106 protein-coding genes and 1 tRNA gene (2 of these 107 cut by a window edge) are annotated in these 110,902 nt (G+C 70.8%); 67 read left to right on the forward strand and 40 right to left on the reverse strand.

Annotation, left to right across the window (positions count from 1 at the left end; all coding sequences use genetic code 11):
- On the forward strand, nt 1–666 hold the 3' portion of the coding sequence (locus tag ACQE3L_RS11555; protein ID WP_426963958.1) for a profilin-fold protein. The gene continues 57 nt to the left of window position 1, outside the view; the window shows 666 of its 723 coding nt (coding positions 58–723); its start codon lies beyond the left edge, outside the window; its stop codon occupies nt 664–666.
- A 497-nt stretch (nt 667–1,163) separates the two neighbouring features.
- On the opposite strand, the gene ACQE3L_RS11560 is transcribed toward ACQE3L_RS11555, so the two are convergent.
- The gene (locus tag ACQE3L_RS11560) at nt 1,164–1,742 is read right to left on the reverse strand and encodes a DUF7090 family protein (RefSeq protein ID WP_426963959.1); all 579 of its coding nucleotides are present in this window, start codon (nt 1,740–1,742) and stop codon (nt 1,164–1,166) included.
- Between the two features lie 117 nt (nt 1,743–1,859).
- Between ACQE3L_RS11560 and ACQE3L_RS11565 the strand changes: the two genes are divergently transcribed.
- The 3 genes from ACQE3L_RS11565 (at nt 1,860) to ACQE3L_RS11575 (ending at nt 3,408) form a co-directional block, all read left to right on the forward strand.
- Nucleotides 1,860–2,432, forward strand: coding sequence for a magnesium transporter (locus ACQE3L_RS11565; protein ID WP_426963961.1), 573 nt, complete (start codon nt 1,860–1,862; stop codon nt 2,430–2,432).
- 146 nt (nt 2,433–2,578) lie between these two features.
- Nucleotides 2,579–3,094, forward strand: coding sequence for a magnesium transporter (locus ACQE3L_RS11570; protein WP_426964105.1), 516 nt, complete (start codon nt 2,579–2,581; stop codon nt 3,092–3,094).
- Nucleotides 3,095–3,165: 71 nt separating this feature from the next.
- A complete protein-coding gene (locus tag ACQE3L_RS11575) occupies nt 3,166–3,408 on the forward strand; it encodes a ferredoxin (protein ID WP_426963962.1) in 243 nt (80 codons plus the stop codon).
- A 36-nt stretch (nt 3,409–3,444) separates the two neighbouring features.
- On the opposite strand, the gene hemB is transcribed toward ACQE3L_RS11575, so the two are convergent.
- The 3 genes from hemB to ACQE3L_RS11590 form a co-directional block, all read right to left on the reverse strand.
- Nucleotides 3,445–4,425, reverse strand: coding sequence for a porphobilinogen synthase (hemB, locus tag ACQE3L_RS11580; RefSeq protein ID WP_426963963.1), 981 nt, complete (start codon nt 4,423–4,425; stop codon nt 3,445–3,447).
- Nucleotides 4,426–4,526: 101 nt separating this feature from the next.
- Nucleotides 4,527–4,691, reverse strand: coding sequence for a DUF6757 family protein (locus ACQE3L_RS11585; RefSeq protein ID WP_426963965.1), 165 nt, complete (start codon nt 4,689–4,691; stop codon nt 4,527–4,529).
- A gap of 135 nt (nt 4,692–4,826) precedes the next feature.
- Nucleotides 4,827–5,606 carry a PHP domain-containing protein gene (locus tag ACQE3L_RS11590; RefSeq protein WP_426964106.1) on the reverse strand — a complete coding sequence of 260 codons (780 nt, stop codon included), beginning with the start codon at nt 5,604–5,606 and terminating at the stop codon, nt 4,827–4,829.
- Between the two features lie 260 nt (nt 5,607–5,866).
- Here ACQE3L_RS11590 and ACQE3L_RS11595 point away from each other — a divergent pair, with 260 nt between their 5' ends.
- The gene (locus ACQE3L_RS11595; protein WP_426963966.1) at nt 5,867–6,151 is read left to right on the forward strand and encodes a DUF5789 family protein; all 285 of its coding nucleotides are present in this window, start codon (nt 5,867–5,869) and stop codon (nt 6,149–6,151) included.
- Between the two features lie 148 nt (nt 6,152–6,299).
- Here ACQE3L_RS11595 and ACQE3L_RS11600 read toward each other — a convergent pair whose 3' ends face one another.
- Nucleotides 6,300–7,346 carry a DUF5784 family protein gene (locus ACQE3L_RS11600; RefSeq protein ID WP_426963967.1) on the reverse strand — a complete coding sequence of 349 codons (1,047 nt, stop codon included), beginning with the start codon at nt 7,344–7,346 and terminating at the stop codon, nt 6,300–6,302.
- 152 nt (nt 7,347–7,498) lie between these two features.
- Between ACQE3L_RS11600 and ACQE3L_RS11605 the strand changes: the two genes are divergently transcribed.
- Nucleotides 7,499–7,669, forward strand: coding sequence for a DUF5786 family protein (locus tag ACQE3L_RS11605; protein WP_394326210.1), 171 nt, complete (start codon nt 7,499–7,501; stop codon nt 7,667–7,669).
- Between the two features lie 52 nt (nt 7,670–7,721).
- Here ACQE3L_RS11605 and ACQE3L_RS11610 read toward each other — a convergent pair whose 3' ends face one another.
- The 4 genes from ACQE3L_RS11610 to ACQE3L_RS11625 all read right to left on the reverse strand — a co-directional run bounded on the left by ACQE3L_RS11610 (nt 7,722) and on the right by ACQE3L_RS11625 (nt 11,638).
- On the reverse strand, nt 7,722–8,408 hold the full coding sequence (locus tag ACQE3L_RS11610) for a DUF7530 family protein (RefSeq protein ID WP_426963969.1): 687 nt from the start codon (nt 8,406–8,408) through the stop codon (nt 7,722–7,724).
- Complete coding sequence (locus ACQE3L_RS11615) at nt 8,405–9,346, reverse strand: NAD(P)H-binding protein (protein WP_426963970.1); 942 nt, start codon at nt 9,344–9,346, stop codon at nt 8,405–8,407. Before ACQE3L_RS11615 ends, ACQE3L_RS11610 begins: the two co-directional genes overlap by 4 nt.
- A 72-nt stretch (nt 9,347–9,418) precedes the next feature.
- A complete protein-coding gene (locus ACQE3L_RS11620; RefSeq protein WP_426963971.1) occupies nt 9,419–10,345 on the reverse strand; it encodes a YkgJ family cysteine cluster protein in 927 nt (308 codons plus the stop codon).
- A 42-nt stretch (nt 10,346–10,387) separates the two neighbouring features.
- Nucleotides 10,388–11,638 (reverse strand): helix-turn-helix transcriptional regulator, encoded by a 1,251-nt coding sequence (locus ACQE3L_RS11625; protein WP_426963973.1) that lies wholly within the window; start codon nt 11,636–11,638, stop codon nt 10,388–10,390.
- 124 nt (nt 11,639–11,762) lie between these two features.
- On the opposite strand from ACQE3L_RS11625, the gene ACQE3L_RS11630 reads away from it, so the two are divergent.
- Together ACQE3L_RS11630 and ACQE3L_RS11635 are read left to right on the forward strand one after the other, a co-directional pair.
- Nucleotides 11,763–11,951: a DUF7554 family protein gene (locus ACQE3L_RS11630; protein ID WP_426963975.1), complete on the forward strand. Its 189-nt coding sequence runs from the start codon at nt 11,763–11,765 to the stop codon at nt 11,949–11,951.
- The gene (locus ACQE3L_RS11635; RefSeq protein WP_426963976.1) at nt 11,952–12,488 is read left to right on the forward strand and encodes a 2'-5' RNA ligase family protein; all 537 of its coding nucleotides are present in this window, start codon (nt 11,952–11,954) and stop codon (nt 12,486–12,488) included. It begins immediately after the preceding gene.
- Nucleotides 12,489–12,542: 54 nt separating this feature from the next.
- Here the strand turns inward: ACQE3L_RS11635 and ACQE3L_RS11640 are convergent, their stop codons facing one another.
- Nucleotides 12,543–13,934, reverse strand: coding sequence for a cytochrome P450 (locus ACQE3L_RS11640; RefSeq protein WP_426963977.1), 1,392 nt, complete (start codon nt 13,932–13,934; stop codon nt 12,543–12,545).
- Nucleotides 13,935–14,041: 107 nt separating this feature from the next.
- Here ACQE3L_RS11640 and ACQE3L_RS11645 point away from each other — a divergent pair, with 107 nt between their 5' ends.
- From ACQE3L_RS11645 to hemL, 8 genes are all read left to right on the forward strand, one after another.
- On the forward strand, nt 14,042–15,790 hold the full coding sequence (locus tag ACQE3L_RS11645; RefSeq protein ID WP_426963978.1) for an excinuclease ABC subunit C: 1,749 nt from the start codon (nt 14,042–14,044) through the stop codon (nt 15,788–15,790).
- 283 nt (nt 15,791–16,073) lie between these two features.
- Nucleotides 16,074–16,886: a 1-(5-phosphoribosyl)-5-[(5-phosphoribosylamino)methylideneamino]imidazole-4-carboxamide isomerase gene (gene hisA, locus ACQE3L_RS11650; RefSeq protein WP_426963979.1), complete on the forward strand. Its 813-nt coding sequence runs from the start codon at nt 16,074–16,076 to the stop codon at nt 16,884–16,886.
- Nucleotides 16,887–16,955: 69 nt separating this feature from the next.
- A complete protein-coding gene (gene hisB / locus ACQE3L_RS11655; RefSeq protein WP_426963981.1) occupies nt 16,956–17,546 on the forward strand; it encodes an imidazoleglycerol-phosphate dehydratase HisB in 591 nt (196 codons plus the stop codon).
- A gap of 76 nt (nt 17,547–17,622) precedes the next feature.
- Nucleotides 17,623–18,123 (forward strand): TrpY family transcription regulator, encoded by a 501-nt coding sequence (gene trpY, locus ACQE3L_RS11660; RefSeq protein WP_058367520.1) that lies wholly within the window; start codon nt 17,623–17,625, stop codon nt 18,121–18,123.
- Nucleotides 18,124–18,305: 182 nt separating this feature from the next.
- Nucleotides 18,306–19,337, forward strand: coding sequence for a DNA repair and recombination protein RadA (radA, locus tag ACQE3L_RS11665; protein WP_426963983.1), 1,032 nt, complete (start codon nt 18,306–18,308; stop codon nt 19,335–19,337).
- A gap of 622 nt (nt 19,338–19,959) precedes the next feature.
- Nucleotides 19,960–21,639 (forward strand): ammonium transporter, encoded by a 1,680-nt coding sequence (locus ACQE3L_RS11670; RefSeq protein WP_426963984.1) that lies wholly within the window; start codon nt 19,960–19,962, stop codon nt 21,637–21,639.
- A gap of 290 nt (nt 21,640–21,929) precedes the next feature.
- Entirely contained in the window at nt 21,930–22,415 is a 486-nt protein-coding gene (locus ACQE3L_RS11675) for a hypothetical protein (RefSeq protein WP_426963986.1), read from the forward strand.
- A gap of 101 nt (nt 22,416–22,516) precedes the next feature.
- A complete protein-coding gene (hemL, locus tag ACQE3L_RS11680; protein ID WP_426963988.1) occupies nt 22,517–23,854 on the forward strand; it encodes a glutamate-1-semialdehyde 2,1-aminomutase in 1,338 nt (445 codons plus the stop codon).
- 60 nt (nt 23,855–23,914) lie between these two features.
- Here the strand turns inward: hemL and ACQE3L_RS11685 are convergent, their stop codons facing one another.
- Nucleotides 23,915–25,375 (reverse strand): ATP-binding protein, encoded by a 1,461-nt coding sequence (locus ACQE3L_RS11685; RefSeq protein WP_426963989.1) that lies wholly within the window; start codon nt 25,373–25,375, stop codon nt 23,915–23,917.
- Nucleotides 25,376–25,499: 124 nt separating this feature from the next.
- Here ACQE3L_RS11685 and hemC point away from each other — a divergent pair, with 124 nt between their 5' ends.
- The 5 genes from hemC (at nt 25,500) to ACQE3L_RS11710 (ending at nt 32,330) form a co-directional block, all read left to right on the forward strand.
- On the forward strand, nt 25,500–26,645 hold the full coding sequence (gene hemC, locus ACQE3L_RS11690; protein ID WP_426963990.1) for a hydroxymethylbilane synthase: 1,146 nt from the start codon (nt 25,500–25,502) through the stop codon (nt 26,643–26,645).
- Nucleotides 26,638–27,567, forward strand: a complete 930-nt coding sequence (cobA, locus tag ACQE3L_RS11695; protein ID WP_426963991.1) for a uroporphyrinogen-III C-methyltransferase — start codon at nt 26,638–26,640, stop codon at nt 27,565–27,567. Before hemC ends, cobA begins: the two co-directional genes overlap by 8 nt.
- Nucleotides 27,564–28,313 carry a uroporphyrinogen-III synthase gene (locus ACQE3L_RS11700; protein ID WP_426963992.1) on the forward strand — a complete coding sequence of 250 codons (750 nt, stop codon included), beginning with the start codon at nt 27,564–27,566 and terminating at the stop codon, nt 28,311–28,313. Before cobA ends, ACQE3L_RS11700 begins: the two co-directional genes overlap by 4 nt.
- A 390-nt stretch (nt 28,314–28,703) precedes the next feature.
- The gene (locus ACQE3L_RS11705) at nt 28,704–31,301 is read left to right on the forward strand and encodes a ribonucleoside-diphosphate reductase subunit alpha (protein ID WP_426963993.1); all 2,598 of its coding nucleotides are present in this window, start codon (nt 28,704–28,706) and stop codon (nt 31,299–31,301) included.
- 36 nt (nt 31,302–31,337) lie between these two features.
- Nucleotides 31,338–32,330 (forward strand): ribonucleotide-diphosphate reductase subunit beta, encoded by a 993-nt coding sequence (locus ACQE3L_RS11710; RefSeq protein ID WP_426963995.1) that lies wholly within the window; start codon nt 31,338–31,340, stop codon nt 32,328–32,330.
- Nucleotides 32,331–32,342: 12 nt separating this feature from the next.
- Here the strand turns inward: ACQE3L_RS11710 and ACQE3L_RS11715 are convergent, their stop codons facing one another.
- Complete coding sequence (locus tag ACQE3L_RS11715) at nt 32,343–33,557, reverse strand: SPFH domain-containing protein (RefSeq protein ID WP_426963996.1); 1,215 nt, start codon at nt 33,555–33,557, stop codon at nt 32,343–32,345.
- Between the two features lie 119 nt (nt 33,558–33,676).
- Here ACQE3L_RS11715 and ACQE3L_RS11720 point away from each other — a divergent pair, with 119 nt between their 5' ends.
- Both ACQE3L_RS11720 and ACQE3L_RS11725 read left to right on the forward strand, forming a co-directional pair.
- Nucleotides 33,677–33,928: a DUF7561 family protein gene (locus ACQE3L_RS11720; protein WP_426963997.1), complete on the forward strand. Its 252-nt coding sequence runs from the start codon at nt 33,677–33,679 to the stop codon at nt 33,926–33,928.
- A gap of 69 nt (nt 33,929–33,997) precedes the next feature.
- A complete protein-coding gene (locus ACQE3L_RS11725) occupies nt 33,998–35,902 on the forward strand; it encodes a helicase C-terminal domain-containing protein (RefSeq protein WP_426963998.1) in 1,905 nt (634 codons plus the stop codon).
- Nucleotides 35,903–35,915: 13 nt separating this feature from the next.
- On the opposite strand, the gene ACQE3L_RS11730 is transcribed toward ACQE3L_RS11725, so the two are convergent.
- Nucleotides 35,916–36,872, reverse strand: a complete 957-nt coding sequence (locus ACQE3L_RS11730) for a carbohydrate kinase family protein (protein ID WP_426963999.1) — start codon at nt 36,870–36,872, stop codon at nt 35,916–35,918.
- A gap of 90 nt (nt 36,873–36,962) precedes the next feature.
- Complete coding sequence (locus ACQE3L_RS11735) at nt 36,963–37,874, reverse strand: MBL fold metallo-hydrolase (protein ID WP_426964001.1); 912 nt, start codon at nt 37,872–37,874, stop codon at nt 36,963–36,965.
- A gap of 281 nt (nt 37,875–38,155) precedes the next feature.
- Here ACQE3L_RS11735 and hisG point away from each other — a divergent pair, with 281 nt between their 5' ends.
- A complete protein-coding gene (gene hisG / locus ACQE3L_RS11740; protein ID WP_426964002.1) occupies nt 38,156–39,046 on the forward strand; it encodes an ATP phosphoribosyltransferase in 891 nt (296 codons plus the stop codon).
- A 355-nt stretch (nt 39,047–39,401) separates the two neighbouring features.
- Nucleotides 39,402–41,099, forward strand: coding sequence for a sugar-transfer associated ATP-grasp domain-containing protein (locus ACQE3L_RS11745; protein WP_426964003.1), 1,698 nt, complete (start codon nt 39,402–39,404; stop codon nt 41,097–41,099).
- A gap of 372 nt (nt 41,100–41,471) precedes the next feature.
- Here ACQE3L_RS11745 and ACQE3L_RS11750 read toward each other — a convergent pair whose 3' ends face one another.
- Together ACQE3L_RS11750 and uvrB are read right to left on the reverse strand one after the other, a co-directional pair.
- Nucleotides 41,472–42,047, reverse strand: coding sequence for a hypothetical protein (locus ACQE3L_RS11750; RefSeq protein ID WP_426964004.1), 576 nt, complete (start codon nt 42,045–42,047; stop codon nt 41,472–41,474).
- 149 nt (nt 42,048–42,196) lie between these two features.
- On the reverse strand, nt 42,197–44,254 hold the full coding sequence (gene uvrB / locus ACQE3L_RS11755) for an excinuclease ABC subunit UvrB (protein WP_426964006.1): 2,058 nt from the start codon (nt 44,252–44,254) through the stop codon (nt 42,197–42,199).
- 368 nt (nt 44,255–44,622) lie between these two features.
- Between uvrB and ACQE3L_RS11760 the strand changes: the two genes are divergently transcribed.
- Together ACQE3L_RS11760 and ACQE3L_RS11765 are read left to right on the forward strand one after the other, a co-directional pair.
- Complete coding sequence (locus tag ACQE3L_RS11760; protein ID WP_426964008.1) at nt 44,623–46,248, forward strand: ABC transporter substrate-binding protein; 1,626 nt, start codon at nt 44,623–44,625, stop codon at nt 46,246–46,248.
- A 298-nt stretch (nt 46,249–46,546) separates the two neighbouring features.
- The gene (locus ACQE3L_RS11765) at nt 46,547–48,535 is read left to right on the forward strand and encodes an AMP-dependent synthetase/ligase (protein WP_426964009.1); all 1,989 of its coding nucleotides are present in this window, start codon (nt 46,547–46,549) and stop codon (nt 48,533–48,535) included.
- Nucleotides 48,536–49,046: 511 nt separating this feature from the next.
- On the opposite strand, the gene ACQE3L_RS11770 is transcribed toward ACQE3L_RS11765, so the two are convergent.
- The 3 genes from ACQE3L_RS11770 to ACQE3L_RS11780 all read right to left on the reverse strand — a co-directional run bounded on the left by ACQE3L_RS11770 (nt 49,047) and on the right by ACQE3L_RS11780 (nt 52,969).
- Entirely contained in the window at nt 49,047–50,693 is a 1,647-nt protein-coding gene (locus tag ACQE3L_RS11770; RefSeq protein WP_426964010.1) for a long-chain fatty acid--CoA ligase, read from the reverse strand.
- A 71-nt stretch (nt 50,694–50,764) separates the two neighbouring features.
- On the reverse strand, nt 50,765–52,039 hold the full coding sequence (locus ACQE3L_RS11775; RefSeq protein WP_426964011.1) for a DHH family phosphoesterase: 1,275 nt from the start codon (nt 52,037–52,039) through the stop codon (nt 50,765–50,767).
- A 468-nt stretch (nt 52,040–52,507) separates the two neighbouring features.
- Nucleotides 52,508–52,969: a universal stress protein gene (locus tag ACQE3L_RS11780; protein WP_426964013.1), complete on the reverse strand. Its 462-nt coding sequence runs from the start codon at nt 52,967–52,969 to the stop codon at nt 52,508–52,510.
- Nucleotides 52,970–53,157: 188 nt separating this feature from the next.
- Between ACQE3L_RS11780 and ACQE3L_RS11785 the strand changes: the two genes are divergently transcribed.
- From ACQE3L_RS11785 to ACQE3L_RS11795, 3 genes are all read left to right on the forward strand, one after another.
- Nucleotides 53,158–53,787 (forward strand): TMEM165/GDT1 family protein, encoded by a 630-nt coding sequence (locus tag ACQE3L_RS11785; RefSeq protein ID WP_426964015.1) that lies wholly within the window; start codon nt 53,158–53,160, stop codon nt 53,785–53,787.
- Between the two features lie 95 nt (nt 53,788–53,882).
- Nucleotides 53,883–54,332: a universal stress protein gene (locus ACQE3L_RS11790; protein ID WP_426964016.1), complete on the forward strand. Its 450-nt coding sequence runs from the start codon at nt 53,883–53,885 to the stop codon at nt 54,330–54,332.
- 78 nt (nt 54,333–54,410) lie between these two features.
- Nucleotides 54,411–54,941 carry an NADPH-dependent FMN reductase gene (locus ACQE3L_RS11795; protein ID WP_426964018.1) on the forward strand — a complete coding sequence of 177 codons (531 nt, stop codon included), beginning with the start codon at nt 54,411–54,413 and terminating at the stop codon, nt 54,939–54,941.
- Between the two features lie 9 nt (nt 54,942–54,950).
- Here the strand turns inward: ACQE3L_RS11795 and ACQE3L_RS11800 are convergent, their stop codons facing one another.
- The 3 genes from ACQE3L_RS11800 to larB all read right to left on the reverse strand — a co-directional run bounded on the left by ACQE3L_RS11800 (nt 54,951) and on the right by larB (nt 56,487).
- Nucleotides 54,951–55,211, reverse strand: a complete 261-nt coding sequence (locus ACQE3L_RS11800) for a GIY-YIG nuclease family protein (RefSeq protein WP_426964019.1) — start codon at nt 55,209–55,211, stop codon at nt 54,951–54,953.
- A gap of 120 nt (nt 55,212–55,331) precedes the next feature.
- Nucleotides 55,332–55,484 (reverse strand): DUF7563 family protein, encoded by a 153-nt coding sequence (locus ACQE3L_RS11805; protein ID WP_426964020.1) that lies wholly within the window; start codon nt 55,482–55,484, stop codon nt 55,332–55,334.
- A 199-nt stretch (nt 55,485–55,683) separates the two neighbouring features.
- Nucleotides 55,684–56,487, reverse strand: coding sequence for a nickel pincer cofactor biosynthesis protein LarB (gene larB, locus ACQE3L_RS11810; RefSeq protein WP_426964021.1), 804 nt, complete (start codon nt 56,485–56,487; stop codon nt 55,684–55,686).
- A 273-nt stretch (nt 56,488–56,760) separates the two neighbouring features.
- Between larB and ACQE3L_RS11815 the strand changes: the two genes are divergently transcribed.
- Nucleotides 56,761–56,928 (forward strand): DUF1931 family protein, encoded by a 168-nt coding sequence (locus ACQE3L_RS11815; RefSeq protein ID WP_058367545.1) that lies wholly within the window; start codon nt 56,761–56,763, stop codon nt 56,926–56,928.
- A gap of 97 nt (nt 56,929–57,025) precedes the next feature.
- Here the strand turns inward: ACQE3L_RS11815 and ACQE3L_RS11820 are convergent, their stop codons facing one another.
- The 3 genes from ACQE3L_RS11820 to ACQE3L_RS11830 form a co-directional block, all read right to left on the reverse strand.
- Entirely contained in the window at nt 57,026–57,658 is a 633-nt protein-coding gene (locus ACQE3L_RS11820; RefSeq protein ID WP_426964022.1) for a dolichol kinase, read from the reverse strand.
- Nucleotides 57,659–57,733: 75 nt separating this feature from the next.
- A complete protein-coding gene (gene glyS, locus ACQE3L_RS11825; protein ID WP_426964023.1) occupies nt 57,734–59,521 on the reverse strand; it encodes a glycine--tRNA ligase in 1,788 nt (595 codons plus the stop codon).
- 2 nt (nt 59,522–59,523) lie between these two features.
- The gene (locus tag ACQE3L_RS11830; RefSeq protein WP_426964024.1) at nt 59,524–60,372 is read right to left on the reverse strand and encodes a CBS domain-containing protein; all 849 of its coding nucleotides are present in this window, start codon (nt 60,370–60,372) and stop codon (nt 59,524–59,526) included.
- 316 nt (nt 60,373–60,688) lie between these two features.
- On the opposite strand from ACQE3L_RS11830, the gene ACQE3L_RS11835 reads away from it, so the two are divergent.
- The gene (locus ACQE3L_RS11835) at nt 60,689–60,913 is read left to right on the forward strand and encodes a DUF7556 family protein (RefSeq protein ID WP_426964025.1); all 225 of its coding nucleotides are present in this window, start codon (nt 60,689–60,691) and stop codon (nt 60,911–60,913) included.
- Between the two features lie 52 nt (nt 60,914–60,965).
- Here the strand turns inward: ACQE3L_RS11835 and ACQE3L_RS11840 are convergent, their stop codons facing one another.
- Nucleotides 60,966–61,877, reverse strand: a complete 912-nt coding sequence (locus tag ACQE3L_RS11840) for a ketopantoate reductase family protein (protein ID WP_426964026.1) — start codon at nt 61,875–61,877, stop codon at nt 60,966–60,968.
- A gap of 416 nt (nt 61,878–62,293) precedes the next feature.
- Here ACQE3L_RS11840 and ACQE3L_RS11845 point away from each other — a divergent pair, with 416 nt between their 5' ends.
- From ACQE3L_RS11845 to serB, 11 genes are all read left to right on the forward strand, one after another.
- Nucleotides 62,294–63,565, forward strand: a complete 1,272-nt coding sequence (locus tag ACQE3L_RS11845) for an argininosuccinate synthase (protein WP_426964027.1) — start codon at nt 62,294–62,296, stop codon at nt 63,563–63,565.
- Between the two features lie 3 nt (nt 63,566–63,568).
- A complete protein-coding gene (gene argH, locus ACQE3L_RS11850) occupies nt 63,569–65,044 on the forward strand; it encodes an argininosuccinate lyase (RefSeq protein ID WP_426964028.1) in 1,476 nt (491 codons plus the stop codon).
- Nucleotides 65,045–65,273: 229 nt separating this feature from the next.
- Complete coding sequence (gene lysW, locus ACQE3L_RS11855) at nt 65,274–65,444, forward strand: lysine biosynthesis protein LysW (RefSeq protein WP_058367552.1); 171 nt, start codon at nt 65,274–65,276, stop codon at nt 65,442–65,444.
- A gap of 1 nt (nt 65,445) precedes the next feature.
- Nucleotides 65,446–66,348, forward strand: a complete 903-nt coding sequence (gene lysX / locus ACQE3L_RS11860) for a lysine biosynthesis protein LysX (RefSeq protein WP_426964029.1) — start codon at nt 65,446–65,448, stop codon at nt 66,346–66,348.
- Entirely contained in the window at nt 66,345–67,400 is a 1,056-nt protein-coding gene (gene argC, locus ACQE3L_RS11865) for an N-acetyl-gamma-glutamyl-phosphate reductase (RefSeq protein WP_426964030.1), read from the forward strand. The genes lysX and argC overlap by 4 nt, the downstream gene beginning before the upstream one ends.
- Entirely contained in the window at nt 67,397–68,449 is a 1,053-nt protein-coding gene (locus tag ACQE3L_RS11870) for an acetylglutamate/acetylaminoadipate kinase (RefSeq protein ID WP_426964031.1), read from the forward strand. The genes argC and ACQE3L_RS11870 overlap by 4 nt, the downstream gene beginning before the upstream one ends.
- Entirely contained in the window at nt 68,449–69,585 is a 1,137-nt protein-coding gene (locus ACQE3L_RS11875; protein ID WP_426964032.1) for an aspartate aminotransferase family protein, read from the forward strand. Before ACQE3L_RS11870 ends, ACQE3L_RS11875 begins: the two co-directional genes overlap by 1 nt.
- Nucleotides 69,585–70,787 (forward strand): [LysW]-lysine hydrolase, encoded by a 1,203-nt coding sequence (locus tag ACQE3L_RS11880; protein ID WP_426964033.1) that lies wholly within the window; start codon nt 69,585–69,587, stop codon nt 70,785–70,787. The genes ACQE3L_RS11875 and ACQE3L_RS11880 overlap by 1 nt, the downstream gene beginning before the upstream one ends.
- A gap of 81 nt (nt 70,788–70,868) precedes the next feature.
- The gene (argF, locus tag ACQE3L_RS11885) at nt 70,869–71,768 is read left to right on the forward strand and encodes an ornithine carbamoyltransferase (RefSeq protein ID WP_426964034.1); all 900 of its coding nucleotides are present in this window, start codon (nt 70,869–70,871) and stop codon (nt 71,766–71,768) included.
- A gap of 391 nt (nt 71,769–72,159) precedes the next feature.
- Nucleotides 72,160–74,349 carry an ATP-dependent DNA helicase gene (locus ACQE3L_RS11890; RefSeq protein ID WP_426964036.1) on the forward strand — a complete coding sequence of 730 codons (2,190 nt, stop codon included), beginning with the start codon at nt 72,160–72,162 and terminating at the stop codon, nt 74,347–74,349.
- A 110-nt stretch (nt 74,350–74,459) separates the two neighbouring features.
- Complete coding sequence (serB, locus tag ACQE3L_RS11895; RefSeq protein ID WP_426964037.1) at nt 74,460–75,110, forward strand: phosphoserine phosphatase SerB; 651 nt, start codon at nt 74,460–74,462, stop codon at nt 75,108–75,110.
- Between the two features lie 840 nt (nt 75,111–75,950).
- Here serB and uvrA read toward each other — a convergent pair.
- Nucleotides 75,951–78,953 carry an excinuclease ABC subunit UvrA gene (gene uvrA, locus ACQE3L_RS11900; protein ID WP_426964038.1) on the reverse strand — a complete coding sequence of 1,001 codons (3,003 nt, stop codon included), beginning with the start codon at nt 78,951–78,953 and terminating at the stop codon, nt 75,951–75,953.
- A gap of 473 nt (nt 78,954–79,426) precedes the next feature.
- On the opposite strand from uvrA, the gene dpsA (ACQE3L_RS11905) reads away from it, so the two are divergent.
- The 3 genes from dpsA (ACQE3L_RS11905) to dpsA (ACQE3L_RS11915) are packed head-to-tail and all read left to right on the forward strand — an operon-like array spanning nt 79,427 to nt 81,130.
- Nucleotides 79,427–79,972, forward strand: a complete 546-nt coding sequence (dpsA, locus tag ACQE3L_RS11905; RefSeq protein ID WP_426964040.1) for a DNA starvation/stationary phase protection protein DpsA — start codon at nt 79,427–79,429, stop codon at nt 79,970–79,972.
- A 10-nt stretch (nt 79,973–79,982) separates the two neighbouring features.
- Nucleotides 79,983–80,558, forward strand: coding sequence for a DNA starvation/stationary phase protection protein DpsA (dpsA, locus tag ACQE3L_RS11910; protein WP_426964041.1), 576 nt, complete (start codon nt 79,983–79,985; stop codon nt 80,556–80,558).
- Between the two features lie 2 nt (nt 80,559–80,560).
- Nucleotides 80,561–81,130 carry a DNA starvation/stationary phase protection protein DpsA gene (dpsA, locus tag ACQE3L_RS11915; RefSeq protein ID WP_426964042.1) on the forward strand — a complete coding sequence of 190 codons (570 nt, stop codon included), beginning with the start codon at nt 80,561–80,563 and terminating at the stop codon, nt 81,128–81,130.
- Nucleotides 81,131–81,133: 3 nt separating this feature from the next.
- Here the strand turns inward: dpsA (ACQE3L_RS11915) and ACQE3L_RS11920 are convergent, their stop codons facing one another.
- Complete coding sequence (locus tag ACQE3L_RS11920) at nt 81,134–81,319, reverse strand: hypothetical protein (protein WP_426964043.1); 186 nt, start codon at nt 81,317–81,319, stop codon at nt 81,134–81,136.
- Nucleotides 81,320–81,660: 341 nt separating this feature from the next.
- Between ACQE3L_RS11920 and ACQE3L_RS11925 the strand changes: the two genes are divergently transcribed.
- Nucleotides 81,661–82,971, forward strand: coding sequence for a DUF7093 family protein (locus ACQE3L_RS11925; RefSeq protein ID WP_426964044.1), 1,311 nt, complete (start codon nt 81,661–81,663; stop codon nt 82,969–82,971).
- Between the two features lie 82 nt (nt 82,972–83,053).
- Entirely contained in the window at nt 83,054–83,437 is a 384-nt protein-coding gene (locus ACQE3L_RS11930; RefSeq protein WP_058367562.1) for a DUF5611 family protein, read from the forward strand.
- A gap of 372 nt (nt 83,438–83,809) precedes the next feature.
- Here the strand turns inward: ACQE3L_RS11930 and ACQE3L_RS11935 are convergent, their stop codons facing one another.
- Both ACQE3L_RS11935 and ACQE3L_RS11940 read right to left on the reverse strand, forming a co-directional pair.
- Complete coding sequence (locus ACQE3L_RS11935; protein ID WP_426964107.1) at nt 83,810–85,246, reverse strand: ribonuclease FAU-1 family protein; 1,437 nt, start codon at nt 85,244–85,246, stop codon at nt 83,810–83,812.
- 94 nt (nt 85,247–85,340) lie between these two features.
- Complete coding sequence (locus ACQE3L_RS11940) at nt 85,341–85,715, reverse strand: DUF7532 family protein (RefSeq protein WP_426964046.1); 375 nt, start codon at nt 85,713–85,715, stop codon at nt 85,341–85,343.
- A gap of 132 nt (nt 85,716–85,847) precedes the next feature.
- On the opposite strand from ACQE3L_RS11940, the gene ACQE3L_RS11945 reads away from it, so the two are divergent.
- Nucleotides 85,848–86,855 (forward strand): PrsW family intramembrane metalloprotease, encoded by a 1,008-nt coding sequence (locus ACQE3L_RS11945; RefSeq protein ID WP_426964047.1) that lies wholly within the window; start codon nt 85,848–85,850, stop codon nt 86,853–86,855.
- Nucleotides 86,856–87,001: 146 nt separating this feature from the next.
- Here the strand turns inward: ACQE3L_RS11945 and thsA are convergent, their stop codons facing one another.
- Nucleotides 87,002–88,651, reverse strand: a complete 1,650-nt coding sequence (gene thsA, locus ACQE3L_RS11950; RefSeq protein WP_426964108.1) for a thermosome subunit alpha — start codon at nt 88,649–88,651, stop codon at nt 87,002–87,004.
- A gap of 258 nt (nt 88,652–88,909) precedes the next feature.
- Nucleotides 88,910–89,449 (reverse strand): KH domain-containing protein, encoded by a 540-nt coding sequence (locus ACQE3L_RS11955; RefSeq protein ID WP_426964048.1) that lies wholly within the window; start codon nt 89,447–89,449, stop codon nt 88,910–88,912.
- Nucleotides 89,450–89,702: 253 nt separating this feature from the next.
- On the opposite strand from ACQE3L_RS11955, the gene ACQE3L_RS11960 reads away from it, so the two are divergent.
- Both ACQE3L_RS11960 and ACQE3L_RS11965 read left to right on the forward strand, forming a co-directional pair.
- A complete protein-coding gene (locus ACQE3L_RS11960) occupies nt 89,703–90,725 on the forward strand; it encodes a hypothetical protein (RefSeq protein WP_426964049.1) in 1,023 nt (340 codons plus the stop codon).
- Between the two features lie 364 nt (nt 90,726–91,089).
- Nucleotides 91,090–92,376 carry an adenosylhomocysteinase gene (locus ACQE3L_RS11965; protein ID WP_426964050.1) on the forward strand — a complete coding sequence of 429 codons (1,287 nt, stop codon included), beginning with the start codon at nt 91,090–91,092 and terminating at the stop codon, nt 92,374–92,376.
- A 76-nt stretch (nt 92,377–92,452) separates the two neighbouring features.
- Here the strand turns inward: ACQE3L_RS11965 and ACQE3L_RS11970 are convergent, their stop codons facing one another.
- Nucleotides 92,453–93,700, reverse strand: coding sequence for an RNA-guided endonuclease InsQ/TnpB family protein (locus ACQE3L_RS11970; protein ID WP_426964051.1), 1,248 nt, complete (start codon nt 93,698–93,700; stop codon nt 92,453–92,455).
- A 312-nt stretch (nt 93,701–94,012) separates the two neighbouring features.
- Between ACQE3L_RS11970 and ACQE3L_RS11975 the strand changes: the two genes are divergently transcribed.
- Nucleotides 94,013–94,201, forward strand: a complete 189-nt coding sequence (locus ACQE3L_RS11975; protein WP_426964053.1) for a hypothetical protein — start codon at nt 94,013–94,015, stop codon at nt 94,199–94,201.
- Between the two features lie 103 nt (nt 94,202–94,304).
- A complete protein-coding gene (gene hjc, locus ACQE3L_RS11980) occupies nt 94,305–94,727 on the forward strand; it encodes a Holliday junction resolvase Hjc (RefSeq protein ID WP_426964054.1) in 423 nt (140 codons plus the stop codon).
- A 7-nt stretch (nt 94,728–94,734) separates the two neighbouring features.
- Here hjc and ACQE3L_RS11985 read toward each other — a convergent pair whose 3' ends face one another.
- Complete coding sequence (locus ACQE3L_RS11985; protein ID WP_426964055.1) at nt 94,735–95,265, reverse strand: SWIM zinc finger family protein; 531 nt, start codon at nt 95,263–95,265, stop codon at nt 94,735–94,737.
- A gap of 305 nt (nt 95,266–95,570) precedes the next feature.
- Here ACQE3L_RS11985 and ACQE3L_RS11990 point away from each other — a divergent pair, with 305 nt between their 5' ends.
- Both ACQE3L_RS11990 and ACQE3L_RS11995 read left to right on the forward strand, forming a co-directional pair.
- On the forward strand, nt 95,571–95,792 hold the full coding sequence (locus ACQE3L_RS11990; RefSeq protein WP_426964056.1) for a DUF7472 family protein: 222 nt from the start codon (nt 95,571–95,573) through the stop codon (nt 95,790–95,792).
- A gap of 192 nt (nt 95,793–95,984) precedes the next feature.
- Nucleotides 95,985–96,779 (forward strand): endonuclease/exonuclease/phosphatase family protein, encoded by a 795-nt coding sequence (locus tag ACQE3L_RS11995; protein ID WP_426964057.1) that lies wholly within the window; start codon nt 95,985–95,987, stop codon nt 96,777–96,779.
- Nucleotides 96,780–97,382: 603 nt separating this feature from the next.
- On the opposite strand, the gene ACQE3L_RS12000 is transcribed toward ACQE3L_RS11995, so the two are convergent.
- Complete coding sequence (locus ACQE3L_RS12000; protein ID WP_426964058.1) at nt 97,383–98,135, reverse strand: DUF1028 domain-containing protein; 753 nt, start codon at nt 98,133–98,135, stop codon at nt 97,383–97,385.
- 175 nt (nt 98,136–98,310) lie between these two features.
- On the opposite strand from ACQE3L_RS12000, the gene ACQE3L_RS12005 reads away from it, so the two are divergent.
- From ACQE3L_RS12005 to ACQE3L_RS12015, 3 genes are read left to right on the forward strand one after another with little or no spacing between them, the layout of a single operon-like run.
- Nucleotides 98,311–98,664 carry a cell division protein SepF gene (locus ACQE3L_RS12005; protein ID WP_058367576.1) on the forward strand — a complete coding sequence of 118 codons (354 nt, stop codon included), beginning with the start codon at nt 98,311–98,313 and terminating at the stop codon, nt 98,662–98,664.
- Between the two features lie 35 nt (nt 98,665–98,699).
- Entirely contained in the window at nt 98,700–98,945 is a 246-nt protein-coding gene (locus ACQE3L_RS12010; RefSeq protein ID WP_426964060.1) for a DUF8001 family protein, read from the forward strand.
- Between the two features lie 30 nt (nt 98,946–98,975).
- A complete protein-coding gene (locus tag ACQE3L_RS12015) occupies nt 98,976–99,350 on the forward strand; it encodes a helix-turn-helix domain-containing protein (protein ID WP_426964061.1) in 375 nt (124 codons plus the stop codon).
- Nucleotides 99,351–99,366: 16 nt separating this feature from the next.
- Here the strand turns inward: ACQE3L_RS12015 and ACQE3L_RS12020 are convergent, their stop codons facing one another.
- Nucleotides 99,367–100,572 (reverse strand): outer membrane protein assembly factor BamB family protein, encoded by a 1,206-nt coding sequence (locus ACQE3L_RS12020; RefSeq protein WP_426964062.1) that lies wholly within the window; start codon nt 100,570–100,572, stop codon nt 99,367–99,369.
- Nucleotides 100,573–100,718: 146 nt separating this feature from the next.
- On the opposite strand from ACQE3L_RS12020, the gene thrC reads away from it, so the two are divergent.
- From thrC to ACQE3L_RS12035, 3 genes are all read left to right on the forward strand, one after another.
- Nucleotides 100,719–102,005: a threonine synthase gene (thrC, locus tag ACQE3L_RS12025; RefSeq protein ID WP_426964063.1), complete on the forward strand. Its 1,287-nt coding sequence runs from the start codon at nt 100,719–100,721 to the stop codon at nt 102,003–102,005.
- 90 nt (nt 102,006–102,095) lie between these two features.
- Complete coding sequence (locus tag ACQE3L_RS12030) at nt 102,096–102,779, forward strand: M48 family metalloprotease (protein ID WP_426964064.1); 684 nt, start codon at nt 102,096–102,098, stop codon at nt 102,777–102,779.
- 80 nt (nt 102,780–102,859) lie between these two features.
- Nucleotides 102,860–104,158: an amidohydrolase gene (locus ACQE3L_RS12035; RefSeq protein ID WP_426964065.1), complete on the forward strand. Its 1,299-nt coding sequence runs from the start codon at nt 102,860–102,862 to the stop codon at nt 104,156–104,158.
- Between the two features lie 84 nt (nt 104,159–104,242).
- Here the strand turns inward: ACQE3L_RS12035 and ACQE3L_RS12040 are convergent, their stop codons facing one another.
- The 3 genes from ACQE3L_RS12040 to ACQE3L_RS12050 form a co-directional block, all read right to left on the reverse strand.
- Complete coding sequence (locus ACQE3L_RS12040; RefSeq protein WP_426964066.1) at nt 104,243–104,458, reverse strand: DUF7569 family protein; 216 nt, start codon at nt 104,456–104,458, stop codon at nt 104,243–104,245.
- Nucleotides 104,459–104,525: 67 nt separating this feature from the next.
- On the reverse strand, nt 104,526–105,203 hold the full coding sequence (gene upp, locus ACQE3L_RS12045) for a uracil phosphoribosyltransferase (protein WP_426964067.1): 678 nt from the start codon (nt 105,201–105,203) through the stop codon (nt 104,526–104,528).
- Between the two features lie 106 nt (nt 105,204–105,309).
- Nucleotides 105,310–105,585, reverse strand: coding sequence for a DUF8107 family protein (locus ACQE3L_RS12050; RefSeq protein WP_426964068.1), 276 nt, complete (start codon nt 105,583–105,585; stop codon nt 105,310–105,312).
- 98 nt (nt 105,586–105,683) lie between these two features.
- On the opposite strand from ACQE3L_RS12050, the gene ACQE3L_RS12055 reads away from it, so the two are divergent.
- From ACQE3L_RS12055 to ACQE3L_RS12080, 6 genes are all read left to right on the forward strand, one after another.
- Complete coding sequence (locus ACQE3L_RS12055) at nt 105,684–106,007, forward strand: hypothetical protein (RefSeq protein WP_426964069.1); 324 nt, start codon at nt 105,684–105,686, stop codon at nt 106,005–106,007.
- 64 nt (nt 106,008–106,071) lie between these two features.
- Complete coding sequence (locus tag ACQE3L_RS12060; protein WP_426964070.1) at nt 106,072–106,311, forward strand: hypothetical protein; 240 nt, start codon at nt 106,072–106,074, stop codon at nt 106,309–106,311.
- Nucleotides 106,312–106,428: 117 nt separating this feature from the next.
- Nucleotides 106,429–106,501, forward strand: a tRNA-Arg gene (locus ACQE3L_RS12065).
- 147 nt (nt 106,502–106,648) lie between these two features.
- The gene (locus tag ACQE3L_RS12070; RefSeq protein WP_426964072.1) at nt 106,649–108,832 is read left to right on the forward strand and encodes a hypothetical protein; all 2,184 of its coding nucleotides are present in this window, start codon (nt 106,649–106,651) and stop codon (nt 108,830–108,832) included.
- Nucleotides 108,829–109,653, forward strand: a complete 825-nt coding sequence (locus ACQE3L_RS12075) for an NUDIX hydrolase (protein ID WP_426964073.1) — start codon at nt 108,829–108,831, stop codon at nt 109,651–109,653. The genes ACQE3L_RS12070 and ACQE3L_RS12075 overlap by 4 nt, the downstream gene beginning before the upstream one ends.
- A 123-nt stretch (nt 109,654–109,776) precedes the next feature.
- A complete protein-coding gene (locus ACQE3L_RS12080; protein WP_426964074.1) occupies nt 109,777–110,475 on the forward strand; it encodes a DUF309 domain-containing protein in 699 nt (232 codons plus the stop codon).
- 18 nt (nt 110,476–110,493) lie between these two features.
- Here the strand turns inward: ACQE3L_RS12080 and ACQE3L_RS12085 are convergent, their stop codons facing one another.
- Nucleotides 110,494–110,902, reverse strand: the 3' portion of a protein-coding gene (locus ACQE3L_RS12085; protein WP_426964075.1) for a PIN domain-containing protein. 98 nt of this gene lie beyond the right edge of the window; only the last 409 of its 507 coding nucleotides appear in the window; the start codon falls outside the window, past its right edge — the gene reads right to left on this strand; its stop codon occupies nt 110,494–110,496.

Here is a 110,902-nt window from a genome sequence, read left to right on the forward strand (position 1 = left end):
GACGCGCTCGTCGACCACGTGCGCGAGCACGCCGGCCGGGTCGCCTACGAGCTGGCGAAACTGGAGGGCGGCGACTACGGGCGGCGGACGTTCGACACCGACGCCGGCGCGTGGACGGTGAAGTACGAGGCCGGCGAGCTGGAGTTCCTGCTGTTCGAGCCGAAGCGCGGCAGCGACACCTACGTCGTCTCGACGAAACAGCCGCCCGAGCCCGACGACCTGGCGACCGCGCTCGCGGACTACCCGGCGTTCGTCGCGGCGTTCAACGACCACGTCGACTCGCTCGACGGCGTCCTCGACGACGTCTCCGCCGACTTTCCGGCGCCGGCGTCGACCGACGACGTGGTCGCCCAGCGCGACCGCGTGCTCGACGCCGTCGCGGACGCCTGCGACCGGATGGCCGGCGAGCTCCACCGCTACGAGGGGACCGACTGGGGCACCTTCACCGAACGCGTCGAGGGCGTGCGCTGGGAGCTGAAGTGGGAGCGCGACGGCGCCTCCTACCTCCGCGCCGGCGGCGAGAACGGTGTCTACCTCCTGTCGCAGTACGAACCACCCTCCGCCGCGGACGTCCGCGAGTACGCGCCCGCGTTCCGCGCGTTCGTCGAGGCGTACAACGACCACGTTCGCGATCTGGAACTGGATCTGCGCGAGATCGAACTATAGACGGCGCGCGATGGATGTGGTGAATCGGGGTTGATTGAGATCGATCCTGAGTAGAGTACGGTAGTTGTTCTGTTTTTCTGTCAGATTATGCTTCCGTAACTGCTGTTGAGCCTGCTGCTCTAGACAGCAACGTCTAGAAAGCCCCAGCCGGCTCGACCGGCCGCGTCTCGCTGCGCTCCTCGCTCTCAGCACCGCCCGCTGCGGTGCTTATCTGGCAAGACGGTCCGGGCTGCCTGCAGTAGCGGGCTGCCGGGCTGCGACTTGCTGACTCTCGCTCGGCAGGCTCGCGAGAGCGTCGTCGGGGCCGGATCGAGCCGACTGCCCCTTTCAGTCCCACCCACCGCAACCGCACCGCAGGCCTCGTACCTCCCCAGCCTCGGCGGCGGCGCGGCCGCGGAACCGCACCGCACAGCAGGCGGCCGCGCCGCCGCCTCCCTCGCGCGCGTTGCTCACGCGCGCCGACCGCAACGTTCTGGAGGGCTGTTCGCCGCCTGCTCTCAGAAGTCGACGCTCACGGAGCCGTCCTCGCCGAGGTCGACGACGCCGCCGAACAGCCCCCGGAAGCGGTCGATCGTCGCCTCGTCGTGGACCTCCTTCGAGAGGTGGAACACGCCGACTGCGTCGTGGTCGGCGAGCAGGTCGACCATCGCCGCGGCGGCCTCGTAGGTCTCGTCCTCGTCGGCGTAGTAGGCCATCTCCGTGAGCGAGTCGACGGAGACGCGGCGTTTGCCCTCCGTGTCGGCGAGGAAGCGCTCGACGCGCTCGACGACGCCGTCGAGATCCTCCGGCGCGGCGACGTAGTGGACGTTCTCCGCGGAGCGGCGCGAGTAGCCCCGCTCGACGGAGAGGGTGTCGAGGATGGTCGCCTTCGACTCGTCCACGTCGTAGTAGTCCAACTTCTGCTCGACCTCGCGGGCGGTCGTCCGCGTGGACACCACGAGGAAGGCGTCCGTGTCGACCTTCAGAAAGTCCGTATCGATCCGGTCGGTCTCGCCGATGCTGGGATGTAACAGAAGGATCCCCGTCCCGCCCGGGATCGTCTCGGGTGCGCCGTCGATGGCGAGCGCGTACTCCATACACGCCCGGATCCGCCGGACGGACTTAAGTCCCGAGGCCACCCCGGAGCGCGGTCGACGGCGAGGTTCGCGGCGCCCGCTCGGATTTTTGTACCCGGTGGCCGTTGGGACGGACGAATGTACGGGCAGGACACCGCCCGGGACGTCTACCGACAGGCGCTCCCGGTGATCCTCGTGAGCCTCGTCGCCGGGCTGTTCGCGGGGACGATCCTCGGAACCGAGACGATGCGCCGCGGGATCGGACAGGTTCCGGGGCTGTTGCTCCTTCTCCCCGCGTTCCTCGCCACGCGAGGCGGGGTCTACGGCTCGCTCGGCGCCCGGATCTCCACCGGGCTCCACCAGGGGCTCATCGAACCGGACTTCGCGCTCGACCGGCCGCTCCGGAACGCGGTCGTCGCCTCCTTCGTCAACGGCATGACCGTCTCCGTCTTCATCGCGGCGGTCGCGTTCGCGGTCCTCCGCGCGCTCGGCCGCGAGGGGAGCCTGCTCGACCTCGTCGGGATCATGGTCGTCGCGGGCTTCCTCTCGGCGGTGCTGATGCTGTCGGTGCTGCTGACGGTCATCCTGCTCGGCTACCGCCGAGGACTCGACCCGGACAACGTCATCGGCCCCATCGTCACCACGCTCGGCGACGTGTTCGGCGTCGCGTTCCTGCTGGTGGGGATCCGGGTCGTGGAGGTGGTGCTGTGAGCGACGCGGGGGCCGGGGCGTCGGCGGGGGCTCCCGACGCCGAGCGGGACGACGAGGTGACCCCCGAGGAAGCGCCGATCGACGCCGAGCGCGGCGCCGGCCGCGGGGTGCCGCCGGACTGGACGGTCCGGCGGATCGTCCGCACGATGGTTCCGCTGCTCGCGGCGCTGTCGGTGGTCCAGATGGTGTCGGGGACGGTCCTGGAGAGCTACGAGGAGGCGCTGCTGGCGAACCCGGAACTGCTGATCCTCGTCCCGGTCCAGATCGGCACCGCGGGCAACCTCGCGTCGATCATGTGCTCGCGGCTCTCGACGGGGATCCACCTCGGGACGTTCGAGCTCTCGCCGTCGAACCCCGCGGTCCGGGCCAACGTCGGCGCCGTCTTCGCGCTCGCGGCGACGGTGTTCTCCGCGGTCGGCGTCGCCGCGTGGGCGCTCGGTACGCTGCTGGGCGGCACCCTCGGACTGGCCGACGTGCTCACCGTCTCGCTGCTGTCCGGGATGGCGCTGGCGGTGCTGGTGGTCGTCATGAGCCTGTTCGCCGTGCAGGCGTCCTACCGGATCGGGCTCAACCCCGACGACACCACGATCCCGATCGTGACGAACCTCTGTGACGTGGGCGGGGTGCTGATTCTGTTCGCGGTCGTCGCGGTCGTGCTGTGAGTCGTCCTCGACCCCTGCCGGACCCCGCCACGAACGCCATCGCTTTGTACCGCCTCGCCCAATCCCGCCCCATGCGCGTCGAGTTCGACCGCGACACCTGCATCGGCATGTACCAGTGCGTCGCGGAGTGGGACGGCTTCGAGAAGAACCTCGACGAGGGGAAGGCGGACCTCGTCGGCGGCGAGGAGACCGACGAGGACGTGTTCGTCGTCGAGGTGCCCGACGGCGAGGAGTTCGACGCGAAGTTCGCGGCCCGCGTCTGCCCCGTCGACGCCATCGCGGTGTACGACGACGACGGCGAGCAGGTCGTCTGAGGCCGGTTTCTTCGGTCCGGTTTCGACCGAGTCGACTCAGAGCCGGTCCGCCAGATCCTCCGCGAAGTAGGTGAGGATCAGGTCCGCTCCGGCACGCTTGATCGACAGCAGCGACTCGTAGGCGACCGCTTCGAGGTCGAGCCACCCCTTCTCCGCGGCCGCGTGGAGCATCGCGTACTCGCCGGAGACGTTGTACGCCGCGATGGGGCGGTCGAACTCCCGGCGGAGGTCGGAGACAACGTCGAGGTACGGCAGCGCGGGCTTGACCATCAGCACGTCGGCGCCCTGCTCGGCGTCGAGGCGCGCCTCTCGGGTCCCCTCGCGGCGGTTCGCGGGGTCCATCTGGTAGTGCCGGCGGTCGCCGAACGCGGGCGCGCCGTCCGCGGCGTCCCGGAACGGGCCGTAGAAGGCGGACTCGTACTTCGCGGCGTAGCTCATCAGCGCCACGTCCCCGTGGCCGGCGTCGTCGAGCGCCTCGCGGACCGCGGCCACCTGCCCGTCGGCCATCGCGGAGGGCGCGACCATGTCCGCGCCCGCCTCCGCCTGCGAGACCGCGGTCCGCGCGAGCAGCTCCAGCGTCTCGTCGTTCTTCACCGTCAGCGTCGGGTCCGCCGCGGCGTCGTCCTCGATCACACCGCAGTGGCCGTGGTCGGTGTACTCACAGAGGCAGACGTCGCCGACGACGTAGGCGTCGGTCTCGGCGGTGATCCGCCGGATCGCGCGCTGGACGACGCCGTCCTCGGCGTACGCGCGGGACCCCCGCGGGTCCTTCGACTCGGGGATGCCGAACACGACGACCGCCTCGACGCCCGTCTCGAGGACCTCCTCGACGCGCGCGGCCGCCTCCGCGACCGGCACGCGCTCGTGGCCCGGCATCGACTCGATGGGGACGCGCTCGTCGGTCGTGGCGTCGACGAACACCGGCGCCATCAGGTCCGACGCCGACAGCGTCGTCTCGCCCACGAGGTCGCGCACGCCGTCCGTACGCAGCCGTCGCGGGCGGTCGGTGAGGTGCATGCCCGAGCGTTGGCAACGCGGGGACTTCTAAGGTTCGCTCGCGGCGCGGGAGGGACGCGAAAAGGGATCGAAAGGGCGAGGGAGGGGGATCGGCGGAGCGCCTACTCGGCGCCCTCGATGTCGATCCGCTCGCGGAGCTCCTCCAGCTCCTCGGACTCCGCGAGGCGCTCGACCTGCTCCCGGAAGTGCTCCTCGCAGAGCCCGACCTTCACTCCGTCCGTGGACGCGGCGTACGCGGCCTCCCGGTCGCAGTAGTGGCAGTTCATACTCGTTCTAGTGGCTGACCGCGGTTAAGGGTAGCTTTCGCGGGTGTCGGCCCGGACGCCGCCGTCGCCCGCTTCCGTTCGGCTCCGCGTTCGACTCGCCAACGGGCCCGCCGAGCGGGGACGACGCCGCGGCCCTCACGGCTCCGGCAGGCGCTCGCGGAGGGGGGCGAACGCCTCGGCGGTGAGGCCGGTGACGCCCAGCTCGCGCTGATGGGCGTCGGTTCCGCCGGTCAGGAGGAGGTCGGCGTCGTCGGCGACGCGCTCGACCGCGTCGACGCCGACGCGGCGCCCGTAGGGGTACCAGCGCTCGACGGCGTCGAGTTCGCGTGCCACTTCGAGCGCGGCCGGGGTATCGCCGTACCTGAAGGGGTGTGCGAGCCCGACGACCGCACACGACCCCCGCAGGAGTTCGACCCCGCGGTCGAGCGACGTGACCTCGCGCGGCACGTAACAGGGTCCGTCGTCGCCGATAAGCTCCGCGAACGCACCCTCGTAGTCGTAGGGCGCCTCGGAGTCGGCGATGGCGCGCGCGATGTGGGGTCGGCCCAGCCCCGGCCGGGGTTCGAGGTCGAGGTCGACGCCGGTGTGGGCCTCCACGCGGTCGAGGATCTTCGCGCCGCGCTCCCGTCTGTCCGCCTGGAGGCGGTCGACCTCCGCCTCCAGTTCCGGCGTCGGCTCGACGCCGTACCCGAGCAGGTCGAGGCGCTGGTCGCCGGCGTCCACGCGGAGTTCGATCCCGCGGATCAGCCGCACGCCCGCGCGCTCGACGACCGGCGCGTCGATGTCGGGATGGATCCGGTCGTGGTCGGTGACCGCCACCCAGTCGAGCCCCGCCTCGGCCGCGACCGCGGGCACCTCCTCGAGCTCCAGCGTCCCGTCCGAAACCGTCGTGTGGACGTGCAGGTCCGCGACCACCGGCCCGTCCGTCGCCGCGGCGTCCCGCGGGACCGCCCCCTCGACGGCCCGTGACGCCGCCCCGCTCGCCTCCACCCCTCGCTCCTCCGTCTCGCGGTCGTTCACGGGCACCGCTCCCGCACGTGGCGACATAAACCCGCCCATGACGGACCGTCCATGACGGCCCGCCGACCTCGTGATTAATGATCATTAAGGAATCCCCTCCGACTAAGGTCGTACATGGACAATCGTTAAGAACCCTCGGCGATTCCGAACTGGTGATGCGCTTGAACGGCATCGACGAACGACTCGAACGGCAACAGTACCCGGCGACCACGTCGGAGATCATCGCGGCTCACGGCAACGCGAGCGTAGAGCTCGCCGAGGGCTCCGAGCGGCTCGGGGACATCCTCACCCGCATGGGCGAGGAGACGTTCGAGCGGCCGGACGACGTGTTCGCGGCGATCCGGTCGGGCGTCTGCGCCCGCGGCGTCGGACGGCGGTTCTACTCGGACCGCGACCCCGACGCGCTGGGCGAGCAGGGGCCGGAACCGGTGTCGTTCTAACGCGGATCACGACTCCGTGGGCTGCCGCGCCGGCGCCGCCGCGGGACCGGCCGTCGGCGTGCGACGCGACGCATCGCGTCACCTTCTGTCGGCGGCACGCGCCGCCTTTTCGACCGTCGTAGCGGCGTAACCGCCTTTTTCGGGCCGATCAGACCCACTCGACCGCGTCGTCCAGATCGACCGGCACCGAGCCCTTGCTGTACGCCTCGACCCGGCCGCTCGGGCGGGCGCGGAAGACGACCGCGGGCCGGTGGCGCACGTCCGGCCGTTCGCCCCGCACGGCGTTCCAGTCGGCGTCGGGGAACGACGAGCAGTCGACGAACAGCGTGACGCCGCCGCCGTGGGCCTCCAGTTGGCCGTCCGTCTTCGTCTTGGCCGTGTCGCGGACGGCCGCGACCGGGCTGCCGGCCGCGCGCCCGGAGACGGGCTGCGGTCGGGTCACCTCGACGAGGTGCGCCTCGTCGTCCCTCTCGCGCTCCGCGCGGTAGTCGAGCGAGTGGCCGGTCGTCACCTCGATCTCCGGCGTGACCTCGTAGCCGGCGTCCGTGAGGAGCTTCGCCGCGATGAACTCGCCCATCGTGGCGCTCATCCGGACGAGGTCCATCCCGGCGGAGGTGCCGAGCTTGCCGGCCATCGTCTCGCGGTAGGGGTCCAGCGTGCCGGGCCGGAGGATCTCCTCGACGAACGCGGTCGCGGACTCGCGGTCGGCGTCCGGGAAGCCGGCGGCGTGGTCGCGGAAGAACGCCCGCGTCGTCTCCGCGCCGTCCTTCGAGCAGAACACCGGGAGGAAGAACCACGAGACGTGCGGGAACTCCCGCAGCCACGGCTCGTCCTCGTGGAGGCCCGCCAGCAGTTCGCGCTCGGCCCACCGTCGGACGCCGTAGGGCACCTCGTCGAAGCCGTACTTGTCCGTCTTCCAGAGCCGCCGCGGCGTCTCGGTGTTGCCGATCCAGTAACCGACCGGACCCGCGGACGCCCCCGGCGGCGGGTCGTCGTCGTGGTCGGTCCAGCAGAACAGCGCCAGCGATCCGTCGTCCATCTCGAACCGCCGCCCCTCGTAGCTCGGCGGCGGGCTGAACCACGGAGCCGACCCCGCCGCGCCGAGGTTCTCGTCGAGGGGGCGCTCGAGCTGGCTGCGGACTCGACCCGGGTCCCACTCCCCGGGCGCGCGCCGGAATCGAAGCGGTCGTGCCACGGCCGGTCTACCGCCCGCGTCCGCTAAGGGTTTCCGATGCGCCACAGTCCGAGGCGTCACAGCCCCGTCTCCGACCGCGACCGTCCATCCTGATCGATCATCGTGTTTCTCCGTTATCCTTATAACAGACTGATTCCAAGTGCAGGTGTACCATGTCAATGGGTGCCTATGACGAGGACGAGCACGAGCGTCGTGAGCAGAAGACGGGCGTCGTCGACGCCGCGTTCGACGACGAGCGGACGAACTACGAGGGTTCGTTCACGTACGACTCCGGCGACTCGGCCGAGCAGCTCCTCGACAAGTTCCGAGAGCTGAACGAGTAGGCACACGGCCCCACCCGAGGCGCGACCCGGTCGGTCCGCGTTTTTCCACCAGTCAGCGCCCGGTCAGCGCCGCGGCCGTGGCCGAGAGCGCGACGACGCCGACGACGTGGACGGCGAGCGCCGCCGACAGGACCGGCGCCCCGAGCAGGAACGGCGCGAGCGTCAGGTGGGCCAGCGCGAACCCGGCGTTCGTCGCGTCGAGCCGCAGCGCGAGCGCCCGGTTCTCCGGATCGGCCGTGGTCCGACCCGCACGCCGCAGGCTCACGAGCGCGACCCACCACGAGGTGGCCGCGCGGTAACAGAGGTCCCACAGCACCAGCAGCGCGAGAAACACCGCGGGCGCCGGCGGCGCCGGGCCGAACAGCCGGCTCATGAGCGACGCGCCGTCGGCGGGGTCGACGACGAACAGGTGGACGACGAGCGCGACGAAGCCGACCACCGCCAGCACGACCTCGGCGCTCGACGCGAACAGCAGGGTCGTGTGGTGCGGGGGCGCGTCGATCCGGCGGTTCCCCGCCCCGAGACGGAGCAGGACGAGGCTCCCCAGCCCTGCGAGGAGGACGGCGACGGTCCCCGCGATCACCGCCTCGGGGAGGCCGTACCGCCAGCCGAGAGCGAGCACCGCCGCCTCGAACAGCCCGATCTGGAGCGCCACGGCTCCGCGTGAGCGCGGCCCGAACCCGGGAAGCGCGCCGATCAACTGCTCGAAGACCCAGCGCTCACCGCTGCGTCCACTCACTGGGGTCCCTCCGAACCCTCGGGCGCTGCACCGTCGGTCTCGGCTCCCTCGCCGAGCGCGCGGGCCACGGCGACGTCGAACGGGGTCGGATCGACGCCGAGCAGGTCCCGGAGCCGGTCGTCCTCCGCGACGACCGGATTGCCCATCCCCTCGACGAGCGGACGGGCGACTGCCGGCGACACGTCGGTGACGAGCGCCAGCCAGCGGGCCGAGAGCCGGGGGGTCAACACTGGAACGGGAACGACGAACAGGCGGCCGCCGAGGTGCGCGCGCGTGCGCCGCAGGATCTCCGCGTAGGTCAGCACCTCCGGTCCGCCGACCTCGTAGGTCTCGCCCGCGGTTTCGGGGTGGTCCAGTACGCCAGCCAGATACGCGATCACGTCGTCGACGGCGACCGGCTGACACGGCGTGTTCACCCACTTCGGCGTGACCATCACCGGGAGCCGGTCGGCGAGCTGCCGGATCAGCTCGAAGCTCGCGGAGCCGCGCCCCACGATGATCGCCGCGCGCAGGACCGTGAGCGCGTACGCGCCCGCCGCCAGCACGCGCTCGACCTCGCGACGCGAACGGAGGTGCGGCGAGAGCGCGTCGCCGTCCTCCCCCAGTCCGCCGAGATAGACGACGCGTTCGACGCCCGCCGCCTCCGCGGCGTCCCGGAAGTTCTCGGCCGCTCGACGGTCGCGCCCCTCGAAGCCCGGCCCCGACCCCATCGAGTGGACGAGGTAGTAGGCTGCCTCCACCGGCTCGCCGGCGACCCGAAACGCGGCGGGCAGGCTCCCGGGGTTCAGGAGGTCGCCCTCGACGACGCGGACGCCAGCGGGGGCGTCGTACCGCGCGGCGTCCCGAACGAGCGCGACGACATCGTGGCCGCGGTCCGACAGCGCCGCGACCAGCCGACTACCCACGAATCCGGTCGCGCCGGTGACGAGCACGCGCATGGGGGAGATGGGTGCGCTTGCGCCTTAACCGGCGCGCCCGTGTTCGCGCGCCGCGCGGTCACCGCTCGGGCCTCACCAGCCGGGCGTCCCGGGCGCGCCGCGTCGGTCCTCCACCTCGCGCGCGAGCGTCCCGGGGTCGTCGGCCGGCACCCCGACGCCGCCGGCGGCCGCGGCGCGTTCGGTCCACTCGTCCAGCGCGCGCCCGACCCACGAGTCGGCGCTCTCGACCGCCGCGCGCGCCTCGGCCATCCGGTCGCGGTTCACCGACAGCGACATCGGGCGCGAGCCGACCGCGGCGCCGACGAACGTGCCCCGGTCGGCCGCCGTCGCCGGGGGCGTCTCCGGGTCGCCGCCGGGCACGGAGCCGACTCCCGCGCGCCGTCCCGCGGCCGCGAGACGCGCGACGGTGCCCTCCAGCGCGTCCGGGTCCGGATGGGCAAACACCGTCGAGCCGAGCGCGGTGGGACCGAACTGCGGCGGCGGGAGGTCCTCGGGGACCGCCCCGTCGGTCAGTCGGTCGCCGCCGAACGCGTCCTCGACGCGCTCGCACTCCGTCTCGCGCTCCAACCGCAGGTTGTGTCCGGGATAGGTGGCGCAGGTCTGCGGGTAACGCTCCGACCCGTGGATCCGACACTGGAGCGTGTCGGGGTCCAGAAAGACGCACGTCGGGAGCCAGCGCGGCGCCGCATCGAACGGACCGACCGCCTTCGGGGGCTTCCGCAGCCCGACGATGAACACCGGCCGGCCGTCGATCGCGGCGAGGTCGTGGCCGTCCACCGTCACCGAGTCGTCGCCCTCGGCCGGCGCGAACAGGCGCGGCACGAGCGCGTCGCCGAGCCCGTCGTCGACGAACGCCGCCACCTCGTCCCGGGTCAGCGGGACCAAGTCGTAGGTGTCGTCGAGGGGGTTCCGACGGCCGGTCCGGTCCGGAACGGGACGGTCCGCGAGCGCTCGCCAGTCGACACAGCAGCCGGCACAGCCCTCGCAGTTGGTCTCCATGCCCCCTGCTCTTCGCAGGCGCGAGGCAAAGCGTTTTCCCGGCTACGCGTCCCCGCCGTCGTCACGCCCCTCGTCGGCATCGCCGGCCGGTCCCGCCTCGTCCGCCTCGGGGAGACGGAGCACGTTCTCGCGCCCGAGCCGGAAGCTCTCCAGTTTCCCGTCCTCGCGGAGTCCGGAGACGACCTGGCTCGTCCGGGCGTCGGTCCAGTCGAGCTCCGAGACCACGTCCTGCTGTTTCATGCGGCCGCCGTTCCGCTCCAGCAGCCTGAGCACACGCTCCTCGTTGCTCAGCAGCTCCTCGGGCGGCTCGCTCGCCTCGGGCTCCTCGGCCCCGCCGGCCGCCGCAGCCGCTCCCGCCGCTCCGCCGTCGCCCTCCTCGCCGCCTTCGCTCTCTCCACCGCTGCCTTCGCTCTCGCCCCCGCCCCCGCCGCCTTCGCCCTTAGCGGCACCGTCGCCCAGTCCGGCCGCGTTCCGGACCCACTCGCGGCGCCAGTAGAGCAGTCCAGCCACCAGCGCGACGACGACGGCGCCGGCGACCGCGGTTCCGCCACCGTCGAGGACGCTCGGCCGTGCGGCGGTCACCCGCGGCTCGTCGGCCGAGAAGTCGCGCGGTCCCCGCCACGTCACGGAACGCTCGTCGCTCGCGTCCGGCTGCGGCGACGCAGTCCCGCGCTCGTACCCCTCGGGCCACCGGATCGTCAGGGCGTATCCCTCCTCCAGGTACAGCCCGCCGAGGGCGTCGCCCATCTCCAGGCGGCCGTCCGACGCGGCGGCGAAGCCGGTCCACTCGTACTCGTAGACGAGCAGGCCCGTCTCCTCGGGGAACTGCTCCCGCGCGGTCGTCACGGTCGTGTTCCCGACGGTCATCTCGCGGCCGGTCGCGTTCTCGGCGGTCGCCGCGGTCGCGGCCATGCGCTCCTCGAAGCGTGCGGCGTAGTCGGACTCGTTCTCGGCCACGTCGGCCTCCAGGTCCTCGAAGGCGGCCTCCCGGTCCTCCGTGTCGAGGCGCACGCGGTACTCGACGCGCCACGAGGCGTCGCCCGACTCGTCGACGGTCGCGCGCAGCAGCACGCGGTCGGCGTCGACCGCCTGCGCCGAGGCGAACCCCTCGGGCTGTACGACCGAGGCGGCGCCGTCTCCGGCTGCGGCCCCCTCTCCGCCGCCGCCGACCAGCGCCCCGGCGCCGCCCGCGACGACCGTGACGAGCAGCGCCAGCGCCAGCGCGGTCGCGACGAGTCCCCTCGCCGACGCCGCGGCGTCCGGCGCGCCCGTCCGGTCCGAACTGCGGTCCATGGACGTTTTCTCTCCCCCCGGGACTAAGCGGTTTCCGCTTGCCGCAGGGGTGTCGGCCCCGCGGTCGGTTCAGGGAGCGCGGCCGGCCGCAGTCCTTTTGCTCTCCCGGCCGCCACACCGAGGCATGACCCGCGCCAAACTCGACGTCGAGGACCTGCTGAAGCTCATCCTCGGGCTCGTGATCGTCTGGCTCGTCCTCGAGATCCTCGGCGAGGTGCTATCGATCACCGCCGCGGTCTTCCGTGCGATCCCGACGCTCGTCGGGGTCGCCGTCGTCGTCCTCATCGTACTCTGGCTCACCGACCGGATCTGAATGTTCAGCCTGAACGTCCCGATTCCCCCCGCGGTGGAGCGGATCGCGGACGACCTGCAGCCGCGGCTCGTATCCTTCGACCGCGTCCGCGAGCGTCACACCCTCGTCTGTAAGCGCATCGGCGTCGACGACCTCCCGGTCGCCGGCCGCGCCCCGCACAAGGACCGCGCGCTCGCGGCGCTCCGCGAGGAACTCCGCCCGCTGCTGGCCGGCACCGCGCCGATCGACCTCCGGATCGCGGGGATCGACGCCTTCGAACGCCCCGCCCAGGGACCGGGACCGGTCGTCTACCTCGCTGTGGAGAGCGACGCCCTCCGACGGCTCCATCGCCGACTCTGTGGCGCGTTCGACCCGGTCGACGGCATCGAGGGGGACGACTACGTCCCGCACGTCACCCTCGCGCGCGGCGGCGACCGCGACGCCGTCGAGCGCCTGCTGGCGGCGGACGTCGAGCCCGTGAGCTGGACCGCGAGCGAGCTGGACGTTTACGACCCCGAGTTCCGGGAGGTCGCCGCGACGGTGCCGCTTCGCGGCTGATCGCGACGGGTTATTTCTGTCCCTCTGCGGGAGGGTTTCCGCCCCCGACTGACCCTACCGCTCCCGGACGCGCATCGTGACCGGCCCCTCGGGATGCATCGTCAGCGACCCGCGAAGCGACAGCGCCGGCCCCTCGTAGTCGAGCCGATAGCGCGAGCAGACCGTCGCGAGGATGATCTTCGCCTCGAGCAGCGAGAAACCGCGGCCGATGCAGTGGCGCGGCCCGCCGCCGAACGGGAAGAAGGCGAACCGCGGGCGATCGGCCGACCGCTCGGGCGTCCAGCGGCCGGGATCGAACGCCTCGGGGTCGTCGTACCACCGATCCGAGCGGTGGACGACCCACTGCGGGAGCATCACGAGCGCGTCCGCGGGCACGCGGTAGCCGGCGTGTTTCACGTCGACCGTCGGCTGGCGGAACAGGGTGTAGACCGGCGGGTAGAGCCGCATCGCCTCGTCGAGGGCGTTCCCCACGACCGTCAGTTCGCGCGCGTCGGCCGCGTCCGGTCGGCCGGTCCCGACCACGTCGTCGACCCCCGCCTCGACGCGCTCGCGCTCGGCGGGGTGCTCCGAGAGGAGGTAGAAGGCGTAGGTGAGCGTCAGCGCCGTGGTGTCGTGACCCGCCAGCAACATCGTCACGAGCTCGTCGCGGATCCCTCGGTCATCGACCGCGCCCGCCTCTCGCGCGCGCAGCAGCACCGACAGCAGGTCCATCGGCATGCCGCTCTCGCCCGTGACGGGGTCGGTCACCGCCGTTCCGGCGTCGCCGGCCGGGTCCGCGGCCGGGTCGCGCGCGGTCCCGCGCCGGCGCTCGAGCACGTCGTCGACGACCGACTCCAGCTCCGCGACCGCGGCGTCGAAGGCGCGGTTCTCCCGGGTCGGCGCCCAGTCGGGCAGGAGAACTCGCCGCGGGTCCGGCTCGAAGCGCGCGCCGAGCGGCTCCAGCGATTCCTGGACGCGGCGAACGGTCTCCTCGTCGGCGTCGACGCCGAACATCGCCGTGGCGATGATCCGGACCGTGAGCTGCGCGAACGCCAGCTGGACGTCGACCGTCTCCCCCGGCTCCCACTCCGAGACGACCGTCTCCGCCTGCTGTGCCATCATCTCCCCGAGTCCGGTGATCCGCCGCATGTCGAAGGCGGGGTTCGCGAGCGACCGTCGTCGCTCCCACATCTCGCCGTCGCTCATCAGCAGGCCGTCGCCGAGCAGGTCGTCGATGGCGCGGTCGCCGAGGTCGGCTTTCCGGTAGCGGTTCGACTCGCTCACGAGCACGCGCTCGACGTCGCGGGGGTTCGTGAGCATGTACGTCTCTCGAGGGCCCAGATCGAAGCGTACCACGTCGCCGTAGGCCGCCCCGCAGGCGGACAGAAATCGGAAGGGGTCGTCGGCGTACCGGCGTGCGCTCCCCAGTACCGGGTCACCGGCGGGGCCGGGCGGTTGCCGCTGCATGGCCGGGAGTCAGGACCACGCGGGGATAAGCGTTGACCGGCTTCTCACCGCGTCTCCCGGGTCCGACCCCGTAGCGTTCAAACCCGCGAGGCGGCTACGGGAACCTGATGGACGCCGCCGCGGTCCGCGAACGAGCGGCCGATCTCCCGGCCGAGCCGGGGGTCTACCAGTTCCAGGACGGCGACACGACGCTGTACGTCGGCAAGGCGGTCGACCTCCGCGCACGCGTCCGGTCGTACGCCGACCCGCGGTCGGGGCGTATCCGCGGAATGGTCGACCGAGCGGACGGGATCGACTTCGCGGTCACGGACACCGAGACGCAGGCGCTGCTGCTGGAGGCGAACCTGATCAAGCGGCTCCAGCCGCGGTTCAACGTTCGGCTGAAGGACGACAAGTCCTACCCGCTGGTCCAGTTCACCGACCACCCCGTGCCGCGGATCGAAGTCACGCGCGACCCCGAGGAGGGAGCGACTGCGTTCGGCCCCTACACGAACAAAGGGCGCGTCGAGACGGTGGTGAAGGCGGTCCGGGAGACTTACGGGTTGCGCGGCTGCTCGAACCACAAGTACAGCGACCGCGACCGCCCCTGTCTCGACTACGAGATGGGGCTGTGTACGGCGCCGTGTACGGGGGAGATCGACCCGGAGACGTACCGCGAGGACGTGACCGCCGCACGCCGATTCTTCGAGGGTGAAACCGGCGCGCTCGCGGACCCGATCCGGCGGGAGATGGAGGCGGCCGCGGAGCGCGAGGAGTTCGAGCGCGCGGCGAATCTCCGGGACAGGCTGGCGGCCGTCGAGGCGTTCCACGGCGGCGGCTCGGAGGCGGTCGCCGGCCGCCCTTCCGCGGAGACGACCGATGTGCTCGCGGCTGCGGTCGAGGGAGGATCCCCGCGCGTGGCGCGGCTCCACAGCGAGCGCGGCCAGCTCGTCGATCGGAGCCGCCACCGCCTCGACGCGCCGACGGGCGAGGACGGGACGGCCGCGGACACGCCGGCCGCGGTGCTCGGGGCCTTCCTCACCCAGTACTACACCGAGCGCGACCTCCCGGACGTCGTCCTGCTCGCCGAGCGGCCGCCCGACGAGGACGTGATCGACTGGCTGGCACGCGAGGGCGTCGACGTGCGCGTTCCCGGCGCGGGGCGCGAGGCGAAGCTGGTCGACCTCGCGCTCAAGAACGCCCGGCGGCGCGGCGGGCGGGACGACGAGCTCGGCGCGCTCGCGGACCGGCTCGGCATCGACCGCCCCGACCGGATCGAGGGGTTCGACGTGAGCCACGCGCAGGGAACCGCGGTCGTCGGCTCCGACGTCTGCTTCGTCGACGGGAGCGCCGAGACGGCCGACTACCGGCGGAAGAAGCTCCCGGAGCGAAACGACGACTACGCCAACATGCGCGCGCTGATCCGCTGGCGGGCGACGCGGGCGGTCGAGGACGAGGACGACCGCCCCGACCCGGACCTGTTGCTGATCGACGGCGGCGAGGGACAGCTCGCGGCCGCGCGGGACGCGCTCGCGGAGACCGGCTGGGACGTGCCGGTCGTCGCGCTGGCGAAGGCCGAGGAGACCGTGATCACGCCGGACGGCCCGCGGGACTGGCCGGACGACGCGCCGGAGCTACACCTCCTCCAGCGCGTGCGCGACGAGGCGCACCGCTTCGCGGTCCAGTACCACCAGACGGTCCGCGACGAAGTCTCGACCGTCCTCGACGACGTGCCGGGCGTCGGCCCCGAGACGCGCCGGCGGCTCCTCCGTCGGTTCGGGTCGGTCGGGAGCGTCCGCGACGCGTCCGTCGAGGACCTGACCGACGTGGACGGCGTCGGCCAGAAGACGGCGCGGACCATCGCGGAGCGGCTGTAGCGGACGCTGACGGGGGTCCCGTCACTGACGGTGGCGGACGCGGCTGGCGAACAGGCGGCTGTGGCGCCGGGAGACACCGAGTTCGCGGGGCGACTGCCGCGCTCTCGCGTCGCGGTCGGCGACCGCGCGCGTGTCGAGGGCGCTGGCCCCCGTTTCGCCCGCCCCGCGGTTGCGGTCAGGTCACGGGACGGCTGGCTCGGCTTGCTACATAAGGACGCGCCCGCGGGAGGGGACCGTCGCCGGAACCGACCGCCTTAACCCCGAACCGGCGGTAGCCGACCCCATGAGCCACTTCCCGGAGTTCGAGGTGATCCCCGCCGTCGACGTGCAGGACGGCGAGGTCGTCCAGCTCGTGCAGGGCGAACGCGGCACCGGCAAGCGATACGGCGACCCGGTCGAGGCCGCGGAGCGGTGGATCGACGCGGGCGCGCGCACGCTCCACCTCGTCGACCTCGACGGCGCGTTCGAGGGCGAGCGCGTCAACGCGGCGGCCGTCGAGGCCGTGGTCGAGGCGGTGGAAGGGGTCGAGACGGACGACGCGAGGAACGGCGCGGACGGCGGGACACCCGGCCGTGTCGGCCTCCAGCTCGGCGGCGGGATCCGGACCGCCGCGGGCGCGGTCGACCTGTTGGAGCTGGGCCTCGACCGCGTGATCCTCGGGACGGCCGCGGTCGAGAGCCCCGAGATCGTCGCGGAGATCTCCGAGACGCATCCGGGGTCGGTGATGGTGAGCCTCGACGCGAAGGACGGCGAGGTCGTGGTCTCCGGCTGGACCGAGTCCACCGGGCTGGACCCGGCCGAGGCGGCCGCGCGCTACGAGGACCTCGGCGCCGGCGCGGTGCTGTTCACGAACGTCGACGTGGAGGGACAGCTCTCGGGGATCGACCGCGGGGCGGTCGAGGCCGTGGTGGAGGCGGTCGACATTCCCGTCGTCGCCTCCGGCGGCGTCGCGTCGGTCGAGGACGTGGTCGCGCTGAAGGAGGCCGGCGCGGCCGCGGTCGTCGTCGGCACGGCGCTGTACGAGGGCGAGTTCACGCTCGCGGAGGCGCAGGCGGCGGCGGACGCGGTCGACGAGGCGGACGCCGGGGTCCGATAGCGGGGAACGCGGCGGGGTGGCGCTCGAGCGAGCGCAACCACCTTATGACCGGCCCGCGAGGGGGCGTGTATGAGCGACCGGAGCGCGGCCGTCTCGCGGGCGACCGCCGAGACGGAGATCGACCTGACGCTCGCCGTCGACGGCGACGGCGACGCCGCGGTGGACACCGGCGTCGGCTTCTTCGACCACATGCTGGAGTCGTTCGCCAAGCACGGCCTCTTCGACCTGACCGTCCAGTGCGACGGCGACACCCACATCGACGACCACCACACCGTCGAGGACGTGGCGATCTGTCTGGGCGAGGCGTTCGCGGAGGCGCTCGGCGACAAGCGCGGGATCCGGCGCTACGCCGACCGGCGCGTGCCCCTCGACGAGGCGGTCGCGTCCGTCGTGGTCGACGTCTCGGGCCGGCCGTATTACGAGTTCGACGGCGCGTTCTCGCAGGAGTCGGTCGGGGAGTTCACGAGCGTCATGGCCGACCACTTCGCGATGTCGCTGGCGCACAACGCCGACCTGACGCTGCACGCAGGGATCGAGCGCGGCGACAACGCCCACCACGAGGTCGAGGCGCTGTTCAAGGCGCTCGCACGGGCGCTCGACGACGCGACCCGGATCGACGACCGCCGGTCCGACACGCCGAGCACGAAGGGCGAGTTGTAGCGGGCGGCCGTCGCCGCTCCCGTCACGGATCACCCCGTGCCTTTTAAGCCCCGCGCGGCGGGCGTTCGAGTAACGGATGTTCGACGAGATTATGGAGAAGTTCGAGGGCTCGCCGAGCCAGCAGTCGGTCATCCGGCTGCTTCTTGAGCGCGGCTTCTCCGTCAACGACGAGGGGCGCGTCGTCTCCGGGGGGATCGAGATCCCTTACACCGGGATCGCGCGCGAGCTGGACGTGGACCGGCGCGTGGTCGACTCGACGACCGACGCGATCCTCGCGGACCCGGAGCTCCGCCGGATCTTCGCCAACATCTCCGCGATCCCGAGCCTGATGGACCTGGCGCCGGTGCTCGACCTGACCGTGCTCACGGTGGAGGTCGCGGCCGCGGACGAGTCGGGGATCGTCGCGGAGGTGACCGGCCTGATCGCCGACCACGGCATCTCCATCCGGCAGGTCATAAGCGAGGACCCGGAGTTCACCGACGACCCCAAACTGTACGTCATCACCGACGAGGCGATCCCCGGCGACCTGCTCGTCGAGATCCGCGACCTCGCCTACGTTCGCCGCGTCGAGTTCTAACCCGCCCGCGTTCCCTCTCTTTCGCCTCGCACTCCCTCCCTTTCGCCTCGCACTCCCTCCCTTTCGCCCGCGAATTTTTCACCCGTAGCGAGCCATCCGGGTTGGAGCCGGTCCGCCCCCGATTCACTTTCACTCCGGTGTTAACGGGGGTTTATATGCGGTGACGGACAAGGCGGGAGTACATGCCCGAAGACGAACTCGAGGACCTTCCCGGCGTCGGCCCCGCGACGGCCGACAAACTCGTCGACAGCGGTTTCGAGAGCTACCAGAGCATCGCCGTGGCCAGCCCCGGCGAGCTGTCGAACACCGCCGACATCGGCGAGTCGTCCGCGTCCGACATCATCAACGCCGCCCGCGAGGCGGCGGACGTGGGCGGCTTCGAAACCGGCGCGACCGTGCTCGAACGACGCGAGCAGATCGGCAAGCTCTCGTGGCAGATCGACGAGGTTGACGACCTGCTCGGCGGCGGCATCGAGACGCAGTCGATCACCGAAGTGTACGGCGAGTTCGGCGCCGGCAAGTCGCAGGTGACCCACCAGATGGCCGTCAACGTCCAGCTCTCGAAGGAGAACGGCGGCCTCGAAGGCGGCTGCATCTTCGTCGACTCCGAGGACACCTTCCGCCCCGAGCGGATCGACGACATGGTCCGCGGGCTCGACGACGAGATCATCGAAGACGAGTTCGAGCGCCGCGAGATCGAGGGCTCGCCGGACGACGACGAGGCGATGGAGGAGCTCGTCGCCGCGTTCCTGGACCAGATCCACGTCGCGAAGGCGTTCAACTCCAACCACCAGATCCTGCTCGCGGAGAAGGCCAAGGAACTGGCCGGCGAGCACGAGGAGAGCGAGTGGCCCATCCGCATCGTCTGCGTCGACTCCCTGACCGCGCACTTCCGCGCGGAGTACGTCGGCCGCGGCGAACTCGCCGAGCGCCAGCAGAAGCTCAACAAGCACCTCCACGACCTGATGCGGATCGGCGACCTGTTCAACACCGCCATCCTCGTCACCAACCAGGTCGCCTCTAACCCCGACTCCTACTTCGGCGACCCCACGCAGGCCATCGGCGGCAACATCCTCGGCCACGCCTCCACCTTCCGCATCTACCTCCGCAAGTCGAAGGGCGACAAGCGGATCGTCCGTCTCGTCGACGCGCCCAACCTCGCGGACGGCGAGGCCGTCATGCGCGTCCAGAACGAGGGGCTGAAGCCGGAGTAAGACGACCTTTTTCTGCGGTCGGGTGAGCGCGGCGCAGGCGCCGCGCTCACCGCTCCCTTGAAAAATGTCGATCAAAAAGGGGCCGCGGTCGGCGCTGCGGGCGCTTCGCGCCCTCGCGCCGCCGCGGTACCACTACCTCGCACATAACCCCACAGCGACTGCATCAGCACCGCACCGCGGCCGAGACAGAAAACCGCTCAGCGACCGCGACCGCCACAGCACCGCACCGCGACCGCAGGAGACCGAAAATTGATCGGCAGCACGATCCCACGGTGAGGGATCCCGACCCGTCGACCCCGGAGAGCCGGGTTGATGGGCCTCGAACTCCGGGTGCGCGCGAGCGTTTCGGCCGTATCTCTCGGACATTCTGACACTATGGCCGTCAAGTTCCGTGGCAACACTTGCACGGTCTGTCGGCGAATTACGTCCTTATATTGCCCTTATTCGTCCCTATATCTGACGGCTGCTGTATTCTCGGCCTGGATTTTTGACAAACCCAACTCCAATCTTTATGTATGGCCGTTCCACCAAGTCGAGACGTGATTCACGATACGAACGCACGCGGTTCGGGTGTACCAGTGAACGATCGTTTGGAATTGGGGCTCGCTGAGGTGATGTCGGCATGACGCTCGGCGCCGGTCTGCTCGCGCAGGTCGACCCCTCCGTCATCGCGGAGGGCGTGAACCTGATGTGGGTCGCGGTCGCCTGCTTCCTGATCTTCTTCATGCACGCGGGCTTCGCGATGCTGGAGGCGGGACAGGTCCGCGCGAAGAACGTCGCCAACCAGCTGACGAAGAACCTGCTGACCTGGAGCGTGGGCGTCATCGCCTACTTCTTCATCGGCTTCGGGCTGGAGGCGTTCGTCGGCGGTCTCACCGGCGGCGGCTCCTACGGTCTCGGCCAGTTCACGGCCGTGATGGGCGCCGAGGACGGCGCCTGGGTCAACAGCTGGCTCTTCGGCGCCGTCTTCGCGATGACGGCCGCGACCATCGTCTCCGGCGCGGTCGCCGGCCGCGCGAAGCTCCGCGCGTACGTCGGCTACACGCTGCTGCTCGCGGCAGTCATCTACCCCGTCGTGGTCGGCTTCACGTGGGGCGGCGGCTTCCTCGCCTCGCTCGGCTTCGTCGACTTCGCGGGCGGCATGATCGTCCACGGCATGGGCGGCATCGCCGGCCTCACGGCCGCGTACGTCCTCGGCCCGCGCATCGACCGCTACGCCGACGACGGCTCCACGAACGTCATCCCGGGCCACTCGATCACCTTCGCGGTGCTCGGGACGCTGGTGCTGGCGTTCGGCTGGTACGGCTTCAACGTCGGCACCACCGCGACCGTCTTCACGACCACCGAGGCGGGCGAGCTCGCGCTCGGCGGGTACGCCTCCGTGGGCCGCGTCGCGCTCGCAACCACCGTCGGGATGGCGTTCGGCGCGGTGGGCGCCGCCATCGCCTCCCTCTCGGTCAACGGGAAGGTCGACACGCTGTACGTCGCGAACGGACTGCTCGCGGGCCTCGTCGGCGTGACGGGCATCGCCAACGTCGTCACGTGGTGGGGCGCCATGGCCGTCGCGTTAGTCTGCGGCCTCCAGCTCCCGTTCGTCTTCGAGTTCGTCTCCGACCGCCTGAAGATCGACGACGTCTGCGCCGTCTTCCCGGTCCACGGCTCCGCCGGCGTCATCGGCGTGCTGGCGCTGCCGTTCGTCCACGTCAACGGCTTCTCGGTCGACCTGCTCGTCGCGCAGGTCGTCGGCACCGCGGTCATCACGGTCTGGACCGTCGTCGCGACCGGCGCCGTCTTCGGCGCGTTCAAGGCCGCCGGACAGGCCCGCGTCTCGCCGCAGCACGAGCGCGAGGGCCTCGACGTCTCCGAACACGGCGTCGACACCTACCCCGAGTTCGGCAAGCCCATCGCCGCGGACGGCGGCGACGCCGGCGTCGTCCGCACGGACGGCGGCGAGGGCTCGGGCATCGAGATGGTCACGGCGATCATCCGCCCGGACAAGCTCGGCGACGTGAAGACCGCGCTCGCGGAGACCGGCGCGCCGTCGCTGACCGTCACGAACGTCTCCGGCCGCGGCTCCCAGCCCGCCAAGAAGGGCCAGTGGCGCGGCGAGGAGTACGTCGTCGACCTCCACCAGAAGGTGAAGGTGGAGTGCGTGGTCGCGGACGTGCCCGCCGACGAGGTCGCGGAGGCCATCGCCGACGCCGCCTCCACCGGCGAACCCGGCGACGGCAAGGTGTTCATCATGCCCGTCGAGGACGCGCTGCAGGTCCGCACGGGCGCCCGCGGGGTGGAAGCGGTCTGAGGCGACGCTCCGCCGTCGACGGCATTCCGAACCCCGCCCGGCCGTGACGACGCGCGGGGTGACGCTTGGGTGTGTGGCGGGCGGTCGCGCCCGTCTCGCTTCGTCACGACGCTGTGGTTGCTCCTCCCCCGCGCGGTCGGCCCGACGCCGCCCCGCGCGGGCTTCTCCGTCCCGGACGCTCGGTCGCCGCCGAGCGACTGCACCGCCGAGCGACCGCACCGCCGCCGGCCGTGCGACCCGAACGCGGATCCGGGTCCACGGCTATGTGGGTGGCCCCGCAACGGGAGGACATGGTCTCGAACACGCGTCTGTACGGCGCCGCGGTGGGCGTGGCGTCCGGCGGCTACTCGGTGATCAGCGCGACGACCGCCTCGCGCATGGTGACGGCCGGGTGGCTGATGCTGGTCGTCGGCGCCGTCGCGCTCGTTCACGGCATCGCACTTTTGACGCCCGCCGCCGACCGCATCGGCGACGCCAGCGGCCCCCTGATGGCCGTCTACGCGCTGACCATGCTCGCGATCCAGGTCGGGCTGGCTGCGGGGTTCCTCGCCGACGGGAGCGGCATGGGCGGCGGGATGGACGGCGGCATGGGGTCGGGGATGGGGAGCGACGCCATGGGCTCGGCCGTGGGGAGCGCCGGCCTGATGGGGGTCGACCTCGGGATGACCGCGCTCGCGCTGGTGATGCTCGCCAGCGGCCTGATCATGGCGCGGGGCTCCGGAATGGACGGCGGGGAGACGGCCGCCGGCGGGACGACGGACGGCGACAGGATGTGAGCGCCCCGGCGTCCGGGCAACGTCCGGGTCGCGTCACCCCCGACCCGGCGGCGGCCGCCGACTCGACAAGGACTTTGGGCCGCCGCGCCGAAGCGGGAGACATGAACCACGAGCGCTCGCGGGAGCTCTACGACCGCGCGCTGTCGGTGCTGCCGGGCGGCGTCAACTCCTCGGTCCGCGCCACCATGCCGCACCCGTTCTTTATCGAGCGCGGCGACGGCGGCCACGTGATCGACGCCGACGGCAACCGGTACGTCGACTGGGTGATGGGGTACGGTCCCCTGCTGTACGGCCACGACCTGCCAGAACCGGTGTCGGCGGCGATCCAGTCGCACGTCGCGGCGGGGCCGATGTACGGCGCGCCGACGGAGGTCGAGGTCGAGCACGCGGAGTTCCTGGCCCGGCACGTCCCGAGCGTGGAGATGACGCGGTTCGTCAACTCCGGGACGGAGGCGACCGTCTCCGCGGTCCGGCTTGCGCGCGGCCACACCGGCCGCGACAAGATCGTCGTCATGCAGGGCGGCTACCACGGCGCACAGGAGTCGACGCTCGTCGCGGGCGAGGCGGGCGACGCCCATCCCTCGACGCCGGGGATCCCGGAGGCGTTCGCGGAGCACACGCTCCCGGTGCCGTTCAACGACCCCGAGGCCGCGACGGAGGTGTTCGAGGAGCACGGCGACGACATCGCGGCGGTCCTCGTCGAGCCGATCCTCGCGAACAAGGGGATCGTAATGCCGGTCGACGGCTACCACGAGACGCTCCGGGACCTCTGTGACGACCACGGCGCCCTCCTGATCTTCGACGAGGTGATCACCGGCTTCCGCGTCGGCGGCCTCGGCTGTGCGCAGGGCAAGTTCGGCGTCACGCCCGACGTGACCACGTTCGGCAAGATCGTCGGTGGCGGCTTCCCGGTCGGCGCGATCGGCGGGCGCGCGGACGTGATCGAGGAGTTCACGCCGAGCGGCGACGTGTTCCAGTCGGGCACCTTCTCGGGCCACCCGGTCACGATGGCCGCGGGGCTCGAGACCCTCAGATACGCCGCGGAGAACGACGTGTACGAGCACGTCAACCGGCTCGGCCGGAAGCTCCGCGAGGGCATCTCGGAGATCTGCGCCGAGCGGGCGCCCGAGTACACCGTCGTCGGCACCGACTCGCTGTTCAAGACGATCTTCACCCGCGAGGGGCCGCGCGACCTCGACGGCCAGTGTCCCGGCGGCTGTCGGCAGGACCCCGACTGCCCGCGCTACGACTACTGCCCGAAGAACGGCGCGGACGTGGCGAACGCGGAGACCGACCGCTGGGAGCGCGTCTTCTGGCAGGAGATGAAGGAGCGCGGCGTCTTCCTCACCGCCAACCAGTTCGAGAGCCAGTTCGTCTCCTACGCCCACACCGACGAGGACGTCGAGGAGACGCTGGCGGCCTACGAGGCGGCGCTGTAGGCTCCCGCCGGCGTCGCTCGCCGTCGGGTTCGCACTCATTCGGCGCCATCGACCTCGCGATCACTCGGCGCCGTCGGCCTCGTCTTCGCTCGGCGGCGCCATCGGCTCCAGCGATAGCGTCACTTCGGTGCCGTCGTCGAGCGTCCGGAACGACACCTCGCCGTCGACGTCCCGGACGATCCACGTGACGAGCCACAGCCCCAGTCCGCTCGTGTGGTGAAGCTGCGTCTCGCGGTCGCGCTCGAGCACCGACAGCTCCTCGTCGGGGATGCCCGGGCCATCGTCGCGGACGGTCACCCGAACGGGATCGCCCGGCCTCACGCGCACCTCGATCGTCGGGTCGTCCGCGTGTTTGGCGGCGTTCTCGAGCAGGTTGTCCACGGCCACGTCGAGTAGGTCGTTGCCGACGACCCACACCGGGTGCGCGGGCGTGTCGACCGTCAGATCGGGCGCGTCGACGGAGTTGGAGAGGGCGGCGGCGCGCCGCCGGACCAGCGCCGCCACGTCGACCGCCGTCCGCCGGTCGCTCTCCTCGCCGAGCGCGCGCTCGACGGACCTGGCCTTTCGGCTCCGCTCGAGGAGGTCCTCCGACCGCGACCGGATCGCCTCCGCGTGAGCGAGGGTCGCGGGGTCCTCGCTCGCCTCGACGATGTCGGCGGCGTGGCCCATGACCACGTTCATCGCGTTCCGATGGTCGTGTCTGAGGACGCGGTTCAGCACCTGCAGGCGCTGCTCGCGGCGCTTCTGCTCGGTGATGTCGACGTAGGTGGCGAAGCCGTGTTCGGAGGTCTCGGAGAGCGGGACGGTGTACAGCAGAAAGTCCCGGATGCCGTCCGCGGCGCGGCGCTGCACCTCCACCTGGAGGTCCCGCTCGTCGAGTCGCTCGTTGAGCGCGGCGGCCTCGTCCTGGCGGTCGGGCGGGACGATCAGGTCGTCGACGGACCGGCCGAGCGCCTCCTCTTCGCTGAAGCCGAACACCTCGGCGAAGGCGGGGTTGGCGTCCCTGATCAGCGGCTCCCCGTTCACGTACTCGTAGTGGACCGTGGGGCTCGGAACCCCTTCGAACAGCGTGGCGAAGCGGTCGCGCTCGCGCTGGGCCTCGGTTCGCGCCTCGTCGTAGGCGCGCTCGCGCCGACGCGTGGCCACGTCGTAGGAGCCGAGGACGACGCCCCCCACCGCCCCCGCGGTGACGTTGTTCGCGACGAGGTACGAGAGGTGCGCCACCTCGGCCCCCGCGAACAGTTCGTGGCCGATCGTCCACAGCAGGGCACACAGCATCGCGAAGACGCCGACGCCGATCCACGCCAACACGTAGCCCGTCTCCCGGCGAGTGTACCCCTCCCGGCGGAGCCAGCCGGCGCTCGCGACCAGCCCCAACGCCAGTCCGAGCGGGATCGCCGCCTCAACCACGACGAGCAGGGGGTCGCTCATCGAAATCACGTGACGAACGTGAACCGCGGCCAGGGTGACACCGAGAACCGCGACGGCCGCCTGCCCGCCGTCGCGGATCGGGTCGGTCATGCTCGTCCCGAGGGGGGACACCTCCAAGGCTCTTTCCCCGGCGTCGCCCGGATCGGGCCACCGGGACGGCGCCCGGCGCGCCCGAACTGGTGGCCTTTTGAGGGAGCGGGGCCAGCGTTCAGGTATGACAGACACGCTCCGGCTCGTCACCCGCGGCTCGGACCTGGCCCGCCGACAGGCGGCGACGGTGCGCGAGACGCTGGAGAGCCACCGCCGCGAGGTCGCCGTCCGCGAGGTCGAGACGCGCGGCGACCGCGTCCCCGACGAGCTGATCCACCGCCTCGGCAAGACCGGCGCGTTCGTGCGCGCGCTCGACGAGGAGGTGCTCGACGGCGACGCCGACATCGCGGTCCACTCGCTGAAGGACGTGCCGACCGAGGACGCCGACGACCTCGTGGTCGCGGCCGTTCCCGAGCGCGCGCCCGCCGGCGACGTGCTGCTCTCACCGGACGGGACGGAACTGGAGGACCTCGAACCCGGCTCCGTCGTCGGGACCGCCTCGCTCCGGCGCACCGCCCAGATCAAGGCCGCCCGGCCCGACCTGGAGGTCGAGCCGATCCGCGGCAACGTCGACACGCGCATCGAGAAGCTGATCGCGCCCGGGCTCCAGCGCGAACACGAGGCGCGCGTCGAGGCCGAGGCGGACGAGAAGGGCGCGGCGGGCGACGACGGCGACGCGGCGGACGACGCCGCCGAGGAGTTCTCCGAGTCCGTCGACGAGTGGTTCGACGGGCTCTCCGAACTGGAGCGCTCCGCGATGGGGCGCGAGGTCGAGACGGAGTACGACGCGCTCGTCCTCGCGGAGGCGGGGCTTCGCCGCTCGAACCTCTACTACGAGGTGCCGACGCAGCGGCTCCCGCGCGGGGAGTTCGTCCCCGCGGCCGGGCAGGGCGCCATCGCGGTCACCGCCGCGGACCCCGAGGTGGCCGAGACGGTCCGACGCGCGCTCGACCACCCGCGGAGCCGGGTCGCCGTCACCGTCGAGCGCACGATCCTCGAGGAGCTGAACGGCGGCTGCATCGCCCCGATCGGCGTCTCCGCGCTCGTGCAGGGCGAGTACGTGAAGACCACGGTCCGCGTGCTCTCGACGGACGGGACCGAGGAGGTCGCCGAGACGCGCGACCTCCGCATCGACAGACACGCACAGGAGGCGGAGTCGTTCGCCGCGGACCTCCGCGAGGACGGCGCCGCGGAGCTGGTCGCGGCCGCCCGCGAGGCGGCGGACGCCACCGGCGCCGGAACCGACGGCGGCACGCCCGACGATGAGTGAGGACGACGAGGCGACTGCCGACCGCGGGAACGAGACGGACCGGGCGACCGGAGAGAACGCGCCCGCGGACGAGGTCCCGACCTCGGCGCCGGAGCGCGCCGCGGGCAAGGTGTACCTCGTCGGGTCGGGACCCGGCGACCCGGACCTGTTAACGGTGAAGGCGCGGCGCCTGCTGGAGGAGGCGGACGTGGTGCTCCACGACAAGCTTCCCGGCCCGGAGATACTCGACCTGATCGACGAGGAGCGCCGCGAGGACGTGGGCAAGCGCGCGGGCGGCGAGTGGACGCCGCAGGAGTACACCAACCGCCGGCTGGTCGAGCTCGCGCGCGAGGGACGGACGGTCGTCCGGCTGAAGGGCGGCGACCCCTTCGTCTTCGGGCGCGGCGGCGAGGAGATGGAGCACCTCGCCGCGTCGGGCGTCCCCTTCGAGGTCGTCCCCGGCATCACCTCCGCGGTCGGCGGCCCCGGCACCGCGGGCATCCCGGTCACGCACCGCGACCACGCCTCCTCGGTCTCGTTCGTCACGGGCCACGAGGACCCCACGAAGGACGAATCCGCCGTCGAGTGGGACGCGCTGGCGGCGACCGGCGGCACGCTCGTCGTCCTGATGGGCGTCGGCAAGCTCCCGGACTACACCGCGGCGCTCCGGGAGGCGGGGATGGCCCCAGACACGCCGGTCGCGCTGGTCGAGCGCGCCACGTGGCCGGACATGCGCGTCGCGACCGGCACGCTCGCGGACATCGTGGACGTGCGCGACGAGGCGGGGATCGAACCCCCCGCGATCACCGTCATCGGCGAGGTGGCCGCGACCCGCGACCGCGTGGTCGACTTCCTGGAGAACGCGAACGCGGCGCCGGTCGATCCCGACGATCCTGACGACCCCGCCGCGGAGGCGGAGGCCGGGCACGGAGGAGGCGAATGAGTCGCGAGGTCCGCGTCGCCGTCTTCCGCCCGGACGACGAGCGCGTCGACGAGGCGGTCGACCTGCTCGACGCGCTCGGGGCGACCCCCGTCCCGGACCCCATGCTCGCGGTCGAGCCGACCGGCTCGTCTCCGCAGGAAGACGCCGAGTACGTCGTCCTGACCAGCAAGACCGGCGTCGAACTCGCCGCCGACGCGGGCTGGTCCCCCGGCGACGCGACGCTCGTCGCCATCGGCCCGGCGACCGCGGACGCGGCCCGCGAGGCGGGCTGGACTGTCGACCTCGTCCCCGAGACGTACTCCTCGGACGGGCTCGTGTCCCTCCTCGCCGACCGCGTCGACGGCGCGCTCGTCGAGGTGGCGCGCTCGGATCACGGGAGTCCGGTCCTGACTGACGGCCTGCGCGAGGCCGGCGCCGAGGTCCACGAGACGGTCCTCTACCGGCTGGTCAGGCCCGAGGGCGCGGGCGAGTCGGCCGAGCTGGCCGCCGCCGGCGAGCTGGAGGCGGCGGCGTTCACCTCCTCGCTCACGGTCGAGCACTTCCTCGACGCGGCGGCCGAGCGCGGCGTCCGCGAGGCGGCCGTCGCCGGCCTGAACGACGCCGTCGTCGGCACCATCGGCCACCCAACCCGGGAGACGGCCGAGAACCACGGCATCGAGGTGGACGTGGTGCCCGACGACGCCACTTTCGAGGCGCTCGCGACCGCGGTCGTCGAGCGCGCGGCGCCCGCACACCGCGGTCGATAAGGGGGCCGCGGCGGGCGGTCGGCACGGTCCCGGATGCAGTTTCTGTGGTCGGTTTCTGTGGCCGATTTCTGTGGTCGGTTTCTGTAGCCGATTTCTGTAGCCGGGTTCCGGAAGCGGCCGCTTCCGACCGCCGCCGGCTGCAACCGGCTCGACCGACGGATCCAACCGCGGTCGTCCTTCTAAACAACTGTAGTTGTTCTACTACAACTACGTTGGCAATCTTTATGCGCGTGGCTCCGGAGAGTGTTCGGTACGGTTCGCTCCGGACCGGCGCGTCGACCGCGCCGCCGCCGACCAGCGGCGCCCCCGGCGCCGTCCAACGTTTCCGAGGAGTGGCGACGCCGTCGCTCGCGAGCGGCGGCGCCGGTCCGGAGGGACCATCCCCCGAGAATGAGCACGACGACACCCGACCACGCCGCGCGCGACCTGCTGGAGCGGGCGCGCGACGGCCACGAGGACGTACTGGACGACGAGACGCTGGACCGACTGGTCTCGGAGATCGAGCGGAACCTCTACGCGGGCGCGGACCGTTCGGAGGTCGCGGACGCGACCGTCGCCACGCTGACCGCGCGGATCGAACGCGACCCCGCCTACGACGCGATGGCGGCCCGCGTGGCGCGGCACGACTACGCGCGCCGGGTGACCGGCGAGGAGCCGCCCGCGGACGCCGACGCGTTCGCGGAGACGTACCGCGAGTCCTTCCGCGAGGCCATCGAGCACGGGTTGGACGCGGACCTGCTGGACGAGCGCATGGGTGCGTACGACCTCGACCGGCTGGCGGACGCGCTCGTGCCCGCGCGCGACGAGCTGTTCGACTACACCGCGGTCGACACGCTGGAGGAGCGCTACTACCTCCGGGAGGCGGACGGCGAGCCGTTCGAGCTCCCGCAGGTCTTCTGGATGCGGGTCGCGATGGGCGTCGCGCTCCGCGAGGACGAGGCGGAGCGGGCGGCGCGCGCCGAGGAGTTCTACGAGGTGCTGTCGACGCTCCGGTTCGTCCACTCGACGCCGACGCTGTTCCACGCCGGAACGACCCACCCGCAGCTCTCCTCCTGTTACCTCACCACGGTGCCGGACGACCTGGAGGGGATCTTCGACGCGTACAAGGAGCACGCGAAGCTCTCGAAGTGGTCCGGCGGGCTCGGCAACGACTGGACCCCCCTGCGCGCGGACGGCGCGCTCATCGAGTCGACGGGCGTCGAGGCGACCGGCACCGTCCCGTTCCTGAAGATCTCGAACGACGTGACCGGCGCGATCAACCGCTCCGGGAAGCGGCGCGGGGCCGCGGCCGCCTACCTCGAGGCGTGGCACCTCGACTTCCTGGCGTTCATCGACCTCCGGCGCAACACCGGCGACGAGCGCCGCCGCACCCACGACATGAACACCGCCGCGTGGGTCCCGGACCTGTTCATGCAGCGCGTCCGGAACGACGAGGAGTGGACGCTGTTCTCGCCGGACGAGGTGCCCGACCTCCACGGCACCTACGGCGCCGAGTTCGCGGAGCTGTACGAGGCGTACGAGGAGCGGGCCGCGAACGGGGAGCTTCGCCAGTACGAAACGGTCGACGCCGCGGAGCTGTGGCGCGAGACGCTCACTAGACTGTTCGAGACGGGTCACCCGTGGATCACGTTCAAAGACCCCTGCAACGTCCGGTCGCCGCAGGACCACGTCGGCGTCGTCAACTCCTCGAACCTCTGTACGGAGATCACGCTCAACACGAGCGACGAGGAGACGGCGGTCTGTAACCTCGGCTCCGTCAACCTCGCGCGCCACATGACGTTCCGCGGGGACGCCGCGGCCCACCCCGCGCCGAACGCGGTGGCGGGCGCGGCCGCGGGCGGCGCGGAGGGGGCGAGCGAAACGGGCGCCGGTCCCGCGTTCGGCGCGGACGGCGCGGCCGCGGAACTCGACGAAGAGCTGTTCGCCGACACCGTCGAGACGGCGATGCGGATGCTCGACAACGTCGTCGACCTCAACTTCTACCCGACCGAGAACGCGGAGCGCTCCAACATGCGCCATCGGCCCGTCGGCCTCGGAATGATGGGGTTCCACGAGGCGCTCCAGCTCGCGCGGGTCCCGATGAACTCGGAGCGGGCGCTCTCGTTCGCGGACCGGGCGGGGGAACTGCTCGGCTACCACGCCATCGACAACTCCGCGAAGCTGGCGGGCGAGCGCGGCGCCTACGAGACGTTCGAGGGGTCGAAGTGGGACCGCGACCTGCTCCCGCAGGACACCCTCGACCTCCTCGCCGAGGAGCGCGACGAGGCGATCCCGGTCCCCCGCGAGGAGTCGCTCGACTGGGACGCGGTCCGCGAGCGGGTCGCCGAGCACGGCATGCGTAACTCCAACACGACGGCGGTGGCGCCGACCGCGACCATCTCCACCATCGCGGGGACGACGCCTTCCATCGAGCCGGCCTACTCCAACCTCTACGTCAAGTCGAACATGACCGGCGACTTCACGGTCGTCAACGAGCGGCTGGTCGCGGACCTCAAAGCCGAGGGGCAGTGGGGATCGGAGGCGCTCGACCGCCTGAAGTACCACGACGGCGCCGTGGGCGAGCTGGACCTCCCCGGCGACCTCTCGGAGCTGTACCGGGGGGCCTTCGAGATCGACCCGCGCCACCAGCTCCGGCTCACCGCGCGCCGCGGGGTCTGGATCGACCAGAGCCAGTCGCACAACGTCTTCTTCCCGTCGACGGACGGCTCGCTGCTCGCGGACGTCTACGAGACCGCCTGGGAGCTCGGGCTGAAGACGACCTACTACCTGCGGACGCTCGGCGCCTCCAGCATCGAGAAGTCGACGCTCGACATGGCCGAGTACGACGACACGCAGTCGCGGGACGGCCGCGGGGCCGCCGGAGGACGGACCGAGGAGTCGGGCGCGGCCGCGGACGGCGGACCCGAGACGGACGGCGAGACCGCGGCCGACGGCGACGCCTGCGACCTCCCGACCGTCGAGGACCCGACCTGCGAGTCCTGCCAGTAGCGCCGCCCGCAACCGTTCGATCACGAGTCACCCACCATGCCAATCATCAACGACGACGCGCAACACGACCCGAACAAGATCCTGCCCATCGACTACGACTGGGCGCGAGAGTACTACGAGAACGGCGTCAACAACAACTGGGTGCCCGAGGAGATCCCGATGGCCGACGACGTGCGCCAGTGGGAGAACGACGAGCTCACCGACGCCGAGCGCCAGCTCGTCGAGTGGAACCTCGGGTTCTTCTCGACCGCGGAGTCGCTCACCGCCAACAACCTCGTGCTCGCGGTGTACGACTACGTCACCGCGCCCGAGTGCCGCCAGTACCTGCTCAGGCAGGCCTACGAGGAGGCGATCCACACGGACACGTTCATCTACTGCTGTGACTCGCTGGGCTTCGACCCCGACTACCTCTACGGGATGTACGACCGCATCCCCGCCATCGAGGCGAAAGACGAGTTCGTCGTGGACCTCACGCGGGCCATCGACCGGCCCGACTTCACCATCGAGACCGACGCCGACGTGCGCGCGTTCCTCCGCGACCTCGTCGGGTTCTACGTCATCATGGAGGGGATCTTCTTCTACGCCGGCTTCGCGATGATGCTCGCGCTGAAGCGGCGCGGGAAGATGGTCGGCGTCGGCGAGCAGTTCGAGTACATCATGCGCGACGAGTCGCTCCACCTCAACTTCGGGGTCGACCTGATCAACACGATCCGCGAGGAGAACCCCGGCGTCTGGACGGACGCGTTCGAGGCCGAGATCGCCGACCTGATCGAGGAGGCGGTCGCGCTGGAGTCCACCTACGCCGAGGAGGCGTGTCCCCCGGACCTGATGGGGATGTCCGCCGAGGGGTTCGTGGAGTACGTCGAGTACATCGCGGACCGTCGGCTCACGCAACTCGGGATGGCCGAGCAGTTCGGGACGGAGAACCCGTTCCCGTGGATGTCCGAGGCGACCGACCTCGCCCGCGAGGCCAACTTCTTCGAGCGGCAGGTGACCGAGTACCAGTCCGGCGGCTCGCTCGACTGGTAGGCCGCGAGCGGGCTACCCCTCGCGCTCGAACGCCGCGTCCGGGTCGTCCGCGACCGCGGGCTCCCCCTCCACGCCGGCCTTCTCGCCGGTCGTGAGGTCGTCGTCCGCCTGCGAGACCAGGTCCTCGAGCGCCGCGTCCACGTCGTCGAGCCCGAGCAGTTCGCGGGTCTCCGCGTCGAACTCGCGGCTCTCCATCCCGGACCCGTCCCCGCCCACGTCCGACCCGGAGAGGTGTTTCCCGTACCGGCCGACCAGGCTCGTCAGCTCCTGCGGGAGGACGAAGGTGGTAGACTCACCCTGGCCGATGGCCTCGAGCGTCTCCATGCCGCGCTCGATCACCGCGCGCTCGCCCATCGACTCCGCGGACTTCGCCCGGAGGACCGTCGCGATGGCGTCCCCCTGCGCCTCCAGCACCGAGGCCTGCTTTTCCCCCTGCGCTTCGAGGATGGCGGCCGCCTTTTCGCCTTCCGCAGACTCGACCGCGGAGCGCCGCTCGCCCTGCGCCTCGAGGATCATCGCCCGGCGGCGACGCTCCGCCGAGGACTGCTGTTCCATCGCGCGCTGGACGTCCCTGGAGGGGTTCACCTCGCGGACCTCCACCGCCTCGACGCGGATCCCCCACTCGTCGGTGGGTTCGTCCAACTCCTCGTGGATCCGGTCGTTGATCAGTTCGCGGCGCGCGAGCGTGTCGTCCAACTCCATGTCACCGAGCGCCGCCCGGAGGGTGGTCTGTGCGAGGTTGGAGACGGCGGTCTCGTAGTCGTCGACCTCCAGGAACGCCCGCTTGGCGTCCATCACGCGGACGTAGACGACCGCGTCGGCGGTCACCGGGGAGTTGTCGCGGGTGATCGCCTCCTGGCGGGGCACGTCCAGCGTCTGCGTCCGCACGTCGAAGGGGTACGTTCGCGAGACGAACGGCGGAATCAGGTGGACGCCCGGCTCCAGCAGGCGGCGGTACTCGCCGAAGACGGTCAGCGCCTCGCGCTCGTACGCCTCGACGATCTCGACGGCGCTGACGACGGTCAGGGCGGCCAGGAGCAGCGCGAGGACGCCGACACCGAGCAGGAGGTCCTGGCTCAGCGCGACGACCGCGACCGCGAGCGCGGCCGCGACCGCGACGACGCGTTTGGCGGCGTCCGGGACCCCGCCGCTCACGCTCGGGTCGGCACTGGTGAGGCTCGCGGACGCGCGTCCGAGGCCGCGCGCCGCGCGACGGAGGAGGCTCATACCCCACGTTAGGGCTCCGCATGGTAAACGTTCGCGTCGATTCGGCTCCAGCGGGGCCGAGCCACCGCCGCCGGCACCGCGACGGCACGCCTTATGGGGTCGCGGTCCCAACCGCGGCCATGGCGAGCGAGCCCTGCGAGGTCTGCGGCACGAAGGTGCGGATCGCCGGCGGCATCGGCGACCTGTGGAACTTCGCGTTCGAGTCGACGCAGGGCATGACGCTGGAACTTGCGGACGGGTCGGAGTTCTTCCTCTGTTTCGACTGCATGGAGCGGCTACCGGACGACCGCGAGCCGACCGCCGAGGACGTGGAGCGGCTACAGGAGCTCGCGGAGGCGGACGACTTGCCGGAGCCGGACGGGGCGGAGTGACCGCACCGAGCCGGGGCGCCGGCCACCGGCATCCGTGAGCTTTTGTCCGATGGCGCGCCACCTCACGGCGTGGACCCCGACCGGATCCCCGCGGCGTTCCCGGCCCCGAGCTTTCGCGGCGCACAGGAGCAGGCGCTGCGGGACATCCGCGACGCGTTCGCGGCCGGCAACGACGTGGTGCTCGTGCGCGCGCCGACCGGGAGCGGCAAGTCCCTGCTCGCGCGGGCGATCATGGGCGCCGCCCGCGAGGTGAGCGACGCCGCCCCGAGCGAGGCGACCGGGGCCTACTACACCACGCCGCAGGTGTCCCAGCTCGACGACGTGGCGACGGACGACCTGCTGGACGACCTCAACGTGATCCGCGGGAAGGCGAACTACGACTGCATCCTCCCCGGCGAACACGACACGCCGGTCAACCAGGCCCCCTGCGTCCGCAAGCGCGGGTTCGACTGCAGCGTCAAGCACCGCTGCCCGTACTTTTCGGACCGCTCCATCGCCTCCTCGCGGCGGTTCGCCGCGATGACGCTGGCCTACTTCATGCAGACCGCCGGCTCGGAGGTGTTCCGCAAGCGCGACGTGGCCGTGATCGACGAGGCGCACGGGCTCGCGGAGTGGGCCGAGATGTACGCGACCGTGGAGCTATCGCCCGACCGCGTCCCGGTGTGGGACGACGTGGGCGTGCCGGACGTGGAGACGGACGCCGCGGCCGACGAGGACGCGCTCGACCGCACCGCCCGGTTCGTGGAGCAGCTCCGCGACGCCTGCGAGCGCGCGAAGGACGAGCTGATCGGGCGGCCGGAGCTGGAGCCGGCCGAGGTCGCGCGCCGCGACCGCCTGCAGGAGCTGATCTCGGAGCTCGGCTGGTTTCTGGAGGACTACCGCGACCGCGAGAGCACGACGACGTGGGTCGTCGACCAGCCCGACGGCGAGGGGACGGCGATCACGATCAAGCCGCTCGACCCCGCGCGCTACCTCAGACACACCGTCTGGGACCGCGGGAACCGGTTCGCGCTGCTGTCGGCGACCATCCTCTCGAAGGAGTCGTTCTGTCGCGGCGTGGGGCTCGACCCCGCGAACGTCGCGCTGGTGGACGTGCCCCACACGTTCCCGCTCGAGAACCGCCCGCTGTACGACGTGACGCAGGGGTCGATGACCTACGAGGACCGCGACGAGACGCTGCCGCGGATCGCCCGCCTGATCGTCCGCCTAATGGCCCGCCATCCGGACGAGAAGGGGCTGATCCACGCGCACTCGTACGCCATCGCGGAGCGGCTGGTCGACCGCCTCGGCGAGTTCGGCGTCGCCGCGCGGCTCCGCCGACACGCGACGGAGAACCGCGACGAGCAGCTGGAGCTGTGGAAGGACAGCGACGACCCAGAGGTGTTCGTCTCGGTGAAGATGGAGGAGGCGCTGGACCTGAAGGGTGACCTCTGCCGCTGGCAGGTGGTCTGCAAGGCGCCGTACCTCAACACGAACGACTCTCGGGTCGCGCGCCGACTGGAGGAGGGGCAGTGGTCGTGGTACCACCGCGCCGCGCTCCGGACGGTGATCCAGGCCTGCGGGCGCGTCGTCCGCGCGCCCGACGACCACGGCGCGACCTACCTCGCGGACGACTCCCTGCTGGACCTGTTCGACCGCGCCGCGGCGGACACGCCGCCGTGGTTCCGCGAACAGGTGGACGCCATGACGACCCCGGACCTGCCGGCGTTCGACCCCGCCGCGGCGCTCGCCGGGGTCGACGCGGCGCCGTCCCCTTCGAAGTCGGGCGGACCGGCCGGGGGAATCGGGTCGCGGTCGTCGGAGAGACCCGACGGAGCGACCGGTACCGGCGGATCGAGTGCGAACGAACGCGACGGCTCAGCGGGGGACGGTGCCGGCGGGAGCGGCGGGGGGTCGCCCACGCGAACCCGCTCCGAGGCCGACGCCGAGCGGCGGGAGAACCACCCCCTCTCGGACGTGTGGGGAGACGGGTGAGCGACGGTCGCGGTCAGGCGTTCTCTCGGTCGCAGAGACCGCGATCGGCCAGGAACGTACCGACCTCCTCGCGGGTCGGAAGCCCCGGCTGAGCGAATTCCGTGGTGCAGTTGATCGCCGCCGTCGCGGCGGCGAACCGCCCGGCCGCCGTCGCCGATTCCTTGGCCAACAGCCAGCGGTCGACGAGCGCGGCGATGAAGGCGTCGCCCGCGCCGGTCGTGTCGACCGGGTCCACGTCGAAGGCGTCGACTGACACACGGTCGCCGTTCGCGAAGAGGGTCGCCCCCTCCTCTCCCGCAGTCAGCGCCACGCGGGGACAGCCGGCCGCGGCGAAGCGCTCCCGTGCGTCCGCGAGGTCGCCGTCGACGAACGCGGGCGCCGCGACCGACCCCGAGACGAACAGCGCCGCGCGGTCGAGCGCGAGTGCGGCCGACTCCCTGGTCGTCCCGCGATCAGCGAGCTCCTCGAGGGGGCCCGAAAGGTCGAACGCGACCGGCGGAAACCCGGGGTCGGCAGCCGCGTCGAGCACCGTGCTCGTCGCGGCGTCCGGGGTGTAAGCCGTCAGGAACACCGCGTCCGCGCCGCGCATATACGCGAGGTCCGCCTCGCTGATCTCGAGGTGTCTGAACTGACCGTCCGTGGTGACGATCATTCGCTCGCCCGCCGGGTTCCGGAAGACGAGCGAGCGCGTCGACTGGCCCGACCCGGTCCTGACGCGATCGGTGTCGACAGCCGTGTCCGCGAGCCGACGCCGGACCTCCTCGGCGGTGTCGTCGTCGCCGAGTCGGCTCACTAGCCCCACGTCGCGGCCGAGCCGCGCGAGCGCGACCGCGACGTTCGCGCCGACGCCGCCCAGACCGGTTTCGACGTCGGGCGCGAAGGCGCCGCCGTCCGGCTCCGGCAGGTTGGTGACCGCGTAGTGGTCGTCCAGCATCGCGCCGCCCACGACGACAACCGACGGGGAGCTCATGCCAGAGAGGGCGGCCGCGGCGCTGATAAATGAGTCGTCCGCGGACGCGTCCCCGGTTCGGTTCGTGTCGCCGGGCCTGCCACTCCGGACTCAGTCTCGCCGGTCCAGAAACGCCAGCACGCCGCGGGTGTTCAGCCGCGCTTCGGCGCGGTGGCGCTCCTCGTTCCAGAAGTCGCCCGCGTCCTCGGCGGCCGCCGTCACGAAGTGGTCGATGACCGCGTCGTCGTCGCTCAGTTCGGCGCGCTTCGCGCGGACGGCCTCCACCCACTCGACGTACGCCCGCTTGGTCTCCTCGACGATCGACGGGTCGTACTCGCGGGGGCCGAAATGGCCGAAGCAGAGCGTCTCGGGCGTCAGATCCGCGATGGCGGATGCGTCCGAGAGGCACCGGTCGAGGTCGAACTGCGGCGGCGGCGAGGTGGTTCGCACCCGGTCGATCTGCGGGACGTAGATGCCGAGCGCGTCCGCGGTGAACACGACGCCCTCGTCGGGCTCGTGGAAGACCGTCTGGTGGGGGGCGTGGCCGGGCGCCTCGATCACCTCGAGCGTCCGGTCGCCCAGATCGATCCGGTCGCCGTCTCTGACCCCCGCGATCCGGTCTTCCGGGACCGGCTCCGGTTCGACGTAGTGTTTCCACTGGTCGCCGACCGCGGCCTTGGTGCCCTCGACCAGCCGGTCGGGATCGACGAGGTGGCGGACGCCGCGCTCGTGGATCCGGACCTCGGCGTTCGGGTACTCGGCGGCGAGGTGGCCGGCGCCGCCGGCGTGGTCGAGGTGGGCGTGGGTCGGCAGGACCCACGAGAGGTCCTCGCGGCCGATCCCCAGTTCCGCGAGGTTCTCGAACAGGAGCTCCCGGTTCGTTCCGATGCCGGTGTCGATCACCGCGGGCTCGGGCGTGTCGTAGACGTAGACCGTCCCGTACCCGTCGGTGTCGTACATCCCCGTGTCGTGGTAGTAGAGGTCCGTCGCGCCGCGGACCGCCTCGAGGTCGCCCCGGGTCATACCGGCGTGGTCACTCCGGAGGGGCCTTAAGGGTTCGATCGCGGCCGTCGGCGCGGTCCCCCGTCCCGCACCGACGACGTCCCCGCGACCTATTCGGACTGTGGGTGGTCCCGCTCGTGGGTCGGCGCTCGCGAGCCGCTGAACCACCGCCCGCGCGCCCGAAGACGGATGGCCGCGGCTTCGGACAAAAGGGTTCGCCGCGGGTCGCGGCTTCACCTCGGCACCGGCGGCGGGCTCCGAGGGGACGAAAACGGTTTCCCCCCGCCGCGCGAGGGTCGGGTATGCGCATCGCCGTGCCCAACAAGGGCCGACTCCACGAGCCGACCATCGACCTGCTGGAGCGCGCCGGGCTCCACGTCGAGAAGACCGCGGACCGACAGCTGTACGCCGACACCGTCGACCCGGACGTGTCTGTGCTGTTCGCGCGCGCGGCCGACATCCCGGAGTACGTCCGCGACGGCGCGGCGGACCTGGGGATCACGGGGCTCGACCAGGCCGAGGAGTCGGGCGGGGTCGTCGAGACCGCCGCAGCCGCCGACGGCGACGAGCTCGTCGACCTGTTGAACCTCGGCTACGGCAACTGTCGGCTCGTCCTCGCGGCGCCGGAGGCGGACGGCGTCGAGGACGTGGCGGAGCTCCGCGGCGGGACGGTCGCCACCGAGTTCCCGGCCATCACCCGCGCCTACTTCGAGAGCGTCGGCGTCGACGTGGAGGTCGTGACGGTGACGGGCGCCACGGAGCTCACCCCCCACGTCGAGATGGCCGACGCCATCGTGGACATCACCTCGACGGGGACGACGCTGCAGGTGAACCGGTTGGAGATAATCGACGAGGTGCTCCAGTCATCGGTCCGGCTGTTCGCGCGGCCGGAGGTGGCCGACGACGAGAAGGTCCAGCAGGTCCGGACCGCCTTCGAGTCCGTCACCGAGGCGGAGGGGAAACGCTACCTGATGATGAACGCGCCGAAGGCGAACCTCGACGACGTGAAGCAGGTCATCCCCGGACTCGGCGGGCCGACGGTGATGGACGTCGAGGAGAAGGCGAACGGCGAGGAGACCGTCGCGGTCCACGCAGTCGTCGACGAGCGCGACGTGTTCGAGACGATCACCGACCTGAAGGCGGTCGGCGCGTCCGGCATCCTCGTCACCGAGATCGAGCGGCTGGTCGAATAGCCGCGGCGTCCAGGGTATCTCTGTTTCGTCAACGTGGCCGGGACCGGCGCGATCTCGCCCCCGAAGTGACCCAACAGTTGCCGTGTCTGTATCTCCCGGTCGTTCAATACGGGGATCTGACCTTCTGAAGCCGAAGACAGTTATCGCGATTTCAGGTGTGATCGACCTGTTTTGAGGAGTACGCCACTTGATTCTGAACAAAGGTTGAAAGAGTCTAATTTAAATACTTTTATACAAATATGGATATAGATATGTTGTTCAAGCGCTGTCTTGTGGGTGGGTGTGTGCGATTCGTCTCGCTTCTGCATGAAGGAGTTAGTCAGACCATTCTTTGTGAGGTGTTCGCAGGTGAATCATGGACGTGAAATATAGACAACATTTACCGGGCATAGTACTGCTGTTCGGATTGGCAGTTGTCGCCGTGTTTCTCCGATCCAGTTCGGAGTTGTTCGTCCCGGTCGCTCAGGACCTCGACTTTGCCTTCCGACTGATGATCGCCGGGACAGTCATCGCTGTCATCCGGAACGAACTTGGGATGAGCACCTTCGGCGTGTTCGGCCCCGTGATTCTCTCCTTTTCGTGGGTGATCATTGGACCGTTTTGGGGCTTTATCGTTATCGCGTACATCTTCCTTATCACGGCACTTGCCCGTGTGGCTATCAGCGAATTGGACCTCGGAACCGCCCACCGTGTGGCGTCACTCCTCGTCGTCGCAGCGATTGGATTATTTGTTCTCGAAGCGGCCGGGCAACTCCAAAACATCCCACCGCTCCAAGCAGTTATCCTCTTTCCCGTAGTGCTGACGACGTGGTACGCAGAGCGCTTCGTCGGGAGTCTCAGCGAAAGTGGGTGGGTACCTGCGACACGACGCCTCGCTGCCACCCTTCTCAGTATCACTGCAGCGTTCCTGATCATCACCTACGAGCCGCTCGTTACACTTGTCATCCGCTCGCCAGAACTGTGGGTCGGGCTCGTCGCCATCAACATTCTCCTCGGAAGCGTCACTGACACCCGCCTCGGCGAATACCTCCGGTTCAGTACGTTGCGGCGCTCTCTTGGGAAAGAGAACGCCGGCAACGTACTAACGATGCGTGTCAGGAACCGAGAGTTCATCGGCAAATACAACCCCACGGCGGTTATGGCGGAATTCAACAAAGCCAAGATGAAGAAAACCCTCCATGGGCTTTCAATTCCTACACCTGCCACCTATCTCATCGCCGAAGACGAGTCCGACTTCGACGAACTTCGGACCCTCCTTGAGACGCAGGATACGTTCGCCATCAAGCCGATAGATGGATCCGGTGGGCGTGACGTGCTCGCCGTTCGTGGCCGAGACGGAGAGACCGGCGACTTCCTCACGAATCGCGGGCAGCTAACAACTGACGAGATCGTGGCTCATACTCGAAACATCTGCGTCGGTGGTGTCAGCGACTATGGTGCTCGGCGAGAGGCACTCGTCGAAGGCTTCATTACGCCCGACGGAATGCTTGCGAACCGAACGACAGGTGGTGTACCCGACCTTCGCGTCATCACTCTCTTCGGCTTCCCCGTGATGTCGATGGTTCGGCTTCCGACCGAAGAATCGAATGGAACCGCCAACATCCACACTGGTGCAGTCGCCGTTGCCGTGGATATCGCCACCGGGACCGCGTCCGGTGGCTATCAGCAAACGCACGACGCATTCATCGATACCCATCCCGATACCGGTGCCGACCTCGAATTCACCATTCCCGACTGGGAGGAGATCCTCACGACGGCTTCGCAGGCTGCCATCGCCAGTGGCCTCGGATACACCGGTGTCGACATCGTCTTCGATGAGGACGATGGCCCGATGGTCCTCGAAGTGAATAGACGCCCTGGCCTCGGCATTCAGAACGCAAATATGGACGGCCTACTTCACCGTCTCCGCTACATTGAGGCACACAGCGACCCGGACCAGTTCCAATCCGCGTCCAATCGCGTCCGCCGCGCACAGGAATGGGCGAGACAGGATTGGACGACGCGTATCCACGCACCGACAGACAATGAACTCCCCAGCGAGGTGGGTGTCTAATGGCCTCGCGAGTATCCGGTGACAACCCTTGGCCATACACGCAACTGACCGCCGCTCTGTTGTTCAGTATCCTCTTGTTCACCCCCATCGTGATCTCGGGACTCCCCGGAGTCGCCAGAAACGCGATCACCGGGCTATTCACACGCGGAGATCTGCTCCTGATCTTCTTTATCGGGATGCCGATCGTGTTCACTGTCTTCGCTGCATATCGTGTCGCACAGTTTTACGGAATTTTTGGGGATCGCAAACCGAGATAAGGTTCCTCTGCACGGTGTCGTTCGCGTGCTACTCACTATGGACTGAATTTTGTATGAATAGCGGGCTAACGAATGGCTATTCACCGAAACGGCGTGGCTCCGTTCGGTTGACCGATCAGGGCCGCCAGCCCTCCGCGTCGACGGCCCACAGCGCCGCGACCGCGAGGCCGCCGCCGAGCAGTCCCGCGACCGCGGCGGCCGCGGGGGCCGGGGAGGCGGCGATGCCGGCGAGCAGCACCACCGCGCCGGCCAGCAGCGCGTAGGTGTCCTCCGTGACGGAGCCGAGCACGACCGGCGCGACCGCGCCGCCGACCGCCGCGCCCGACAGCAGGAAGCCCGCGGGGACGCCCGTCACCAGCGCGCGGAGGGCGGCGACGGAGCCGAGCGCCGCCGCGTCCGGTTCCGCGGCGCTCGCGAGCAGCGCGAGGCCCGCGACCGCCGCGACGAGCGGGACCGCGAGCGCCGTCACGGTGTTCACGGTCCGACCGCGGACGGCGGCGACGCCGGCGACGAACAGCGTCGCGCCGGCCGCGAGCGCCGCGGGTGGGAGCACGGCGAGGTAGCTCGCGGGGTCGGAAAGCGCCGGCACCGTCGCGGCCGACACGCTCCGGAGCGCGAGCGGTTGCGTCAACACCAGCAGGGAGACGACCAGCAGCCCGACGCCGAGCAGCCGGCGGGAACCAGCGACCATGTCCGACCGGAGCGGCCGCCGGAACTTAAGAAAGGCGGGACGGCGTGGACCGCGGGGGCGAGGTCGGCGTCAGGAGTCGTCCGCATCAGAAGCCGTCCGCGTCAGAAGTCGTCCGCGTCAGAAGCCGTCCGCGTCAGAAGCCGTCCGCGTCAGAAGTCGTCCGCCGTCGGCGCCGGGACGCCCTCGTCGGCGGCGTCTAACTCGAACGCCTGCCGGAGCTCCGCGATGCGGTCGCGGATGTCGGCGGCCAGCTCGAACTCCAGGTTGCTCGCGGCCTCGTCCATGCGCTCCTCCAGCGCCTCGATCTGCTCGCGGGCGCCCTCCTCGGTCTCCACGTCGCCGACGGAGACGCCGGAAGTGTCGGTCTTGGAGCCGGGGAGGTTGGTCTCGCCGACCGGCTTGTCGATGGTCGTCGGCTCGAAGCCGTGTTCCTCGTTGTACTCGCGCTGGATCTCGCGGCGGCGGTTCGTCTCGTCGATGGCCCGCCGCATCGAGTCGGTCATCTCGTCGGCGTACAGCACCACCTCGCCCTCGACGTTGCGGGCCGCCCGCCCCATCGTCTGGACGAGAGTGGTCGTCGACCGGAGGAACCCCTCCTGGTCGGCGTCGAGGATGGCGACGAGGCTCACCTCGGGGATGTCGAGTCCCTCCCGGAGCAGGTTGATGCCGACGAGCACGTCGATGTTGCCGAGCCTGAGGTCCCGGATGATCTCGTGGCGCTCCAGGGTGTCCGTCTCGTCGTGCATGTACGCCACCTCGACGCCGGCCTCCTCCAGGTACTCCGTGAGGTCCTCGGCCATGCGCTTGGTGAGCGTGGTGACGAGCGTGCGCTCCCCGCGCTCGATGCGCTCGTCGATGCGGTCCATGAGGTCCTCGACCTGCCCGGTCGCGTCGGCAACCTCCACCTCGGGGTCGACGAGGTGGGTCGGGCGGACGATCTGCTCGACCACCTGCTCGGAGTGCTCGCGCTCGTAGTCGCCCGGCGTCGCGGAGACGTACAGCGTGCGGTCGGTCTTCTCGGTGAACTCCTCGAAGGTGAGCGGCCGGTTGTCGTAGGCGGTGGGGAGCCGGAAGCCGTTCTCGACCAGCGAGTCCTTGCGGGACTTGTCGCCCTCGTACTGGCCCTTGATCTGCGGGATCGTCTGGTGGGATTCGTCGATGACGGTGAGGAACTCGTCCGGGAAGTAGTCGAGCAGGGTGTACGGCGCGTCCCCGACGTCGCGGTCGTCCATGTGGACGGAGTAGTTCTCGATCCCCGAGCAGTAGCCCGCCTCCCGGAGCATCTCCAGGTCGAAGGTGGTGCGCTCCTCGATGCGCTGGGCGGCGACGAGGTCCCCCTCGCGCTCGAAGTGGCGCACGCGCTTCTCCATCAGGTCCTCGATCTCCCGGGTCGCCTGCTCCAACTTCTCGTCGGGGATCGAGTAGTGCTCCGCGGGGTGGAACAGCACCGCCGGCTCCTCCGAGACGACCTCGCCGTGCATCGGGTCCACCTTCAGCATGCGGTCGATCTCGTCGCCCCACAACTCCACACGCACCGCGTACCGGCCGTACATCGGGTAGATCTCGACGGTGTCACCGCGGACGCGGAAGGTCCCCTGCGTGAAGTCCACGTCGTTGCGCTCGTAGTTGAGGTCCACCAGCCGCGCGAGCAGCTCGTCGCGGCCGACCGCCTCGCCGACCTCCAGCCGGAGGGACATGTCGCGGTAATTTTGCGGGTCGCCGAGGCCGTAGATGGCCGAGACGGAGGCGACGACGATGACGTCGTCGCGGGTGAGCAGCGACCGCGTCGTGGAGTGGCGCAGGCGGTCGATCTCCTCGTTTATCGACATCTCCTTGTCGATGAAGGTGTCCGTCTGCTCGACGTACGCCTCGGGCTGGTAGTAGTCGTAGTAGGAGACGAAGTACTCGACGGCGTTGTCCGGGAACAGTTCGCGGAACTCCTCGTAGAGCTGAGCCGCGAGGGTCTTGTTGTGGGCCAAGACGAGCGTCGGCGTGTTCAGCTCCTCGACGACCCACGAGACGGTGTTGGTCTTCCCGGAGCCGGTCACCCCGAGCAGGGTCTGCTCCTCGGCGCCCGCCTCGAACCCCTCGACCAACTCCTCGATGGCCGCCGGCTGGTCGCCCGCGGGCTCGAACGGCGCGTCGACCCGGAACGGCCGGTCGGCCGTCGGTCGGTCCTCGGATAGGGGGGAGTCGGCGTCGCTCACGTTGCTCCGAGTTGGCGGCGGAGACACTTGAGCGGCGCGCCCGGGGGGCCGCGACCGCCCCCGTCTCCGGAGCGCGGCGTCAAACTGGGGCTGGAACCGCCGCAGAAATTCCCTCGGGACATTCATTCTGACAGAAAAATGCATCATAGGCATCACAGACGGCGGCAATATGGGCCGGGAGGGGCGTGACAGCACGCCCCGAGGTTCGTGGACGGCGGACCAGCACCGGGGGTCGCGAACGCGAGGTCTGGCCGGGGGACCGGCCGGCGGCGAGCGACGAGAACCGGCGGCTTTTGACGCGACGCGGACGACCCGGCCGGCGTTGACGGGGCCGCGCGCCGCTTAGGTGGGGGTCGCCAAGCGGGGGTATGACCGACACGACGGAGACTCGGAACGCGACGCGACGCCGGTTTCTGACGGCCGCGGGGGCCGCGGGCGCGACCGCGCTCGCCGGCTGTACGGGCGGCGGGGACATCGAGGACATCGAGGAGAGCGCCGAGGGCGCGGGCGGAGAGGGCGGCGAAACGGAGACGACGACCGAGGGCGACGAGGAGGACGCCGACGCGATCACGATCACGCAGGGGAACCTCGTGGCGACGCTCGACCCGCAGAACCACGGCGAGACGCCGACGACGAACGTGCTCCGGCAGGCCTACGAGACGCTCGTCTTCCGGGACGCGGACGGCCGGCTCGTCGGCCAGCTCGCGACCGACTGGGAGCGCGTCGAGGACGGGCGCGCCGACCTGACGCTGCGGGAGGGCGTGCAGTTCCACTCCGGCACCGAGCTGACCGCGAGCGACGCCGCCTACTCGATCAACCGCGTCGTCGACGACGACGTGGACATCGTCAGCGCGCGGAAAGACCAGCTGCCCGGCATCGACGAGGCGACCGCGGACGACGAGGCCGGCGTGGTCACGATCGAGTCGGGCGCCGTGAACCCGACCATCTTCTCGGACCTGGCGACGACCGGGAACGTGCTGGAGAAGGCGTGGGTGGCCGAGAACGACATCGCGCAGGCGGTCAACGGCACCGGCGCCTACGAACTGGCCGAGTACGAGGAGGACGTGTCGATCACCTTCGAGCGCTTCGACGGTTACTGGGGCGAGGAGCCGGACGTCCGCGAGGTCACGTTCAACGCCGCCAGCGAGGTCAGCTCCCGCGTCTCCGCGCTGCTGGCCGGCGAGACGGACCTCACCGTCAACGTCCCGCCCAACGAGGTGCCCCGGATCGAGGAACAGGACGGGACCGACATCACCGCGGTGCCGAGCACGCGCATCATCTTCGCGCCGATGCGCTACGACGTGGAGCCGTTCTCCTCGCCGGAGTTCCGGCAGGCGCTCAACTACGCGGTCGACCTCGACTCGATCATCGACAACGTGCTCGACGGCTTCGGTGACCCCACCTCGCAGGCGACGCTCGAGGGGTACACGGGCTACAACGACGACATCGAGCCGTACCCGCACGACCCCGAGCGTGCCGAGGAACTGGTCGAGGAGTCCGGTCACGCTGGCGTGGAGATCACCCTCGAGACGCCGGTCGGACGCTACCTCCGCGACGTGGAGATCGCCGAGACGGTCGCGGGCTTCATCGACGACCTCGACAACGTCTCCTGTTCGGTCCAGCAGCGCGAGTTCGGCGCGCTGGTGCAGGAGATCGTCGACGGGAAGCTGGAGACGCGGCCGAAGTTCCACCTCATCGGCTTCGGCAACCCAACCTTCGACGCCGCGCGCAACATCCTGCCGTACCTCGTCAGCGACGGCGCGTGGATGCACTGGGCCGACGACCGCGTCGACGAGCTCATGGCGCAGGCCGGCGAGGAGGGCGACCCCGAGAAGCGCGACGCCCTGCTGCAGGAGGCGAACGCGATCATCCACGAGCAGGCGCCGTGGGTGTTCCTGAACCGCCAGTACTCCGTCTACGGCGTCAGCGACCGTATCGAGTGGGACGCGCGCCGCGACGAGCGCATCCTCGTGAAAGAGATGGCGCTGGCCTAACGCCCGGTTCCGCGCGGGCTTCACAGAATTTTCTGTCGCGGTGCGGCGCTGTGGCGATGCGGTGCTGTGGCGATGCGGCGCTGTTGCGGTGGCGGTGCTGATGCGGTCGCGGTGCTGTTTCTGTCGAGGTGTGGTACCGCGGCGGCGCGAGGGCGCGAAGCGCCCGCAGCGCCGACCGCGGCTCCTTTTTGATCGACATTTTTCAAGGAGTGGTGAGCGCGCCGCCTGCGGCGCGCGAACCCGACGCAGAAAAAGGTCGGGGGGTCCGTTTATTAACTTCCCGCGGGTTGCGTGCGGTATGAGTTGGCAGGAAGCCGAGCGGGAGTTCTCGGACCCGGCGATCGCGACCGAGACGCTCTCCCGAACGTTCGAGCGGAGCGCGGACCGGAACGCCGACCGCGTGGCGCAGCGCTACAAAGGGGGGATCTACGACCGCTCGCTCGTCTCCGCGGGTGTCGTCCCGCCGGCCGCGGAGGGGGAGTACGCGGACCTCACCTACGCCGAAACGCGCGACGTCGTCCGCAACCTCGCGGCCGGCTTCCGCGAGATCGGCGTCGAGAACGGGACGCGCGTCGCGATCTACGCCCACACGCGGATGGAGTGGGCGCAGACGGACTTCGCGGCGCTGGCGGCGGGCGCGACCGTCACCACCGTCTATCCCTCCTCGTCGGACGACCAGCTCCGCTACCTGCTGGAGGACCCCGAGGCGACCGTCGTCGTCGCGGAGAACCGCGACCTTCTCGAGCAGGTGCAGGGCGTCCGCGACGACCTCGGGCACGAGCTCGACGCGGTGGTGTCGTTCGACGACCCCGGCGAGGCGGGCGCGGAGCCGGACGTTTTCACCCTCGGCGACCTCCACGAGCGCGGTGCCGAGGCGTTCGACCTCGACGCCTACGAGTCGTGGCTCGACGAGACGGAGATGGACGACCTCGCGAGCCTCATCTACACCTCGGGGACGACGGGCCGACCAAAGGGCGTCCAGCTCACGCACGCCAACTTCCGGGCGAACGTCAACCAGTGTTACCGGCGGTTCGCGGATCGTCCCGACCGCGACCCCGACGTGGCGGGTATCTCCGCGGACTCGACCACGCTCTCCTTCCTGCCGCTCGCGCACGTCTTCGAGCGGCTGGCGGGCCACTACATGATGTTCGCGGCGGGCGCGACCGTCGCGTACGCCGAGAGCCCGGACACGCTGCGGGAGGACTTCGGGCTGGTGCGACCCACCACCACCACGAGCGTTCCGCGCGTCTACGAGAAGCTCTACGACGCCATCCGCGAGCAGGCGAGCGAGTCCCCGGTGAAAGAGCGGATCTTCGAGTGGGCCGTCGACGTGGGCCGGGCGTACCACGAGGCGGACGACCCCGGCGCGCTGCTGTCGGCCAAGCGGTCGATCGCGGACCGGCTGGTCTTCTCCAGCGTTCGCGAGGGCGTCGGGGGGAACGTCGACTTCTTCATCTCCGGCGGGGGGTCGCTCTCCGCCGAGCTGTGCGCGCTCTATCACGGGATGGACCTCCCGATCTTGGAGGGGTACGGCCTCACCGAAACGTCGCCGGTGATCAGCGTCAACCCGCCGGAGGAGCCGAAGGTCGGCACCATCGGCCCGCCGGTCGTGGACACCGAGATCCGGATCGACGACGCGGTGGTCGGCGAGGAGGTCGCGGACCTCGACGGCGAGGTCGGCGAACTGCTCGTCCGCGGCCCGCAGGTCACCGACGGCTACTGGCAGAAGCCGGAGGCGACCGCGGAGGCGTTCACCGAGGCCGACGACGGCGGCGACCCGTGGTTCCGGACCGGCGACATCGTCCAGGTCCGACCGGACGGTTACATCGCGTTCCGCGAGCGCGCCAAGCAGCTGCTGGTGCTCTCGACGGGAAAGAACGTCGCGCCCGGCCCCATCGAGGACCGATTCGCTGCCAACGAGTTCGTCGAGCAGTGTCTGGTGCTCGGGGACTCCCGGAAGTTCGTCTCCGCCATCCTCGTGCCCAACTTCGAGCGCGTCGAGGCGTGGGCGGCCGACCGCGGCATCGACCTCCCGGACGACCGGACGGCGATCTGCCGTGACGAACGCGTCCGCGAGCGCATTCAGGAAGAGATCGACCGCGTGAACGAGGAGTTCGAGGCGTTCGAGCAGATCAAGCAGTTCCGGCTCGTCGCCGAGGAGTTCACCGAGGAGAACGACCTACTCACGCCGACGATGAAGAAGAAACGTCGGAACATTCTGGAGCGGTTCGCCGACGAGGTGGAGATCATCTACGAGTCGCCGGACGAGAGCCCGGTCGACGACTGAGGCGGGGATCGGACACTCGGATCCGCCCAATCGGGACTCTGTACGACGTTTTTGCGTTTTCTGTTACTCCTGCTGTTTGGGTCAGCACCATCCAGAAAGCCCCAGCCGGCTCTCCCTCATCCGGAAATCGCTCTGTCGTAGGCTCTGCTACTCTGGACAGCACCATCCAGAAAGCCCCAGCCGGCTCGACCCGCCGGGCCTCGCTGCGCGCTCGCGTCTCTCCGCAACGCCCGACGCGAGTGCTTGCGTCGTCCGGGCAGGATCGAGCCGGCTGCCCCTTTCAGTCCCACCCACCGCGACAGCACCGCCCAGCATCGCAACCGCACCGCGACCGCCCCGCAACCTCACACCTCCCCAACCTCGGCCGCGGGCGGGGCGCGGAACCGCACCGCATCGCGCCCCGCCCGCGACCTCCCTCGCGCGCGTTGCTCGCGCGCGCCGGCCGCTACAGCACCGCCCCGCGACAGCAGCGCACCACACCCTCACCGTCATCGGATGGGCACTTTGAGGGCTATTCGGGAGCGTCCTCCTCGGGGACCGCGCCCTCGACGAGCGACTGGTCGGCGTAGCGCTCGCGGAGGTCCTTCTTTGAGAACTTCCCGGTGGCGGTCTTGGGCACCTCGTCGATGAACTCGACGGCGTCCGGCAGCCACCACTTGGGGTACTCCTCGCGGAGCATCGCGTCGATCTCGTCGGGGAGGGCGTCGCGGTCGGCGGCCTCGGCGGGAACGACGAACGCGACCGGGCGCTCCTGCCAGCGCTCGTGGGGGACGCCGATGACGGTCGCCTCGCTCACGTCCTCGTGGGCCATGATGGCGTTCTCGAGTTCGACGCTGGAGATCCACTCCCCGCCGGACTTGATCACGTCCTTCGTGCGGTCGACGATCTGAAGGTAGCCGTCCTCGTCGACGGTGACCACGTCGCCGGTCTTGAGCCAGCCGTCCTCGAACTCCTCGGCGGTCGCGTCCGGGCGCTGGAAGTACTCCTTCGTCACCCACGGCCCGCGGACCTGCAACTCGCCGAACGCCTCGCCGTCCCACGGGATCTCCTCGCCGTCCTCGTCGATGACGCGGAACTCCAGCCCGGGCGCGATCAGCCCCTGCTTCGCGCGTTTTTCGACCTGCGTCCCGTAGTCGGCGTCCCGGAGGTCGTGTTTGAGGTGTGAGACCGTGCCGATGGGCGAGAGCTCGGTCATCCCCCACGCGTGCAGCAGCTCGACACCGCGGTCGTCGTACCACTCGATCAGCGCGGGCGGCGCGGCCGACCCGCCGACGATGATCGTGTCCAGCGCCGAGAGGTCCACGTCGTTGCCCGCCTCGATGTACTCGCGGAGCCCGAGCCAGACCGTCGGTACGCCCGCGGAGATGGTGACGCCCTCCTCCTCGATGAGCGAGGCCAGGTCCGCGGGCTCGGGCGAGGGACCGGGATAGACGTGCTTCGCGCCCGCCGCGGTCGCCGTGAACGGCATCCCCCACGCGTTGACGTGGAACATCGGGACCACCGGCATCACCACGTCCGCGTCGGTCATCGGGATCCCCTGCGGCGTCAGCGACGCCATCGTGTGACTCCACAGCATCGACTGCGTGTACTCGACGCCCTTCGGCCGTCCGGTCGTCCCGGAGGTGTAACAGAGCCCCGCGGGCTGGTCGCCGTCCAACTCGGGCCAGTCGTAGTCGGCGTCGTGCCCCCCGATGAACTCCTCGTAGGGGGTCGCGTCGAGTTCGGCGACCGGCTCGTCGCCCATCACGACGAAGTCGACGCCGTCGAACTCCGCGGCGTCCTCGGCCGCGGCGGCGAGCTTACCGGCCAGCGAGGGGTCGACGAAGACGAGCTCGTCCTCGGCGTTGTCGACGATGTAGCGGACGTGCTCGTCCGGGAGCAGGGGGTTGATCGTGTGCAGTTGCGCGCCGATGGTCGGCACGCCGAAGTACGTCTCGAAGTGACGCGCGTGGTTCCAGCAGAACGTCGCCACGCGGTCGCCCGCCTCGACCCCGTAGTCGTCGAGCGCGTTCGCCAGTTGGGCGGTGCGGTCGGCGTACTCCCCGTAGGTGTACCGGCGGAGGCCGTCGTGTTCGCGGGAGACGATCTCCGTGTCGGGGTACAGTCGGGTCGCGCGCCACAGGAACGGTCGCAGGGTCTGGTCGTGTCCACCGGGCATGTCGTCCGCTAGAGGGACCCCGGGGACGTGAAGTTTGTCACGGTCGATCCGGCGAAACAGGGCGAGGGGCGCTATTCGTCGGGCTCGACGACGTCGATCTCGCCCGCGGCGAGCTCCTCGGCAACGTCCTCGAACGCGGCGAGGATCACCTTCCGGCAGGCCTGCCCCTCCGTCGTCCAGTGGTTCGCGTAGTCGAGCATGTCGTCGTAGATGTCGGGCTTGCAGCCGGCCGCCTGCGGGTGGCCGCCGCCGTTGACCTTCCCCGCGACCTCGTGCGCGTAGCGAAAGTCCTCGGAGCCGCGGATCGACGCGGAGCCCGCGGGCTTGACGATCACAGCGCCGTCGGCCCCCTGCTCGCGGAGGCGCTCGGCGACCTCGTTCTGCGAGCAGCGGCCGTAGGTGACGGCGACCGACCAGTCGCCGACGGACTGGAAGGTGGCGCGGTCGACCGCGGTCTCGATGCGGTTCTCCTTCTCGACGCGGCGGTGTTCGACGTACTCGACGACCGTCTCGGGGAGGTCAGCGCCGTAGGCCCCGACGACCGCGACGTACTCCTCCGGCGAGGTCCAGTAGGCGTAATCGGCCAGGTCCTGTGACCGCTCGTCCTCGTTGAGCCAGAGGTCGTGGTCGCGGGTGACCAGCGCCAGTTCGCTCCAGCGCTCGTCGAAGTCGTACGCCAGCGAGCGGAGGGCGACGTCGGCGGTACACTCCTCGTCGGAGTCGCCGACGACGAGGTCGACGCCCGCGTCGCGAACCGCCTCGGCGGTCGCGTCCTCCCACTGGTGGTGGTCGAACCAGTGTATCGACTCGCAGTCCTCGGCGAGCGTCAGCAGGGGTGCCTCGATCCACGAGAAGTCGTCGGGGCAGATGTCGCAGACGAACAGGTCGATCCCGGGGTCGGCGTACTCCGCGACGCGTTCGAGCGCGTCGTCCAGCGAGTAGGGGCCCGCGGGCACCAGCGCGACCGGCGACTGCGCGTGGGCGTCCGCGAGGGGGTCCGCCTCGGCTTCCTCGCCGTCATCCTCGCCGTCATCCTCCTCATCATCCTCCTCGACGTTCTCGTCATCGAGTGCCCCCTCGGACTCCAGCAGGCGCTCGGCGATGCGCTCCTCGAAGGGCGCCACGTCGAGCGCGGCGTCGGACGCCTCGCGGATCATCGCGGCGCAGGCGAGGCCGTCGGCGTCGCCGTCCGCGATAACCACGGTCTCGGCGCCCTCGATGGCCTCGCGGGCGCGGGTCTCCGCGCGCTCCTCGTCCAGCGAGTCGGGGTAGAAGAAGCCCTTGCCCGGCAGTTTCGTGCGCCGGGAGAGGGGGATCGCGTCGTCGTCGATGAGGTCGTCGTCCATACCCGTTTCTCCCCCGCGAGCGGGAAAACTCCGCCGCTCCGCGGGCAGTGAGGGAGCCGGCGGCGCCGTCGTTCGCGGGGCCGTTTCTGTGACCGGCGGTCGAGTGTCGGTTTTTCTGTCCCCACAGCGACGTTCCGCGCAGTTTCCCGTTCCCGTGCGGCGCTGTGGCGGTGCGGTGGCGGTGCGGTGGCGGTGCGGTGGCGGTGCGGTGGCGGTGCGGTGGCGGTGCGGTGGCGGTGCGGTGGCGGTGCGGTGGCGGTGCGGTGCTGTGGCGATGCTGTGGCGGGGCGGTGCTGTGGCGGGGCGGTGGCGGTGCGGTGCTGTTTCTGTCGAGGTCGTGGAACCGCGGCGGCGCGAGGGCGCGAAGCGCCCGCAGCGCCGACCGCGGCCCCTTTTTGATCGACATTTTTCAAGGAGAGGTCAAGCCGGCGCGAAGCGCCGGCGCGACCCGACGCAGAAAAAGGTCGGTTAGATGGTGGTCCGTCGCGGGTCCTCGCTGGTGAGTTGGCGGACCGTCAGGACGGGGACGGGGCAGGTGCGGACGACGCGTTCGGCGACGGAGCCGATCAGGAACCGGTTCTCGCCGTGGCGGCCGCGGGTGCCGGTGGCGACGCAGTCGGCGTCGACCTCGCGGGCGTAGGCGGCGATCTCGGCGGCGGGGCGGCCCTCGCGGACGACCGTCTCGACGTCGGTGTCGACCGCGTCGGCGGCGCGCTCGCGGACCTCCTCGAGCGCCTCCCGGCCCTGTGTGTCGAGGGCGTCGCGGAGGTCCTCACGAACGGCGTCGGGCGAGGACTCGACCTCGCCGCTGTCGACCACGTACAGCGCGTGGACCGTGGCGTCGAACCGGTCCGCGATGTCCAGCGCGACGCCGACCGCTCGGCTCACGCTCTCCGAGCCGTCCGTCGCGATGACGATGGTCTCGAACATGGACGGGCGTTCGCCGCGGCGGGGCTTAAAAGCGGGCGGTGCCGGGCGGTCGGTGCCGAGCGGTGCTGGGCGGTGCCGAGCGGTGCTCGGCGGCCTCCCGCGGACGTGCCGGTGTGCAGGGCGGCGAACCTCTCCTCGTCGGCCGCATCGGCCACGCCTTTACGCGTCCGCGTCGTACCGCCGACCGAATGGCCGGTTGGATCGAGGTCGTCGCGGTCGCCGCGGGTCTCCAGCTGCTGGCGCTGCCCGGCGAGAAGGGGCAGTTCGTCGTCGCGGGGCTGGCGACGCGGTACGACCCGTGGCGGGTGGTCGCGGGCGCGTCGCTGGCGTTCGGCTGCTGGACGGTCGTCGAGATCCTCGTGGCGGACGCGCTCCGCGGCGCGTTCCCCGAGGCGGCGGTGAGCGCGACGATGGGGCTGTTGTTCCTCGCAGTCGGGGCGTGGTACCTATTGCCCGCGGTGTCGCTGCCGACGGCGGACCGCGAGGAGACCCTGCTGTCGCGCATCGAGGGGGTCTCCCCGCCGGGCTACGAGGGGTTCGCGGCCGCGTTCGGGCTGTTCGCGGTCGGCGAGATCGGCGATAAGACGCAGCTCATCACCATCGCGCTCGCGGTGCGGTACGGCGCGGACCCGGCCGTGTGGGTCGGCGTGATGGCGGCGTTCGTGCCCGTGACGGCGGTGACGGCGTTCGCGTCCGCGCGCCTCTCCGACCGGATCCGACCGGCGCTGGTCCGGCGCGTCGCCGGGGCGGTGTTCGTCGCCTTCGGCGTGGACGCGCTCGCGGGCGCGTTGTTCGGGCGGTCGCTGTTACCGCTGTAGCGGCCAGAGCCGGCAGCCCGCGGCGGCCGTGGGAGGTGGACCGACGCTCGACCGCGCAACCGGAGGTTTTTGACGGCCGGCGACGACCGGGGAGTATGGTCGACCTCGAGATCGACCTCGTGCTGGCGCCGGTCGACGGCAGCGAGGAATCACAGGAGGCCGTCGAGTACGCGATAGCGGTCGCGAACGAGTACGACGCCACGATGCACGCGGTGTACGTGCTCGGCGAGGACGTGGTCCGCGCCATCGAGACGGGGGCGGTCGACGAGTCGGAGGTCGCGGCCGACACCGAGTCGTTCACCGAGGAGGTCCGCGAGCACGCGGCCGACCTCGACGTGGAGACCACCACCTCCATCGCCTACGGCTTCTCCACGAAGGTGAAGACCACCCATCCGGGGAGCGTGATCCTCGACACGGCCGAGGACCTCGACGCGGACTTCCTCGTCGTCCCCCGCGAACCGGTCTCCGGCGACCCGGGCGAGGTGCTGGAGAAGGCGGCCGAGTACGTCCTGCTGTACGCGAGCCAGCCCGTGCTCTCGGTGTAGGCGCCGCTCGCGGAGTCCCGGCATCCGGACTCGCCACGTCTCGCGGCGTTTTTGACGCCGGGCCGCGGACGTGGGGTAATGACCACCATCGTCGGCATCTCCGGCAGCCGTCGGACCGAGAGCTACACGCGCGCGGCGGTGGCGTGCGCGCTCGAGGCCGCGGCCGCCGCGGGCGCGGAGACGGACCTGATCGACCTCGGTGCGGTCGACCTGCCGCTGTACCACCCCGACCGCGACGACCAGGGCGAGAGCGCGGCGCTCCGGCGGCGCGTGCGCGAGGCCGAGGGCGTCGTCGTCGGCACGCCCGTCTATCACGGCTCCTACTCCTCGACGTTCAAGAACTTCCACGACTACTGCGGCTCCGACGAGTACGAGGACACCGCGGTCGGCCTCGTCGCCACCGCGGGCGGGGGGTCGTACGGCGCCACGCTCGAACACGTCCGCGCGACGATGCGGAACGTCCACGCGTGGGTCGTTCCCCATCAGGTCGGTATCCGCGGCGCGTCGGGCGCCTTCGCGGACGGGGCGTTCACGGACGACGCCCTCCGCGAGCGGACGGAGACGCTCGGCCTCGAGGTGTACGAACACGCCGAGCGCCTGCGCCGCTGAGCGGGTGCGCTACGGCGACTCGACCGCCTCGCCCGCCGCCACGAGCCGCTCCTTCTCGGTCCGGGAGAGCTGTTTGACCGCGTGCTCGCGAGACATCGCGGCCGACTTCGTCTCGAACGACTCCACGTGGCGGAGCTCGACCGGCGTGCGCCCGCGAGTGTACTTCGCGCCCTCGCCGGCGTCGTGCTCGGCGACGCGCCGCTCGACGTCCGTCGTGTAACCGGTGTAGAGCGTCCCGTCGGCACACTCCAGCACGTAGACGTAGTGCACGCCCCCGCTTCGACGCGGTGGCTAAAGAATCCCGGTTCCGGGGCCGCCCCGCCGCGCGTCGGGGATGGTCGGTCGCGGCCGCCGTGGAGCGGGCGCGAGGGATGGCGGGACGATGCCCCCTCAGTTCTGGGAACGGGTGCGCTCTCGCGCCGCTTCCGCGATCCCGGCGTTCGCCGAGCAGGCGGGACAGGCGAGCAGCTGTCCGACCTCGTCCGCGAACACGCGGGCGAAGCGGTCCGACACGTGCGACCCGCAGTTGTCGCAGGTTGGCATGTTGGACCGGCATCCACCGCTTGCCGGCGGCCCCCAGTACGGGAGCGACGCTGAAATACCCTTGTCCTCTCCGCGTTTCGAGGGGTTGTGGGCGTCTATCCGAAAAATAATCGGCCGAGTGTGAAACTCTCGCAATATCGGTCGGTGACGGGCGGGAACCAATAACGATCCGTCACTTCGACGCGCCGTCACTCCGCGGTTACTCTCCGTTCGACTCGCTGCCCGAGGCCCCGTCCGCGGCGCCGCTCACCCCGTCGACCGCCCGGGCGATCAGGCCGGCCTGCGCGCCGGCCACGAAGCCGGCGTCGACGTTGACGGTCGTCAGCACCGTGCAGGACTGGAGGGTGCCGTACAGCGCCGCTTCCCCCTCGCCGCCGACGCCGTATCCCGTCCCCACGGGCAGGCCGATGACGGGCGCGTCCACGAGCCCCGCGACGACGGTGGGGAGCGCGCCCTCGCGCCCGGCCGCGACGATCACGACGTCGGCCCCGCGGATCCGGTCGAGCTGGTCGACGATCCGAAGGAGGCTCGCGACGCCCACGTCCTCGATCAGGTCCACGTCGGCGCCGATCTCCCGGGCGATGGTCGCGGCCTCGCCCGCCGCGGGCGCGTCCGAGGTGCCCGCGGTGACGACCGCGACGCGGGCGTCCAGCGACGGCGGCTCGAAGTCCGGTGCGTGGACCACGACCGTCCGTGTGCGCGCGTTGTGGTCGACGGTCGCGTCCGGAACGGACTCGGCGATGGCCTCGCGGACGGCCGCCGCCGTCTCCGTGTCGGTCCTGGTGACGACCGCACGGCCGGCGGTCTCGACGGCGGTGACCGCGAGCGCCGCCGTCTCGGCCGCGGTTTTCCCCTCCGCGAGGACCGCCTCGGGGATCCCGCGTCTGTGCTCGCGGGCGGCGTCGAACCGCCCGGCCTCCGTCGTCGCGTAGCCCGCCAGCCGGGACTCCGCCTCGGCGACGGAGATCTCCCCGGCCGCGAGCGCTGCGAGCGTCTCGCGCATGTCCAACTCGTGGCGCCCGTCGGAGTCGTAGTTGTCGGTTCGGGCGCGCGCGAGACCGGCGTCGCCCGATTATCGGCAGCTTTGACCGCGTTCACCGAACCGCGGCCGGCCCGGAGTCCGATCGCTGCCCGGGTTCTCGGCAGGTTTCAGTCGCTCCGGCCCGGAAGATTTATGTCGATGTGCGGCGCGCACCCCGTGCGAACAGCCTGCAGGCGCCTCGTATCGGTCGAATTCAGGAAATCTTATAAACGGTGACGGGGAAGACCCGAGTGCATGGCAGACCTCATTGTCAAGGCAGCCGTCAAGGAAGCGCTCGAAGAGAAGAACGTCGCGTCGGACTTCTACGAGGCGCTCGACGAGGAAGTCGATGAGCTGCTCGAGGACGCCGCCCGCCGCGCGGAGGCGAACGACCGCAAGACGGTCCAGCCGCGCGACCTGTAACTCCGGGCGACCCCACACGTAACTTTCTCCGCGTCCCGCCGGCCCGGCCGGTGCGGGCTCGGAGTTCTTTTATCCGCCGTAGCGGCGGCGCCGCCGGTCAGCCGACGAGGTGGAACCCGACGAGCAGCCCCGCGGCCGCGGCAGGGGGGATGGTGAGGTTGTCGTCGACCGGGTATCCGCGGACGATCGGCGGCAGCCCGTCGGCGACCGTCGCCCCGAGCGCGCCCAGGACCGCGGCGGCGGCGCCCGCGGTCGGTCCCGCGGCGGCGACGGTGAACGGCAGCGCCAGCGCCAGACACGTCAGGAACATCGCGAGCCACACGACCGGGCGCTTCGGCTCGTCGGCCGCGTTGTCGCCGAGCGCGCCGCTCACCGGGTCACCGAGCGCCAGCATCAGCATCGCGGGGATCGCGACCGGGCGGGGGAGGAGGATTCCGGCGCCGGCCATGCTCAGCATGTAGAGCGCGTAGCCCGCGACGCTGTCGGCCTCGTAGGGACGCGTCAGCTTGCGGTAGACGGCGTGGTCGAGTCCCACGACCAGCCGGAGGAACTCCAGCACGACCACGACGACAAGCCCGGCCCCGAGCAGGAGCCGCGTCTCGGTCCACGTGAGCCAGCCGATCAGGTACGGGACCAGGAAGCCGACGCCCGCCGCGTGGACGAGCCGGCGCTCCAGCTCGACGCGCTCGCGCCAGCTGCGGGGGCGCTCCTCGTCGACGGCGCCCGTCATCGCGCGTCGGCCTCCGGACCGTCGTCGCCCGACGACCCCCGACCGTCCTCGCGCGCCGGTCCCCCGGTCATCGCGTTACTGCGTCTCCACGTCGCTGTCGACGGTCTCGTACTCGTCGAGGAACGCCTCGAAGGAGTCCTCGCCCGCCAGCAGCGGCGCGAGCGCGTCCGCGAGCCCGTCGACCGGGACGCGGACCTGCGCGGCCGTGTCGCGCTCGCGGACCGTGACGGTGTCGGGCCCGTCGCCCTCCAGGCCGTCGCGGTCGACGGTGACACAGAAGGGCGTGCCGACCTCGTCCTGACGACGGTACCGCCGGCCGATGGAGCCGGAGTCGTCGTAGGCGACGGAGAGCCCCTGCTCGCGCAGGTCGTTCGCGACCGACCGCGCGGTCTCGACGAGGGTCTCCTCGTTGGTCACGAGCGGGAACACCGCGGCGTCGGTGGGGGCGAGCTCCGGCTCCAGCGAGAGGTACGAGCGCTCCTCGCCGTCGACCTCGTCGACGCGATAGGCGTGGGCCAGCAGCGTCTGGACCGTCCGGCCGACGCCGAAAGAGGGCTCGACGACGTGGGGCGTGACGTGCTCGCCGTTCTCGGTGACCTCCTCGACGGAGAAGTTCGCCACGTCCGCGTCGACCGAGACGGTCTCGCCGTCGACCTCGACGCTCACCGCGTCCGCCTCGAAGGCGTCGGGGTCGCGGGCGGCCAGGTCCTCCAGCGCCTCGGCGACCGCGGCGGCCCGCCCGCCGAACTCGGGGCCGAGCGTGGCCATGTCGGGGTCGACGGTGGCGCGCTCGACCGTCTTCGGCTCGTCGTAGCGCTGGAAGACGGTGAAGGCGTCGTCGCCGTACTCGCCGTGCTTCGAGAGGTCGTAGTCGGCGCGGTAGGAGAAGCCCGCGATCTCGATCCAGTCGCCGTCGACCTCGGACTCGGCGTCCCAGCAGTCCGCGGCGTAGTGGGCGCGCTCGCCCGGGAGGTGCTGGCGGAACCGGAACCGGTCCATGTCGACGCCGACGCGCTCGTACCACTCCTGGGCGACGCCGAGGTAGTAGCCGACCCACGCGGAGCCGACGATCCCCTCCTCGACCGCCTCGCCGACCGTCGTCTCGACGTAGTCGCCGTCCTCGGCCTCCTGCTCGTCGGCGGGGTACAGCAGGACCTCCACGTCAGCGACCTTCCACAGCGGCGGCTCGTCGTCCTCGGGGTGGATGAACTGCTCCAGTTCGGCCTGCGTGAACTCGCGCAGTCGCAGGAGGCCGCCGCGCGGGGAGATCTCGTTGCGGTAGGCGGCGCCGATCTGCGTGACGCCGAAGGGGAGCCGACCGCGGGCGTACTCCTTGAGCCGCGGGAACTCCACGAAGATGCCCTGCGCGGTCTCCGGGCGGAGGTAGCCGGGCTGGGAGTCGCCGGGGCCGATGTCGGTGGCGAACATGAGGTTGAAGTCCTCCACGTCCTGGCCCGCGAGCGGCGTGCCACAGGAGGGGCAGGCGATGTCGTGGTCGCGGATCAGAAGCTCCACCTCGGAGCCGGGCAGCGCCTCCGCGTCCTCGATGGAGGTCGCGTCCTCGACGAGGTGGTCCGCGCGGTGGGACTCGCCGCACTCGGCGCACTCGACCAGCATGTCGTCGAAGCCGTCGAGGTGGCCCGACGCCTCGAAGACGGGCTCGGGCATGACGGTCGGGGCCTCGATCTCCTGGTTGCCCTCGGCGACGGTGAAGCGGTCGCGCCACGCCTCCTCGACGTTGCGCTTGAGCGCCGCGCCCTGCGGGCCGAACGTGTAGAAGCCCGCGGTGCCGCCGTAGGCGCCGTTGGAGCCGAAGAAGAACCCCCGGCGCTTGGCCAGTTCCACGATCTCCGTGCCGGCCATGCTCAGATGCCCTCCAGCAGGTTCACGTCGCGGACGACGCCGACGAGCTCGCCGCCGCTGACCAGCGGGATCTGCTCGATGTCGGTGGAGATCATCTCCTGAGCGGTCTCCTTCGCCGTCCGGCGCTTCGAGACGGTGACCACGTCGGCGGTCATGAACTCGCCGACGGGACCGGCCGGGATCTCCACGTTGCGGGTCGGGAGGTAGCGGTTGCCGGTCGCCTTGATCCCCTCCCAGGCCCAGTCGTCGTCCTGGTTGGCGACGCTCTCGCCGGTGCCCTCCTCGCCCTCCACGACGCGGGCCACCTCGAGCACGTCGACCTCGGTGAGGATGCCCGCCATGTCCGCGTCGTCGTCGAGCGCGACCGCGTAGGGGACCGCCGAGAGGGAGATCTCCCGCTCCGCGACCGGCAGCGGCGCGTCGACGTAGGTGGCGTTGACGGCCGTCGTCGCCAGGTCGCCGACCGGGGTCTCGCCGTCGACCTCGCCGCGGGCGATGGCCCGGACCACGTCGGTGACGGTGAGGATGCCGACCAGTTCGTCGCCGTCGACCACGGGGACGCGGCGGGCGTCCTCCGTCACCATCAGGTCGGCCGCCTCGCGGATGTCGGCGTCGGCGCCGACCGTGGGCACGTCCCGCATGAGGATCGCGAGCTGGTCCTCGTTCGGCTGCTCGATGAGGTCGTCCCGCGAGACGAGCCCGCGGTACACCTCGCCCTCGCCGGTTCCCTTCACGACGGGAACCGAGGAGAAGCCGTACTCCTGGATGTACTCGAGCACGTCGTCGCGCGTCCCGGGAAGCTCGACGACCACGAGGTCGTCTCGGGGGGTCATCGCGTCGGCTACCTTCATGACCCGTCCTTCACCGGCGGTCCTCTTGTATACTGCGAAGGTGTGCGGGCGCGTTCGCGGTCGCTCGTCCCGTCTCGCGCCGGGCTGTGGCGCGTCTCGCGGCTCCGAGCGCGGCCGCCGACGCCCGCGGCACCGCGCGTGGCGCCACGCCGCGTCGACGGTCGCCTGACAGTTCGCGAAAACGTCGTTCGCGGCCGACGGATCCGCGGCGATCCCCGCGCCGTGCCGCCGATTTATAAGCACGTTCGTGTACAGGTCGAGGATCCATCGGTGTCTCTCCGACATGTTTATATTCGTCTGGTAGGTTCTAACAACCATGTCACGGAGTTCCACTCCCTGGGACGAGCCGGACACGAACCCCAACCCCCCGGCGCTGCCGGACGCGAGCGACGCGCTCGCGTTTCCGGAGTCCCCGGACGTGATGGCGTCCGTCGACGCCACACACGAGCGACCGGAGTTCGTCATCGCGGACGTGTCCCGGGAGGACGCGTGGGTGTCGGTCGAGGAGGTCGACGCCGCGGTCCTCGAGGAGTGGTGCTGAGCGGTCGCGTCGCGCCGTTTCTGTCGACCGCGCCGTTTATGCCGGCTGCGAGTTAGTTCTCGTCGCCCGGTCGGAGCCCGCGGTCCGCCTCCCACGCCCGGATCAGCGCCGCCAGCGTGCGACAGGTCGGTACCGGGAGGGCGGCGGCGTCGGCGCGCTCCTCGACCGCGCCGTAGATGGCGTCGACCTCGGTGCGTCGCTCGGCGGTCAGGTCCTGCCGCATCGAGGAGTGGTTGGCGGCGGTGGCGTCGGCGACGTCGCTCAGCGCCGCGACCGCGTCCGCCTCGGAGAGAGCGACGCCCTCGGCGCGGGCGACGCGGGCGACCTCGCGTGCGGCCTCCGCGGCGACGCTCCGCCCGGGCCCGTCGACGAGCGCGCCGTTGTCGAGGTCCGCCAGCGCGGTCGGTGCGTTGATCCCCGCGTTGACCGCCAGCTTCTCGAAGCGGCGGCGCGGCATGTCCCCGACCGCGCGGGCGTCGATCGCCGCGTCGGCGAACGCCTCCGCGGTCCGGCGTGCCGTCCGGTCCGCCCCGTCCGAAAGCGACCCGATCAGCACCTCGCCGACGCCGGTGCACTCCACGCGGCCCGGTTCGCGGAGGCGCGCGCCGTAGGTGGCGGTGCCCGCGAGGACGAACGCGTCGAGGCCGGCGACGAGTCGCTCCTCGGTCAGGCCGTTCTGGAGCGAGAGCACCGCGTCGTACTCGCCGGTCGCGAGCGCCCGCGCGGCCGCGTCCGTGTCGTACGCCTTCGTCGTGACCACGGCGAGGTCCGCCGCCCGGTCCGTCCCGTCGGTGAGCGCCCGGGGATGGGTGTGGGCCTCGACCGCGCCCTCGACCCGGAGGCCGTCCTCCCGGACGCGGCGCATGTGCGGGTCCCGCCCGACGAGCGTCACGTCGTGAGCGCGCGCGAGCAGCCCGCCGACGAGGCTGCCGAGCGAGCCGGCGCCGAAGACGAGGATCTCCATGGGCACCGTTGCGCGGCCGATTCAAAAAGGCGTAGCGGTCGATCAGGCGTCGTGATCGGTCGTGGGTCCGGTCGTGGGAACCAGTGACACCGGTTATCTGCCGGCGCGGAAGGCTTTAGTAGGGTGGGGTCGCTACGGACTGTCAATGAGCGCGGACGCTCGTCACGACTCCGGTCTCGCCCGAGTCCGACGAGCGCCGCGACCGCGACGAGCGCCGCGTCCGGCGGGCCGACGACCGGCCCCGGACGCGACGCGACCGGCCCTCCGTGGCCAGTAATTCCTCACTCCCCTCGTCGCGTCGCACCGTTTCACCCCGTAGTTACCACGCTATTCGTCGTGGCGAGTGACGACGCTGCCCTTTCCTTCCAAAATTAAAACCGCGGAATTTAAGGGGGTGAAGCGGTTCTACTCCGGTAATGACACGCGTGGCACTCGCGTTCAGCGGTGGACTTGACACGACCGTTTGCGTCCCGATCCTGGAAGAGGAGTACGGCTACGACGAGGTCGTCGGCGTCACGGTCGACGTCGGCCAGCCGGAGTCGGAGTTCGAGGAGGCCGAGGAGACCGCCGAGGCGCTCGGCCTCGAACACTACGTCGTCGACGCGAAGGCGGAGTTCGCGGAGCTCTGCTTCACCGGCGTGAAGGCGAACGCGACCTACCAGGGCTACCCGCTCGGCACGGCGCTCGCGCGCCCGGTCATCGCCGAGGCCATTCTGGAGGTCGCCGAGGAGCAGAACTGCGACGCGATCGCGCACGGCTGCACCGGGAAGGGGAACGACCAGCTCCGCTTCGAGACCGTGTGGCGCGGCTCGGACCTGGAGGTCATCGCGCCCGTCCGCGAACTCGGGCTCACCCGCGAGTGGGAGATCGAGTACGCGGCCGAGAAGGACCTGCCCGTCGAGGCGGGCGACGGCGGCGTCTGGTCCATCGACACGAACATCTGGTCGCGCGCGGTCGAGGGCGGCGAGCTGGAGAACCCCGACTACGTCCCCCCGGAGGACATCTACGAGTGGACCGCCGAGCCCGAGGGCGAGACGACCATCGAGGTCGCCTTCGAGGCGGGCGTGCCCGTCGCCGTCGACGGCGAGGAGATGGCGCCCGTCGAGCTGATCCAGTACCTCAACGAGTACGCGGGCCAGTACGGCGTCGGCCGTACCGACGTGATGGAGGACCGCATGCTCGGGCTGAAGGTGCGCGAGAACTACGAGCACCCGGCCGCGACCGTCCTGCTGACCGCCCACGGGGCGCTCGAGGACCTCGTGCTCACGAAGGGCGAGCGCTCCTCGAAGAAGAGCATCGAGCAGGAGTGGTCGGAAAAGGCGTACCAGGGGCTCGTGTTCGCGCCGGTCGTCGACGCGCTGGAGGCGTTCATCGACGAGACGCAGACCGCGGTCACCGGCACCGCGACGGTGAAGGTCTCCGGCGGGAGCTGCCGCGTCGTCGCCCGCGACTCGGAGTACGCGGTCTACTCCGAGGAGATGGCCTCGTTCAACACGGAGGACGTGGCCGGCATCGCGCAGGAGGACGCCACGGGCGTCGCGAAGTACCACGGCCTCCAGGAGCGCCTGGCCAACGAGATCCACGCGGGCGTCGAGAAGCCGGAGCTCGCGGCGGACGGCGGCGCGGACGCGACGGACTCGGACGACACCGTCGCGGAGACCGCCGACGACTACCTGCACGAGAACTGACCGATGACGAACGGCGACGCCCCCGAGACGGCAGTCCGACGCGACCGCTTCAGCGGCGGCCCCGCGCGGGAGTTCCTTTCGAGCCTCGCGGCCGACGAGCGCATCTTCGCGGCCGACCTCGCGGTCGACCGCGCGCACGTGGTCATGCTCGCGGAGCAGGGGATCGTCGAGGACGGCGTCGCCGGCGAGATCCTCGCGGCGCTCGCGGAGGTGGAGGCGGCGGGCCACGGCGCGTTGCCCGACGGCGAGGACGTCCACGAGGCCATCGAGACCGCGGTGATCGACCGCGTCGGCCCGGACGGCGGGAAGATGCACACCGCGCGCTCGCGCAACGACGAGGTGGCGACCTGCATCCGTCACCGCCTGCGCGCGGACCTGCTGGACGCCGCCGCGGCGACTATCACGCTGCGCGAGGCGCTCGTCGAGACCGCCCGCGAGCACGTCGAGACGGTCATGCCCGGCTACACGCACCTCCAGCCCGCCCAGCCGATCACGGTCGCCCACTGGCTCCTCTCGTACGAGTCGGCGGTCGCGCGCGACACCGCGCGTCTGCTGGACGCCTACGACCGCACCAACCGGTCGCCGCTCGGCGCGGCCGCGTTCGCGGGGACGCCCTTCGACGTGGACCGCGACCGCACGGCCGCCCTGCTCGGGTTCGACGGCACCGTCCGCAACTCGATGGACGCCGCCGCCTCGCGGGACTTCCTCGCGGAGGCAGCGAGCGCGCTGGCGACGGGCGCGACGACGCTGTCGGGGCTCGCGGAGGACGTGATCATCTACGCGAACAAGGGGCTCGTCGAGTTGGACGACGACTACTCGTCGACCTCCTCGATCATGCCCCAGAAGAAGAACCCCGACACGCTGGAGCTGGTCCGCGGCGTCGCGGGCGACGCGGTCGGGGAGGCGTCGGGCACGCTGACGGCGCTGAAGGGGCTCCCGCGCGCGTACAACCGCGACCTGCAGCGCGTCCACCCCGGCGTCTTCGAGGCGGCGGACGCCGTGACGGAGGCGACCCGCGTCGCGGCCGGCGCGGTCGCGACCGCCGACTGGAACGACGGGGCGCTCGCGGCCGCCGCGGGCGAGGGGTTCTCGACGGCGACCGGCGTCGCGGACCTGCTGGCGATGGCCGGCCTCCCCTTCCGGACGGCTCACGAGATCGTCGCCGCGGCCGCCGAGGCGATCGAGGACGGGATGGACCCGGCAACCGCCGCCGCAAAAGTTGACGAGGCCGCCGCCGAGGTACTGGAGGAGTCCGTGTTCGCGTACGTGAGCCGCGAGGACGTGGAGCACGCGCTCGACCCCGCCCACAGCGTCGCCAGCCGCGACTCCGCCGGCGGCCCGGCTCCCGCGGCGGTCAGTGAGGAGATCGCGGCCGCCGGCGACGGAGTCGAGGCCGACGCCGCGGCGGTCGAGACGCACCGCGACGCGCTTGCGGACGCGGCCGACGACCTCGACGCGGAGGTGGCCGGCTATGTCTGAGCCGATCCGACCGCTCGCGGTCGGCGGTGCGGACGCGACCCGCCCGCCGCGACCGCGACCGCTCCCGCCGTCCCCGCGAGGGGACAGATAACAACAGAAATCTGATATCGGATTTCACTGGGCGGTTCTGACGCCATTTTCTGTCCAATAGCGGTGCGTGCAGTAACATAATCAATCCGACAGGTTCGATGCCTTTATGTCCCTCAACGCGGTAGGTGAGCGTACGACAATGACCCAAGCCGAATGCGTCGAGTGTGGAGGGGACGTGTCCCTCTACGACGACCTGGAGGTCGGAGAGATCATCGACTGCGGAACCTGCGGCGCAGAGCTCGAAGTGATCGACGTCTCCCCGCCGGTCCTCGACCGAGCCCCGGAGCTCGAAGAGGACTGGGGGGAGTGAGATGAAGGTCGGACTCCTCTACTCCCGGATCCGGAAGGACGAGAAGCTGCTCCTCGCGGAGCTGCGCGACCGCGGCCACGAGGTCGAGAAGATCGACGTGCGCAAGGAGCGGTTCGGACTCGAGTCGACGACCGCGAACGTCGAGGAGCTCGACATCGTCGTCGACCGCTGTCTGTCGACCAGCCGCTCGCTGTACGCGAGCCGGTTCCTCGACAGCTACGGCGTCCCGGTCGTGAACGGGCCGGAGACCGCCGACGTCTGCGCGGACAAGGCGAAGAACTCGCTCGCGCTCGCGGAGGCGGGCGTGCCCACGCCCGCGACCGAGGTGGCGTTCACCACCGACGCGGCGCTGGAGGCCATCGAGGAGTTCGGCTACCCCTGCGTCCTCAAGCCGGTCGTCGGCTCGTGGGGGCGCCTGATGGCGAAGATCGAGTCCCGCAGCGCCGCGGAGGCCATCCTCGAACACAAGGCCACGCTCGGCCACTACGAGCACAAGGTGTTCTACGTCCAGGAGTTCGTGGACAAGCCGGGCCGCGACATCCGCGTGGTCGCCGTCGACGGCGAGCCGGTCGCCGCGATGACGCGCACCTCGGACCACTGGCTCACCAACGCCGCGAAGGGCGGCGAGGTGACCGCCTTCGAGGTGGACGAGACGGTCGCGGACCTGGTCAAGACGGCCTCCGACGCGGTCGGGGGCGGCCTGCTCGGCGTCGACCTGATGGAGGTCGGCGGCGAGGGCTCCGGCGAGTACACCGTCCACGAGGTGAACCACACGGTGGAGTTCAAGGCGCTGAACTCCGCGGTCGAGACGGACGTGCCCGCGGCGGTCGTCGACTGGCTGGAGACGAAGGCGGAGGCGGCCGCGGGAAACGATGACGACGCGGTCGAGGTGACCGCACCGTGACCGCGGGCGGCGAGACGCTCACCGCGGGCGTGATCGGCGGCACCGGCTTCGCGGGCGGCGAACTGCTTCGCCTGCTGGCCGGCCACCCGAACTTCGACATCGAGCAGGCCACCTCGCGGTCGGCGGGCGGCAAGACCGTCGGCTCGGTCCACCCGAACCTGCGCGGGCTCGACCTGCGCTTCTCGGACCCCGAGGACCTCGCGTCGGTCGACGTGCTGTTCACCGCCACGCCCCACGGCGTCTCGATGGGGCAGATCGACCGCTACTTCGAGTCGGCCGACACCGTCGTCGACCTCTCGGCGGACTTCCGGCTACCGGAGGCCGCGCTCTACGACGAGTGGTACGAGGGCCACGACGCGCCCGAGTACCTCGAAAAGGCGGAGTACGCGCTCCCGGAGCTGAACCGCGAGAACCTCCCCGGTGCGGAGCTGATCGCCGGCGGGGGCTGTAACGCCACCGCGACGATGCTCGGGCTGAAGCCGCTCGTGGACGCGGGCGTGCTCGGTCCCGACACCGGCGAGGTCGTCGTCGACGTGAAGGTGGGCTCCTCGGAGGGCGGCGCCGGCGGCGGCGCGGCCTCCTCGCACCCCGAGCGCTCGGGCGTCGTGCGCCCGTACGCGCCGATCAGCCACCGCCACGAGGCGGAGATCGGCGCCTACCTCGGGCTGGACGTCTCCTTCACGGTCCACGCGGTCGAGATGGTCCGCGGGGCGTCCGCGACCTGCCACGTCTTCCCGGACGGTCCCGTCTCGAAGGGCGACCTCTGGGGCGCCTACCGGGGCGCCTACGAGGAGGAGCCGTTCATGCGGATGGTCTCGGGCGGGGGCGGCGTCTACCGCTACCCCGAGCCGAAGGCGGTCGCCGGCACGAACTACGGCGAGGTCGGCTTCGAACTCGACGCGAGCAACGAGCGCGTCGTCGTCTTCTCGGCCATCGACAACATGATGAAGGGGTCGGCCGGGCAGGCGGTCCACGCCGCCAACGTCGCGCTCGGCTTCGAGGAGACCGCCGGCCTGGAGTTCCAGGGGCTTCACCCCGTGGGGTCCCCATGACGCCGGCGCCGACCGGCGCGTCCGGCGCGTCCGACGGGTCCGATACGCCCGACGCAGACGGGCTCCCGGGGACCGACCTCACGGTCGCCGACCTGTCGAGCGGCGACCCCGCCGACGGCGTCGCGTTCCCCGCGGAGACCGACGGGATCGAACTGACCGACGGCGGCGACGTGGTCGCGCTCGACGGCGGCGACGCGGAGCCCCCGGTGGTCGTGAAGGTCGGCGGCGCGAAGGCGGTCGATCCGGCCGGCGCGGTCGGGGACGTGGCCCACCTCGTCGCCAACGGCCGCGACGTGGTCGTGGTCCACGGCGGGTCGACCGCGGTCGACGACCTGCTGGACCGACTCGGCGTCGAACCGGAGTACGTGGAGTCGGCCTCCGGCGTCACCGGCCGCTTCACCGACGCGGAGACGATGGAGGCGTTCACGATGGCGATGGCCGGCAAGGTCAACACCGACCTCGTGGCGACGCTGCGCGAGGCGGGCGTCGACGCGGTCGGCCTCTCGGGCGTCGACGGCGGCGTCCTCTCGGGCCCCCGCAAGTCGGCGGTCCGCGTCGTCGAGGACGGGAAGAAGAAGATCCGCCGCGGCGACCACTCCGGCAAGCCGGAGTCGGTCAACGCGGACCTGCTCTCGACGCTGCTCGGGGACGGCTACGTCCCGGTCGTCTCGCCGCCGATGGCGGGCGAGGAGTCCGACGGCGGCGTCACGCCGGTCAACACGGACGCGGACCGCGCGGCCGCGGCGGTCGCGGGCGCGCTCGGCGCCGAACTCGTCCTGCTGACGGACGTGGCCGGCGTCTACGCCGACCCGGACGACCCCGAGACCCTGATCGACGCCGCCACGACGCCCGCCGACCTCGCGGACGTGGAGGCGGCCGCGGAGGGGTTCATGGGCAAAAAGGTCATGGCGGCCAAGGAGGCGCTCTCCGGGGGATCCCCGGAGGTCGTCGTCGCGGACGCGAACGTGCGCGACCCGGTGGTCAACGCGCTCGGTGACGGCGGGACCCACATCACGGCCGCCGCGCTGGCCGAGGAGGGGGAGGCCTGATGTCGGGGTTCGTCTTCTCGGAGAAGCCGATCACGATCGAGTCCGGCGAGGGCGTCCACCTCACCGGCGCGGACGGCACCGAGTACCTCGACTTCGGCGCGAGCTACGCCTGCACGCCGCTCGGTCACTCGCACCCGGCCGTCACCGAGGCGGTCCAGGAGCAGGCCGCGGCGCTGACCTACGTACAGGCCTCCTACCCCGTCGACGTGCGGACGGAGACCTACGAGAAGCTCGCGACGCTGGCGCCCGGCGACCTCGACAACGTCTGGCTCTGTAACTCCGGCACGGAGGCCAACGAGGCGGCGATGAAGTTCGCGCGCGCCGCGACCGGCGACTCGAAGATTGTCGCGACCAAGCGCGCGTTCCACGGCCGGACGATGGGCGCGCTCGCGCTGACGTGGAAGGGGAAGTACAAGGCGCCGTTCGAGCCGCTGGCGGGCGGCGTGGAGTTCATCGAGTACGGCGACGCCGACGCGCTGGAGGCGGCCGTCGACGACGACACCGCCGCCCTCTTCCTCGAACCCGTCCAGGGCGAGGGGGGGATCCACCCCGCGACCGTCGACTACCTGCAGGCGGCCCGCGAGGCGACCGCCGACGCCGATGCCGCTCTGGTCTTCGACGAGATACAGACCGGCGTCGGTCGGACCGGGACGCTGTGGGCCTGCGAGCAGGCGGGCGTCACGCCCGACATCCTCACGACGGCGAAGGGGATCGCCAACGGCCTGCCGATGGGCGCGACGCTCGTCGCGGACTGGGTCGCGGAGTCGCCCGGCGACCACGGCTCGACCTTCTCGGGCGGGCCGGTGGTCTGTGCGGCCGCGAACGCGACGCTGGACGCGGTCGTCGAGGACGACCTGCCCGCTCACGCGAAGGAGCTCGGCGACTACCTCGTCTCGGAGATCGAGGCGGCCACGGAGGAGCACGACCTGCCGGTGCGGAGCGTCCGCGGGTCGGGCCTGATGGTCGGCATCGAGGTGAAACGAGGGGCGAACCGCGTCCTGCGCGACCTGGCCGTGAACCACGGTGTGCTCGCGCTCCCCGCGGGTCGCAGCGTGGTGCGTCTGCTTCCGCCGCTCGTCGCTGAAGCGGACCACGCCGACGCGTTCGTCGAGGCGTTCACCGAGGTGCTGTCGTGATGGCGAGCGACGGCGAGTCGGAGTCGACCGCGCCCGACGGCGAGGAGCCGACCGCGTCCGACGCGACCGGGACCGGCGAGGCGGGGGCCGCCGCCGACGGCGGCGTCCCCGAGGCGGAGATCGTCGCGGGCGGCGACGGGGACCACCCCGACGCCTGCGACACGCCGGCCCGAAAGCTGCTGTACGACGTGGTGTCGATCCCCTCGCCCTCCGGCGAGGAGGCGGCTGCGGCCGAGCGGCTCCGTGACTTCTTCGCGGCGAACGGCCGCGAGGCGTGGATCGACGAGGTCGGGAACGTCCGCGCGCCCGCCGACGACTCGGTGCTTTTGACCTCCCACGTCGACACCGTGCCGGGCGACATCCCGGTCGCGGTGAAGCCGGCCGAAGCGTACGACGAGACGGGCCCCGCGCTGTGGGGCCGTGGGACGGTCGACGCGACCGGCCCCCTCGTGGCGATGGCGGTCGCGGCGGTCGCAACCGGCGTCTCGTTCGTCGGCGTCGTCGGCGAGGAGACGGACTCCCGCGGCGCGCGCCACCTCGTCGCGGAGCGCGACGCGGCGCCCGGCGCCGTCGTGAACGGCGAGCCCTCGGGCTGGAACGGGATCACGCTCGGCTACCGCGGCTTCCTCGCGGGGACGTACGTGAACACCAGCGAGTCGGGCCACTCCTCGCGGCCGGAGCCGAACGCGATCCAGCACGCCATCGACTGGTGGCACGGCGTCGAGGAGACGTTCACGCCGGAAGACCCCGAGACGCCCGTCTTCGAGCAGGTGACGACCAAGCCGGTCGACGTCGAGGGCGGGCTGACCGACGACGGGCTGGCGGTCGAGGCGACGATGGACGTCCAGCTCAGGGTCCCGCCGAGCCGCACCGTCGACGAGGTGCACGAACTGGCGGAGAGCGAGCTCACGACGGGGTCGGTCCACTGGAAGGAGCCCATCCCCCCGGTGATGGAGAGCCCCCGGAACCCCCTCGCGCGGGCGTTCCGCGTGGCGATCAGGGAGACGGGCGGCGACGTGCGCCTCCTCCGGAAGACCGGAACGAGCGACATGAACCTGTTCGCGGCCGCGTGGGACTGCCCGATGGTCACCTACGGCCCGGGTAACTCGGACCTGGACCACGCGCCGAACGAACACCTCCCGCTCGCGGAGCTGGACCGGTCGGTGACGGTGCTCTCGCGGGCCTGTCGAGACCGACTGTAGGCGCCGCGGCGCGCGCCGCGGCGCCGGTCTCCTCGCGCGACCGTCTCGACTTCCGACCACGACGACACCACACGGAGCACGATGGCACTCGACACCGACGACTTCCTCGACATCGACGACCTGACGCCGGCCGAACTCGACGCGGTGCTGGACCGCGCGAGCGCGCTCAAGGCCGGCGCGGACGACGCACAGCTGCCGGACCAGACCCTCGGCATGATCTTCGAGAAGCCCTCGACGCGCACCCGCGTCTCCTTCGAGACCGGGATGACCGACCTCAGCGGCCACGCCATGTTCCTCGGGCCGGACGACATCCAGTTGGGCCACGGGGAGCCGCTGCGCGACACCGCGCGCGTGCTCGGGCGGTACGTCGACGCCGTGATGGCACGGCTGTTCGACCACGCGGACGTGGAGACGCTAGCGGAGCACGCCGACTGCCCCGTGATCAACGGGCTCACCGACGAGGCGCACCCCTGCCAGACACTTGCGGACCTGCTGACGATCCGCGAGGCGTTCGGCGACGCCGAGGACGTGACGGTGGCGTGGGTCGGCGACGGCAACAACGTCGGTCAGTCGTTCGTCGTCGGCGCGGCGATGGCGGGCGTCGACGTGACGGTCGCGACGCCGGCCGGCTACGCGATGGACGAGGCGGTGTTCGACCGCGCGGCCGACTTCGGCGCCGACCCCGCCGTCACCACCGACCCCGAGGCGGCCGTCGCGGACGCGGACGTCGTCTACACCGACGTGTGGATCTCGATGGGACAGGAGGACGAGCGCGCCGAGAAGCTGGCCGCCTTCGAGGGGTTCCAGGTGAACGAGGCGCTGCTGGCGGGGACCGACGCGCAGGTGATGCACTGCCTGCCCGCCCACCGCGGCGAGGAGATAACGAACGACGTGCTGGAGTCCGACCGCGCGCTCGCGTGGGACCAGGCCGAGAACCGGCTGCACGCACAGAAGGCGCTGCTGGTGGAACTGCTGGCGTAGCAGGTCGACGCGAGCGGAGCGAGCGCTTTTTGGTCCAGCTTTTTCGAGGAGCGGTGCGCGACGCGCGGCGGTCGCGCGAGCGCACCCGACGACGAAAAAGGTGGGGCTGAAAACCGGCTGCACGCACAGAAGGCGCTGCTGGTGGAACTGCTGGCGTAGCAGGTCGACGCGAGCGTCGTCGCCGGCGAGATTCACAATTTCCTGAAACAAAATTTATAACCCACAACCGAAGTGTGCCCATGCGGGCGACGGCATCCACCGCACGCTCCCCACGTTCGCCCGCTTCCCCGCGCGACCGGCCGATGCTGGTCGGCTCGGCCGGTCGCGCGGGGCGTTCCACTTCCGCCGAGCCACCCGACCCCTTTTAGGCGATGGGGGAGTATCCACGCCCGTGTCAGAGTCGGCGCACCTGCGGTTCTTCCCGTACGAGGAGCCCTACCCGAACCAGCGCGAGGCGATGGACAGGGTCGCCAACGCGCTGGACCGGGGACAGGACGTGCTGTTCGAGGGCGCGCCCGGGACGGGGAAGACGCTCTCGGCGCTCGTGCCCGCCTTAGAGCACGCCCGCGAGCACGACCGGACGGTCGTCATCACGACGAACGTCCACCAGCAGATGCGCCAGTTCGTCGAGGACGCCCGCGCGATCACCCGCACGGAGCCGATCCAGGCGGTCGTGTTCAAGGGGAAGTCGTCGATGTGCCACATCGGGGTCGACTATCAGGAGTGTCAGACCCTCCGCGACGCGACGCGGTCGGTCGTGGAGACGGAGGGCGACAGGCGGGAGCTGGAACAGCGCCAGCGCGAACTGCTCGCGGAGAGCCGCGAGGGCGACGCCTCGGCGGCGGAGGCCCGCGAGGCGGTGATGGAGGAACTCGACGAGATCGAGGACGAACTCGACGAGATGGAGGACGCGACCGTCTGTGAACGTTACTACAACAACCTCACGCGGGACACCGACGCGTTCTTCGAGTGGCTCTTCGACGACGTGCGGACGCCCGACGACGTCTACGACTACGCCGAGGAGCGGGACCTCTGCGGCTACGAGCTACTGAAGGAGGGGATGGAGGGCGTGGATCTCGTGGTCTGTAACTACCACCACCTGCTGGACCCGAACATCCGCGAGCAGTTCTTCCGCTGGATCGACCGCGACCCCTCGGAGATAATCACCGTCTTCGACGAGGCGCACAACGTCGAGGACGCCGCGCGCGACCACGCGAGCCGCGAACTCACGGAGCGGACGCTCGACGCCGCGTTAGAGGAGCTCGCGGAGGCGGACGACTCGCGGGCGGACGCCGCCGAGAACGTGATCCGCGCATTCCGGGACGCGCTGGTCGAGACGTACGACGAGAGCCTCGGCTTCGGCGCCCGGGAGGCGGTCGGCGACGACTGGGAGGACGTGACGGTCGCCAACGAGGACCGCCGCGACGACCTCACGCTGGCGTTCCTCGAGCGGTACGAGGGACGCGGTATCGACACCGAGACCGAGCTCGCGGTCCAGCTCGGCGGCGCGCTCGACGAGGAGTACGAGCGGCGGTACCGGGACGGCGAGACAGAGAGCCGCAAGGAGTGTCAGGTGCTGCAGGCGGCGCGCTTCGTCGAGGCGTGGATGGACGAGGGCGCGGAGCTGGGACAGTACCCGATCGTCTCGGTTCGGCGCGACGCCGGCACCGACGAGGTGTACGGCCGCGTGGAGCTGTACACCTGCATCCCGCGGGCGGTCACAAGCGAGCTGTTCGACGAGGTGGCGGCGTCGGTGCTGATGAGCGCGACGCTGCGCCCGTTCGACGTGACCCGAGAGGTGCTCGGCGTCGAGAACGCGGCGGAGCTGGCCTACGAGATGGCCTATCCCGAGGAGAACCGCCGGACGTTCGCGGTGGACACGCCGCCGCTTTTCGCCTCCGAGCGCGACGACGAGGAGACCCAGGCGACGGTCGCGGACACGCTCCGCGACGCGATCCGGTTCACGCCGGGGAACACGCTGGTCTTCTTCCCCTCCTACGCCGAGGCGGAGCGGTACGACGACATCCTCGGCGGCACCGGGAGCCTCGCGGACCCGGACCTCGGAACGCGCTACCTCGACGGGCCGGATGTCGACACGGAGGAGATCCGGCGGACGTTCGTGGACGCCGAGGACGCGACGCTTTTCACCTCGCTGTGGGGCACGCTCGCGGAGGGGGTGAGCTTCGACGGCGACGACGCCCGGACGGTGGTCGTGGTCGGCGTCCCCTACCCACACCTCTCCGACCGCATGGAGGCGGTTCAGGACGCGTACGGCCGCGCGTTCTCGGACACCGGCCGCGCTCGCGACCCGGGGTGGACCTACGCCGTCGAGGTGCCCACGATCCGCAAGACGCGACAGGCCATCGGCCGCGTCATCCGCGGGCCGGACGACTACGGCGTGCGGATCCTCGCCGATCGGCGATACACCTCGGCGGACATGGGGAAATACTCCGTGCGGGGCGCGTTCCCGCCGGAAGAGCGGGAGGAGCTTCTGGACCTCCCGCCCGAGAAACTGAAGTTCGCGATGCTGAACTTCTACACCGACCACGACGCCTACCACGGGCCGCCGCCGGAGCCGTGAGGGGGTGCGTGGGACTCGGCCGGTCCGCCGCGGCCGGTCCACCGACCGGACGACCGGCCCGATTCGCCCGAACCACCGCGGTTTAACCGGCCGACCGCGAACGGTCGCGTATGAAGCTGATCGCCTTCGACTTCGACGGGACCCTCTCGGACTCGGAGATGACGGTCCTGCTCGCGGAGCGGGCCGGCGTGGCCGACGAGGTGGCCGACATCACCGAGCGGGCGATGAACGACGAGTTGAGCTACGCGGAGAGCCTCTACCGGCGCGCGGAACTGCTGCAGGGGCTCTCCGCCGCGGACGTGGAGGCGGCGTTCGACGAGGTGCGGATCCGCCCCGGCGCGGCCGCCCTCATCGAGCGCCTGCAGGCGGAGGGCCACCACGTCGCGGTGCTCACCGGCGGCTTCGAGCGCGGGGTCGCCGCGGCGCTCGAAAAGGAGGGAGTCGAAGTCGACACCATCGTCGCGAACCGGCTCCCGACGGACGCCGCGGGCGCGCTGACCGGCGAGGCGGACGGACCGCTCATCGAGGGGACGAAGGACGACGCGCTCGCGGACCTGTCCGACGAGGTGGGCGTGCCGCTGGCGTCGACGGTCGCGGTCGGCGACGGCGCCAACGACCTCCCGATGCTGGAGGTCGCCGGGCTGTCCGTCGGGTTCGCGCCGAAGCGGGCGGTCCGACCAGTGTGTGACGCGGTCGTCGCCTCCATGTTCCGGCTCGGCAAGGTGTTCGAGGGGTACCGAGTGCTTCCGAAAGAGGACTGATCGTACTCATGCGCCGACTTCTCGGTCGGGGCGTCTCGAACGAGAAACCCTGGAGTCGTGACCTTCCGAACAGCAGCGTTTAGAAATCTTCAGTTGGCTCTCCATGCTACGGATCTGGATCTACTGCTGATCCTGCTGCTCGGGACAGCAATACCCAGAAAGCCCCAGCCGGCTCGGCCGGCCGCGTACCGGCAGACGGTCCGGGCTGCCCGCAGTCGCGGGCTGCCGGGCTGCGACTGCCGTCGTCCCGCTCGGCGAACTCGCGGGACCCTCACTGCGCGCTCGCGCTTCTCCGCAACGCCCAGCGCGAGTGCTTGCGTCGTCCGGGCGGGACCGAGCCGGCTGCCCCTTTCAGACCCACCCACAGCACCGCTCCGCCACCCACCGCACCGCTCCGCCCCCCACCGCACCGCTCCGCCCCGCCCCGCACCGCCCCGCCCCGCACCGCTCCGCCCCGCACCGCTCCGCCCCGCTCCGCCCCCCACCGCACCGCTCCGCCCCGCCCCGCACCGCTCCGCCCCGCACCGCTCCGCCCCGCTCCGCCCCGCCCCGCCCCGCACCGCAACTGCACAGCAGCCTCTCACCTCCCCAGCCTCGGCCGCGGGCCGGCCGCGAAACCGCAACGCAGGCGGCCGCCCCGCGACCTCCCTCGCGCGCGTTTCTCACGCGCGCCGACAGCACCGCACCGCAGTCGTCCGGACGTTTTTCAGCGATCGGGCACGACTCCCGCCGTGAGTGCAGTTCGATTGCGCCGAATCCGCGTGCGTCGCCTCGCCGGCTGTCGAGATGCGGGTTCTGCGGGCTGGCTCGCGTTGGACTGACTCTCGGCGTGGAGCCCGATCAGTCGTCGTCGGTCGCCTTTGCGGGCTTGCGTCGGTCACTTCGCGGCCCCTCCGCGTCGACGTCCGGGAGCATGTCCCGGAGGTAGCGCCCGGTGTGTGACGCCTCGGTGCGCGCGACCGTCTCGGGGGTCCCGTGGGCGACCAGCTCGCCGCCGCCCTCACCGCCCTCCGGGCCGAGGTCGATCACGCGGTCGGCGTTCTTCACGAGGTCTAGCTCGTGCTCGATGACGACGACGGTGTTGCCGTTGTCGGTGAGCCGGTGGAGCACCTCGATGAGCTTGCGCTCGTCCTCCTTGTGGAGCCCGGTGGTCGGCTCGTCGAGGAGGTAGAGCGTGTTTCCGGCGTCCTTCTTGCCCAATTCCTCCGCGAGCTTGACGCGCTGGGCCTCGCCGCCCGAGAGGGTCGTCGAGGGCTGGCCGAGCCGCATGTAGTCGAGGCCAACGTCTTTCAGGAGCTTCAGCCGGCGACGGAGCCCGTCGTGGCTCTCGAAGAAGTCGTACGCCTCCGCGACACTCATGTCGAGCACGTCCGCGATGGTCGCGCCCTTGTAGGTCACGTCGAGCGTCTCGTCGTTGTAGCGCGCGCCGCCGCACTCCTCGCAGGGGACCTGCACGTCCGAGAGGAAGTTCATCTCGATGGTGACGGTGCCCTGCCCGCCGCACTCCTCGCAGCGCCCGCCCTTCACGTTGAACGAGAAGCGGCCCTTCTCGTAGCCGCGCTGCTTGGCGAGCTTCGTCTCCGCGAACAGCTCGCGGATGTGGTCGAAGACGTCGGTGTACGTCGCCGGGTTCGAGCGCGGCGTGCGGCCGATGGGCGACTGGTCGATGAGCCGAACGGTCTCGATCCCCTCCATCCCCTCGACCGCGTCGTGCTCGCCGGGGTCGACGGAGGTGTTGTCGTTCATCTCGCGGACCAGCGCCTTGTAGAGCACGTCGTGCATCAGCGTCGACTTGCCGGAGCCCGAGACGCCCGTGATGGCGGTGAAGACGCCGAGCGGGATCGGCACGTCGAGGTCGTCGAGGTTGTGCTGGCGCGCGCCGCGCACGACGAGCTCGCCCGTCGGCTCGCGACGCTCGTCGGGGACGGGGACCGCCTCGCGACCGGCGAGGTAGTCGCCGGTGACGGAGTCGTCGGCCTCGCAGATGTCCGCGAACTCGCCCTGCGCGACCACCTCGCCGCCGCGCTTGCCTGGCCCGGGCCCCATGTCGACGATGTGGTCGGCGCGGCGCATCGTCTCCTCGTCGTGCTCGACGACGATCAGGGTGTTGCCGAGGTCGCGGAGGCCGGCGAGGGTGTTCAGCAGGCGGTCGTTGTCGCGCTGGTGGAGGCCGATGGAGGGCTCGTCGAGGACGTAGAGCACGCCCACGAGGCCGGACCCGACCTGCGTAGCGAGCCGGATGCGCTGGCTCTCGCCGCCCGAGAGCGTCGCCGCCTCGCGGTCGAGCGTGAGGTACTCCAGCCCGACCTCCTCCATGAAGCCGAGGCGGGCGCGGATCTCCTTGAGGATCTCCTCGGCGATGGTGCGGTCGCGCTCGGAGAGCCGCGCCTCCATCCCCTCGAAGTGCTCGCGGGCGTCGCCGATGGAGAGCCGGTTCACCTCGGTGATCGGCGTGCCGTCGACGAGCACCGACCGCGACTGCGGCTTCAGGCGGGTGCCGTCGCAGGCCGGGCAGGTGGTGACCGCCATGTAGTCCTCGATGTGCTCGCGGGTGGACTGCGACTCCGTCTCGACGTGGCGGCGCTGGAGGTTCGGGATGACCCCCTCGAAGCGCTTCTCCTTGCGCCGGACGCCGTTCTTCGTCTGCCGCTCGAAGACGACCTGCTCGTCGGTGCCGTAGAGGAACTGCTCGCGGACGTCGGGGTCGAGGTCCGCGAAGGGCGTGTCGACGCTCACGCCGAAGTGCTTCGCCACGGAGTCGATCCGGGTGCGGTAGTACGACCGGTTGTACGACCACGCCTCGAACACGTCCTTTATCGGCTTCGAGGGGTCCTGGACCACGAGGTCCTCGTCGACCTCCTTCGTGGAGCCGATCCCCTCGCACTCGGGACAGGCGCCGTGCGGGGAGTTGAACGAGAACGACCGCGTCTCGATCTCGGAGAAGTCGATGCCGCAGTGGGTACAGGCGAGCTCCTCCGAGAACTCCACGACGAGGCGGTCGGCGGAGACGCCGTCCGCGTCGCCGTCGTCGTCTTCCGGCTCCTCGGAAGCGCCGCCCGCGAGGTCGCCGGTCGACCGCGCCGCGGAGCCGCCGAGCTCCTCGGCCGCGCCCTCGGGCGGGTCCGGGACGATCAGCTTGAGGACGCCGTCGGCCTCCGCCAGCGCGGTCTCCACGGAGTCGGTGATCCGCGACCGCTCGTCCTCCGAGATCCGGATCCGGTCGACGATCACGTCGATCGTGTGGTCGTAGTTCTCGTCGAGCTCGGGGTCGTCGAACGAGAGGTCGTACGGCTCGCCGTCGACCTCCACGCGGGCGTACCCCTCGGACTGGAGGTCGTCGAACAGGTCCTCGAAGGCGCCCTTCTGGTCGCGGACGACCGGCGCGGCGACCATCGCCTTCGTCCCCTCCGGCAGCGACATGATCCGGCGGACCATCTGCTGGGCGGACTGCTCGCCCACCTCGCGGCCGCACTCGGGACAGTGTGGCGTCCCGACCCGGGCGTACAGCAGTCGGAGGTAGTCGTGGAGCTCCGTGACGGTGCCGACCGTCGAGCGGGGGTTGTTCGCGGCGTTCTTCTGGTCGATGGAGATGGCCGGCGAGAGCCCCTCGACCGCCTCCACCTGCGGTTTGTCCATCTGGCCGAGGAAGTTGCGGGCGTACGCCGACAGCGACTCGATGTAGCGGCGCTGCCCCTCGGCGTAGATGGTCTCGAACGCGAGCGAGGATTTGCCCGAGCCGGACAGCCCTGTCACCACGGTGAACTCCTCGCGGGGGATGCGGACGTCGAGGTCCTTGAGGTTGTGCTCCTCGGCCCCGCGGACCTCGATGTAGTCCTTGCTCATGTGTCGTGTGCCACCGGCCTCACGGTGTTCGGTGTCGTTGATAGCCGAGTCATTCGATACGAAATTCTGGGTCCGAGGACACTTATCCTCCCGGTTGTGCGGGCAGCCGGTGGAGCGAGCGGGACCGGCAACCGACTCGCGTGCCGCACGGATCCCCGGGTGAGCGACGGGCACGACGACCCGACCGTTCGATCCGCCATTCGTCCGCGGATGGCGGGCTCCCGGAACGGCGGAGTGAGAGGGGGTGCGCTCGATCCAAACACGCGCGGTCATGTCAGGAATGTTCTATTCGTGTTTCCGGTGTGTTTCGACCGGACCGTCGTGTCTCGGCGCTCATGTGACGGGCATGAATGTACTGAGGCGCACGTTCGGGGACGCCGAGAACGTCCCGGACGAACACCCGGATTTTCGGCCACCCTAAAATATCTGAGTGCTGACAACATTTATTGCCCTGCTGGACGAACGTACACGGTATGAGTACCGAGAAACAGGTCCGGCACAGAGCGGGCACCGTCGAGGAGAACTCGCTGAAGATCGACCGGGGGAAGGCCGAACAGATAGTCGAAGCGCTGAACACCGACCTCGCAGCGACGTACGTGCTCTACCACCAGCTACGAAAGCACCACTGGAACGTCGAGGGAGCGGAGTTCGAGCAGCTTCACGACTGGTTCGGCGACGCCGCCGAGGACGCTGAGGACAACGCCGACGACCTCGCCGAGCGCGTCCAGGCGCTCGGCGGCGTCCCGGTCAGCGGCCTTCGCTCGCTCGCGGACCACGCTCCCGTCGAGTCCGAGAGCGACGACGTCTACGACGTCCGGACGTCGATGGCGAACGACCTCCAACTGTACCAGGACGTCATCGAGAGCGTCCGCGAACACGTCGCGCTGGCGGAGGACCTCGGTGATTACGCGACGAGCGAACTGCTTCGAGACGTCCTCGAGGACCTCGAGGACGACGCACACGAGGCCCATCACTTCCTCGAAGACGACACGCTCGTTCTCGAAGACGCCACTCACTGAGGTTGAGAGGATGACGAAGCGACAGATCGGCCTGGTCCGAGAGCCCGAGACCGGCGATCGTCGACAGGACTGGGACACCGTCGAGGCGAACTCGCTCCGGATCGACCGCGACGACGCAGTCGAGATCGTCGACCTCCTACGGGTCGACCACGCGGGCACGTTCAACCTGTTTTACCTCCTCCGGAAGCACTACTGGACGGCCGAAGGAGCCGAGTTCCACGAGGTCGCCGACTTCTTGGCGGACGCGTACAGGCGCGTTCGCGAGATCAACGACGACATCGCGGTCCGAATCGTCGAACTCGGCGGCGTGCCGCCCAACACGCCGCCGACGATCCAGGAACACGCCGAGGTCCACCTCGAGGCGGAGGACCTCTACGACCTGCGAGCGTCGCTCGAGGGCGACCTCGAGGGCTACGCCACCCTCGTCGCGACCATGCGCGACCACGTGAGGGCCGTCGAAGCCCTGGGTGATACGGGTACCGGAGAGCGACTCCGTGACCACCTCGAGGCGCTCGAGGACGACGCCCACGAGATCGAACAGCTGCTCGCGGACGATACGCTCGTGCTGGAGGAGGCGCGCAACTGACCATGGCGAAGACCCCACACCTCCGAAAACCGGCCGACGGCCGCGTTCGGCGGAACTGGGACGAGGTCGTCGAGAACGACCTCCGCCTCCACCGGGAGGCGGCCGAACGGATCGTGGAGGCGCTGAACAGCGAGCTCTCGGGCCTGTACATCCTGTTCAACCAGGTCCGGAAACACTACTGGCTCGTCGAGGGAGCCAACTCGAGGGAGGTCGGTGAGTTCCTCGCGGGCGCGACCGACCGCCTCTCGGAGATGACCGACGACCTCGCGATCCGGGTCCACGCGCTGGGGGGCGTCCCGGTCTGTGGTCCGATGGGCATCCGGCAGCACGCCCCGATACACATCGAAGCGCCACACCACTACGACGTGCGGTCCTCGCTCGGTCGCGACCTCGAGGGCTACGCCGAACTCGCGGTACAGTTCCGCGAACACATCGGACTCGCCGAAGAGCTGAACGACCCGACGACCGGCGAGCTCCTGCGCGAGCACAGCAAGACGATCGAGAAGGACGCCCACACGATCGAGCGATATCTCGCCGACGACACGCTCGTTCGAAGAGACGCGCTTCAGTAACCCCTACTCCGGCGGCGACACGGTCGTATCGGTCGCGATCCAGCCGTCGGTGTTGCCCGGTTCAGTGAGGACCGTTCGCCCCACGTTGAGTTCGTAGGCGTTCAGTTCGGGGGATTCGTCGACTGGGCCGCCTCCGACGGGCTCGCTCCCGGCGCCGGCGTCCGACGGCCGGCTGCGTGACGTGGTCATCGAATGTGTTTAGGTATGCCTAAAAACAAAAGCGTTCGCATCGGAGCCAGGTTGTCCTGAACGCGTCGTCGGTGTGGGACACGAACGGGTCGCACAGGAGTGCTCGAAAGGGGCGTCGGAACCGATACGGCGTCCACCCCACGGGATTTGGGTACCGTCCACGGAACGAGTGGTCGCCGCGGCCTGGAGCTACGTGGACGACGCCGAGGGGATCCCGGGTGGCTCTCCTTCCCGATGAACGCGAGGCGCGGATTCACGGAAGCCTCACGCCTGCTCGCGTCCGCCGAGCGTCAGACGCCGACGGGGACGTTTTTTACGTTCGGACCGCGCACACCCTACAAATGGGACTCAGGTGTCTGCTCGGGCACGACTTCGGTGAACCCGAACTCGAGCGCGAGCGCGAGGAGGAGGGCGACGAGGTCGTCATCACGGTCCGCGAGGTGAAGACCTGCGACCGCTGCGGTGAGCAGCAGGTCGTCAGCGAGAACAAGGAGGTCACCTCGATCGAACAGCTCGCCGACGCCGCCGACACGGCGGCCGACGCGCCCGCGGACGCGACCGACGCCGAACCGGCCGAGCCGGCCGTGTCGAGCGGCGACGCCGAGCCCGCCGAGCCGGAGGCCGCCGTCGCCGAGGCCGAGGAGCCCGTCCAGCCGGACGAGCCGGGCGCCGAGCCCTCGGTGGAGCCGTCCCCCGCGGATGCGGAAGTCGAGGACGAGGACGACGCCGTCTTCATCGACGAGGGGCCCGACGGGGCCGATGAGCCGGAGACCGTGGACGGACCCGCACCGGACCTGAGCGGCATCGAGAACGAGCCCGCGGACGCCGACGCGCCCGCCGCCGGGGCGGACGCCGGCGGAGCAAGCCGCGCGTCCGATCCCGAGACCGACTCGGCGCCCCGGAACGCGGACGAAGAAGACGCGGAGATCCTCGACGATAGTCCCGGTGGGCAGCGACAGGACCCCCACGTCGACGCCGAGCCGGACGCGGCTGGCGCGACCGGCCACGGCGACTGGCCCGATGCCGGCCCGGGCGGGGACGCCGAGAGCGGCGACGAGGTCGACGCCGAGAGCGACGACGGCGTCATCCTCGACGAGGAGCCCGACACCGACCCCGAGCGCGAGTACGGCGAATGGCCGGAGCCGGACGAGGAGGCCGAGGCGGCCGCCGACGAGCCCACCCCGTGGCCCGAACACCGCGGCGACGACGAGGGGTACGACGCGACCGTCGACGAGGGCGAAAGCGAGGAGGCCGGCGTCAGCTTCGGTGGCGGGCTCACCCCCGAGGTGGACGACGACGCGGTCGACAGCGAGGCGGTCGACGACGACGCGGAGTTCATCGAGAACGAGCCGACGGAGCCGACGCCGGAGCCTGCGGCGGACCGAGAGCCGACCGACGGAGCGGGGGCGACCGACGCGGACGCAACGGGCGACGCCGCCGCAACCGGCCCCGCGGACGGCGCGACGCCCTCGACCGGTCGGGACTTCACCGATACGGAAGGCGCCGAACTCACGACGACGATGAACGAGGCGGACACCGAGTACTACTGTCCGGAGTGCGGCATGAGCCGGCCGGCCGACGGGAACTCGATCCGCGCGGGCGACAGCTGTCCGGAGTGCAAGGTCGGCTACATCTCCGAGCGCCAGCTGTGACGCCGCCGATGTGGCCCGGCGCTCCCCTCCGGCCGCCCCGCTGACGAAACAGGTTTACCGTCCCCTGCCGAACGCGTTGCCAATGAAGGAGTACAAGATGCGACGCGGCGAGCATCTGGACGACCGGATGCCCGACCTGAAAGCCTCCATCGAGGAGTACTTCGGCGAAGTGACCGGCACCGAGGAGACGAACGGCCAGGAGCTGTACGTCGTCGAGGACCCCGACAACCCCGTCTTCGAGCGCATCCTCGCGGGCGCCGCCGAGTACAGCGGCAAGAAGGACAAGCTGATGGTCCACTTCGAGGAGCGCGACGCCGAAGACGTCATCGCCGAGGGCAACGCCGACGCCGCCGCCGACGCGGTCGACGCCAAGAACGACTTCCTGCTCGAAGCGACCGGCCGCGACGCCAAGTCCCGCCGCGACTCCATGAAGCGCGCCGTCGAGGACGAAGCGCCGGATTACTAACGACCTTTTTCTGCGTCGGGTTCGCGCGGCGCAGGCGCCGCGCTCACCCATCCTTGAAAAATGTCGATCAAAAAGGGGCCGCGGTCGGCGCTGCGGGCGCTGCGCGCCCTCGCGCCGCCGCGGTACCTCGCGCTTGACCGCATCAGCACTGCATCAGCACCGCCACCGCACCAGCACCGCCACCGCACCAGCACCGCCACCGCACCAGCACCGCTACCGCACCAGCGCCGCCACCGCGACAGCGGTTACAGAAAACGCCACAGCGCCGCGGCCGCTGACAGAAAACCCTTCACAGCGCCTCGACCTGCGACAGAAATTTCGGTGACACCGCCGCCGTGGAGCGGAAAACGTGTCTGGGTCGCCGCGGTGTGCTCAGAGCGCGTTTTCGAGGGCGCTCGCGACCGCCCGCGCTTTTTCGGCCAGTTCGGTCGGGACGTCGCCGGCCGCGACCGCGGCGTCGAGCTCGTCGTCGTCCACGCGCCGGACGGTGCCGTCGGCCTCCTTCACCACGTCGACGTGGAGGTCGACGTACCGGATCGCGTCCGGAAACGCCTCGACCGGCGTACAGACGTTGACGTAGGTCCCCTTCGTGGCCCCCTCCGCGTCGCGGTAGACCGTCGGGTACCACCACCGGCCCTCCTTGAACGAGGTGTGCGCCGTGTCGCCCGCCTCCCGGCGCGCGTCGAGTTCGTCGTAGCTCCCGCCGGGCGTCATCTCCCGGCGCACCGACACCGACCCGCCCGGCTCGACCTCCGTGACGGTGCCCTCTCCGAGAACGATCCGGTGGCCCGCGGGCTTGCCGTGCTCGATGCGGACGGCGTCGCCCTCGTGGGGACCGAACTGCTCGGTCACCACGTCGAAGGGGAACGCCGCCTCCGGGTCCTCGCCCGGCGTGGGCTCCGTCAGCGCCTCCGCGAAGTCGACGCCCGCGCGAGCGCTCGCGGACCCGGCCTTGATCCGGTGGTGGCCGGGCATCGTGGGCGCGACCGCGCCGCGCTCGCGGTCGAGCGCGAACCGCGACTCGCGGCCGAACCAGACCCACGCGCCGGCCCGCGGCGCGACGAGGCGACCCGGCTCGCCAACGGGGTCGTCGGTCGCGTCCCGCACCGCCTCCGCGCGGTCGACGGCGCTATCGAGCGCCTCTCGAAGCGCGTCCATCCCGGCGTCGACCGCGGGAGCGTGCCAGACGATCCCCCAGTCGTCGGGCGGATGGAGGTCCAGCAGGTCGGCCATGCCGGCGAGTTCGCGGCCCGCGGCCTCGTCGTACGACTCCACGCGCGTCCCGCCGCCGGGGACCAGCGAGGCGAGCTCGCCGACGACCCTGATCTCGGCGTCGAGCTCCGGCCGGTCGTCGTCCCACGGCGCCGTCGCCTCGCGGACCTGCACCCGCACCGCGTCCCCGACCTCGACGCGGTCGTCGACGTTGCCGTAGGGGAGGTACCCCTCGACGGTCGCTCCCCGACCCTCTGCCCCGACCGCCGCCCCGAGGTCGACGAGAGCGCCGCCGCCGAGAGCCTCGGTTACCTCGCCGTCGAAGACCGCGCCCTCGGGCGCGGGGTCCGTCCACGCCAGCGCGTCGCGAGCGACCCCCCCAAGCCGGCCGGTGACCGCCTCGACCGCCGCGGGATCGCCGGCGACGCCGACGCCCTGCCGGTCGTCCGTGGTGGCGACCTCGACCGCCGGCGCGCCGCCTTCCTGAACCCGGTCGGCCAGCGGGGTCCCCGCGAACCGCCGCCGGATGGGCGGCGAGGCGTCGACCGCGTCGTGGCCGGCGTCGGCCAGCAGCCGCGTGAGCGCCGTGGCGTAGATGCCGCGGACGCGGACCGGCGGCGTCGCGAGGGCTGTCTCCCCGTCACCCCCGTCGTCGGTCGAAGCGTCCGCGGCGGCGTCCTCACCCGGCACGCTACAGGTCCTCCGGGTCGCGCGCGAAGCGAACGCGGTCGTGGACCGTCGGTCCGAGCGTCAGTTCGACGACGTCATCAGAGAGCGTGCGACCGTCCTCGACGTACGCGCCCCACGAGCCGAACGAGACGTACCCCCGCAGGTCGCCGCCGTGGGTGTACAAGTCGACGGCGCAGTCGGGGTGTTCCTGCGGACCGTCCGGGCCGTGGGCCGTCTCGAGGTCCGAGTGGAGCGTCTCCGCGTCGGCGACGAACGACTCGATGGCCGCCGCGTCCTCAGCCACGAGCTCGGCCGCGCGGTCGCTCGCCGCCCGGATCTCCTCGGTGTCGAGGCCGGCCTCCCGGAGCGCCTGCTGCGTGCGCGGGTCGAAGTGCATACCCCGCCTACGGGCGAGGGGCCCTCAAGGCTCACGGTCCGGCGCCGTTCGCCCGCCCCGGCGCCGTTCCCCCGGTCCGCCGATCCGGCCGCCGCCACCAGAGCTTAATCTGTGGCGGGCGACCGGTGACCCATGACGGACAGGAAGGATCCGATAGAGACCGCCTCCGACGGCTCCCGCGACCTCTACGACGTGGCGACGTGGGAGCCGCGGACGGCGCTCGACCGCGTCGCCGTCTCGGGGTACTGGCTGTTGACGCGGGGCGCGAAGGTCGCGGTGGTGCTCCTCGCGTTCCTGATCTTGCTCTCGCTCGGGATCCTCGGGGCGCTGTCGGAACCCGAAATCGGCCTGCTGACCGCGCTCTCCGCGCTGCCCGCGCTCGGACTGGCGGCGTACGTCCGGTACTCGGATGTGACCGAGGCGGAACCGCTCTCGCTGCTGGTCGCGACGTTCCTGCTCGCGGTCCTGACCGCCACCTTCGCCGCAGTGGTCAACAGCCTCGTGCAGGGAGTGTTCGGCCCCTTCGAGGGGCTCAGCATGGTGGTCTTCTTCTTCCTCGTGGTCGGACCGGGCGAGGAGGCGGTGAAGCTGCTCGCGGTCCGGCTGTACGCGTACACCGACGACCGCTTCGACGCGGTGATAGACGGCGCGGTGTACGGCGCGGTCGCGGGGCTCGGCTTCGCCACCATCGAGAACGCGCTCTACATCGCGCGCAACGTCGACGCCGCGGAGCTCGGCGCCGGGGTCGGGCTGGCGATCCTCGGCGCCGGCGACGGCATCGCGGCGCTCCGTGCGCTCGCGGGGCCGGGCCACGTCATCTACTCCGCGTTCGCCGGCTACTACCTCGGGCTCGCGAAGTTCAACCCCGAACACCGCGGCCCCATCGTCGTGAAGGGCGTCGTGATCGCGGCGTTGATCCACGCCACCTACAACTCGACGGTCGGCCTCGGCTCGGGGATCATCGGCGCCGTCACGGGGCTGTCGTCGCTCCCGGCGTTCCTCGTGTACGTCCTGATCTTCGACGGCGTGTTCGGCTTCGTCCTGCTCCGGAAGATCTGGCGCTACCGCGAGACGCACCTCGAGGTCCACGACGAGATCGAGGAGGACGCCGCTCCGGAGATGACCGAGTTCGAGGAGTGACTACCGGGCGTCGGGCGTGCGATATCGATTCGACGGCCCTGCCGCTACCGGGGTATCGTGTCCGAAAAAGTGGAAAGCCGTCGGTTCGCAGGCGGTGCAGCGACGGGTGCGGTCGGCGGTGAGTGTGGTGTCCTATCGGGGGACGCTCACATCGCGCCGCCCATACCGCCCATGCCGCCCATGCCGCCCATGCCGCCGGCGCCGCCGGGCGCGCCGCCCTCGTCGCCGCCGTCGTCGGTGCTTCCGCCCTTGAGGTCACCGGCCGCGATGACGTCGTCGATGCGGAGGATCATCGTGGCCGCCTCGGTCGCGGACTCGATGGCCTGCGTCTTGACGCGGAGCGGCTCGACGACGCCCTCGGCCTCCATGTCGATCACGTCGCCCGTGTAGGCGTCGAGACCGGCGCCGAACTCGCCGCCGTCGTGGCGGGCGCGGAGGTCGACCAGGGAGTCGATGGGGTCGAGGCCCGCGTTCTCGGCGAGCGTGCGCGGGATGACTTCCAGCGCGTCGGCGAACGCCTCGACGGCCAGCTGCTCGCGGCCGCCGACGGAGTCGGCGAAGTCGCGGAGCTGCAGCGCGAGCTCCGTCTCGGGGGCGCCGCCGCCGGGCAGCACCTTCCCGTCGAGCAGCGTCGTGCGGACGACGCCGAGCGAGTCCTCGATGGCGCGCTCGATCTCGTCGACGACGTGCTCGGTGCCGCCGCGCAGGATGAGCGTGACGGACTTGGCCTCTTCGACGTCCTCGACGAAGATGCGCTCGTCGCCGCCGACGTCCTTCTGGGCGACGGAGCCGGCGAAGCCGAGGTCGTCGCTCTCGATGTCGTCGAGGTTGGAGACGACGCGGCCGCCCGTCGCACGGGCGAGGCGCTTGAGGTCGTCGGACTTGGCGCGGCGCACCGCGAGGATGCCCTCGCTGGCGAGGTAGTGCTGCGCCATGTCGTCGATGCCGTCACCGACGAAGACGACGTCGGCGCCGACCTCGGTGAGGTGGTCGACCATCTCGCGGAGCTGCTCCTCTTCCTGGTCGAGGAACTGCTGGAGCTGGTCGGGGTCGGTGACGTTGACCTCGGCGTCGATCTCCGTCTCCTTCACCTCGAGGGCGCCGTCGAACAGCGCGACGTTCGCGTCCTCGACCGCGTAGGGCATGTTCTCGTCGACGCGCTCCTTGTCGACGATGACGCCCTCGACGAGCTCGGACTCGTCGACGGAGCCGCCGACGACCTTCTCGACGGAGACGTTGTCGGTGTCGATGCTGTCCTCGTCGGCGACCGCGGTGACCGCGTCGACGACGAGTTCGGAGAGGAGGTCCTTCGAGGACTCCGCGCCCTTGCCGGTCATCGCGGTCGCGGCGATCTGCGTGAGGGTCTCGCGGTCCTCCTCGGAGACGTCGATCGCCTCGTTCTCGAGGATCTCCTTGGCCTTCGCGGCGGCCTGGCGGTACCCCTGCGCGAGAGTGGTCGCGTGGATGTCCTGGTCGATGAGCTCCTCGGCCTGGTCGAGGAGTTCACCGGCCACGACGACCGCGGAGGTGGTGCCGTCGCCCACTTCCTCCTCCTGGGTCTCGGACACCTCCACGATCATGTTGGCCGCGGGATGGTCGATGTCCATCTCCTTCAGGATGGTCACGCCGTCGTTCGTGACGACGACGCCGCCCGTCGAGTCGACGAGCATCTTGTCCATCCCTTTCGGGCCGAGCGTGGTGCGGACGGACTCCGCGACCGCCTTCCCGGCCGTGATGTTCATCGTCTGCGCGTCCTTTCCGGAGGTGCGCTGCGAGTCCTCGGAAAGTACGATCATGGGCTGATTGCCCATCCGCTGTCGCTGTGCCATAGTACACCCACTGATTGTCTGTGGTTCTATAAAAAACCTTCGTCGACATCGTGCGAAAACGGCACACGGAACGCCGTAGCAACCGCATGCGTACTCTTCACATGGTGGGTTTATACGTCAGTCAGCCGCAAACGCCGACCGCGTAACGGCAGTTCGGAACGCGACGGCGCGGAAAGCGGGCCGAAGGCGGCTCGCGGACCGAAGGCGGCTCGCGGACCGACCGTCTCAGGGGCTCGAAAAGGAGAGGTCGTCGCCGAGCTCGTTGGACTTCCGCTCGAGGAAGGAGTACACCGCGCCGTGGGGAGCGCCGTCGACGAGCATCCCGACCGCGCGCCGGACGACCTCGACCTCCTCGGGGTCGCCGATGGCGCCGACCGTGGAGCCGTAGACGACCACGTCCGCGCCGGTCAGCTCCTCCAGCAGTTCGCGCGTGCGGCCGTTCTCCCCGATGACGCGGCCCTTCTTGCGCTGGAGGTCGTTGTCGTTGCGGGTGTGTTCGGACAGGTCGATCAGCTCGAACGTCCGGAGGTCGTCGTCCAAAAGCGACAGGGCGGCCTCGGGGGTGAACCCGCGGCCGATGGCGCGGACGATGTCCGGCGCGACGAGCCCCGCGACCGGGTCGCCGACGCTCTCGATGGCGACCGAGCCGCTCTCGGAGTCCACGTCCAGCCGCACCTCCGCGCGCTTCTCGACCTCCCGCATCGTCTCGCCGCCGGCGCCGATGAGGACGCCGATCCGGTCCTGCGGAACCGTCACGTGATTCATACGCTCCGGTAGCCGACGGACGGTTTTAAACGTGTTCCAGCGCCGCTCCGCCGGGAACCGCGGGGTCGCGCCCGAGCGGTCGACCCGTCGCCCGCCCGAAGCGCGGCGAGAGGACGCCCGCGCCGGGCGTCGATTCTCACGATCGAGAACGACGGCCGGTCGCGTGCGCCCGAATCGTTCGCGTCGTTTTCGGCCGTGAACGGTACGGACGGTCGACCCGGTTTATACCGGATCCGCGCGTCGAGCGCCGTGTATGCAACGCAAAACTGCACTCGTGGCGCTCGTCGCGCTGCTCGTCGGCGCGACGGCCGCGGTCGGCGCGGCGTCGCTCGCGGTCGACGTGAGCCAGTCGCCCGGCGAGACGGCGACGGTCACGGTCACCGACAACGGAACGGCCGTCGAGAACGCGACCGTGACGGTCGAACCGACCGACGAGAACGCGAGCTACGCGGGTAACGGCACGTACACGACCGACGCGAACGGGACGGTCGAGCTGCCCGCCCCCGACGAGGACGTCGAGGTCTCGGTGACGGCGGAGTACAACGGCACCACCGCCACACAGACCACGGTCCTCGAGGCCGCCGACGAGTCGTCGCTCTCGGTTGGCGTGAGCCAGACCGCGGGCGAGTCGGCGACGGTGAGCGTGAGCGAGAACGGCACGGGCGTCGCGAACGCCTCGGTCGACGTCGCGCTCGCCGACTCCGAGGACGCGGAGAACGTCACGTACGCGGGCACGGGAGCGTACACGACCGACGCCAACGGGACGGTCGATCTCCCCGCCCCCGAGGAGAACGTCACCGTCGACGTGACGGCGACCGCGGACAACGAAACCGCGTCGACGACCGCGACGCTGCTGGCCGCGACCGGCAACGGCAGCGAGGAGGCGTCGAACTTCGGCCAGCGGCTCCAGCAGTTCAAGCTCGAACTCGGCGCGAACGCCACCGGGCAGGACATCGCCTCGTGGGTCGTCGCGAACAACCCCGGCAACGCGCCCGACCACGCCGGGCCCGGCGCCGCGGACGACAGCCCGGCCGCGAACGCCTCGGCGAACGGCAACGGGAACGGCAACGGCGCCGGTGGCCCGCCGGAGCACGCGGGCGGTGACGACGAGGACGCCGGCAACGGAAACGGGGGCGGCCCGCCCGCCCACGCCGGCGGTGACGACGGCGACAAGGGGAACGGTAACGGAAACGGGGGCGGCCCGCCCGCCCACGCCGGCGGTGACGACGGGAACGACGAGGAGACCGACGAGGAGACGACCGAGACCGAATCGTAGCTCGCCCCGGTCATCCCCGCTAAATCCGCCGTCATAAACTGTCTAAACGATTTCTTCGGGTCGAAACGGCAGACGGTGTTTAAGTTACCCGACGCACACGAGCCGATGCGGGCAACGTGAGATCGGAGGCACACGGCGAACCGCGCAGCGTGGAACCGCTTCACTCTCCACCACCCACACCACCCACGCGGTTTCCACGGGCGAGGTTCGCGCGGGGCCGAAGCGGTCCGATCTCGGCCCGACACTTCTGACCGGTCCCGAACCGACCAGCGGCGGCACCGGCGCCGACACCGTCACCGCCTTCGGGCGCGTCCTCCCGGCCAGTGTCGGTAGCGTTTTGGGTGCGGTCGGCCAAGCCAGCCCCATGAGCGAACACTACGCGCCGGTGTCCGAGCACCTCTCGGACCCGGCGACGGCCCGCCGCGAGGGGCGACGGAAGATGGACTGGGCGCTGCAGCACATGCCCATCCTGCAGGAGCTTCGGGAGTCGTTCACGGCCGAGCAGCCGTTCGAGGGCGAGGTCATCGCGATGGCGATGCACGTCGAGGCGAAGACGGCGAACCTCGTGGAGCTGCTCGCGGACGGCGGCGCCGAGGTGGCGATCACCGGCTGTAACCCCCTCTCGACGCACGACGACGTGTCGGCGGCGCTCGACGGCCACGACCGGATCACCTCCTACGCGGTCCGCGGCGTCGACGACGAGGGCTACTACGAGGCCCTGCGCTCGGTCGTCTCCCACGACCCGACCATCACCGTCGACGACGGGATGGACATGGTGAAGATCGTCCACGAGGAGTACCCGGAGCTGATCGACACCATCGTCGGCGGCGCGGAGGAGACGACCACGGGCGTCCACCGCCTGCGCGCGATGGACGAGGAGGGGGCGCTGGAGTACCCCGTCTTCGCCGTGAACGACACGCCGATGAAGCGGCTGTTCGACAACGTCCACGGCACCGGCGAGTCCTCGCTGGCCACCATCGCGATGACGACGAACCTCTCCTTTGCCGGCAAGAACGTCGTCGTCGGCGGCTACGGCTACTGCGGGAAGGGCGTCGCCAAGAAGGCGGCGGGCCAGAACGCGAACGTCATCGTCACCGAGGTCGAGCCCCGGCGCGCGCTGGAGGCGCACATGGAGGGCTACGACGTACTGCCGATGCAGGAGGCCGCCGAGAAAGGCGACGTGTTCGTCACGACGACGGGCAACCGCGACGTGATCACCGAGGAGCACTTCGAGGTCATGAAGGACGGCGTCCTGCTCGCGAACGCCGGCCACTTCGACGTGGAGATCAACCTCGACCAGCTCGAGGACCTGGCGGTCGACACCTACGAGGCCCGCGACGGCGTCGAGGCCTACGAGATGCCCGACGGCCGCCGGCTCAACGTGCTCGCGGAGGGGCGGCTCGTCAACCTCGCCGCGCCCATCGCGCTCGGCCACCCCGTCGAGGTGATGGACCAGAGCTTCGGCATTCAGGCCGTCTGCGTCCGCGAACTCGTCGAGCGCGGCGACGAGTACGAGGCCGGCGTCCACGACGTCCCCGACGAGCTCGACCGCGAGGTCGCGGAGATCAAGCTCGCCGCCGAAGGGGTCGAGTACGACGACCTCTCGGCCGAACAGCGCGAGTACATGGGCAGCTGGGAACACGGGACGTAAACTACCCCTCCCTACTCCCTCGGCGCATACGCGCCTCGGTCCTTGAGGGTGGGGCTTTGATGTGGACTCGCGGCAATCAATCACCAGCAATAGGCCGGTGACTCTCGCCGTTCAACGTCCCACCATTCACACGCAGGTCTACTTCTGCGTCTCCGCTCCCCGACTTGGGCGAGGAACGGAGTCTGTGTGTCCGTTTTCGGGCGTACCGTAACCCGATATTTTTCGCACCGTTGTAGTCCGCGTTGACCTCGTACCCGCACTTCTGGCACTCAAAGTGTTCTCCGTGGCGGTTGTCCTCGTGCGTGAATCCACAATCCATCCGAGAACAGCGGTGGGACGTGTGGTTCGGTTCGACTTGTTCCACGGAGATGCCCTGTTCAGAGGCCTTGTAGGAGACGTACTCATAGAGGCGTCGGAACGCCCATACATGATGCCACTCCGCCTGCAATAGTCGATCTCGGATGTCGGTCAAGTCCTCGAACACAATAACGTCGCAGTCGTGTTCGACGGCTTCCGAGACGAGTTCGTTGGCGATCGTATGGATGTACTGTTTGCGCCAGGCCTCTTCACGCTTCCCGAGGCGAAGCAGGGCCTTGTGTGCGGCCTGCGTGCCGCGCCGTTGCATCTCTCCACGTCGCTTCTCGAACTCACGACACCAGTGGTCGTAGTCGCCCCCCTGCCAAAACGTGCCGGTTGAGGACACAGCGAGGCTGTTGACGCCGAGGTCGATGCCGAGGACCGTTTGGTCGGAGTGCCCGGTATCTGCCGAAACCTCTGCGTCACCGTCTACCCGCTGCGTTGAGATGTTGAGGTAGAACTCGTCGGTTGCCGCGTCGTACCGAAGCGTACTCTCGCGGAACTCGTAGTCCTCGGAGAGTACGTACCGCTCGTAGGGCGTCGGGCTGTCCGCCGGGAGAACGAACGATGGTTCGATCCGCCCCTCGACAGTTGCCAGAGACACCTTGTTGCGATAGAAGGTGGCGCTCCGCGTGTCGTAGTCCATCGTTTCGGCGGTGAACGTCGGACAAGAGACACGCTGTCCTTTCTTCCACCGTTCGATACACGCTTTGACGGCTTCGACAGCGCGTTTGATGGCGGCTTGGACGAGTTGTGCCTGTAGGTCCGTCTCCTCTCGAAGTTCGGAGTAGAGCGCGTCACGAACCTCTCGCTTGTTGGTGTTGCACTCGGTGTAGGAGGTGTCGGACCAACAGTAGTCGGCGGTTCGGTTCGCGCAGTACAGGTATTGCTCGGCGGTTCGGTGGAGTGCGTCGCGTTGCTCGTCGGAAACGGCGAGTTTCACGACGGCGGTTCGACGCACCACCATGACTTCAGAGAGTACCCGATGGTACTTATATGTCTGGGAGTCGGCCGGTCGCAGTATGCTGGTTATGTCGTCCCATGTCGGGTTACTCTCCGGCCTACTCGCTACCTTCGCTACGCTTCGGTCGCTCCTTGAGGCCGGAGGCTCCACCTCGAAAACGCTGATCGGGGCGACCGGGGCAACCTCGGCCGGTCGGTCGGGTGTTCCGACTCCTCCGCGGGCGATTCTCCGTCCTTCGCGACCGCCGACCCCGAGACAGACATTCGCACGCGCGGCAAGAGTTACACCTAAAAGTCCGGCCGTCAAGGCCCGACCATGGAGAACGTCATCTACCTCGCGCTGGCGTCGGCGGCCTGTCTCGGCTTCGCGGCGATGAACTTCGTGCTCAACGACGGCGGCATCCTCCCCGGCTGGATCCTTCTGGGCGTGCTGTTCGCGGTCGTCGGTGCCGCCACGGTCGTCTTCGGGGACGACGAGGGCGCGAACGGCGGCGTCGAAGCGTAGGCGAGCTGCCGCGGCGTGGGTCGACGGACGACGCCGCGGAGCCGAGGGCTTTTACCCTCGTCCGAGCAATCTCCGCCGATGACGGAACCGACGGAGGGCGAGCATGTCCGCGAACCGTAAGGGCGACCGCCGCGAGCGCGAACTGGTGAACGCACTCGACGAGGCGGGCTTCGCGGTCATGCGCGCGCCCGCCAGCGGCAGCGCGACGGAGCGCGAACTCCCCGACGTGCTCGCGGGCGACGGCGATCGCTTCTACGCCATCGAGGCGAAGTCCTCCGCGGGCGACCCCATCTACCTCTCCGGCGAGGAGGTGGAGGCGCTGCTGTTCTTCTCGCGAAACTTCGGCGCGAAGGCGCGCATCGCGGTCCGGTTCGACCGCGAGGACTGGTACTTCTTCCATCCCGGCGACCTCTACACGACCGACGGCGGCAACTACCGGGTCAAAAAGGAGACGGCGCTGGCCGACGGGACGGACTTCGCGGAGTTCGTCGGCGACTCCGAGCGGACGACGCTGGACGATTTATGAGTCCGCCTCACGCTCCGCGGTCGAGCGCGACGAGCCGCGAGGCGGGGAAGCCGTACCGCTTCGCGTCGCGGACCCCCGCGGTCGGCGAGAGCGCGTCGACGTAGACGGCCTCCACCACCGGCTCGTGGGCGCCGTAGCCGGCGTTAGTCGGATAGTCCGCGATGGGCCGTCCCTCGTCGGTCTCGTGGGCGTCGGCGCGCTCGTCGGTGACGCGGGTGACGATCAGGAGCTTGCCTGTCTCCCGGTCGCGGACCGCCGCGCCCGGTTCGGGCCGGTGGTCGGCACAGAGCTGCGGCCCGGTCGCCTCGAAGGGGACGAACGTCTCGGCGCCGCAGACCGCACAGACGCCGACGCGCTCGTCGGGGCCGGGGACGGTCCCGGCGTCGACCTCGCGTTCGACGCGCCGGAGGTGCTTGCAGCGCGCGCCGCGGATGGCGTGGTCGGGGCAGGTGCAGGTGCCGGCGTCGAGCGCGACGACGTAGGTGCCGCCATCCGTCTCGACGACGTATCGGCGGTCCCGCAGCGGGCGGACGGTCATCGGCTCGGTGCGGGCGCGGTCCTCGCGCGTCTCCGGCTCCGAGGTTCGAGGCGAAACGGACGGGATGCGTGTCGGGCCGGCGGATGACGCGGCTGTGTTGCTGGTTTGCGTCATGAGTGGGGCGAGGGTGAGACACCCTCGCTTCGTGTGGAGAGAGGGCCCGAACGCGTATAAACGTCCGGTCGGGCGGAGCGGATGAAGTGCCGAAACGGCGGGTTTCGACCCGTCTTTCGCGTGTTCTCGACAGTCGGCCGGGCGTCCGCGGTTTCGAAGTCCTTTTGAGCGGGCCGGGGGTACCCGCAGGCATGGATATCGACGCGGAACTCCGCCGGCAGGTCGCGGTCTCGCTGTTGGCGGCCGCGGTCTTCGTCGCGGGGCTGGTCGCGCTCGGCACCACGTTCGGCAACGGCTCCGAGGCGGGGCTCTCCGCGAGCGGGTCGCTCGCGCTGGTGGGACTGCTCGCCGGCTTCGTCCTCCTGATGGCGGGCGTCGGGGCGTACCTGATCCGAGTGAGCGACGAGGGGTAGTCCGACAGCCGGCCCCGTTCTGCGAGTACCCGACCGGAGAGCGTCGCGACCACCGGCCGCGCTCGCTCCGCCGCCCGGTTCGTCGTTCCGCCGCCCCGTTCGTCGCCCCGCCGCCCGGTTCGTCGTTCCGCCGCCCGGTTCATCGCTCCGCCGCCGCGCCTTTTAACGCCCCGCCGCGCGTTGCACAGGTCGATGACCGAGCTTCGGGTCTGTTCGTACAACGTGCGCTACGCGAACCCGGACGAGGGCCACGACGTGTGGGAGTTCCGCCGCGCGGGCGTGACGGACCTCGTCCGGTTCCACGCGCCCGACCTCGTCGGGTTCCAGGAACCGCTCCCGGAGCAGGTGGCGGACCTCGAGGAGGGACTCCCGGCGCACCGCCTCGTCGGTCGCGGACGGCGGGCCGACGGGGACGGCGAGGCGTGTCCCGTCGGCGCGCGGACCGACCGCTGGACGATAACCGATCGCGACACCTTCTGGCTCTCCGAGACGCCCGAGGAGCCCGGCGCCGCGTGGGGGGCGAACCATCCCCGGATCGTCACCTGGGCGCGCGTGGCGCGCGCCGGTGATGAGGGGGCCGAAGGCGGCGGCCGCGGCCCCGCGTGCTACCTGTTCAACACCCACTTCGACCACGAGAGCGCGCGGGCCCGCCGCGAGAGCGCTCGGCTGCTCCGGGAGCGCGTGGCGGCGATAGCGACCGACGCGCCCGCGGTCGTGGTCGGCGACCTCAACTGCCGGCCGGGGAGCGAGCCGCACCGGATCCTCACCGACGGCGGCCTCCGACCGGCCGCCGAGGCGGCCGACGTGACCCACGGCCCGGACACCAGCATTACCGACTTCCGGGGACCGATCCACGGCCGGCGCATCGACCACGTCCTCGTCGGCCCCGAGGTGACGGTCGAGGCCTTCGCGACGCTCGCGGATCTGGACGACCGCGGGCGCCACCCCTCCGACCACCTGCCCGTACTGGCGCGGCTTCGGATCTGACGGTGTTCCACGGAGGTTCTCGGAGGATTGAGAAGGAGTGGTGACTGGTGCGGGCGGATCGTGAAGGTCGCGTCCGGTTCGAACGTCGCATTTGGCTCTCTGAGACACCCATTCCGGTACTGTTGCAGTTCCTGCTGATCTGGACAGCAACACCCAGAAAGCCCCAGCCGGCTCTCCCTGCGACGTTTTTTCTGAGTCTGCTGTCGATCCTGCTGATCTGGACAGCAACACCCAGAAAGCCCCAGCCGGCTCGACCGGCCGCGGCACGCTCTGCGCGCTCGCGCCTCTCAGCAACGCCCGGCGCGAGTGCTTGAGGCGCCGGGGCCGGATCGAGCCGGCTGCCCCTTTCAGTCCCACCCACAGCCCCGCCCCGTACCGCAACCGCCCAGCTCCGCAACCGCACAGCTCCGCAACCGCACAGCAGCCTCACGCCTCCCCAGCCTCGCCGCAGCCGCGGTCGCGCGACCGCACCGTACCGCTGCGCGACCGCGGCTGCGGGCTCCCTCGCGCGCGTTTCTCGCGCGCGCCGACCGCACCGCCACGACCACTGACTGAACGGACGGCCGTTGCCGAACGCTCGAAATTCGTGGCTTGCGATGGCCACTACTCGGCGTCGTCGCGTTCGTCGTTCTCCTCTGGGTCTTCGGCGTCTTTGCCGTCTTCGGCATCTTCCGCTTCCCTCTCGTACTTCGCCAACGCGTCCTCCCAGCCGCGCGCGGCCGTCTCGTGGGTCTCGCGCAGGTCCGCGATGGGGGTCTCGGTCGCGTCGACGCGCAGGTCGGTGTAGTAGGGGTCCCCGCCCTCGCGGTCCTCGGTGGTCTCGACGATCAGCGCGGCCGACTGAACGGGGAGGTCCTCGCGCTTGTCCCCGCCCTCTGCGTGGCCGGCTTCGAGCGCGTCGATCAGCCGTTCGGACAGCGGCGCGTCGCCGAAGGCGTCGGACTCGTAGGCGGCCGCGGTCGCCTCGATCACCGCCTCGCCGGTCAGCAGGTTGCCCGCGACGGTGTAGTTCTCGCCGACGGTGTGGCCGAACCAGCCCTTGCACTCCTCGCCGGAGAACGCGAACGTCCCGTCGGCGTCGACGCCGTGGAGCTGACGGCTCTCCTTCCCGTCGTCGGCGTTCAGCAGGGCGGGCAGGGCGTCCTCGACCGCGAGCCCGTCGTCGAGGTACGCGAGCCCCTTCCGCCCGAGCTCGACGTTGACGAGCGACTGGGTGGCGACCGCCCCGTTCTCGGAGGCGAACGGACAGAGCGTCCCCACGCCGGGCAGTCGGGTGGTGACGGCGACGCCGAACCGGGTCTGTCTCTCGCCCTCGTCGTCGGTGTACTCCTCGCGGACGCAGATGCTGAAGGTCATGGCCGAGCCTCGCCCGCGAGCGGACAAAAATCCGGGTTTCGCGGAAGGGCGGACGGGGTCACGCGGGTCCCGGCAGGCCCGGACCGGCCCCGCGCCCGTTCCGCGTCGCTACACCCCCGCGGCCGCGAGCGCGTCTGACGTAAGACCTAATGCGGTCTCCCCGGCATTGGGGTGTATGGGCATCATGAGCAAGATCCTCGGCGGCGGGGGTAACCGGTCGGTCGACGACTACGTCGAACTCGACCTCGACGACTTCGCCGAGGCGGCCGGCGGCGCAGGGATCACGGTCCACATCGCGGAGATCGGCGACAAAAGCGACATCATCCCGATAAAGGACGCCGTCTACGACGGCGACTTCGTCATCGCGGACATCACGCGCCACTCCACCTCCGACCGCACGGTCGAGTACATCATCGACGAGCTGCGGCAGGTCGCACAGGAGGTCGACGGCGACATCGTCCAGAAGGGCGACGACCAGATCATCCTCGCGCCGACCGGCGTCTCCATCTCGCGACAGAAACTGGAGTAGCGGATACGCTTGTCCTCCCGCGCACTCCGTGGAACATGAGCAGGACGCCGCTGCGCGTCTCCGCCGGTGAACTCTCCGCGGACGAGATCATCGACCAGCTCCGCGACGGCCGGCGCGTGCTCGTCACCGTCGAGGCGTACGGGAGCGAGTCGGAGGTCGCGCTCCGCCACGACGGCGAGACGTTCTACTGCGACACGCCGACGCGACTCCACCGCCACGACGACGAGGCGGGCATGCGCGAGTGCATCGCTCACATGGGATACGCCCGGCCGGAGAACTGACTTTTAAGCGCACGGTCACGTACTACGCCCATGAGCGAACCCGAGATCGAGGACCTCGTCGGTGACTCCTCGCCGAGCTTCGAGCACGTCCTCTCGTGTGTGTTCGGCGTCCGCGACCACGAGAGCCGGACGTACGTCGTCCTGTTGAACAACCCCGGCAGCACCATCGCGGAGCTGGCCGAGGAGCTCGACCGCGACCGGTCGAACGTCAACCGCTCGCTGTCGACGCTTCTGGAGAAGGGGCTCGTCGAGCGCCAGCGCCGCCTGCTCGACTCGGGCGGCTACGTCTACCAGTACACGGCCGTCCCGCTGTCGGAGGCGAAAGAGCGGCTCCACGCCGCGCTCGACGAGTGGGTCGCCGACGTTCACGACGCCATCGACGGGTTCGAGCCGGAGGAGCTGTGACCGGCACCCGCCCCCGTCACGGCGCCGGCTCGTAGGCCACCACCGCGCCCGCGATGCCGTCGACCGCGAGCAGCCGCCCGCCGCCGACCGCCAGCCCGCCGTGGGCGGCGAGGTGGCCGCCCTCCTCGCGGATCGTCAGCAGCTCCCGGTCGGCGAACCGACCGGGGTCGCCGCGCCGGTTGACGACCACCTCCCCGCCGGCGGCCGCGACCGTGTCGCCGACGACCGCGGGCTGGGACACCTGGATCCCGGTCCCGCCGTCCGCCGTCCAGCGCCGCGAGCCGTCGCTCGCGTCGTGGGCCGTCAGGCTGCTGTCGGCGACGTAGACCGTCTCCTCCGCGGCCGCCACGCTCGTCCAGCTCCCACGGTCGATCCGCCAGCGGCGCTCGCCGTCGGGCTCGAGCGCGACCGTGCCCCCGATCCCGGTCGCCACGACGCCACCCTCGTCCGCGACCGGGCTCGCCATTGCCGCCTCCAACGGTTCCCGCCAGCGAGGCTCGCCCGAGGCCCGGTCGAGCGCGAGCAGGGTGCCGTCGTCGGGGAGGTAGACGCGGTCCCTGTCGACCGCGGGGGCGATCAGCGTCGTCATGTCGTCGCCGACGGCGTTGTACTCGTCGTAGCGGAGGGGTTCGAGCGGCCGGCGCCAGCGGACCCGCTCGGGGCCGTCCGCGTCGCCGTCGAGGTCGACCGCGAGCGCGGCGGCGTCCGTGCGCAGGTACGCGGCGCCGTCGGCGACGCTCGGCGCGAACCCCCGCGCCTCGAGTTCGACGCGCCACAGCTCGGTCCCGGTCGCGCGGTCGAGGGCGACGAGCGCGGGCGGGTCCTCGGTCCTGGTCGGCGGGTCGTGGGGGACGAGCACCGCGCCGTCGGTGAGCGCGAGACCGCCGGAGGGTAGCAGGTCGACCGGCTCCGGCCACCGCGGCGCGCCGTCGGCGGCGGCGAGCGCGAAGACGCCGTGGTCGCCGGCGGCGTAGACGGTCCCCTCCGCGATGACCGGTTGGACGTACGGCCAGCCGCCGATGCGGTGACGCCACGCGACGCCGACCGCCGCGGGAAGGGTCGCGTGGGGGGCGTGGTTGGCGTTCGCGGCGTCGCGTCCGACCTGCGGCCAGTCGCCCGAGAGGTCGGGCTCGCGGTCCTCGTCGAGGGCGGCACAGCCAGCGAGCCCGGTCGCGCCGAGGGCGGCGGCGCCGGACAGGAGGTCGCGTCTGGTGGAGGGCATCGTGCGGGCGTTCCGGCGGCGCGGATAAAGGCTTTCAGGACTCCGGGGGCGGTCGGCGCCGGGCGGCGCGGGTCGGTCCTGGTCTCGGCCGGCACCATCCGCCCCCACCGCCCGCCTTTTACGGGCCGGGCGCGGAGGGTTGGCCAATGAGTCTCGACCTCGACGCTCCGGCCTCCGAGGCCCCCGACTGCGCGGCCGACGGCGCGTGGCTCGCCTGCATCGAGTGCGGCGCGACGTTCGCCCCCTTCGACGACGTGCGCTACACGTGCGACGACTGCGACGGTCTGCTGGAGGTGCGGTACGCCGACCCGCCGACGTTCGACGACTTCGGCGCGGGCGCACCCAGCGAGGGCCCCGAGCGCGGCGTCTGGCGCTACCGCGCGGCGCTCCCGTTCGACCTCGGCGTCACGCTCCCCGAGGGAGACACGCCGCTCCACGAGGTCCCCCGCCTCGAGGCGGACGTGGGCGTCGACGCGCTCCGGATCAAACACGAGGGGATGAACCCCACCGGCTCGTTCAAGGACCGCGGGATGACCGTCGGCGTCCGCGTCGCGGAGGAGCTCGGCGTCGGCGCGCTCGCGTGCGCCTCGACCGGCAACACCTCCGCGGCGCTCGCCGCCTACGGCGGCCGCGCGGGCCTCGAGACGCTCGTCCTGCTCCCGGAGGGGAAGGTCGCGGCCGGCAAGATCGCACAGGCGAGCCTCCACGGCGCCCGCATCCTGGAGGTGGCCGGCAACTTCGACAGCTGTCTCGACATCGTGCAGGATCTCGCCGCGCGCGGCGAGGCGTATCTGCTCAACTCGCTGAACCCCTTCCGGCTGGAGGGACAGAAGACCATCGGCTTCGAGATCCTGGAGGCGTTCCACGCCGACTACGGCGCCTACCCGGACCGGATCGTGCTCCCGGTCGGCAACGCCGGCAACACGTCGGCCATTTATAAAGCGTTCCGCGAGCTGGTGCAGGCCGGCGCGCTCGACCCCGCCGAGGTCCCGAAGATCACCGGCGTGCAGGCCGAGGGCGCCGCGCCGATGGTCGAGGCGGTCGAGAACGGGGCCGACGAGGTCCGGCGCTGGGAGGACGTCGAGACGCGCGCGACCGCGATCCGCATCGGCAACCCCGTCAACGCGCCGAAGGCGCTCCCGGGGATCAGGAACACCGGCGGCACCGCGGTCGCCGTCTCGGACGACGAGATAACTACGGCCCAGCGCGACCTCGCCCACGAGGGCGTCGGCGTCGAGCCGGCCTCCGCCGCCAGCGTCGCCGGGCTCAGAAAGCTCCGCCGCGAGGGCGTCGTGGACGACGACGAGCAGGTGGTCTGTCTCACCACGGGTCACCTGCTGAAGGACCCCGACGCGGCCTACGCCGCCGGCGGCGACCCCGAGCCGGTCCCGAACGACACCGACGCGGTGCTCGCGCACCTGAACGACGCCTGACGCGTCGTCGCCCGACGCGTCGACGTCTGACGCGGTGCCGACTCGCCCCGGACCGCACCCTTTTCCCGCCGGGCGCCCGCACGACGGGCCATGAGTACGGTCGCGCTCGCGCTCGTCGCCGTCGTTCCCGTCGTCGCGTTCCTCGCGGCGACGGTCGGCCCGCTGTACGCCGCCGACCGGTTCCGCGAGACGCGGCCGCCGACCGACGCCGAGCGCCGGCGCCTCGACGCGCTCCGGGAGACGGCGTGCCTCGACGTGGGGCGCGTCGCGGTGTTCTCGCCGGCCGGCGGTGAGGATCCGGCCGACGCCGAGGAAGGCGGCGACCCCGCACCGGCCGAGATCTCCGTTCGCGGCCCGCCCGGCCGGCGCGTCCTGTTTCTGACGCCGGGCGTGTTCGACCTGGACGACGAGACGGCGACCGCCCTGCTGGCCGCGGAGGCGGGACGGCTGGCAACCCACTACAACGAGTTCCGGGCGGTCGCGACTGCCGCGGTGCTGACGCTGCTGGCGGCGGTGGTGACGACGCTCGTCCCCTTCGAGGCCGGCTTCACCGCGCTGGCCGCGGTCGGCTTCGTCGCCTTCTGGGCCGGCCGCCGGGTCCAGTACGCGGCGGACGCGCGGGCGGCCGACCGCGTGGGTGCGGAGACGCTCGCGGACGCCTTCGAGCGCGCGGCCGCGCTCCGCGGGGTCGAACCCGAGACCGGAACGTGGCGGACGTGGTTCGAGGTGCAGCCGCCGCTGGGGGACCGGATCGCGCGCCTGCGCGAGCGGTAGGCGTCGTCGCGCGGCGTCGGTCATCGCCGCCCCCGTCGCGGAGCGACGGAGTTAGGGGCCGGGACGGCGGAGTCGCCGGCATGGAGACGCTCGTCATCGCGGGCGGCCGGGTCCTCCGCCCGGACGGCCGCGTCACCGAGGACGACGTACTGGTCGACGCCGACGCGGGCACGATAGAGGCGGTCGGGCCGGACCTGGAGGGCGACCGTCGGCTTGACGCCGAGGGCGGCGTGGTGATGCCGGGACTCGTCAACGCCCACACCCACGTCGCGATGACCCTGCTGCGCGGCTACGCCGACGACAAGGCGCTCGACGCGTGGCTGCGGGAGGACATCTGGCCGGCCGAGGCCGAGCTGACTCCCGCGGACGTGGAGATCGGCGCGGAGCTCGGGCTGCTCGAGATGATCCGCTCGGGGACGACCGCCTTCGCGGACATGTACTTCGAGATGGACCGCGTGGCCGCGGCCGTCGAGCGCGCGGGCCTCCGGGCCAGGCTCGGCCACGGCGTCGTCACGGTCGGGAAGGAGGACGCGGCCGCGACCGCGGACGTGGAGGAGTCCATCGCGGTGGCGACGGAGCTCGACGGCGCCGCCGACGGCCGGATCCGGACGATGTTCGCGCCCCACTCGCTGACCACGGTGGGGGAAGCGTACCTGCGCGAGGGGCTGGAACTCGCGGCCGCCCACGACCTGCCGGTCCACCTCCACGCCAACGAGACGACCGACGAGGTCGACCCCATCGTCGAGGAGCGCGGCGAGCGCCCGGTCGAGTACGCCGAGGACGCCGGCGCGCTCGGTCCCGAGAACTTCTTCGCGCACGGTGTTCACGTCGACGAGACGGAGATCGCGCGGCTCGCCGCGACCGACACCGCGGTCGTTCACTGCCCGGCGTCGAACATGAAACTCGCCAGCGGGCTGGCGCCGGTCCAGCGGCTCCGCGACGCGGGCGTGACGGTCGGGCTCGGGACGGACGGCGCCGCCTCGAACAACGACCTCGACCTGTTCGACGAGATGCGCGACGCGGCGATGGTCGGCAAGGTCGCCGCGGACGACGCGGCCGCGGTCCCCGCGGAGGCGGTCGTGGAGATGGCGACCGCGGGCGGGGCCGCCGCCACCGGCCTCCCCGGCGGACGGGTCGAGGCCGGCGCGGCCGCGGACCTGATCGTCGTCGACTTCGACGCGCCGCACCTCACGCCGACCCACGACGTCGTCTCGCACCTCGCGTACGCCGCCCGCGGCGGGGACGTGCGCCACACGGTCTGCGACGGGACGGTACTGATGGAGGACCGCGAGGTGCTGACGCTGGACGCGGAGGCGGTACAGGACCGGGCCGCCGAACACGCCGCCGACCTCGTCGCGCGGGTCGACGCCGCGGAGTAGGCACGCGGGCCGACGCCGCGGAGTAGGCGTGCGCCGACGCCGCGGTTTCGGGCTCGACGCCCGTCCGCGGCGTCGGTCGCCGCCTCAGTCGACGATGATGTCGTCGCCGTCGACGGTCGGCTCCGGGTCGGACTGCATGTGCTCCTGATAGCGGTCGATCCAGCCGGCGAAGCAGTCGGGGCAGAGCCGCTGCGTGTCGATGTTGGCCCGGTCGACGCTGAGCCGCACCGTGCGTGCGAGCGCGTCCGGGGTCGCGTCGCCGCAGGCGTCGCAGGGGTCGTCCGGCGGGGCGTCGCTCATACCTCGTCGTCGGAGGGAACTGCCATAGTCGTTACGCGCCCGATACGCCGCGTTCGAGCGCTCGGCGCTACGTCGTCCGGAACGCGCGGTCGCCGGCGTCGCCGAGGCCCGGGATGATGAACCCGTCCTCGTTGAGGTGGTCGTCGATGGCGACGGTCAGCAGGTCGGCGTCCGGGAACCCCTCGCTCACGCGGACCAGTCCGTCCGGCGCGGAGACCGCCGAGAGCACGAACAGGTTCTCGTAGGCGTCCGCCTCCGCGAGGATGTGGTCGAGGACGGCACACATCGTCGACCCGGTCGCGAGCATCGGGTCGGCGACGATGATCGTGTCGTCGGAGCTGATCTCGGGGAGCTTCACGTAGTCGATGGTGATGGGGAACTCGCCCGCCTCGTTCATCCCGGCCTCCTCGTCGCGGCCCGCGGAGATGACGCCCTGCTTGGCCCGCGGGAACGCCTTCAACAGCCCCTCGACGAACGGCGTCGCCGCGCGGAGGACGTTGATGATCACCACGTCGTCGAGTCCCTTCACGCGCTCGCCGGTGGTCTCCTCGAGCGGCGTCTCGACGGGGACGTACTCCGTCTCCATCGCGCCGTCGATGATCTCGTAGCCGCAGATCCGACCGAGCTTCACCAGCCCCTTCCGGAACGCGACCTGCTCCGTCTCCACGTCGCGGAGCCGCGAGAGCGTGTCCTTCGCCAGCGCGTGCGTGATGAGGTGCGCGTCGTCTCGGTCCTCGATGGTCATTACCCGTGAGCGGGGTCGGCTGACCCTTAAAACACCTGTATCGCCCGTGTGGCTCGTCAGCGCGGGACACCCTGGCGTTCCTCGCGCTATCGACGTGCTCCGGCCCCTACTGCAACACGAGCACGTACGTCAGCGCGAACAACACGATCGCCGCGGTCGCGACGTTGACAGCGGTGTACGCCACGAGTCCGAGCAGTCCCAGGCCCCAGACGGCGATCCACGCGAACGTCGCCGACAGCACCGCGTTCATCCCCAGGAGAACGAGCGGGTCGCCCGACGAGGACTCGACCGCGTCCTCGAACCCCGCCGGGTCCTCCCGGTCCCCACTCCCGGCGCCTTCCCCCGCCGCGTCCTCGCGGTCGCCCCCGTCCGATTCGCTCATGCCACAGTCCGGGAGGAGCGACCACTTAATCGTTCGCCGCGCCGAGGCGTGCTGGTGATCCACACACTCATTGCGTCGCGGCCCGAACCCCATCCGTCATGCGCCGTCCCGCGCTCCGCAACGCGGAGGGAACGCCGGTCGACCCGGTGCCCGTGCTGGTGGTGGTCGCACTCGCGTTCATGGTCGCGGTCTCCATCGGCCCGATATACGGGCAGGCGTACGGGCTCTCGCTGGCGGCGTCGCTCGCCGTCTCCGGGGGCGCGTTCCTGCTGACCGCGGTCGGGGCGTACCGCTGGCTGGTCCGGGACGCGCGCCCCGCGGTGGCCGGCGAGGTCGACCCCGCCGACCGCTTCGCCACGCTGGTGTACCTCGCGCTGGTGCTGCTGGCGCTCTTCGTCGGACTGACGCTCCCCCTGTTGTGACTGCCGTGCGACTCGTTCGCACGAACGGGATGGTGTTTAGGCTCGCGCCGCCGAAGCGTTCGGTATGGGAATCGTCGACACGATCACCGAGACGCTGAAGTCGTCCCGGCCGCGCGCGCCCGAGGAGGGGGGCGACGACGGCTCCAGCGGCGCGTACTGGTGTGACGACTGCGGCGTCCGCGTCCGAGACGTCGAGGTGGAGCTCGAGGGGTTGGCCCTCGCCGACGACGGCACGCCGCTGTGTCCCGAGTGCGGCGAGTCGCTCCGGTTCGAGCGCGCGTCCGGCACCGGCTGCGCCTGCTGACGCGCCGACCGCGCCCGTCTACGGGGACGCGACGGCCGACCGCGTGCAGTGCGGGCGTGGCCCATCCCGCCGCCGTACCGTAACCGTCTTAAGTATAACCGCGGTACGTGTAGGTGAGTCCTGATAGGGTAGTGGACTATCCTCTTGGCTTGCGGAGCCAGGGACCGGAGTTCAAATCTCCGTCAGGACGTTTCCGCTTTCTCGGAGGACCAATCCCGGCGAGCGACCGCGCTGTCTGCCGCAGCCGTCTCGGCCTCTCGCCGGACCGCTCCCGTCTCTCGCTTGAGACCCCGCCGACTCCCTCATCTACTTGTATCGTCGTGGTGTGTCCCCGCACGTGTCTCGCACGGGAACCGACGGAGGCGACGACGAACCGGCAGCGCCCGGCGAGCGCGACGCCGACTCCGGGGCGGGCGACGAGCGCGTGGTCCTCGCGAACGGGCTGGCGCTGGACAAACGCGACGAGTTCGCGGCCCGCAAACACGCCGCCTCCGACTCGGACCTCCGGCGGATCGCGCTTCTCGGCCCCGCCTTCTGGACGGCGACCTCGCTGGCGAGCCTCCTCGCCGTCGTCGTCGGGATCGTCTTCCTCGTCAGCGACGCCGCCACGGGCGCGGACGTCGCGTTGGTCCTCCGCGCGGCGCTCGGCGGTGACCTCGTCGGACTGCTGTCGACGTATCCCATCGCCGTCGTCGCGGGAGCCCTCATCGTCGCTCACCTCTGGCACTACCTCGTGTCCCCGGTTCGCGGGGCAGTCGCCGAGCTCGGGTCACGCGTCCGGCGCGCGCTCGACCACCTGCGGCAGTTGCTGCTCATCGCACGCTGGGACACGCTGAAGGTCGGCAACTACTGGTTCCCGTTCACCACGCACCTCTCCGACCGCGACCCCCTGCTGGTGCTGGGTCGCGACGACGTCGCCGTTACGGGGACGTACGGCGACCGGCCGCACTACCGCAACGTCTTCGTCGACGCGATATACGTCCGCTTCCGCGGCGGTCCGCGCCGACTCGACCTCGAGCACGCGCTGTTCGACGACCGAGTCCGTCGGTTCCGGGCGATGCTGTTGGTCGGTCTCGCGATCCCCGTGGCCGTCGAGTCGATCGCGGCCGTGCTCGGTCGAACGGCCCCCCCGACGACGACCGCCGGAGTCGCCGGCGTGCTCGCCCTCGCAGCGGCGGTCGCCCCGTGGCGCGTGCCGTGGCGCGAAGCGGCTCCCGCCGCCGCCGTCGTCGGGGCGCTGTGGCTGGCCTCGAACGCGGGCCCGCTCCCGGAATTTCCGGTCCTGTGTGCGGCGGCATTCCTCGCGGTGCTCGCGCCGCTCGCGGCGACGCGAACGCTCGGGTTCCGGTCGCGCTTCTACGGGGAGTCCGCCGCGTTCTCCCGGTCCGACGTGGTGTTGAACGAGCCCGACACCGGGGAGGGACGCACGCGGCTCGGTAACTCGCTTCTCGGATACGGCGTCTTCTACGTGAGCGAGTACTTCCGCGAACTGCTGGGCTCCGACCGTCGGACGCGGGTGACGGCGGGAGCGGAACTGGCCGACGCGCTCGCGGCCGATCCCGACGACCACGCGGCGGTCGCCGCGGCGGCCGGGCTGGAGACGGCGTGGGCCGGCGGCTCGCTCAGCGGGGAGGAGACCGTGGACGTGGAGGTGGTCGGCGTGGACACCCTCGTCACGACGACGGATCCCCATCGGGGACCAGTCGGACGGGTGGTGGCGGCACTGCGTCGCCTCGCCGGCGAAGGTGACGACGACGTGACGACGGACCTGGACCGAACCGGGACCAGCCGCGGGATCCGGCTCCCGGTCAAGGCGTTCGCGAGCGTCGCTCACTCTCCCGGCCGGCTCGACGGGTCCCTCCCCGAGACGCCGATCTTCGCCGGCGTCGAGTGGCCGGAGGAGCGGGTTCACCACCTGTTCCTCGGCGGAGCCGAACACAACGTGGGGCTCCGAAAGCTCGTCCTCGCGCTGAAGGCGGCGGGCTACGAAAACGTCGACCTCGCCGAGAACGCCTTCGTGGACCCCGACGGGATCCAGTTCCCCGCGGAGTATTTCGTCTCCGCTGTGGTCGATAAGGACCTCCTGAGTCGGGACGACCCCGCATTCCTGCTGTTTCGGCATCCGTTCGACGGCGGGAGCCGGGAAACGGACGACGAAAACGCGAACGGGGGCCAGCACGCCCACGCCGTGGTCGGCCTCTCGGCGCTCGGATCGAAGGCCGGCTTCCTGTTCTGGAACGATCAGCGGCGACGGGGCTTCCCGGACCTCGACCCGGACGTCCTCTATCGGGTGACCTACGACGACGAGGACATCGACGACCTCGGCGACCCCTTCTTCGACGAGCGCGCGGCGGAACGGCTCCGGATCGAGGTCGGAGACGCCGAAATCGTCGAAGCCCCGACCGAGACCCGCCTGGGGCGTGCGGACCTCTCGATCGCGTTTCACGAGGACGCCGCGGGCGAGTCGGAAGCCGAGAGCGCGGAGACGGGGGACGCGAGGCGGGGCGGTGAGGGGTCGTGACCGCGGAGGAGCGCGGCGGGATGGGCGATCTGCTTCCCGAGGGCCACTCGGACGCCGTCTTTCTCAAGGGGCGGACGGCGGTCCACGACCGGACGCGGAACCGCTGGCTCGTCGCCGTCGACCCCCTCGACCCCGTAGTTGCGTTTCGTGACGTGCCGGGCGCGTACACCACCGTCAGGGAGATCGCGGCGCGCGAGTCCAGAACAACCGCGGACGGCGAGACGGTCCGCATCGAGGGGCCGTTCCTGATCGGCGCCGGCGTCGCGCTGCTGGCGGGCGACGACCTGATCTGCCTCCGGCGGTCAGGGGGGGCGAGCTTCGACCCGGGGGCGTGGACGACGCCCGCCGGTCGCCTCGACCACGCGCCCCTGGAGACCGCCTACCGCGAACTGTACGAGGAACTGCTCGTCACGGTGGGGGGCGATCCGGCCTTCGTCGCTCCGGACCCGGGTGCGGGTCCGGAGGCGGCGCTTCGAGACGTGTACGCCGGAACGGTCGCGAACGCGGACCTCGACCCCGACCCGACCGCCTGGGATCGGCTGCCGACGACCGTCCCGGACGCCTACGAGCAGCACCTGGCCGCCGTCGAGACGGTTGCGGGCGACCACGTCGAGCGAGCGTCCCTGCTCGCGACGTTCGTCGAGGACGCCAACACGCTGGAGCTACGCGCGGTCGCCCGCGTCCGGGACCGGCCGGGGCTGGCGTTCGCGGACGGGGAGGGAAGCCGGCCGGTCCGCCGGTTTTCGCCGACAGCGCTGCGCGCCGCGAGTGCGGACGACCTCGTTCCGTTTCTGCAGTACCTCCGCGAGACGGTGTACTGACCGACGCGGTTCCGCTCGTCCCCCGCCGACAGCCCTTCCAGAACGATACCCGTCTGCGGGGCGGATCGCCGGTCGACGTCCCTCGCCGAACCGTTTAACGGCGCGCGACTCCGACCGTTCGACGTGACGCGAGACGAAGACGCAACGAGCGGGGGCGTCGAGTCCGGGCGTGAGCCGGAGCCAGAGCCGGACCGCGAGCCGGTCTCTGTCGAGACCGCGCTCGACGCCGGGCGCGTGCTCCTCACTCAGGGCCACCTCCGTCCGGCGCGCGAGTCGTTCGAGCGCGCGTGGCGTCCGCTGCCGGCGGGGAGCGACGACGAGCGCCTGCTCCGCGGACTGATCGGCCTCGTCGACGCCGTCCGCGGTGCGCGGCGGGGCGATGCCGACAGCGTTCGGGCGGCGGCCGCCACCGCGCGGGAGTCGCTCGCGTCGGTACCGGCCGGTCACCGCGGGATCGCGGTCGGGGACCTCGGAGAGTACCTCGCGACGCTCTCGGCCACCGCGACGGACCCGACGACCGTCGAACGGGAGCCCCCCGACCTCGCGCCCGACGCGCCCGACCCCCTCGCCGAGCCGACCCTGGACGCGGTGCTGCTCGCGGTCGAGCCGCTCGCGGACGTCCTCGACGGCGTCGACCCCTCGGTCGTCGCGGACGCCGCGCGCTACGCTCGCGAGGAGCGCGGGACGGGCCGGACGCGCTACGCGGAGCTGCTGACCGCGTTCCTCGCCGACCCCGACCAGCGCGCGCCCGTGTACGCCCGGCTCCGGGACCGGGTCGAGCGCGAGCGCGCGAAGGAGGACGACGTGGCGGGACTGTTCTGAGACCGGTCGGGACCGCCGTCACTCGGCGGCGTCGAGCGCGCGGATGAACGCCGCGTAGAGGTCCGGCCGGCCGTACCAGCCGGCGTCGAGGAGGTCGTCGAACGCGTCGAGCGCGCGGGGGGCCGGAAGGTCGCCGTTCGCGACCGCGGTCGCCAGCACTCCGGGGACCGTCGTGGTCGGAACGCCCTCCGCGGCGGCGATCCGGCCGAGGTACGGCTCCTCCGCGACGAGGGCGCCGGAGACGAGGTCCGCGAGCGCGACGGCCGCGGCGTCGTCGTCGGCCAGTCGGTCGTTCGTGCGGAGGCGCTCGTACAGCGGCGCGTCCGAGACCGTGACCGCGCGGAAGGCGTCGGCGTCGCCGAGCCGGGCCAGCGCGCTCGCGGGGGGCGCCTCCGGCGCCGCGGCGGTCAGCGTGTCGAAGACCGTC

The organism is Haloparvum alkalitolerans (assembly GCF_050122995.1).
Classification (GTDB): domain Archaea; phylum Halobacteriota; class Halobacteria; order Halobacteriales; family Haloferacaceae; genus Haloparvum; species Haloparvum alkalitolerans.

Bases quoted from the DNA above. Each gene is read 5' to 3' on its own strand.
- ACQE3L_RS11795 (WP_426964018.1), top strand. From the start codon at position 54,411: ATGACCACCATCGTCGGCATCTCCGGCAGCCGTCGGACCGAGAGCTAC.
- ACQE3L_RS11720 (WP_426963997.1), top strand. From the start codon at position 33,677: ATGGCGAGCGAGCCCTGCGAGGTCTGCGGCACGAAGGTGCGGATCGCC.
- ACQE3L_RS12055 (WP_426964069.1), top strand. From the start codon at position 105,684: ATGCGCCGTCCCGCGCTCCGCAACGCGGAGGGAACGCCGGTCGACCCG.
- ACQE3L_RS11685 (WP_426963989.1), bottom strand. From the start codon at position 25,375: ATGACCGACCCGATCCGCGACGGCGGGCAGGCGGCCGTCGCGGTTCTC.
- ACQE3L_RS11995 (WP_426964057.1), top strand. From the start codon at position 95,985: ATGACCGAGCTTCGGGTCTGTTCGTACAACGTGCGCTACGCGAACCCG.
- larB (WP_426964021.1), bottom strand. From the start codon at position 56,487: ATGCGCGAGACGCTCGCAGCGCTCGCGGCCGGGGAGATCTCCGTCGCC.
- ACQE3L_RS11780 (WP_426964013.1), bottom strand. From the start codon at position 52,969: ATGTTCGAGACCATCGTCATCGCGACGGACGGCTCGGAGAGCGTGAGC.
- lysW (WP_058367552.1), top strand. From the start codon at position 65,274: ATGACCCAAGCCGAATGCGTCGAGTGTGGAGGGGACGTGTCCCTCTAC.
- cobA (WP_426963991.1), top strand. From the start codon at position 26,638: ATGAGTGAGGACGACGAGGCGACTGCCGACCGCGGGAACGAGACGGAC.
- ACQE3L_RS11820 (WP_426964022.1), bottom strand. From the start codon at position 57,658: ATGACGGGCGCCGTCGACGAGGAGCGCCCCCGCAGCTGGCGCGAGCGC.
- ACQE3L_RS12015 (WP_426964061.1), top strand. From the start codon at position 98,976: ATGAGCGAACCCGAGATCGAGGACCTCGTCGGTGACTCCTCGCCGAGC.
- hemC (WP_426963990.1), top strand. From the start codon at position 25,500: ATGACAGACACGCTCCGGCTCGTCACCCGCGGCTCGGACCTGGCCCGC.
- ACQE3L_RS11745 (WP_426964003.1), top strand. From the start codon at position 39,402: ATGGACGTGAAATATAGACAACATTTACCGGGCATAGTACTGCTGTTC.
- ACQE3L_RS11765 (WP_426964009.1), top strand. From the start codon at position 46,547: ATGAGTTGGCAGGAAGCCGAGCGGGAGTTCTCGGACCCGGCGATCGCG.
- ACQE3L_RS11840 (WP_426964026.1), bottom strand. From the start codon at position 61,877: ATGGAGATCCTCGTCTTCGGCGCCGGCTCGCTCGGCAGCCTCGTCGGC.
- ACQE3L_RS12005 (WP_058367576.1), top strand. From the start codon at position 98,311: ATGGGCATCATGAGCAAGATCCTCGGCGGCGGGGGTAACCGGTCGGTC.
- ACQE3L_RS11990 (WP_426964056.1), top strand. From the start codon at position 95,571: ATGGATATCGACGCGGAACTCCGCCGGCAGGTCGCGGTCTCGCTGTTG.
- ACQE3L_RS11945 (WP_426964047.1), top strand. From the start codon at position 85,848: ATGACGGACAGGAAGGATCCGATAGAGACCGCCTCCGACGGCTCCCGC.
- ACQE3L_RS12035 (WP_426964065.1), top strand. From the start codon at position 102,860: ATGGAGACGCTCGTCATCGCGGGCGGCCGGGTCCTCCGCCCGGACGGC.
- ACQE3L_RS11870 (WP_426964031.1), top strand. From the start codon at position 67,397: ATGACGCCGGCGCCGACCGGCGCGTCCGGCGCGTCCGACGGGTCCGAT.
- ACQE3L_RS11790 (WP_426964016.1), top strand. From the start codon at position 53,883: ATGGTCGACCTCGAGATCGACCTCGTGCTGGCGCCGGTCGACGGCAGC.
- upp (WP_426964067.1), bottom strand. From the start codon at position 105,203: ATGACCATCGAGGACCGAGACGACGCGCACCTCATCACGCACGCGCTG.
- dpsA (WP_426964042.1), top strand. From the start codon at position 80,561: ATGGCGAAGACCCCACACCTCCGAAAACCGGCCGACGGCCGCGTTCGG.
- hisG (WP_426964002.1), top strand. From the start codon at position 38,156: ATGCGCATCGCCGTGCCCAACAAGGGCCGACTCCACGAGCCGACCATC.
- ACQE3L_RS11770 (WP_426964010.1), bottom strand. From the start codon at position 50,693: ATGCCCGGTGGACACGACCAGACCCTGCGACCGTTCCTGTGGCGCGCG.
- ACQE3L_RS11710 (WP_426963995.1), top strand. From the start codon at position 31,338: ATGCCAATCATCAACGACGACGCGCAACACGACCCGAACAAGATCCTG.
- ACQE3L_RS11615 (WP_426963970.1), bottom strand. From the start codon at position 9,346: ATGCGCGTGCTCGTCACCGGCGCGACCGGATTCGTGGGTAGTCGGCTG.
- ACQE3L_RS12040 (WP_426964066.1), bottom strand. From the start codon at position 104,458: ATGAGCGACGCCCCGCCGGACGACCCCTGCGACGCCTGCGGCGACGCG.
- ACQE3L_RS11880 (WP_426964033.1), top strand. From the start codon at position 69,585: ATGGCGAGCGACGGCGAGTCGGAGTCGACCGCGCCCGACGGCGAGGAG.
- ACQE3L_RS12030 (WP_426964064.1), top strand. From the start codon at position 102,096: ATGAGTACGGTCGCGCTCGCGCTCGTCGCCGTCGTTCCCGTCGTCGCG.
- hisA (WP_426963979.1), top strand. From the start codon at position 16,074: ATGAGCCACTTCCCGGAGTTCGAGGTGATCCCCGCCGTCGACGTGCAG.
- ACQE3L_RS11750 (WP_426964004.1), bottom strand. From the start codon at position 42,047: ATGGTCGCTGGTTCCCGCCGGCTGCTCGGCGTCGGGCTGCTGGTCGTC.
- ACQE3L_RS11605 (WP_394326210.1), top strand. From the start codon at position 7,499: ATGTCAATGGGTGCCTATGACGAGGACGAGCACGAGCGTCGTGAGCAG.
- uvrA (WP_426964038.1), bottom strand. From the start codon at position 78,953: ATGAGCAAGGACTACATCGAGGTCCGCGGGGCCGAGGAGCACAACCTC.
- ACQE3L_RS12050 (WP_426964068.1), bottom strand. From the start codon at position 105,585: ATGAGCGAATCGGACGGGGGCGACCGCGAGGACGCGGCGGGGGAAGGC.
- ACQE3L_RS11630 (WP_426963975.1), top strand. From the start codon at position 11,763: ATGACCCGCGCCAAACTCGACGTCGAGGACCTGCTGAAGCTCATCCTC.
- ACQE3L_RS11640 (WP_426963977.1), bottom strand. From the start codon at position 13,934: ATGCAGCGGCAACCGCCCGGCCCCGCCGGTGACCCGGTACTGGGGAGC.
- hisB (WP_426963981.1), top strand. From the start codon at position 16,956: ATGAGCGACCGGAGCGCGGCCGTCTCGCGGGCGACCGCCGAGACGGAG.
- argF (WP_426964034.1), top strand. From the start codon at position 70,869: ATGGCACTCGACACCGACGACTTCCTCGACATCGACGACCTGACGCCG.
- ACQE3L_RS11930 (WP_058367562.1), top strand. From the start codon at position 83,054: ATGAAGGAGTACAAGATGCGACGCGGCGAGCATCTGGACGACCGGATG.
- ACQE3L_RS11715 (WP_426963996.1), bottom strand. From the start codon at position 33,557: ATGAGCCTCCTCCGTCGCGCGGCGCGCGGCCTCGGACGCGCGTCCGCG.
- ACQE3L_RS11585 (WP_426963965.1), bottom strand. From the start codon at position 4,691: ATGAACTGCCACTACTGCGACCGGGAGGCCGCGTACGCCGCGTCCACG.
- glyS (WP_426964023.1), bottom strand. From the start codon at position 59,521: ATGGCCGGCACGGAGATCGTGGAACTGGCCAAGCGCCGGGGGTTCTTC.
- ACQE3L_RS12000 (WP_426964058.1), bottom strand. From the start codon at position 98,135: ATGACCTTCAGCATCTGCGTCCGCGAGGAGTACACCGACGACGAGGGC.
- ACQE3L_RS11645 (WP_426963978.1), top strand. From the start codon at position 14,042: ATGGACGCCGCCGCGGTCCGCGAACGAGCGGCCGATCTCCCGGCCGAG.
- ACQE3L_RS11775 (WP_426964011.1), bottom strand. From the start codon at position 52,039: ATGGACGACGACCTCATCGACGACGACGCGATCCCCCTCTCCCGGCGC.
- ACQE3L_RS11875 (WP_426964032.1), top strand. From the start codon at position 68,449: ATGTCGGGGTTCGTCTTCTCGGAGAAGCCGATCACGATCGAGTCCGGC.
- ACQE3L_RS11565 (WP_426963961.1), top strand. From the start codon at position 1,860: ATGTACGGGCAGGACACCGCCCGGGACGTCTACCGACAGGCGCTCCCG.
- ACQE3L_RS11940 (WP_426964046.1), bottom strand. From the start codon at position 85,715: ATGCACTTCGACCCGCGCACGCAGCAGGCGCTCCGGGAGGCCGGCCTC.
- ACQE3L_RS11670 (WP_426963984.1), top strand. From the start codon at position 19,960: ATGACGCTCGGCGCCGGTCTGCTCGCGCAGGTCGACCCCTCCGTCATC.
- dpsA (WP_426964041.1), top strand. From the start codon at position 79,983: ATGACGAAGCGACAGATCGGCCTGGTCCGAGAGCCCGAGACCGGCGAT.
- ACQE3L_RS11785 (WP_426964015.1), top strand. From the start codon at position 53,158: ATGGCCGGTTGGATCGAGGTCGTCGCGGTCGCCGCGGGTCTCCAGCTG.
- lysX (WP_426964029.1), top strand. From the start codon at position 65,446: ATGAAGGTCGGACTCCTCTACTCCCGGATCCGGAAGGACGAGAAGCTG.
- ACQE3L_RS11625 (WP_426963973.1), bottom strand. From the start codon at position 11,638: ATGGACCGCAGTTCGGACCGGACGGGCGCGCCGGACGCCGCGGCGTCG.
- ACQE3L_RS11960 (WP_426964049.1), top strand. From the start codon at position 89,703: ATGCAACGCAAAACTGCACTCGTGGCGCTCGTCGCGCTGCTCGTCGGC.
- ACQE3L_RS11965 (WP_426964050.1), top strand. From the start codon at position 91,090: ATGAGCGAACACTACGCGCCGGTGTCCGAGCACCTCTCGGACCCGGCG.
- ACQE3L_RS11675 (WP_426963986.1), top strand. From the start codon at position 21,930: ATGGTCTCGAACACGCGTCTGTACGGCGCCGCGGTGGGCGTGGCGTCC.
- hemB (WP_426963963.1), bottom strand. From the start codon at position 4,425: ATGCACCTCACCGACCGCCCGCGACGGCTGCGTACGGACGGCGTGCGC.
- ACQE3L_RS12010 (WP_426964060.1), top strand. From the start codon at position 98,700: ATGAGCAGGACGCCGCTGCGCGTCTCCGCCGGTGAACTCTCCGCGGAC.
- ACQE3L_RS11845 (WP_426964027.1), top strand. From the start codon at position 62,294: ATGACACGCGTGGCACTCGCGTTCAGCGGTGGACTTGACACGACCGTT.
- ACQE3L_RS11760 (WP_426964008.1), top strand. From the start codon at position 44,623: ATGACCGACACGACGGAGACTCGGAACGCGACGCGACGCCGGTTTCTG.
- ACQE3L_RS11560 (WP_426963959.1), bottom strand. From the start codon at position 1,742: ATGGAGTACGCGCTCGCCATCGACGGCGCACCCGAGACGATCCCGGGC.
- ACQE3L_RS11985 (WP_426964055.1), bottom strand. From the start codon at position 95,265: ATGACCGTCCGCCCGCTGCGGGACCGCCGATACGTCGTCGAGACGGAT.
- ACQE3L_RS11925 (WP_426964044.1), top strand. From the start codon at position 81,661: ATGGGACTCAGGTGTCTGCTCGGGCACGACTTCGGTGAACCCGAACTC.
- ACQE3L_RS11830 (WP_426964024.1), bottom strand. From the start codon at position 60,372: ATGAAGGTAGCCGACGCGATGACCCCCCGAGACGACCTCGTGGTCGTC.
- trpY (WP_058367520.1), top strand. From the start codon at position 17,623: ATGTTCGACGAGATTATGGAGAAGTTCGAGGGCTCGCCGAGCCAGCAG.
- radA (WP_426963983.1), top strand. From the start codon at position 18,306: ATGCCCGAAGACGAACTCGAGGACCTTCCCGGCGTCGGCCCCGCGACG.
- ACQE3L_RS11595 (WP_426963966.1), top strand. From the start codon at position 5,867: ATGCGCTTGAACGGCATCGACGAACGACTCGAACGGCAACAGTACCCG.
- ACQE3L_RS11635 (WP_426963976.1), top strand. From the start codon at position 11,952: ATGTTCAGCCTGAACGTCCCGATTCCCCCCGCGGTGGAGCGGATCGCG.
- ACQE3L_RS11575 (WP_426963962.1), top strand. From the start codon at position 3,166: ATGCGCGTCGAGTTCGACCGCGACACCTGCATCGGCATGTACCAGTGC.
- ACQE3L_RS11570 (WP_426964105.1), top strand. From the start codon at position 2,579: ATGGTTCCGCTGCTCGCGGCGCTGTCGGTGGTCCAGATGGTGTCGGGG.
- hjc (WP_426964054.1), top strand. From the start codon at position 94,305: ATGTCCGCGAACCGTAAGGGCGACCGCCGCGAGCGCGAACTGGTGAAC.
- thsA (WP_426964108.1), bottom strand. From the start codon at position 88,651: ATGATCGTACTTTCCGAGGACTCGCAGCGCACCTCCGGAAAGGACGCG.
- serB (WP_426964037.1), top strand. From the start codon at position 74,460: ATGAAGCTGATCGCCTTCGACTTCGACGGGACCCTCTCGGACTCGGAG.
- ACQE3L_RS11970 (WP_426964051.1), bottom strand. From the start codon at position 93,700: ATGGTGGTGCGTCGAACCGCCGTCGTGAAACTCGCCGTTTCCGACGAG.
- ACQE3L_RS12060 (WP_426964070.1), top strand. From the start codon at position 106,072: ATGGGAATCGTCGACACGATCACCGAGACGCTGAAGTCGTCCCGGCCG.
- ACQE3L_RS11705 (WP_426963993.1), top strand. From the start codon at position 28,704: ATGAGCACGACGACACCCGACCACGCCGCGCGCGACCTGCTGGAGCGG.
- argH (WP_426964028.1), top strand. From the start codon at position 63,569: ATGACGAACGGCGACGCCCCCGAGACGGCAGTCCGACGCGACCGCTTC.
- ACQE3L_RS11975 (WP_426964053.1), top strand. From the start codon at position 94,013: ATGGAGAACGTCATCTACCTCGCGCTGGCGTCGGCGGCCTGTCTCGGC.
- hemL (WP_426963988.1), top strand. From the start codon at position 22,517: ATGAACCACGAGCGCTCGCGGGAGCTCTACGACCGCGCGCTGTCGGTG.
- ACQE3L_RS12020 (WP_426964062.1), bottom strand. From the start codon at position 100,572: ATGCCCTCCACCAGACGCGACCTCCTGTCCGGCGCCGCCGCCCTCGGC.
- ACQE3L_RS11735 (WP_426964001.1), bottom strand. From the start codon at position 37,874: ATGACCCGGGGCGACCTCGAGGCGGTCCGCGGCGCGACGGACCTCTAC.
- ACQE3L_RS11700 (WP_426963992.1), top strand. From the start codon at position 27,564: ATGAGTCGCGAGGTCCGCGTCGCCGTCTTCCGCCCGGACGACGAGCGC.
- ACQE3L_RS11955 (WP_426964048.1), bottom strand. From the start codon at position 89,449: ATGAATCACGTGACGGTTCCGCAGGACCGGATCGGCGTCCTCATCGGC.
- ACQE3L_RS11815 (WP_058367545.1), top strand. From the start codon at position 56,761: ATGGCAGACCTCATTGTCAAGGCAGCCGTCAAGGAAGCGCTCGAAGAG.
- thrC (WP_426964063.1), top strand. From the start codon at position 100,719: ATGAGTCTCGACCTCGACGCTCCGGCCTCCGAGGCCCCCGACTGCGCG.
- ACQE3L_RS11920 (WP_426964043.1), bottom strand. From the start codon at position 81,319: ATGACCACGTCACGCAGCCGGCCGTCGGACGCCGGCGCCGGGAGCGAG.
- dpsA (WP_426964040.1), top strand. From the start codon at position 79,427: ATGAGTACCGAGAAACAGGTCCGGCACAGAGCGGGCACCGTCGAGGAG.
- ACQE3L_RS11805 (WP_426964020.1), bottom strand. From the start codon at position 55,484: ATGCCAACCTGCGACAACTGCGGGTCGCACGTGTCGGACCGCTTCGCC.
- ACQE3L_RS11730 (WP_426963999.1), bottom strand. From the start codon at position 36,872: ATGAGCTCCCCGTCGGTTGTCGTCGTGGGCGGCGCGATGCTGGACGAC.
- ACQE3L_RS11835 (WP_426964025.1), top strand. From the start codon at position 60,689: ATGTCACGGAGTTCCACTCCCTGGGACGAGCCGGACACGAACCCCAAC.
- ACQE3L_RS11620 (WP_426963971.1), bottom strand. From the start codon at position 10,345: ATGGAGACCAACTGCGAGGGCTGTGCCGGCTGCTGTGTCGACTGGCGA.